At 52.0% G+C, this 115343-nt stretch carries 112 protein-coding genes, 1 rRNA gene, 1 other RNA gene and 1 riboswitch (1 of these 115 running past the window's edge); of the genes, 70 read left to right on the top strand and 44 right to left on the bottom strand.

Translation table 11 applies throughout. From position 1 onward, the window contains the following. From GGC63_RS15000 to GGC63_RS14990, 3 genes are all read left to right on the top strand, one after another. Window positions 1-260, top strand: partial view of an ABC transporter substrate-binding protein gene (locus GGC63_RS15000; protein WP_192702992.1) — the end only. The gene continues 1099 nt to the left of window position 1, outside the view; 260 of the gene's 1359 nt are visible here — the last part of the coding sequence; its start codon lies beyond the left edge, outside the window; its stop codon occupies window positions 258-260. A 238-nt stretch (window positions 261-498) separates the two neighbouring features. Further along, window positions 499-1398, top strand: a complete 900-nt coding sequence (locus GGC63_RS14995; protein ID WP_079911173.1) for a carbohydrate ABC transporter permease — start codon at window positions 499-501, stop codon at window positions 1396-1398. A gap of 21 nt (window positions 1399-1419) precedes the next feature. Further along, window positions 1420-2301, top strand: a complete 882-nt coding sequence (locus tag GGC63_RS14990) for a carbohydrate ABC transporter permease (RefSeq protein WP_079911172.1) — start codon at window positions 1420-1422, stop codon at window positions 2299-2301. Between the two features lie 274 nt (window positions 2302-2575). Here the strand turns inward: GGC63_RS14990 and GGC63_RS14985 are convergent, their stop codons facing one another. The 7 genes from GGC63_RS14985 to GGC63_RS14955 form a co-directional block, all read right to left on the bottom strand. Further along, a complete protein-coding gene (locus GGC63_RS14985; protein ID WP_225948232.1) occupies window positions 2576-3997 on the bottom strand; it encodes a sensor histidine kinase in 1422 nt (473 codons plus the stop codon). Then, window positions 3994-4668, bottom strand: coding sequence for a response regulator transcription factor (locus GGC63_RS14980; RefSeq protein ID WP_079911171.1), 675 nt, complete (start codon window positions 4666-4668; stop codon window positions 3994-3996). Before GGC63_RS14980 ends, GGC63_RS14985 begins: the two co-directional genes overlap by 4 nt. Window positions 4669-4759: 91 nt before the next feature. Next, window positions 4760-4924 carry a hypothetical protein gene (locus tag GGC63_RS14975; RefSeq protein WP_192702991.1) on the bottom strand — a complete coding sequence of 55 codons (165 nt, stop codon included), beginning with the start codon at window positions 4922-4924 and terminating at the stop codon, window positions 4760-4762. A 183-nt stretch (window positions 4925-5107) separates the two neighbouring features. Next, entirely contained in the window at window positions 5108-5359 is a 252-nt protein-coding gene (locus tag GGC63_RS14970) for a hypothetical protein (RefSeq protein WP_192702990.1), read from the bottom strand. Between the two features lie 99 nt (window positions 5360-5458). Then, entirely contained in the window at window positions 5459-5623 is a 165-nt protein-coding gene (locus GGC63_RS14965; RefSeq protein ID WP_179136035.1) for a hypothetical protein, read from the bottom strand. 115 nt (window positions 5624-5738) lie between these two features. Then, window positions 5739-6515, bottom strand: a complete 777-nt coding sequence (locus GGC63_RS14960) for a DODA-type extradiol aromatic ring-opening family dioxygenase (protein ID WP_192702989.1) — start codon at window positions 6513-6515, stop codon at window positions 5739-5741. 20 nt (window positions 6516-6535) lie between these two features. Next, a complete protein-coding gene (locus GGC63_RS14955; protein WP_256865371.1) occupies window positions 6536-6949 on the bottom strand; it encodes a DoxX family protein in 414 nt (137 codons plus the stop codon). Between the two features lie 253 nt (window positions 6950-7202). On the opposite strand from GGC63_RS14955, the gene GGC63_RS14950 reads away from it, so the two are divergent. The 5 genes from GGC63_RS14950 to GGC63_RS14930 all read left to right on the top strand — a co-directional run bounded on the left by GGC63_RS14950 (window position 7203) and on the right by GGC63_RS14930 (window position 13511). Continuing rightward, window positions 7203-8549 carry an extracellular solute-binding protein gene (locus tag GGC63_RS14950; RefSeq protein ID WP_192702988.1) on the top strand — a complete coding sequence of 449 codons (1347 nt, stop codon included), beginning with the start codon at window positions 7203-7205 and terminating at the stop codon, window positions 8547-8549. 73 nt (window positions 8550-8622) lie between these two features. Then, window positions 8623-9513 (top strand): carbohydrate ABC transporter permease, encoded by an 891-nt coding sequence (locus GGC63_RS14945; protein WP_192702987.1) that lies wholly within the window; start codon window positions 8623-8625, stop codon window positions 9511-9513. A gap of 102 nt (window positions 9514-9615) precedes the next feature. Next, window positions 9616-10413, top strand: a complete 798-nt coding sequence (locus GGC63_RS14940) for a carbohydrate ABC transporter permease (RefSeq protein WP_225948250.1) — start codon at window positions 9616-9618, stop codon at window positions 10411-10413. A gap of 100 nt (window positions 10414-10513) precedes the next feature. After that, window positions 10514-12361: a sensor histidine kinase gene (locus GGC63_RS14935; RefSeq protein ID WP_318781057.1), complete on the top strand. Its 1848-nt coding sequence runs from the start codon at window positions 10514-10516 to the stop codon at window positions 12359-12361. Further along, window positions 12339-13511 (top strand): response regulator, encoded by a 1173-nt coding sequence (locus GGC63_RS14930; protein WP_192702986.1) that lies wholly within the window; start codon window positions 12339-12341, stop codon window positions 13509-13511. Before GGC63_RS14935 ends, GGC63_RS14930 begins: the two co-directional genes overlap by 23 nt. A gap of 70 nt (window positions 13512-13581) precedes the next feature. On the opposite strand, the gene GGC63_RS14925 is transcribed toward GGC63_RS14930, so the two are convergent. Continuing rightward, window positions 13582-14124 carry a helix-turn-helix domain-containing protein gene (locus GGC63_RS14925; protein WP_079911162.1) on the bottom strand — a complete coding sequence of 181 codons (543 nt, stop codon included), beginning with the start codon at window positions 14122-14124 and terminating at the stop codon, window positions 13582-13584. 68 nt (window positions 14125-14192) lie between these two features. Between GGC63_RS14925 and GGC63_RS14920 the strand changes: the two genes are divergently transcribed. Genes GGC63_RS14920 through GGC63_RS14910 form a run of 3 tightly spaced genes read left to right on the top strand, consistent with a single transcriptional unit; the run spans window position 14193 to window position 16548 of the window. Beyond that, on the top strand, window positions 14193-14414 hold the full coding sequence (locus tag GGC63_RS14920; RefSeq protein WP_192702985.1) for a hypothetical protein: 222 nt from the start codon (window positions 14193-14195) through the stop codon (window positions 14412-14414). 32 nt (window positions 14415-14446) lie between these two features. Continuing rightward, complete coding sequence (locus GGC63_RS14915; RefSeq protein ID WP_225948231.1) at window positions 14447-15436, top strand: ABC transporter ATP-binding protein; 990 nt, start codon at window positions 14447-14449, stop codon at window positions 15434-15436. Between the two features lie 2 nt (window positions 15437-15438). After that, entirely contained in the window at window positions 15439-16548 is a 1110-nt protein-coding gene (locus GGC63_RS14910; RefSeq protein WP_192703208.1) for an ABC transporter permease, read from the top strand. Window positions 16549-16690: 142 nt separating this feature from the next. On the opposite strand, the gene GGC63_RS14905 is transcribed toward GGC63_RS14910, so the two are convergent. Both GGC63_RS14905 and GGC63_RS14900 read right to left on the bottom strand, forming a co-directional pair. Further along, a complete protein-coding gene (locus GGC63_RS14905) occupies window positions 16691-18217 on the bottom strand; it encodes a DHA2 family efflux MFS transporter permease subunit (RefSeq protein ID WP_079911160.1) in 1527 nt (508 codons plus the stop codon). A 12-nt stretch (window positions 18218-18229) separates the two neighbouring features. Further along, window positions 18230-18868: an HlyD family secretion protein gene (locus tag GGC63_RS14900; protein WP_079911159.1), complete on the bottom strand. Its 639-nt coding sequence runs from the start codon at window positions 18866-18868 to the stop codon at window positions 18230-18232. Window positions 18869-18993: 125 nt separating this feature from the next. On the opposite strand from GGC63_RS14900, the gene GGC63_RS14895 reads away from it, so the two are divergent. After that, window positions 18994-19581: an NAD(P)H-dependent oxidoreductase gene (locus tag GGC63_RS14895; protein WP_412973869.1), complete on the top strand. Its 588-nt coding sequence runs from the start codon at window positions 18994-18996 to the stop codon at window positions 19579-19581. A gap of 4 nt (window positions 19582-19585) precedes the next feature. Next, window positions 19586-19984: a hypothetical protein gene (locus tag GGC63_RS14890; RefSeq protein WP_192702983.1), complete on the top strand. Its 399-nt coding sequence runs from the start codon at window positions 19586-19588 to the stop codon at window positions 19982-19984. Window positions 19985-20085: 101 nt separating this feature from the next. On the opposite strand, the gene GGC63_RS14885 is transcribed toward GGC63_RS14890, so the two are convergent. The 7 genes from GGC63_RS14885 to GGC63_RS14855 all read right to left on the bottom strand — a co-directional run bounded on the left by GGC63_RS14885 (window position 20086) and on the right by GGC63_RS14855 (window position 27170). Next, window positions 20086-20418 carry a carboxymuconolactone decarboxylase family protein gene (locus tag GGC63_RS14885; protein ID WP_079911156.1) on the bottom strand — a complete coding sequence of 111 codons (333 nt, stop codon included), beginning with the start codon at window positions 20416-20418 and terminating at the stop codon, window positions 20086-20088. A 380-nt stretch (window positions 20419-20798) separates the two neighbouring features. Beyond that, entirely contained in the window at window positions 20799-21233 is a 435-nt protein-coding gene (locus tag GGC63_RS14880; protein ID WP_192702982.1) for a MarR family winged helix-turn-helix transcriptional regulator, read from the bottom strand. Window positions 21234-21333: 100 nt separating this feature from the next. After that, a complete protein-coding gene (locus GGC63_RS14875) occupies window positions 21334-23067 on the bottom strand; it encodes a 5'-nucleotidase C-terminal domain-containing protein (RefSeq protein ID WP_192702981.1) in 1734 nt (577 codons plus the stop codon). A gap of 146 nt (window positions 23068-23213) precedes the next feature. Continuing rightward, entirely contained in the window at window positions 23214-23684 is a 471-nt protein-coding gene (locus GGC63_RS14870; RefSeq protein WP_192702980.1) for a PepSY-associated TM helix domain-containing protein, read from the bottom strand. Window positions 23685-23854: 170 nt separating this feature from the next. Continuing rightward, on the bottom strand, window positions 23855-25507 hold the full coding sequence (locus GGC63_RS14865) for a glutamine--tRNA ligase/YqeY domain fusion protein (RefSeq protein ID WP_179136033.1): 1653 nt from the start codon (window positions 25505-25507) through the stop codon (window positions 23855-23857). A gap of 286 nt (window positions 25508-25793) precedes the next feature. After that, window positions 25794-26363, bottom strand: a complete 570-nt coding sequence (locus tag GGC63_RS14860; RefSeq protein WP_192702979.1) for a CatB-related O-acetyltransferase — start codon at window positions 26361-26363, stop codon at window positions 25794-25796. A gap of 102 nt (window positions 26364-26465) precedes the next feature. Beyond that, window positions 26466-27170 (bottom strand): 3D domain-containing protein, encoded by a 705-nt coding sequence (locus GGC63_RS14855; protein ID WP_225948229.1) that lies wholly within the window; start codon window positions 27168-27170, stop codon window positions 26466-26468. A 221-nt stretch (window positions 27171-27391) separates the two neighbouring features. Between GGC63_RS14855 and cls the strand changes: the two genes are divergently transcribed. From cls to GGC63_RS14820, 7 genes are all read left to right on the top strand, one after another. After that, complete coding sequence (cls, locus tag GGC63_RS14850) at window positions 27392-28855, top strand: cardiolipin synthase (RefSeq protein WP_225948228.1); 1464 nt, start codon at window positions 27392-27394, stop codon at window positions 28853-28855. 57 nt (window positions 28856-28912) lie between these two features. Next, a complete protein-coding gene (locus GGC63_RS14845; protein ID WP_192702978.1) occupies window positions 28913-29758 on the top strand; it encodes a DUF72 domain-containing protein in 846 nt (281 codons plus the stop codon). A gap of 19 nt (window positions 29759-29777) precedes the next feature. Then, a complete protein-coding gene (locus tag GGC63_RS14840; protein ID WP_192702977.1) occupies window positions 29778-30581 on the top strand; it encodes a M48 family metallopeptidase in 804 nt (267 codons plus the stop codon). Between the two features lie 106 nt (window positions 30582-30687). After that, window positions 30688-30972, top strand: a complete 285-nt coding sequence (locus GGC63_RS14835) for a hypothetical protein (RefSeq protein ID WP_192702976.1) — start codon at window positions 30688-30690, stop codon at window positions 30970-30972. 198 nt (window positions 30973-31170) lie between these two features. Continuing rightward, a complete protein-coding gene (locus GGC63_RS14830; protein ID WP_225948227.1) occupies window positions 31171-32052 on the top strand; it encodes an SMP-30/gluconolactonase/LRE family protein in 882 nt (293 codons plus the stop codon). A 27-nt stretch (window positions 32053-32079) separates the two neighbouring features. Then, window positions 32080-32727, top strand: a complete 648-nt coding sequence (locus GGC63_RS14825; RefSeq protein ID WP_412973868.1) for a serine/threonine protein kinase — start codon at window positions 32080-32082, stop codon at window positions 32725-32727. A 108-nt stretch (window positions 32728-32835) separates the two neighbouring features. Then, a complete protein-coding gene (locus GGC63_RS14820; protein ID WP_192702973.1) occupies window positions 32836-33516 on the top strand; it encodes a class I SAM-dependent methyltransferase in 681 nt (226 codons plus the stop codon). Between the two features lie 78 nt (window positions 33517-33594). Here the strand turns inward: GGC63_RS14820 and GGC63_RS14815 are convergent, their stop codons facing one another. Then, window positions 33595-34110, bottom strand: coding sequence for a DUF2231 domain-containing protein (locus tag GGC63_RS14815; protein WP_192702972.1), 516 nt, complete (start codon window positions 34108-34110; stop codon window positions 33595-33597). Between the two features lie 271 nt (window positions 34111-34381). On the opposite strand from GGC63_RS14815, the gene GGC63_RS14810 reads away from it, so the two are divergent. The 9 genes from GGC63_RS14810 to GGC63_RS14770 all read left to right on the top strand — a co-directional run bounded on the left by GGC63_RS14810 (window position 34382) and on the right by GGC63_RS14770 (window position 41712). Then, window positions 34382-34627, top strand: a complete 246-nt coding sequence (locus GGC63_RS14810; protein ID WP_079911142.1) for a hypothetical protein — start codon at window positions 34382-34384, stop codon at window positions 34625-34627. A gap of 134 nt (window positions 34628-34761) precedes the next feature. Beyond that, window positions 34762-35211 carry a Dps family protein gene (locus tag GGC63_RS14805; protein ID WP_192702971.1) on the top strand — a complete coding sequence of 150 codons (450 nt, stop codon included), beginning with the start codon at window positions 34762-34764 and terminating at the stop codon, window positions 35209-35211. 14 nt (window positions 35212-35225) lie between these two features. Further along, on the top strand, window positions 35226-35393 hold the full coding sequence (locus tag GGC63_RS14800; protein WP_192702970.1) for a hypothetical protein: 168 nt from the start codon (window positions 35226-35228) through the stop codon (window positions 35391-35393). A 91-nt stretch (window positions 35394-35484) separates the two neighbouring features. After that, a complete protein-coding gene (locus GGC63_RS14795) occupies window positions 35485-36690 on the top strand; it encodes a class I SAM-dependent methyltransferase (RefSeq protein WP_192702969.1) in 1206 nt (401 codons plus the stop codon). Between the two features lie 95 nt (window positions 36691-36785). Beyond that, window positions 36786-37127 (top strand): hypothetical protein, encoded by a 342-nt coding sequence (locus GGC63_RS14790; RefSeq protein WP_192702968.1) that lies wholly within the window; start codon window positions 36786-36788, stop codon window positions 37125-37127. Between the two features lie 114 nt (window positions 37128-37241). Continuing rightward, window positions 37242-39224 (top strand): methyl-accepting chemotaxis protein, encoded by a 1983-nt coding sequence (locus GGC63_RS14785; RefSeq protein WP_192702967.1) that lies wholly within the window; start codon window positions 37242-37244, stop codon window positions 39222-39224. Between the two features lie 173 nt (window positions 39225-39397). Continuing rightward, on the top strand, window positions 39398-40291 hold the full coding sequence (locus GGC63_RS14780) for a DMT family transporter (RefSeq protein WP_192702966.1): 894 nt from the start codon (window positions 39398-39400) through the stop codon (window positions 40289-40291). Between the two features lie 89 nt (window positions 40292-40380). After that, window positions 40381-40944 (top strand): DNA-deoxyinosine glycosylase, encoded by a 564-nt coding sequence (locus tag GGC63_RS14775; protein WP_318781056.1) that lies wholly within the window; start codon window positions 40381-40383, stop codon window positions 40942-40944. Window positions 40945-40977: 33 nt separating this feature from the next. Further along, on the top strand, window positions 40978-41712 hold the full coding sequence (locus GGC63_RS14770; RefSeq protein WP_192702965.1) for a class I SAM-dependent methyltransferase: 735 nt from the start codon (window positions 40978-40980) through the stop codon (window positions 41710-41712). 185 nt (window positions 41713-41897) lie between these two features. Here GGC63_RS14770 and GGC63_RS14765 read toward each other — a convergent pair whose 3' ends face one another. Further along, a complete protein-coding gene (locus tag GGC63_RS14765; protein ID WP_192702964.1) occupies window positions 41898-42056 on the bottom strand; it encodes a hypothetical protein in 159 nt (52 codons plus the stop codon). Between the two features lie 194 nt (window positions 42057-42250). Here GGC63_RS14765 and GGC63_RS14760 point away from each other — a divergent pair, with 194 nt between their 5' ends. Both GGC63_RS14760 and GGC63_RS14755 read left to right on the top strand, forming a co-directional pair. Further along, on the top strand, window positions 42251-42793 hold the full coding sequence (locus GGC63_RS14760) for a hypothetical protein (RefSeq protein ID WP_192702963.1): 543 nt from the start codon (window positions 42251-42253) through the stop codon (window positions 42791-42793). Window positions 42794-42896: 103 nt separating this feature from the next. Continuing rightward, the gene (locus GGC63_RS14755) at window positions 42897-43949 is read left to right on the top strand and encodes a hypothetical protein (protein ID WP_192702962.1); all 1053 of its coding nucleotides are present in this window, start codon (window positions 42897-42899) and stop codon (window positions 43947-43949) included. A gap of 89 nt (window positions 43950-44038) precedes the next feature. Here GGC63_RS14755 and GGC63_RS14750 read toward each other — a convergent pair whose 3' ends face one another. From GGC63_RS14750 to GGC63_RS14740, 3 genes are all read right to left on the bottom strand, one after another. Beyond that, a complete protein-coding gene (locus GGC63_RS14750) occupies window positions 44039-46231 on the bottom strand; it encodes a transglycosylase domain-containing protein (RefSeq protein WP_225948225.1) in 2193 nt (730 codons plus the stop codon). Between the two features lie 183 nt (window positions 46232-46414). Further along, window positions 46415-46873: a hypothetical protein gene (locus GGC63_RS14745; protein ID WP_079911133.1), complete on the bottom strand. Its 459-nt coding sequence runs from the start codon at window positions 46871-46873 to the stop codon at window positions 46415-46417. Window positions 46874-46997: 124 nt separating this feature from the next. Then, window positions 46998-47402 (bottom strand): hypothetical protein, encoded by a 405-nt coding sequence (locus GGC63_RS14740; RefSeq protein ID WP_192702961.1) that lies wholly within the window; start codon window positions 47400-47402, stop codon window positions 46998-47000. Between the two features lie 180 nt (window positions 47403-47582). Between GGC63_RS14740 and rluF the strand changes: the two genes are divergently transcribed. Both rluF and GGC63_RS14730 read left to right on the top strand, forming a co-directional pair. Continuing rightward, window positions 47583-48284 (top strand): 23S rRNA pseudouridine(2604) synthase RluF, encoded by a 702-nt coding sequence (gene rluF / locus GGC63_RS14735; protein ID WP_192702960.1) that lies wholly within the window; start codon window positions 47583-47585, stop codon window positions 48282-48284. 491 nt (window positions 48285-48775) lie between these two features. Continuing rightward, window positions 48776-50098: a hemolysin family protein gene (locus GGC63_RS14730; RefSeq protein WP_225948224.1), complete on the top strand. Its 1323-nt coding sequence runs from the start codon at window positions 48776-48778 to the stop codon at window positions 50096-50098. Between the two features lie 87 nt (window positions 50099-50185). Here GGC63_RS14730 and GGC63_RS14725 read toward each other — a convergent pair whose 3' ends face one another. Continuing rightward, window positions 50186-50878 (bottom strand): response regulator transcription factor, encoded by a 693-nt coding sequence (locus GGC63_RS14725; RefSeq protein WP_192703202.1) that lies wholly within the window; start codon window positions 50876-50878, stop codon window positions 50186-50188. A gap of 67 nt (window positions 50879-50945) precedes the next feature. Here GGC63_RS14725 and GGC63_RS14720 point away from each other — a divergent pair, with 67 nt between their 5' ends. Beyond that, window positions 50946-53090: a sensor histidine kinase gene (locus tag GGC63_RS14720; protein ID WP_192702959.1), complete on the top strand. Its 2145-nt coding sequence runs from the start codon at window positions 50946-50948 to the stop codon at window positions 53088-53090. A 33-nt stretch (window positions 53091-53123) separates the two neighbouring features. Here the strand turns inward: GGC63_RS14720 and GGC63_RS14715 are convergent, their stop codons facing one another. Then, window positions 53124-53993, bottom strand: coding sequence for an AraC family transcriptional regulator (locus GGC63_RS14715; protein ID WP_079911127.1), 870 nt, complete (start codon window positions 53991-53993; stop codon window positions 53124-53126). Between the two features lie 237 nt (window positions 53994-54230). Between GGC63_RS14715 and GGC63_RS14710 the strand changes: the two genes are divergently transcribed. The 4 genes from GGC63_RS14710 (at window position 54231) to GGC63_RS14695 (ending at window position 60487) form a co-directional block, all read left to right on the top strand. After that, on the top strand, window positions 54231-55409 hold the full coding sequence (locus GGC63_RS14710; RefSeq protein WP_192702958.1) for a galactokinase: 1179 nt from the start codon (window positions 54231-54233) through the stop codon (window positions 55407-55409). Between the two features lie 78 nt (window positions 55410-55487). Continuing rightward, window positions 55488-56474, top strand: coding sequence for a UDP-glucose 4-epimerase GalE (gene galE, locus GGC63_RS14705; protein ID WP_079911125.1), 987 nt, complete (start codon window positions 55488-55490; stop codon window positions 56472-56474). Between the two features lie 46 nt (window positions 56475-56520). After that, window positions 56521-58098, top strand: coding sequence for a UDP-glucose--hexose-1-phosphate uridylyltransferase (locus GGC63_RS14700; RefSeq protein WP_225948223.1), 1578 nt, complete (start codon window positions 56521-56523; stop codon window positions 58096-58098). 175 nt (window positions 58099-58273) lie between these two features. After that, window positions 58274-60487, top strand: coding sequence for a methyl-accepting chemotaxis protein (locus GGC63_RS14695; protein WP_192702957.1), 2214 nt, complete (start codon window positions 58274-58276; stop codon window positions 60485-60487). Window positions 60488-60686: 199 nt separating this feature from the next. On the opposite strand, the gene bluB is transcribed toward GGC63_RS14695, so the two are convergent. From bluB to GGC63_RS14680, 3 genes are all read right to left on the bottom strand, one after another. Further along, window positions 60687-61343 (bottom strand): 5,6-dimethylbenzimidazole synthase, encoded by a 657-nt coding sequence (bluB, locus tag GGC63_RS14690; protein ID WP_079911123.1) that lies wholly within the window; start codon window positions 61341-61343, stop codon window positions 60687-60689. 91 nt (window positions 61344-61434) lie between these two features. Next, window positions 61435-64371 carry an ATP-binding protein gene (locus tag GGC63_RS14685; RefSeq protein WP_192702956.1) on the bottom strand — a complete coding sequence of 979 codons (2937 nt, stop codon included), beginning with the start codon at window positions 64369-64371 and terminating at the stop codon, window positions 61435-61437. Between the two features lie 36 nt (window positions 64372-64407). Then, window positions 64408-64824 (bottom strand): Lrp/AsnC family transcriptional regulator, encoded by a 417-nt coding sequence (locus GGC63_RS14680; RefSeq protein WP_225948222.1) that lies wholly within the window; start codon window positions 64822-64824, stop codon window positions 64408-64410. 181 nt (window positions 64825-65005) lie between these two features. Between GGC63_RS14680 and GGC63_RS14675 the strand changes: the two genes are divergently transcribed. Next, complete coding sequence (locus tag GGC63_RS14675) at window positions 65006-65767, top strand: MBL fold metallo-hydrolase (RefSeq protein WP_192702954.1); 762 nt, start codon at window positions 65006-65008, stop codon at window positions 65765-65767. A gap of 153 nt (window positions 65768-65920) precedes the next feature. Further along, on the top strand, window positions 65921-67108 hold the full coding sequence (locus tag GGC63_RS14670; protein WP_192702953.1) for an EAL domain-containing protein: 1188 nt from the start codon (window positions 65921-65923) through the stop codon (window positions 67106-67108). 17 nt (window positions 67109-67125) lie between these two features. On the opposite strand, the gene GGC63_RS14665 is transcribed toward GGC63_RS14670, so the two are convergent. Next, the gene (locus GGC63_RS14665; RefSeq protein WP_192702952.1) at window positions 67126-70056 is read right to left on the bottom strand and encodes a DEAD/DEAH box helicase; all 2931 of its coding nucleotides are present in this window, start codon (window positions 70054-70056) and stop codon (window positions 67126-67128) included. Then, a complete protein-coding gene (locus GGC63_RS14660) occupies window positions 70053-71654 on the bottom strand; it encodes an SWIM zinc finger family protein (RefSeq protein ID WP_192702951.1) in 1602 nt (533 codons plus the stop codon). The genes GGC63_RS14665 and GGC63_RS14660 overlap by 4 nt, the downstream gene beginning before the upstream one ends. Before the next feature lie 160 nt (window positions 71655-71814). On the opposite strand from GGC63_RS14660, the gene GGC63_RS14655 reads away from it, so the two are divergent. Both GGC63_RS14655 and GGC63_RS14650 read left to right on the top strand, forming a co-directional pair. After that, complete coding sequence (locus GGC63_RS14655) at window positions 71815-72108, top strand: hypothetical protein (protein ID WP_192702950.1); 294 nt, start codon at window positions 71815-71817, stop codon at window positions 72106-72108. 46 nt (window positions 72109-72154) lie between these two features. After that, complete coding sequence (locus tag GGC63_RS14650) at window positions 72155-72454, top strand: 4a-hydroxytetrahydrobiopterin dehydratase (protein WP_192703200.1); 300 nt, start codon at window positions 72155-72157, stop codon at window positions 72452-72454. On the opposite strand, the gene GGC63_RS14645 is transcribed toward GGC63_RS14650, so the two are convergent. Next, entirely contained in the window at window positions 72449-72946 is a 498-nt protein-coding gene (locus GGC63_RS14645) for a GNAT family N-acetyltransferase (RefSeq protein WP_192702949.1), read from the bottom strand. The genes GGC63_RS14650 and GGC63_RS14645 overlap by 6 nt on opposite strands. A gap of 167 nt (window positions 72947-73113) precedes the next feature. On the opposite strand from GGC63_RS14645, the gene GGC63_RS14640 reads away from it, so the two are divergent. Next, a complete protein-coding gene (locus GGC63_RS14640) occupies window positions 73114-73956 on the top strand; it encodes a sulfurtransferase (protein ID WP_192702948.1) in 843 nt (280 codons plus the stop codon). A 117-nt stretch (window positions 73957-74073) separates the two neighbouring features. Here the strand turns inward: GGC63_RS14640 and GGC63_RS14635 are convergent, their stop codons facing one another. Continuing rightward, on the bottom strand, window positions 74074-75099 hold the full coding sequence (locus GGC63_RS14635) for a LacI family DNA-binding transcriptional regulator (protein WP_192702947.1): 1026 nt from the start codon (window positions 75097-75099) through the stop codon (window positions 74074-74076). Between the two features lie 286 nt (window positions 75100-75385). Here GGC63_RS14635 and GGC63_RS14630 point away from each other — a divergent pair, with 286 nt between their 5' ends. Then, window positions 75386-76441, top strand: coding sequence for a 2,3-butanediol dehydrogenase (locus tag GGC63_RS14630; protein WP_192702946.1), 1056 nt, complete (start codon window positions 75386-75388; stop codon window positions 76439-76441). A 368-nt stretch (window positions 76442-76809) separates the two neighbouring features. Further along, a complete protein-coding gene (locus tag GGC63_RS14625) occupies window positions 76810-77376 on the top strand; it encodes a sugar O-acetyltransferase (RefSeq protein ID WP_079911110.1) in 567 nt (188 codons plus the stop codon). 387 nt (window positions 77377-77763) lie between these two features. Here GGC63_RS14625 and GGC63_RS14620 read toward each other — a convergent pair whose 3' ends face one another. Together GGC63_RS14620 and GGC63_RS14615 are read right to left on the bottom strand one after the other, a co-directional pair. After that, entirely contained in the window at window positions 77764-78531 is a 768-nt protein-coding gene (locus GGC63_RS14620) for an exodeoxyribonuclease III (RefSeq protein ID WP_192702945.1), read from the bottom strand. A gap of 188 nt (window positions 78532-78719) precedes the next feature. After that, window positions 78720-79289 carry a DoxX family membrane protein gene (locus GGC63_RS14615; protein ID WP_192702944.1) on the bottom strand — a complete coding sequence of 190 codons (570 nt, stop codon included), beginning with the start codon at window positions 79287-79289 and terminating at the stop codon, window positions 78720-78722. Window positions 79290-79511: 222 nt separating this feature from the next. On the opposite strand from GGC63_RS14615, the gene GGC63_RS14610 reads away from it, so the two are divergent. The 3 genes from GGC63_RS14610 to GGC63_RS14600 all read left to right on the top strand — a co-directional run bounded on the left by GGC63_RS14610 (window position 79512) and on the right by GGC63_RS14600 (window position 81883). Continuing rightward, window positions 79512-80057: an NADPH-dependent FMN reductase gene (locus GGC63_RS14610; RefSeq protein WP_192702943.1), complete on the top strand. Its 546-nt coding sequence runs from the start codon at window positions 79512-79514 to the stop codon at window positions 80055-80057. Window positions 80058-80139: 82 nt separating this feature from the next. After that, entirely contained in the window at window positions 80140-80289 is a 150-nt protein-coding gene (locus GGC63_RS14605) for a hypothetical protein (protein WP_192702942.1), read from the top strand. A gap of 178 nt (window positions 80290-80467) precedes the next feature. Then, complete coding sequence (locus tag GGC63_RS14600) at window positions 80468-81883, top strand: MFS transporter (protein ID WP_192702941.1); 1416 nt, start codon at window positions 80468-80470, stop codon at window positions 81881-81883. Window positions 81884-82181: 298 nt separating this feature from the next. Here the strand turns inward: GGC63_RS14600 and GGC63_RS14595 are convergent, their stop codons facing one another. The 3 genes from GGC63_RS14595 to GGC63_RS14585 all read right to left on the bottom strand — a co-directional run bounded on the left by GGC63_RS14595 (window position 82182) and on the right by GGC63_RS14585 (window position 86246). Beyond that, entirely contained in the window at window positions 82182-82652 is a 471-nt protein-coding gene (locus tag GGC63_RS14595; RefSeq protein ID WP_079911105.1) for a C40 family peptidase, read from the bottom strand. A 5-nt stretch (window positions 82653-82657) separates the two neighbouring features. Further along, window positions 82658-82795: riboswitch (cyclic di-AMP (ydaO/yuaA leader) on the bottom strand. Window positions 82796-83243: 448 nt separating this feature from the next. Beyond that, the gene (locus GGC63_RS14590) at window positions 83244-84059 is read right to left on the bottom strand and encodes a hypothetical protein (protein ID WP_192702940.1); all 816 of its coding nucleotides are present in this window, start codon (window positions 84057-84059) and stop codon (window positions 83244-83246) included. A 15-nt stretch (window positions 84060-84074) separates the two neighbouring features. Further along, entirely contained in the window at window positions 84075-86246 is a 2172-nt protein-coding gene (locus GGC63_RS14585) for a M1 family metallopeptidase (RefSeq protein WP_192702939.1), read from the bottom strand. A gap of 217 nt (window positions 86247-86463) precedes the next feature. Here GGC63_RS14585 and GGC63_RS14580 point away from each other — a divergent pair, with 217 nt between their 5' ends. Beyond that, a complete protein-coding gene (locus tag GGC63_RS14580) occupies window positions 86464-86979 on the top strand; it encodes a YwhD family protein (protein WP_192702938.1) in 516 nt (171 codons plus the stop codon). 137 nt (window positions 86980-87116) lie between these two features. Here the strand turns inward: GGC63_RS14580 and GGC63_RS14575 are convergent, their stop codons facing one another. The 5 genes from GGC63_RS14575 to GGC63_RS14555 all read right to left on the bottom strand — a co-directional run bounded on the left by GGC63_RS14575 (window position 87117) and on the right by GGC63_RS14555 (window position 92172). Further along, a complete protein-coding gene (locus GGC63_RS14575; RefSeq protein WP_079911101.1) occupies window positions 87117-87857 on the bottom strand; it encodes a metallophosphoesterase family protein in 741 nt (246 codons plus the stop codon). A 26-nt stretch (window positions 87858-87883) separates the two neighbouring features. After that, window positions 87884-88438: a GNAT family N-acetyltransferase gene (locus tag GGC63_RS14570; protein ID WP_192702937.1), complete on the bottom strand. Its 555-nt coding sequence runs from the start codon at window positions 88436-88438 to the stop codon at window positions 87884-87886. A gap of 28 nt (window positions 88439-88466) precedes the next feature. Continuing rightward, window positions 88467-89141, bottom strand: a complete 675-nt coding sequence (locus GGC63_RS14565; RefSeq protein WP_192702936.1) for a vancomycin high temperature exclusion protein — start codon at window positions 89139-89141, stop codon at window positions 88467-88469. Between the two features lie 102 nt (window positions 89142-89243). Next, window positions 89244-89774 carry a hypothetical protein gene (locus GGC63_RS14560; protein ID WP_192702935.1) on the bottom strand — a complete coding sequence of 177 codons (531 nt, stop codon included), beginning with the start codon at window positions 89772-89774 and terminating at the stop codon, window positions 89244-89246. A 346-nt stretch (window positions 89775-90120) separates the two neighbouring features. Beyond that, a complete protein-coding gene (locus tag GGC63_RS14555; RefSeq protein ID WP_412973867.1) occupies window positions 90121-92172 on the bottom strand; it encodes a transglycosylase domain-containing protein in 2052 nt (683 codons plus the stop codon). A gap of 368 nt (window positions 92173-92540) precedes the next feature. Here GGC63_RS14555 and speE point away from each other — a divergent pair, with 368 nt between their 5' ends. After that, the gene (speE, locus tag GGC63_RS14550; RefSeq protein WP_192702933.1) at window positions 92541-93368 is read left to right on the top strand and encodes a polyamine aminopropyltransferase; all 828 of its coding nucleotides are present in this window, start codon (window positions 92541-92543) and stop codon (window positions 93366-93368) included. A gap of 34 nt (window positions 93369-93402) precedes the next feature. After that, on the top strand, window positions 93403-94272 hold the full coding sequence (gene speB / locus GGC63_RS14545) for an agmatinase (RefSeq protein WP_192702932.1): 870 nt from the start codon (window positions 93403-93405) through the stop codon (window positions 94270-94272). A gap of 122 nt (window positions 94273-94394) precedes the next feature. On the opposite strand, the gene GGC63_RS14540 is transcribed toward speB, so the two are convergent. After that, window positions 94395-95255, bottom strand: coding sequence for a metallophosphoesterase (locus GGC63_RS14540; RefSeq protein ID WP_192702931.1), 861 nt, complete (start codon window positions 95253-95255; stop codon window positions 94395-94397). Between the two features lie 195 nt (window positions 95256-95450). Beyond that, window positions 95451-96281 carry an AraC family transcriptional regulator gene (locus GGC63_RS14535; RefSeq protein ID WP_192702930.1) on the bottom strand — a complete coding sequence of 277 codons (831 nt, stop codon included), beginning with the start codon at window positions 96279-96281 and terminating at the stop codon, window positions 95451-95453. A 137-nt stretch (window positions 96282-96418) separates the two neighbouring features. Here GGC63_RS14535 and GGC63_RS14530 point away from each other — a divergent pair, with 137 nt between their 5' ends. Then, the gene (locus GGC63_RS14530; RefSeq protein WP_192702929.1) at window positions 96419-98437 is read left to right on the top strand and encodes a beta-galactosidase; all 2019 of its coding nucleotides are present in this window, start codon (window positions 96419-96421) and stop codon (window positions 98435-98437) included. A gap of 65 nt (window positions 98438-98502) precedes the next feature. Further along, a complete protein-coding gene (locus GGC63_RS14525) occupies window positions 98503-98910 on the top strand; it encodes a DUF1934 domain-containing protein (protein WP_192702928.1) in 408 nt (135 codons plus the stop codon). 46 nt (window positions 98911-98956) lie between these two features. Here the strand turns inward: GGC63_RS14525 and GGC63_RS14520 are convergent, their stop codons facing one another. Continuing rightward, entirely contained in the window at window positions 98957-100138 is a 1182-nt protein-coding gene (locus tag GGC63_RS14520; protein WP_318781054.1) for a S8 family peptidase, read from the bottom strand. 437 nt (window positions 100139-100575) lie between these two features. On the opposite strand from GGC63_RS14520, the gene rpoE reads away from it, so the two are divergent. The 17 genes from rpoE to GGC63_RS14435 form a co-directional block, all read left to right on the top strand. Continuing rightward, entirely contained in the window at window positions 100576-101160 is a 585-nt protein-coding gene (gene rpoE, locus GGC63_RS14515) for a DNA-directed RNA polymerase subunit delta (RefSeq protein WP_079911089.1), read from the top strand. A 262-nt stretch (window positions 101161-101422) separates the two neighbouring features. After that, on the top strand, window positions 101423-103024 hold the full coding sequence (locus tag GGC63_RS14510; RefSeq protein ID WP_079911088.1) for a CTP synthase: 1602 nt from the start codon (window positions 101423-101425) through the stop codon (window positions 103022-103024). A gap of 203 nt (window positions 103025-103227) precedes the next feature. After that, the gene (locus GGC63_RS14505; RefSeq protein WP_079911087.1) at window positions 103228-103620 is read left to right on the top strand and encodes a response regulator; all 393 of its coding nucleotides are present in this window, start codon (window positions 103228-103230) and stop codon (window positions 103618-103620) included. A 212-nt stretch (window positions 103621-103832) separates the two neighbouring features. Beyond that, window positions 103833-104687: a class II fructose-1,6-bisphosphate aldolase gene (gene fba / locus GGC63_RS14500; RefSeq protein ID WP_079911086.1), complete on the top strand. Its 855-nt coding sequence runs from the start codon at window positions 103833-103835 to the stop codon at window positions 104685-104687. A 124-nt stretch (window positions 104688-104811) separates the two neighbouring features. Continuing rightward, window positions 104812-106065 carry a UDP-N-acetylglucosamine 1-carboxyvinyltransferase gene (locus tag GGC63_RS14495; protein ID WP_192702926.1) on the top strand — a complete coding sequence of 418 codons (1254 nt, stop codon included), beginning with the start codon at window positions 104812-104814 and terminating at the stop codon, window positions 106063-106065. A 371-nt stretch (window positions 106066-106436) separates the two neighbouring features. Beyond that, window positions 106437-107765: a transcription termination factor Rho gene (rho, locus tag GGC63_RS14490; RefSeq protein WP_079911084.1), complete on the top strand. Its 1329-nt coding sequence runs from the start codon at window positions 106437-106439 to the stop codon at window positions 107763-107765. 24 nt (window positions 107766-107789) lie between these two features. Further along, window positions 107790-109034, top strand: coding sequence for a radical SAM protein (locus GGC63_RS14485; RefSeq protein ID WP_192702925.1), 1245 nt, complete (start codon window positions 107790-107792; stop codon window positions 109032-109034). Window positions 109035-109144: 110 nt separating this feature from the next. Continuing rightward, on the top strand, window positions 109145-109342 hold the full coding sequence (rpmE, locus tag GGC63_RS14480) for a 50S ribosomal protein L31 (RefSeq protein WP_079911082.1): 198 nt from the start codon (window positions 109145-109147) through the stop codon (window positions 109340-109342). A gap of 137 nt (window positions 109343-109479) precedes the next feature. Then, a complete protein-coding gene (locus tag GGC63_RS14475; RefSeq protein WP_079911081.1) occupies window positions 109480-109872 on the top strand; it encodes a hypothetical protein in 393 nt (130 codons plus the stop codon). Window positions 109873-109919: 47 nt separating this feature from the next. Beyond that, window positions 109920-110183, top strand: an RNA gene (gene ffs, locus GGC63_RS14470) — signal recognition particle sRNA large type. Between the two features lie 203 nt (window positions 110184-110386). Continuing rightward, window positions 110387-111403: an ATP-binding protein gene (locus GGC63_RS14465; protein WP_377740965.1), complete on the top strand. Its 1017-nt coding sequence runs from the start codon at window positions 110387-110389 to the stop codon at window positions 111401-111403. 66 nt (window positions 111404-111469) lie between these two features. After that, complete coding sequence (gene dnaX, locus GGC63_RS14460; RefSeq protein WP_192702924.1) at window positions 111470-113218, top strand: DNA polymerase III subunit gamma/tau; 1749 nt, start codon at window positions 111470-111472, stop codon at window positions 113216-113218. Between the two features lie 20 nt (window positions 113219-113238). Next, a complete protein-coding gene (locus tag GGC63_RS14455; protein WP_079911078.1) occupies window positions 113239-113550 on the top strand; it encodes a YbaB/EbfC family nucleoid-associated protein in 312 nt (103 codons plus the stop codon). Window positions 113551-113615: 65 nt separating this feature from the next. After that, window positions 113616-114212, top strand: coding sequence for a recombination mediator RecR (gene recR / locus GGC63_RS14450; protein WP_079911077.1), 597 nt, complete (start codon window positions 113616-113618; stop codon window positions 114210-114212). Between the two features lie 264 nt (window positions 114213-114476). Beyond that, window positions 114477-114752 (top strand): DUF2508 family protein, encoded by a 276-nt coding sequence (locus tag GGC63_RS14445; RefSeq protein ID WP_192702923.1) that lies wholly within the window; start codon window positions 114477-114479, stop codon window positions 114750-114752. Beyond that, window positions 114752-115021 carry a pro-sigmaK processing inhibitor BofA family protein gene (locus GGC63_RS14440; RefSeq protein ID WP_225948221.1) on the top strand — a complete coding sequence of 90 codons (270 nt, stop codon included), beginning with the start codon at window positions 114752-114754 and terminating at the stop codon, window positions 115019-115021. Before GGC63_RS14445 ends, GGC63_RS14440 begins: the two co-directional genes overlap by 1 nt. 227 nt (window positions 115022-115248) lie before the next feature. Continuing rightward, window positions 115249-115343: ribosomal RNA gene (locus GGC63_RS14435) — 16S ribosomal RNA — on the top strand; the annotation flags it as partial.

Genomic DNA, 115343 nt, shown 5'->3' with positions numbered 1-115343 from the left:
CGGATATCTATGGATATAAAGATTTCGTTCCTAACAAATCCGATGCCATCTGGCCTATCAAACCGAACGTAGACAGCTCGCTGCAAGGCTTGAAATATGCGGATGCGTTCTGGAAATACATCTTGGACGGCAGCGGCGACCTGGACGGCATTATTGCCGACCTGAGCAAGCGCTACAACGATGCTCTGGATAAAGCGGTGAAAGCCGGCGACGTGAAAGTGAATCCGGATCCGAACTTCGATCCTATGAAATTGAAGTAAATCAGGCTGGTTTGTTGAGAGGCGGGACCTTATCTTGATGGGTCCCCTTCTTTTTGCCAAAGTCAATGCTTACGAAGTAAGTTTCACCTTCGGTGAAACTCAGCTTACGCTTACGAAGCAAGTTTCGTCTCCGACGAAACTCAGTAATGCTTACGAAGTAAGTTTCACCTTCGGTGAAACTCAGCTTATGCTTACGAAGTAAGTTTCGTCTCCGACGAAACTCTCAGGAGGGAACATGATGACCAAAAAATCCAGACTGTTAGGGATATCTGCCGTATTCGTACTCCCGAGTCTGCTCCTTACGCTTATTTTCTCCGTATATCCGATCGGATGGGCTATCCGGTATATGTTTTACGACTATAAGGGGTACGGGAAAGAAGTGTTTATCGGACTCGATAATTTCAAGCAGCTGATGCACGACCAATTGTATTGGGATTCGGTGTGGAACACCTTTATTTATGCGGGAGGCAAGCTGCTCATCACGCTGCCGTTGTCCTTGATTCTTGCTGTTATCTTAAACCGGGCGATCCGGGGTCGCCAGTTTTTGCGGGCGGTCTATTTTATGCCGACGGTTATCAGCTCCGCGGTTATGGCGGTTGTCTTCTTCATCGTATTTAACTCCTACAACGGCATATTGAATAAAATGCTGCTGAATCTTCACCTCATTTCGCAGCCAATCGACTGGCTCGGGCAAAAGCATGCGATGCTTACGGTGATTCTGATCGCGGCTTGGGGAGCCTTCGGGAACTATATGCTCCTGTTCATCGCGGGCCTGCAAAGCATTCCTAACGATGTATACGAAAGTGCTTCTCTGGACGGAGCCAACGAGGCTCAAAAGTTCTGGTACATTACGATTCCCATGCTCGGACCTGTACTGCAAATTATTATTATGTACGCGATCATCAACTCGCTGAAGGGCTATGAGAGCATCATGGTACTTACCGAGGGCGGTCCGGTCGGCAAGACGGAGGTTATGTTCTTGTACGTGTACAAGCTGTTCTTCCCGGTATCGACAGGCTCCGGCGTACAGCCGCAATTCGGTTACGGTTCTGCGGTAGGTTTCGTTACGGCCTTGATCGTCGGTCTGATTACGGCGGCCTACTTCTACATTTCCAAACGTCTTAACAAGGTTTATTAATAGGGGAAGGGAGCGAAGACTATGAATAACGCGCCTGCAACCGTACATGCGGGGCAAAAAAGCCGGTCCAAGGCCAGCAAATATACAAGCCAAATCATCCTTTGGGCATTTTTGCTGATTGTCCTTATCGTGACTGTGTTTCCAGTTATTATGGCGATTATCAACTCGTTTAAAACGAATATCGAAATTAACTTAGGCGATACGTTCTTCCCTAAGACATGGGAGTTCAGCAACTACTTGACTGCGTGGAAAAAGGGGAATTTCAGCACCTTTACATGGAACAGCTTGTTTATCAGTATTGTGTCCACCATCGGTACGCTGATCGTCGCTTCCATGGCGGCCTTCGCGGCGAACCGGCTTCCTTTTCCGGGGAAAAAGCTGTTCGTGTTCATTCAATCCGCTACGATGTTTATCTCGATCGGTGCGGTCGTGCTTCGTCCGCAATACGATATCATGGTTTCCCTCGGCTTGAACAAAACGCTGTGGGGCGTCGTTATTATCCTTATTGCCGCCCATGCTTCGACCTTCTTTATTCTGCTCGGGTTCTTCCAAGGGATTCCGAAGGAATTGGATGAAGCGGCGATGCTGGACGGCTGCGGGTACTTCCGCATCTACTGGCGGATCGTTCTACCGCTCGTGGCTCCAGGTCTTGGCGTATCGGCACTGTTTGCCTTCCGTCACGGCTGGAACGAATATATCCTGCCGCTTGTCTTCACGATGAGCTCGCCGAAGCTGCAGCCGTTGACCGTAGGTCTTGCAAATCTGCGCTACGGCACAGGCGATGCCGCTCAGCTCAACCTGATGCTGGCCGGTGCCTGTTTGTCCATCCTGCCGATTCTGGTCGTCTACGCCTTGGCGAACAAATCGTTTATGCAAATGTCCGCAGGCTCCTTAAAAGGATAAAGCCATGCTTGCAGCAAAACGCTCTTTCCAAGCTTTTTAGGAAAGAGCGTGAGTCTGTTGAAAAACCTATAGAGCTCGAACTATTGCCAATATACTCCGATGGGGCATGCCCCTCCAGCCGCTATTGAAACCCGTGAATTGGATCAGGTTTAGCGGTATTTTCACGGGTTTCAAAGGCGGACGTAAACTCCTCCGGGGCATACCCCACCTCCATATGCAGCATAGTTCACGCAAAACAGGGTTTTTCAACAACCTGCCGCTCTTTCCAGGCTTTCTAGGAAAGAGCGTTTTTTTCGTCACGAGTGTTCTTAAGCGGCAGCTTGACGGTAAAGGCTGTGCCTTCGCCCAAACGGCTGTGCACTTGGATAGAGCCCTGGTGGCGCTCGATGATGTTCTTGACGATGGAGAGCCCGAGACCACTGCCTCCGGCTGACCGCTGCCGTGCCTTATCGGCTTTGTAGAAGCGCTCGAAGATATGCTCCTGATCCTCCGGGGAAATGCCAATGCCCGTATCCGATATGCGAATCACGGCATCGCCATCCTGCCGGGTCAAATGAATCCCGATCGTGCCGTCCTTCGGGGTGAATTTGATGCTGTTGTTAATCAGATTCACCCATACCTGACTCATCATATCTTCATCTGCTTCCACAACAACCTCATCTAGAGATACATCCATATCCAGGTTCTTGTTAACCCATTGAGGCTCGCATGCAAGCACGAGCCTGCGAAGCTGTTTGTCCAGCCGGTAAGGCTTGGGCTCGAACGGGTGGTGCCGCGACTCGAGCGAGGTCAGCTTGAGCAGATTATCGCTCAGCTTGGACAGACGGGTGCTTTCGGTCTCAATGATCTCAAGATAATGCCTCCGCTCGTCGGCACTCAGCCGCCCGTTATGAAGGGCGCGGGCGAAGCCGGTAATGGATGTCAGCGGGGATTGAATCTCGTGCGAGACGTTCGAGATAAACTCCTGCCGCATCTGCTCGATCTGGTTCAATTCGACCGCCATGTGGTTCAGGTTTTCCGCCAGCTCTCCCCATGGGCCATGGTCCTTGCGCGTTTCGAAGGTGACGTTGAAGTCCCCTTTGGCTATTTTCCGGATGGCATCGATCATTCGTTTCAAAGAAAGCATCTGCTGCTTTCGCTTCGGGGATGCGAGCAAAGCAAGCAGGAGAAACAGAAGCAAGTCGACGATGACCGTGACGAGCTGCTTGCCGTAATCATGAAACAAGCTTTCCGTATCCGCCTGGATAAAGAGGGCATAGGAACGGCCTGCAATCGAGATGGGTTGGCCGGTGATAGCCAGACCCGGCCGGAATATGTTCTTGCGCTCCATATACTTCATCTCGGTGCCGGACAGCACCCGGTCGACCTCGGTCCGATCGAGGGACGAGGCGAACAAAACGGCCGGCGCTCCGCCAAACTCCAGCTTGCGGCCCGAATCATCGACGAGAACGAGCCGCTCCTGCTTGAGGACCGCGAGCTCTTCCATCAAGCCGTCCCAATTGCCGGCATGACTGTCGGCGAGAAGGGCTATCGTCCTCCCGTCACTCAGCATCTCGTCCCATATGGCTTCCTTGCCGCGCCAATCGTAATAATAAGCGGTCAGCAGCGAAGCTATCGTCCACAGCGCAATGGACACGGTGAGGAAGAGTGTCATGCCGAAAGCCACGCTTAGGACGAATTTTTTTCGCGGTTTCATGATAGATCCTCCAGCCGATAGCCGAGCCCGCGGATCGTATGAATCTTGAAGCCGTATTGGTCCTCCGGAAACCTCTCGCGAAGCCGATTGATATGGACGTCCACGGTCCGTTCATTGCCTTCAAAATCATAACCCCACAGCTGCTCGATAAGCTGTTCGCGAGAGAAGGTTTTGCCCGGATAGCTGCCCAGCTTGAACAGCAGCTCAAATTCCTTTAAAGGCAGCGTCATGCTCTCGCCGTCTGCAATAAGCTCGTACGTCTTGCGGTTCATTGACAGCTTGCCGAATTGGATGGTCTGGGAGGAGGCGATGCGGTATCGCTTGAGCAGCGCCTTCACTCGGACGACCAGCTCCAGCGGATCGAACGGCTTTACCAAATAATCGTCTGTGCCGAGCTCGAATCCTTTGACCTTCTGGGCCGTTTCGCCTTTGGCCGTGAGCATAAGAAGGGGGAGCTCGTAATGCTCTCTTAGCTCGCGGCACAGCTCCCAGCCGTCCATATTCGGCATCATGATATCCAGAATTACCATATCGACAGTAACGGATTCCAGCAAGGCAAGCGCTTCTACGCCGTCCGAGGCTTCTATCACCTCGAATCCCTCTCCGCTCAGAAACACCCGCACCAGCTCGCGGATATGCGAATCGTCATCGACAATCATTAATTTGGCCATCTTCCCAGCCTGCCTCCTTTGTGCAATAACCACCAACGGTTCGAACGGGATAAGGAATAATCTTGGCAATATCATATATCAGTTCCTCGGTTTATGCGAGATCGGGAGAGGAGAGGGCCTCTTTCGGGCCCGCCTTACCCGGATCTTTCATTATGGTCGGCTTCGCCGTTGACACCGTAGGGTCAAGAGCAGCCAGCAACAGCCCGAGCAGCCAATCGGTCAAAGTCAGCTCCAGGCTTGGTTTTGCAGTCGACATTCACGTATCCGCTCCTTTGTTTTTTGCTAAGAACAGAATACGAAACTTTTTTAAACGGAATATAAACGGAATGTATTGGATGCCCAAGAGGATATGTTCCCAAAGCAAAAAGGATTACCCTGTTGCGCAGGCAATCCTTTTTTAGTCGAGATGAAATGAGGCTGGAAGGATGAAGACCGTGCTTTAATAGTAAAGCCTTTGCCGGGACGGCGGATAAGAGGGCTGGGCCGAATAACAGGCCGGGTAAGGGAGAATATTTTGAATCTGGCTGAGCGGGTAATGCTTCGTTGCGAATTGGGTATGGTACAAATATTCCATAAGGTATATCTCCCCGCCGCTGACGCTGCACAAAATCCCCGATACCCCTTGCCCGTTGGTCAATGAGACGCCGACCGGTTTACCTATCAAGTAATGTATGCTTTGCTGCCAGGACATTACGAATCCCCTCCGTATGGTTAGAATATGAAGGGGCTGGATGCAGGGTGACTCGCCTAGTGAACAGACCAGGCTAAGGCGGTCTTTTGCAAACGGCAGTCAGGAAGGATGCTGCTTAATCTCGATGAGAATGCTATCTCTGCCGCACCGCTCCATCTCTTGGACCGTCTGGATCAGCTTGATGGCGGCATTCCATTTCTCCTGCTCGATAGCGGATAAAATAATTTCTTTCATATCACGTTTGGTCGTGAGGTTATACTGCATTCGCATCGCTCCCTGTAACCGGTTTCTTTCCTGTTTGTTATTATTTCCACCAAACGGTTTTTTCAATCTTCAACAAGCAAAAAGACGGCCGCCCGCGGGGCAGCCGCCTTCTAAATTAAAATTGAACGATCAAATGGCTGAGCGAGCCGTATTGATAGTTTTGATGCAGCAGTTTGGCCTTCTTGCGGGTATCCCCTGCACCCATCGCGATAAAGACCGGAAGGAAATGCTCGTAGTCGGGCGTTGCCACCTTCGCGTAAGGACCCTGCTTCAAATAATCGAACAAGGCTGCGGTATCCCAGTCCTGCATGCGGCCGATGAGCCAATCGTCGAATTCTTTGGCCCAACTGTCGGCTTGCTCCGGCTTGCCGAAGTCCATGGCGCGGAAGTTATGCACGGTCGCGCCGCTGCCGATGATGACGACGTTCCTCTGGTCGCTAAATTCCGCCAAGGCTTGCCCGATACGATATTGCTGCTCCGGGGGCAGCAGCGGATTGACGGAGAGGGCGATCACCGGAACATCGGCCTCTGGATACATGTGCCGCAGCACGACCCAGGATCCATGGTCGAGTCCGCGGACGGTGTTGCGGGCTGCCGGGATGCCGGCCGCCTCGAACAAGCCATGGAGCTCATCAGCGATGCTGACCGAACCGCGCGCCGGGTATACGACCCGGAACAGCTCATCCGGAAATCCGCCGAAATCGTAAATCGTTTCGTAGACTTGATCCGTTGACGCAAGCTCTTGCTGGCGGCTTACCCAGTGGGCCGAGAACAAAATAACCGCTTCCGGCTTGCCCAGCCGCTCACCCAGCTGACGGAGCTCCCGGGTGTAAGGGAGATCCTGAATCGCCAGCATAGGCGATCCATGACCGATAAAAAAGGATGTTCCCATGTTCTTGAAGCCTCCTCCAATTAAGATTGGGTTGCATTTGCAGAACGTCCGAACAGGCGGTCGATTCCCCAGCCTTTTTTCGGTTCGACGCTTAAGAAGAGAGCGATCAGCATATAAGCCAGCTCAAGCTCGAAGCCCGGAGCCTTGCCGTCTCCGAGAAGACCCATCGGCAGCTTGGTGCTGATAATGGCGCCGGCCATCAGCAGAATATAAGCGATTGATATATAACGGGTTGCGAAGCCGACGATGATAAGGATCCCCCCGATCAATTCGAGGAGGGCAACCACATACCCCAGCTGGCCAGGCAGCCCGATGCTGTTGAACCAGCCCGCCACATTGCTTAACCCCATTTGCAGCTTTGCTATACCATGAGCCATGAACATTACACCGAATAGGATGCGTACGATCGTATGAATAATACTTCCTTTTGGCACAAACATTCTCTCCTTTTAACTATAAATTTGTAAGTTACTTTAAATAAAAAATAACATGTTTGCCGCGGAGCGTCAAGAAGAAATATTTATCATACAAATATAATATTTATATTATTAATAAATCAGTCGCCTCCGCGAATGTCTCCACTAGAAAAAACAAACCTAACCTCTTAAGTTTGTTCATTGTTGAATGGTTCTCCGGGATGCCATAATAAGCATGTAGCAAGGAGAATCGATGTGAGGGGGAGCACTAATGAGGAGAATGCGTAAGGTCCATCTGGCTTTGACCGGAACGCTGGTATTAAGTCTTGCGGCATGCGGGGGAGGGGGCAGCCCGGCGCCGGGTCAAACGAATCAGGGGGGCGGCTCCGGCGATACCGCCAAAGATAAGGAGAAGCAGTCTGCGGTCACCGTCACCTTTCAAAATATATATCCGGATCCGACGACCCCAAAATATAAAGTAGTCCATAAAATTGTAGCCGATTACATGGCAGCAAATCCGAACATTAAAATTGAGCTGGACTCTCTGAACACGGACCAGCAGAAGCTGAAGCTCAAAACCCAGGCAGCCTCCAAGGAGGTTCCGGATATTACGATGGTGAATCCCAGCGCGCAAATGAAGCCGTTCGTAGATGCCGGCCTGCTGGCGCCTTTGAACGATGTGCTGGATAAGAACGGGCTGAAGGACACGTTCCAGAAGGGCATTCTGGATTATTACACCTTCAATAACAACGTATACGCTTTCCCGGACGGCAACAACCTTGGGGTCATCTATTACAATAAGGAGCTCTTCGCCCAAGCCGGCGTTGAGGTGCCCAAGACGTTCGAGGAATTGGTGGACGTATCCAAAAAATTAAAGGCAAAAGGGATTACACCGATTTCCATCCCCGAGAAAGATACATGGACCGGCTCCTTCTTATTTATGAACATGGTGCTGCGGACGAACGGCGGACCGAATTTCTTGAAGGATGTTATGGATAAGAAGAAAACATTCAACGATCCGGCGTTTGAGCTGGCTGTTTCCAAGCTTCAGGACCTCATCCAAGCCGGCGCCTTCCAGGAAGGGGCAACCTCGTTCGACTATAATGCAGGCGAAAACCTGTTCCGCAGCGGTAAAACCGCCATGTATTATATGGGCACCTGGGCAACGGGAAGCATCGACGACTCATCGATCAAAAGCAAGGTCGGCGTGTTCAAGTTCCCGACGGTGGACGGAAAAGGAAATCCGGATCAATACATGCTGGCTCCGGGCAGCGGCTTCGCCGTATCGGCTAACAGCAAGCATTTGAAGGAAACGAAGGATTTCTTGAATTATTTCATGGTGAACTTCCCGAAAGTATCGTTTGAATTGAACAATGCAGTCGGTCTGGCGCAAAAAGTAGACGGCGATTTCAAAGCCGCGGGCTATTCGCAGCTGTCTATCGATGTGCTGGAGCTGTTTAAAACGGTACAGGGCGGGGATTTGGCCTTCGACAACACGATGAACCCGGGAGCAACTCAAGCTCACTTGACCAGCATTCAAAACCTGTTCGTCCAGAAAAAGGATCCCAAGGAAGTAGGGAAGGAGCATCAAGCGGCCTTCGAGGCGAACAACAAATAAAACGAAGCTAGGTGGGAAGGGAACCGGGAAGTTGGACGGTTCCCTTTATCCTTAGACAAGGAGGATGTTACAGTTGAACGCACTAAGGGTTCCGAAATGGACCATCGCTTTATTCGTGCTCCCTTGCTTACTCTTGTATGTGCTGTTGGTTTTTATTCCGATTCTCGTCTCCTTTTACAGCGGCTTGCTGGATTGGAACGGAATTGGCACGTCGGAGTTTATCGGTCTGGACAATTTCAAGACGATGTTTAGGCAGGACCCGGTTTTTTGGCCCTCTGTCGGAAGAACACTGCTGTTCGCTTTATTTTCGATGGCGGAGATTCCCATTGCGCTGTTCATTGCCATCTTGATCAGCCGTTTCGTCCGCAAGCCGAATTTCTGGGTATCGAGCTACTTTTTGCCTGTTATCCTGTCGGTTGTCGTGATAGGGCAGCTGTGGAAAACGATCTATAATCCCGCATCGCTTGGCGGCATGCTGAATCAGGTTCTTATCTCCGCTGGCCTCAAGGATTGGACCCGGGAATGGATTTCCGACCCGAAGGTCGCCATTTTCTCTCTTTTTTTCGTAGCCTTATGGCAGTATCTCGGTTACCATGTGCTGATCCAGTTTACGGGGATACAAAATATTTCGGCAGACATTTACGAGGCCGCTCGTATCGACGGCGCTGAAGGGCTGACTGCTGACCGTTACATTACGCTGCCTATGGTGCTGCCGATTTTTAAAATATCGATTGTTCTCTCCGTCATTGGATCCTTGCAGTCGTTCGACCTGATTATGGTCATGACTGCGGGAGGACCGGGCCACGCGACAGACGTCATATCGACCCATATGTACAACATGTCCTTTTTATCCATGAAATATGGCTACGGAAGCGCTCTGGCGTCCTTCCTCGTCGTAGAATGCCTTGTCGTGACCGTCCTGTTGAATGCCGTGTTCCGCTGGCTGGAAAATAAGTATGCTTAATTGAGAGGAGAGCCCGCTATGAGCTCCATAACCGGTAGAGTCACTGTTCCGAGCACCGTGAAAGCCCGCCGAAGCCGGTTTTCGGCAGGCAAAGGCCTCGTCATGGTGCTGCTGTCCGTGCTGTTCGTCACACAGATTTATCCGCTTGTCTGGCTGCTGCTCTATTCACTGAAGACCAATGAAGAAATATTAAGCGGAAGCTTCTTCTCGCTTCCGCAGTCGCCCCAGTGGCATAATTTTAAGGACGCCTATGTTTCGGGGAATTATCTGAGGTATTTGTTTAACAGCTTTTTCGTCACATCGGTAACGATGCTGACGGTCATCGTGCTTTGCTCGATGGTCGCGTATGCGATAACAAGGTTCCGGTTCCGTTACGGGAACGCAGTGATGCTGGTGTTCCTCGTCGGGATCATGATACCGCTGCAAGCGACGCTGCTGCCCAATATGATCATTTTTAAGCACCTGGGCATTCTGAATACGTATTTGGCATTGATATTGCCGTACATTTCCTTCTCCACGCCGATTGCCGTCTTCGTTCTGTCCGGCTTCATGCGATCGATTCCGGTGGAGATCGAGGAATCCGCCATTATGGACGGTGCGAGCATCCTTCGGCTGTTCCGCAGCATTATTTTGCCGATCTCCGTACCGCCTATCATGACCGTCTGTATATTAACGTTTATCTCGGTCTGGAACGAGTACATTATGGCGGCCACGTTTATCTCGTCCCAGAAGCTTAAAACGCTGCCTTTCGGCGTCTATAGCTTTGTCAGCCAATACTCGGCCAACTACGGAGCTATCGGAGCCTTTCTCGTCATGGGGGCCGTGCCGGTTGTCATCATCTATTTCCTCCTGTCGGAGAAAATTACGAAGGGAATGGTCGCCGGAGCCGTTAAAGGATAGAGATTACAAAATTTCCTTGTATCGCACGGGGGCATCTGCTCAAACACAAAGCGATGTTGTATAGTAAAAGCAGGCAGTTTAGCGAAAGGAGACGTCATTCGTGCGGAGAGGGCTTCATTCGATCCACAACCGGTTGTTTTTCCTTTTTCTTATCTGCATGCTCAGCCTGCTTCTGGTTGTGAGCGGGCTCTATTACAAGCGCTCGACCGATCAATTTCATCATAAATTCAGCGAAATTGCGGAAAAAAACGTGTATCAGACGCTGCAGCTGTTTGATTTGCTGCTGCAAGGGTACAATATGCTGTCCAAATCCATTGCGGGCAATCTGGATTTGCAGCGGCTGATTGTGGACGACAGCCATAAGGACCCTGCAGTGAAAGCCATTAATGAACGGACGATCGTTAATATATTAGGGGGCTTCTTCAACTCGCGGGAGGATATTATCGGAATCCACGTGATCTCCAACGAAGGCGCCGTCTACAGCTATGGCAGCATGATGAGCGTGGTAGATTCGAATTTTGCCGCAACAGATTGGTATAAGCAGGTCGAGGCTTCGACCGGGGAGCTGGTCTGGTTCGGTGTGAAGGACCGGTCCATGATTGATCAGAATGAGAAACGCCCTGTATTTGCCTTTGGCAGGCATTTATACGATTTTCATACGCATCAGCCTATCGGAGTGCTGTTTGTGGAAATGACGCCGGACCAGGTGGTGTCTGCCTTGTCCAACCTCAGCCTGGGAGCGCACAGCGAGGCTTATATGCTATCCAAGGACAGCAAGGTGATGGGCTCAAGCGGCACGTTAGAGGCTGATTCCAAGCTGCTCAAGTCGCTCGAGGACCATCCGCTTCAGGAGCATGAGGTGCTCGTAAGGGAGCAATCCGGCATTCTGGTCGTAGCGTCGAGACCCGCATTGGCGGACTGGCAGTTTATCAGCCTGACCCCCTCCAAGGACTTGAATGTTGAGCTGGATCAGATGAAGCATTATTTGCTGATCGTCGGCTCGATTCTCGTGGTCGTTGCTACGGTGATGGCCACACTCGTCTCCAAATCGTTCGCTTCTCCCTTGAAACGGCTCATTCATCAAATGAAGCAGGTGGAACGCGGGAATTTCCATGGAGTGCTTAACGTCAATTCCTATGAAGAAATCAATATTCTGGTAGCCTCGTTCAATCAGATGGTCGGCCGGATGGAAGAGCTGATCAACCGCATCAGGGCAGTGTCCGAGAGCGAGAAGAACGCTCAGCTGCTTGCTCTGCAGTCTCAGGTCAATCCTCATTTTCTGTACAACACGCTCGATATGATTTATTGGATGCTCGATGAGCAGGGGAACGACCGGCTGGGAAGGGTCGTCCTTTCCTTGTCGCACATGTTCCGCTACAGCAGCCATTGGGAGGAGAATTCGGTCGTGACCTTAGGTGAGGAGCTGGAGCAGATCGGTCATTATTTGACGATCATCGAGACCCGGCTCGAGGGAAGGCTGCGTACGGATATCCGAATCGACGAGAGCTGGCATGCGATCCGGCTGCCCAAGATGACGCTGCAGCCGATCATCGAGAACGCAGTGAAGCATGGCTTGGAGCCTATGCACGAGGCAGGGATGCTGCGGGTTTTTGGCGAGGCAGCCGGATCTATTCTGCATGTGTATATTGAAGATAACGGCCCTGGTATGGAAGGACCTGTTCTCGAACGGCTCAACCTGTCGCTCGCCGAGGGCCCGCGGAAGGCTGCTCAGCAACCCGCCGACTCGGCAGAAACAGCCGTGAAGAGCCGTCAGGGCATCGGGCTGCACAATGTACATCAGCGCCTGCAGCTTATGTTCGGGGAGTCCTACGGCCTCTCGATCCGCAGCCGCGAAGGAGAGGGAACGGTTGTTACGATTACGATACCTCTAATAAAGCCTTTGGAAGCAGAAGGGGGCAGCTTGCATGAATATTCTGGTCGTCGATGATGAGAAGATCATACGCGAAGGGGTCAGGCGCGCCATACAGGCGGGATATCCCGAGTATCGAATCCTTTTGGCGGCTTCTCCCGAGGAAGCCATTCAAGTGCTGCAAAGCGAGCAGGTGGATGCGGTATTTACCGATATCCTGATGCCCGGCATGACCGGACTGGAGCTTATGAAGCTGTCCCGGCGCCGGCATCCCCACGTCAAATGGATTGTGATCTCGGCCTATTCCGAGTTTGCCTACGCACAGGAAGCGATCCGGCTCGGAGCGCGGGATTACCTTATTAAGCCTATAGGCAAGGAAAAGCTGATCGGACTTATAGCTGCGCTGGATGCCGAGCTGAAGAGGGACAGCCGCTTGACGAAAGAAACGCAGCTTCTCAAATCCAATTTGAAATATTTGCGCGAAGCAGTGTTTCAACGCTGGGCCTCGGGTCTCGACATTGGACGCTTCGACATGACCGATATGATGGAGCAGCATTCACATTTTCATTTGGTTATGGTACGGCTTGAGCATACCAACCGCATTCAGCTGGAGCATTTTATCGTAGATAATGTGCTGTCCGAGCTCATCGAACATCAGGGCCACGGCTTCGTGGTCAGCCTGGATACCCATAGCCTGCTCGGTTTGGTGACTCTGCGTCCGGGGATTGGTCTGGAGACCTTCCGGGCCGAGCTGAAGAGCCACCTGCACCAATGCTTGAAAATTCCTTTTCACTTGTTCGTCAGCGCAGGGCTAACCGAATTCGAACGCATTCCCGATGAGGTGAAAAAGCTCAAGCTGCACATCGCGGCTCCGGTGGCAAAGCCGCTGGAGAAAGGCGGCGAAGGCCCGATTGATATCGCTTTGCAGTATATCCGAACTCATTATGGCGCTGACTTGTCCCTGGAGAAGGTTGCCTCGGTCGTTTATCTCAATCCGGTATACTTCAGCCAGTTATTCAAGCAAAAGATCGGTCAGGGCTATAAGGAATATGTCATTCAGCTGCGAATGGAGAGAGCCAAGGAGCTGCTGCAGGATCCGTATCTGAAAATCGCTGACGTCGCGGAGCGGGTGGGCTATCAGGATATGCGGCATTTCACCCAGGTGTTCCGCAAGAAGCTGACCCTTACCCCAACGGAATACCGCAAGCAATTCGAGTGCGGCTCCTAAGTTAAATCAAAAAGCCACCGCTTTCCCAAGATGGGCAGCCGTGGCTTATTTTTGCGGGCGTTTCCTGCAGTCAGGAACGGCCCGCTCTGCTTTCATTGTAGCTGGCGATCAGGATGACGGCCTGGTCCTCCCCGATATTGACCACTTTATGAGGCACACAGGCCTGCCAAGTGAAGGTATCTCCTTCGCCCAGAACAAACTCATCCTCGCCTTGGGTTACGAGCAGGGTTCCTTTCAGAATGAGGTGACATTCCACTCCTTCGTGAACGCTAGGCTCTTCCGTCATGGGCGGCCCCGGAGGAATCTCGATCAGAATCATGCGCAGTCCGCCTTCCTCCCCCAGATGCTCAACCTTCAGCTGATCCTTGTACAAGCTGAAGGTGCGTTCTTCCTTGCGGACGACTTTCATCCGTTCCTCCTGCTTGAGCAGCAGAAACGCTAGCGGGACTTTCAGGACGCCGGCAATGGAATCCAAGGTGGCCAGCGAGGGAGAGGTCTTGTTGTTCTCAACGAGGCTCATAAATCCTTGCGAGAGTCCTGTCGCTTCACATAGCTGTCCTATGGTGATCCCTCTTTTTTTGCGAATTGCCCGAATCGTCGCTCCAATCTCCATGCTTCCATCCCCATTTTTCACCTTAATGTGCTTGCTGCTGCTATCATCTTAGCGAATCGGAGAGCGATTTGCAAAGCAGCGGTTGCTTCTGGGAGCCACTCTATGCAGACCACCGGCCGCGGCTGCCGAATCTGCCTGCAGACCAAGCCCCTGCCGTGAGAACCGTCCGGGAGCTGGCCAGCGCAGCTCTGTGCAGAACGGAAGCCGTGGCTGCAGGCTGCGGCTTTTTTGCAGCGGTTTTGGACAAATCCAAGCAATCTATAAGAAACTTTCCCGCGATAACATGCTAAAATGAAGTGGAGGAACAACTGAGGAGGTTATAATGAGAAACATAAATGAGCCGATGCAAGTTGATGACGATGTGAGCGAAGCAATTATTATTGTCGATGGACTTGTAAAGAAATACGGAGATCATACTGCCGTAAACGGTGTCAGCTTTACCGTTAAGCGCGGTGAAGTACTGGGGCTGCTCGGACCGAACGGTGCCGGCAAGACGACAACGATAGAGATGATTGAAGGCCTGCGGCGTCCTGATCAAGGCTTTGCTAAAGTAGCCGGCTATGATACGCAGAAGAACTTACGGAAAGTAAAGGAAGTGATCGGCGTTCAGCTGCAATCGACGTCAATGTTCGATTTACTGAAAGTTAAAGAAATCGTTCGTATGTACGCCAGCTTCTATCCGAAATCGCTTCCGGTAGATGCATTGCTCGATTCGATGATCTTGAAAGAGAAGATGAATGATCGCGTCAAGCATCTGTCCGGAGGACAGAAGCAGCGTCTCGCGATAGCGCTCGCCCTCGTTAATGACCCTCAGGTCGTGTTCCTGGATGAACCGACGACGGGTCTTGACCCGCAAGCGCGCCGAGTGCTGTGGGACATTATTCTCAAGCTTAAGGAGCAGGGCAAGACGATTGTATTAAGCACCCATTATATGGATGAGGCTCATGTTCTCTGTGATCGCATCTGCCTAATGGATCAGGGAAAGGTAATCGCCCTGGATACCCCGCAGCAGCTTGTGCGCAGCCTTCATTCCGACAGCGCCATTGAATTCCGCATGCCAAGCTATGAGAGCTTGCCGGAAGGAGAACGCTTAGGAATAGTGCAGCTTCTCCAATCGGTTGCGGAAGTGAAGCAGGTTGACACGCATAAAGAAGGGTTTATTCTTTATACCGATAATCTTCAAGACTCGCTGATAGATTTCATTGGCAAGGCCGCCGAAGCGAGCTTATTTTACTCAGAGCTGCAAACAAGGACGGCGACATTGGAGGATGTATTCATCCATATGACAGGGAGGAGCTTGAGAGAGGAATGAATATAGCCGCTTATATCCAGCTGACGCTCGCTCAGCTTCGTATCTTCGCCCGCAACCGCCAGATGCTGTTCTTCACATTGCTATTTCCGCTGCTTCTCATGATCATGCTTGGATCATTCATCGGCAAAGGGGGAGGGGTGTCGCTAGACACCGTCATCGTCGATCACGATAGCACACCACAGTCTCAATCAATGATCGCCGCGCTGCAAGCACAATCCGTATCCCCCTTGAACGCGGTTATAAGCCCGGATGAAACACAAGCGCTCGATCAGCTTAAAAAGGGCGATAAGCAATTCGTCATCATCATTCCGAAAGGATATGGCGATCAAATCGCTGCGTACTCTACCTCATCGGCCGCAGCAGGCAAGCTCGATGTATATTACGATGAAACCGATGCGGCCAGAGCCAATGTAGGCCTTGCGGTTATCGGGCAGCTCGTTGAGGGTGTAAGCAAGAATATTACGCAATATAAGCCGGCAGTCACGATTGAAGGAAAGGGCGTAAGATCGCTTAACTTGAAATATATCGATTTCCTTGTGCCAGGTATTGTTGCGATGATGATCATGTCTAACAACTTGAACGGCGTGGCAGGTCAAATCTCTTCGTGGCGTGAGCGCGGCATCCTTCGCAGAATGCAGAGCACGACGCTGCGTGCACCGATCTTTATCGCAGGCCAGATTACAGCGCGGCTGCTGCTGAACTGTATTCAAGCTATCATCGTGATTCTGATAGCCAGTTGGTTCTTCGACACGCAGGTTAACGGATCTTGGTGGCTGCTAATCCTTCTAGTCGTACTCGGGACTCTTACCTTCATGGCTATTGGCTTTATTATTGCCGGAATGGCAAAGACTCCGGAGTCTGCCGGTCCGATTGCCGGTGTGATTTCTTTTCCGCTTATGTTCCTTGGCGGAGTCTTCTTCCCGATCAACTCGATGCCAGAGGGATTCCAGGCTGTAGTGAAGCTGCTTCCGATATCCCATTTGTCGACGGCGTTCCGGCAAGTGATGAACATCGGGGCTGGCTTTGGTGAGCTGTGGCCGCAAATCGCCTTGCTGGGCGGTTGGACGATTGTCGCCTTCATCATCGCCAGCTTTACATTCCGCTGGGACTGATTATGCACGCGAATCAACTGTTGCTGCATGGGAACAGTGGATATAACAAGACCAACCAGATTTTTCTGGTTGGTCTTGTTTCGTTAACTTGATGACATGAATTGTTTTGCTAAACAGCGGTTAGCCGTAGCTGCTATAAAATTTAGGATTTTGGTTCCGCATGCTTCGCCCGGCGAAGGAACAGGGAGAAGAACAGGGCGATCACCGTGATCAGCGTTGCCACCAGAAAGGAGTCATTGATCCCGCTGATGGTGGAGTGGGTCGCCGCCAGGGAGTACAGCGTTTGGATAGCCAAGGTGCTCCCTGCTTCCACGGCCTGGCCTGAGGCCAGGGCAAGCTGCTGCCCGAACTGGGTTACATTTTCCATTAAGATGGGGTTGCTTGTTGTCAGCTCATTCGAATAATTGCCCAAATGGACGGTGGTACGGCTCGACATGACGGTAACCAGCAGGGCGGTACCGATAGAGCCCGCGACTTGACGCGTTGTATTCGACATCGCGGTCCCATGGCTGCCGAGCTGCCGCGGAAGCTGGTTCAAGCCGGCGGTCTGAACGGTCATCATAATCATCGACATGCCGAACATCCGCACGGTATACAGCAGCATGATGTGACCGTAGGTGGAGTCATCCGTCAGCCTGCTGAATTCCAGCGTCGTTATCGCCGTAATAATCAGACCGACGATGGCCAGCGGCCGTGCCCCCATCCGGTCGAACAGCGCACCGGATATGGGGGACATGACGCCCATAATCAAAGCTCCCGGGAGCAGCAAGAGGCCGGATTGAAGCGGTGTGAAACCGCGAATATTTTGCAGGTAAATCGGCAGCAAAATCATGGCTCCGAGCATAGCCATATTCACGGCCGCCCCGATGATGGTGCTCATCGTAAACACATCGTATTTAAACACGCTTAAGTTCAGCAATGGCTGATCGGTTGTCAATTCCCGCCAAATGAACAGCAGCAGGAAAATACCTCCGATGAAAAAGCTGCATACGACCAGCAAGCTGGTCCAGCCTTTGCTGCCGGCTTCACTAAAGCCGTAGAGCAGGGCTCCAAAGCCAATCGTTGAGAAAATGGCTCCCGCCAAATCAAACGGAGGGTAGGAGAGCTTGGTCACATTTTTAAGCCATTTCGTTGCCAGTAAAATATCCAGTATCCCTAACGGAAGCATGGCATAGAACAGGATGCGCCAAGTATAGTTTTGCACAACCCATCCTGCCAAGGTCGGCCCGACAGCGGGTGCGAACACCATAACGATCCCCATCATTCCCATAGCCGCACCCCGTTTTTCCGGAGGGAAGACGGCCAGGAATACGTTGGTGATCAGCGGCATTAGGACACCGGCCCCAATAGCTTGAATAATACGGCCGAAGAGGATGATCGAGAAGCTGGGCGCTATGGCACAGATGAGAGCTCCCACTGTGAAGGCCACCATGGCAAAAAGAAACAAGGCCCGGGTTCCATACGTTTCTATCAGGAACGCGGTGATCGGAATGAGCACTCCGTTAACCAGCATATAAGCGGTGGTCAACCATTGGATCGTTGTGGCCGATACGTTGAAATCATTCATCATGTGCGGGATAGCCACACTGATAAGGGTTTGATTCAAGATGGCTACGAAAGCCCCGGCCATTAACACGGTTAGCGTGCGGCCGATCGAAATGTTTTCCATGACGGCCCCCTGCTAAATATGAATTCGTACGGATACGTTCATGCCCGGAACGATGGCGAGTCCGTTATAGCTGTCCAAGGTGATGGTTACAGGAATGACTTGAGTGACCTTCGTATAGTTCGCATTGCTGTTGGAGGACGGCAGCAGGGAGAAGGAGCTCGCTGTTGCTAATCCCACTTTTTCCACATGGCCGGTGATGGTGGTTCCCGGAAAAGCGTCTGCATACACGTCGACCGTTTGCCCCACTTTGATATTGTTGATTTTTGTCTCTTCGATATTAGCGGTAACGTACAGATGGGCCATGTCAAATCCTCTGGCGAGCGGAGAGCCTGCCGAGACGAAGGAGTTGGGCACGGCGGTCTGCTGAACAATAGTGGCGTCAATCGGGAACGTCAAATCAACTTTGGCTGCGCCAGCTGCCGGCTGGATGCTGCCTACACGGTCGCCGGAGCGATAAGCCTTGCCAACCGTACCGTTCCAATCCGTAAGCTGACCGGAAGCAACGGCCGCAATCGTTATAGCCTGGCCTTCGAATTTGGCGTTATCAGTCGTTACATAATTAATAGAACGGTTGTAATAGTAAATAGCCGCTCCGGCGCCACCCAAAATGAGGATCAAAACCAAAATATTAACCAAAATTACTTTGCTCATCTTACATTCCTCCATACTCCAATATTCTGTACACATTTTCCCCTGACGGGTGTTTCTTTATGCAATGGATTTCTGAGATTGGAAATTCATGAGCGGCCTCATACTTTGCGGATTCATGGGGAAAATTGAAGGAAGAAGCACAGGATAGGGAGGACAGAGCAACCATGAAAATCATTGTGGTTTATGATAGCGAGAACGGGCACACGGAGGCGCTGGCACGCTCCATCTACGAAGGGGCTAACAGCCATCCTCACTCTACGGTCAAGCTTCGCCATGTAAGCGATGCGGATACGAGCGAGTTAGTTGAGATGGATGCGATCATATGGGGCTGTCCGGGGCATTTCGGAACCATCAGCTCCGGCATGAAAACGTGGATCGACCAATTGGGATATCTCTGGGCACAAGGGAAGCTGATGGATAAAATCGGCGCTGTCTTCTGCACCACCGCTACGGTTCACGGCGGCATTGAAGCGACGATGCTGAACCTGATTACTCCGATGCTGCATCAAGGAATGATCATTGTGGGACTTCCCGGCAACATTCCTGAAAATGCCTTATACGGCTCCTATTATGGAGTCGGCGTTACCTGCCCGGTAGAGGCGTCACATAATGATCCGCCGAACCTGCCTTCGGAACGAGACCTTGCACTTGGCCGGGCATTAGGTAAACGGGTCGCTTCGATAACCGCCAAGATGAAGCACGACAGGGTGTAAGCTTATGCAATATATCATTTTTGGTATTATTGCCGTTGTCGGGCTTATCTTCCTCATTGTTTACAATTTGAAGGTCGAGGCTAACCGTAAAAAGAAGGAGGCCGAAATGGCTTCTCCCGCCAGAGCGGAAGTCGCTCCTCCTGCAGCCGTGCCCTCCGCAGCGCCACCTGCAGAACCCGAAAGAGAGCCGGTGAAGGAAGTGCCCGCAGCAGCGGAATCTTTACCGTCGGAGCCCAAGGTGCAAAAGCAAAGCAATCGGGGCGATTATGACTATCGGCAGGCGCTTAGGAACTTTGAGAGCGGAGAGGAGCAAGATGAGGATCAACAGCATCTGCCGCCCAAGGCGACAGGCGATAATCAATTTCGCGATGCGCTTAGATCTTTGAACAAGCAGGATCATTAGGAACAACATAAGCCCGGTAGAAGCATTCAGCTTCGAGCCGGGCTTTCCTGTTTGGCTATAGACCATAGTTGAAGTGAAGCATACCGGGTTGAGAATGTCTGTTAATTTTGCTCGTATGCATTCAGGGCATTGACGGCATGGGCTAGAGCGGCTCCAGCATTGACGGCGGAAGCGACCATAACCGCCTCCATGATCTCCTCCATCGTGCCGCCCAGCTTTTTGTACTTGGCTACATGCACGTCGATGCAATAAGGGCATCCGGTGATATGAGCGGCGGCTATGGCAATAAGCTCCTTTGTCTTACGGGGGATGAGCCCGGAAGCGAAGGCTTCCTTTTCGTATTGAAAATAGCTGTTCGCTGCCGGTAAGGCCATCGGTCTCAATTCTGAAATGCGGCCTAAATACGATTTGCGGTATAAAACGTCATCAGGCAATGGAAACAACCTCCATTCGGAAATATATTTAGATATCTAAGTAAATAATAAATCAGGATGGAGGATTTTTCAAGAAAAAAATACGTAAATTTCCAAAATAGTTCCGAGTGCATATGTAGCAAGGAATTTATATAATTAAATAAAATCACGATAAATATAGATTAATTCAGGGCTATCGGGACATCCATCGGGAAACTATCAACCTGCACCAGGTGTTTTGAAAAAGAACAATAACAAGAAAAATAAACTTCGATATCTAAATAAAAGAACCCCCGTTCAAGGGAGTTCTTTGTGTACATGATAGAGTATATAATTTTGGTTCTCTCCGCAGAAAGCACCGCTAAATCTGCTTCGAAGTCATGGGCTCAACTTTAAACGGGTTATTTCCCTTCATTCAGATTGCCCATCATTCTCTGAATCCAGGCTCTCAGGATCTTAATCTCGTCCGGGGAAAAGCCGCCGCGCATTTTCTCCTCGCCCTCTATGACTATGGCCATGCAAGGCTTCTCCAATGCCTTTCCTTGCGGCGTGATATATAATCGCTTGACCCGGGAATCGCTCGGGTCTCCGCTGCGGGTGACGAGCTGTTTGTTCTCCAGCCCTTTAATCAAATGAGTCATAGAAGCGGGCTGGATGCCGAGCATTTTTTGAATATCGGTCTGCGTCAGCCCGTCCTGCTCCCAAAGCATCATCAGTACACCCAGCTGGGAGTTGGTGACCCCGTACGATTCCAGGCGGCTGTCCAAATAATTGCAAATATCCCGGTAAGCCCGCTTCATCCAAAAGCCAAGCAAAGACGACATTTGTTGTTCCATGTCCTACCTCATCCATCAGATTGTATCAGCCTGGCGTAAGCCGCGGCTGCCGTATCTTCAGTGTACAATGGAACGAACACAATGCCAATCCTGTGTCATATTAGCTGGCCGGCACGACAATTTTTTGCCCCGGGAAAATCAGATTGGGATCGGCGAGCTGATTCCATTCCTGCAGCTTTTCCCATTGAGTTCCATACCGACGGGCAATGGTCCACAAGGAATCTCCGGATTGTACGATATATACCCCTGAGGAGGCTTGAGCCTCTGCAGGCGCAGCAGGTTTAACCGGAGCCGGCTGGGGCTCCGAAGCGGAGGATATGACCTTCATGCGGCTATCGGCGCTCGGCTGCACGGAGCCTATTTTTTGCAGATAAGCGATGACCGATTCCTCAAGCGAGGAGAAGTCGTTAGCTATCGGGTAATCCTTGAACATCGTATATTGGTCGCCGCCGGCTGCCATAAAATCATTCGTGGCCAGAACGTAGTCCTTGTCTGGCTCGATCGGCTGTCCCTTGACCAATACATCGCTGACGCGCTGGCCGGAGGGCTTGCCCGCGTCAAGCGTGAACGTAACCCCTCCGACATGCGGGAATCCGCCGAGAGGCTCAGGATAGGAGGAAACCCCCAGTTCGAGGGCTGCGACGATATCGGAGCCCTTGACCTTCTTAGTCTGAATGTAATTGCCGAACGGAAGCACGGTAATGATCTGACCCTTGGTGATCTGACCGGCCTCAATGGATGCTCGAATGCCGCCTCCGTTGGTCAGAGCGACATCCGCCCCGGTCTCATCCAGCATGGCGTCCGTAATCAGATGGCCCAGATTGGATTCGCCGGCACGAACCACCTCGCGCTCCCCGACAAGCTTCATTGCCGAAGAACCTACCACTTGGGACAATATGCTGTCTTGGCTCTTCTTGATCTCATCGATTATGCTCAGGACCGCAGGATCGGCTTCCACGCTTTCGGTTGCAGGCTTGGTAATAAGGCTGGCCGTTTTGCTTTTGATGGTTTTGCCGTCCAGCTGGAGATCGACCTTGCCGATATTTTTGCTGTATTCCCCGGTCTGGGCTATGAGGGTATTTCCGACGGTTATCCCATGCTCCAGCGTGGAATGACTGTGTCCGTCAATAATGACATCGATACCGGGGACCTGCTCAGCCACCTTGGCGCTCGTATCCACGCTCGATTTATCGATTCCCAGATGCGCTAAAGCAATGATGATATCGGCTTTCCCCTTGAGCTCGTTAACCATCGCTTTGGCTTCAGCTACCGGGTCGGCGAACGTAAGGCCTTTCACATTGTTGGGGTGGGTCTTGTATGCCGTTTCCGGGGTCGTAAGGCCAAAGATGCCCACCTTTACTCCGGCAACGTCCTTGATAATATAAGGCTTGAGCAGACGGGTTCCGTCAGCCTTCTTCACGTTGGCCGAAAGAATCGGGAATTGGGCTTTGCCGCTCAGCTCGACAAGCCGGCTGCTTCCGTAGTTGAAATCATGGTTGCCGGGCTCCATGGCATCAAAGCCGATGCTGTTCATGATTTTGACGATGCTTTCGCCGCGCTCCAGATTAGCGATGGTCTGCCCGTGGAACGTATCCCCAGCGTCCAGAACCAGTGTGCTCGGATTAGCCGCTTTCTGCTGCTTGATCAGGGTCGACAGCTTGGCGTAGCCGATGCCCTCCTTGCTTTCTTCAACCCGGCTGTGGATGTCGTTCGTGTGGAGGATGGTGATCGTTGCCGTCCCGCTCGTCGCGTCGGCAGCGGATGCAGGGACCGCCGTGGATGCGCCGATGAATAATGTCAGCATTACAGAAAGCCATGCTGTTCTTTTCTTCATACTTGCCCTCCTTAGGTTACCTATTTAATTTGTCCACCGCATTATATCAGCCGAATGTTAAAGGATGAACAACCCTATGTTAATTTATGGTAAACGGAGGGCAAATAAAAACCACGCCTTAGAGCGTGGTCAGACATTATTCAAGCCTAAGCCTGCTTCTTTTTTCTGCGGCTGCTGCTTTGAGCCCGGAGGGTCTTAATAGACAGCGTAATCCCGGTTACAGTAAGGACGATCATGCCGACGGCCGTCAAATCGACGAGCCATTTCACATCGGTTTGGCCGATTCTGCCTTCGTGGAGGCCTCTAATAACCCCCATAACGCCGCCGGCTTCCCCGCCGCGGTCGCCGCCTTTAAAGGCTTGCCGGTTAGCCGTATCGGAGGCTCCGTCTGGACGGTTGGCTAAAGCTCGTCCCGTATTGGCGGATGCTTGATCGGATGCTCCTGAATCTTGTCCTGCTGCTGCCGATTGGGTAATGGCTTGAGGAGGCTTCATGTCCATGCCGCCCGATCCGACCAACCATCGTTCCGATAGCAATAATCCCGTAACGGATTCAATCAAAATAAAAATAGAACAGATCAATCCAATCCATAAATGCAGTTGACGTGTGCGCTTCATAAGAATTTCACCTTTTCTATCATAATGTTTTCGTTTGCTGATCTGATAGCAAGTATAAAACGGTTTTATGAAAAGCGACTGAAGTGCAACTGAAAGTCTCCTGAAAGCCAAAAAAGCAGCCCCAGCGCGTCAACGCCGGAACTGCTTCGGATGGATAAGGGGATCGTATCTTACAGCTCGAAGGAGCTTTTAAGGGAGACGATTCGGTTATAGACCAGCTTATCGCCCTTGGTCAGCTTCGGATCAATATTAAAGTAGCCGTGGCGGAAGAGCTGGAACTTGTCCTGCGGTTGAGCCTCTTTCATGTTCGGCTCTACGAAGCCATGGACGATCTCCAGTGAATTCGGATTGATATGCTCCATGAAATTGTCGCTGTCGCCTTTTTCCTCATCGAGGATGAGCGGCTCGAACAAATGGAATTCGGCAGGCAGGGCATGCTTGGCATCGACCCAGTGGATCGTTCCCTTCACCTTACGTCCGGTAAAGCCGCTGCCGCTCTTCGTCTCCGGATCGTACGTGCAGTGAATTTCGACCACATTCCCGTTCGCATCCTTAATGAAGTCGTTGCATTTGATGAAATAAGCATTCTTCAGACGCACTTCATTGCCGGGGAACAGCCGGAAATATTTGTTCGGCGGATTCTCCATGAAATCGTCCTGCTCGATATAAATTTCACGGGAGAACGGAATTTGGCGAACGCCCATATCCGGATTTTCCGGATTGATCTCCGCGTCCAGCATTTCCACTTGATCTTCCGGATAGTTCGTGATGACAACCTTCAAAGGGCGCAGAACCGCCATCGTACGAGGCGCCTTAAGCTTCAAATCTTCGCGGATGAAATATTCCAGCATGCGCTCATCAGCGACGCTGTAGCTCTTGGCTACGCCGGTTTCGCGAACGAAATTGCGGATCGATTCCGGCGTATAGCCCTTGCGGCGTAGTCCGCTGATCGTCGGCATGCGCGGATCGTCCCAGCCGTCAACGATGTTTTCGTCCACGAGCTGCTTCAAGAACCGCTTGCTCATCACCGTGTTGGTGATGTTCAGCCGGGCAAATTCATATTGCTTCGGCTGGTGCTCCATCTCGCACTCGGATACAACCCAATCGTAGAACGGGCGTTGATCCTCAAACTCCAATGTACAGATGGAGTGGGTGACGCCCTCAATCGCGTCCTCTAGCGGGTGGGCAAAGGCATACATCGGATAAATGCACCATTTGTCGCCGGTATTATGATGAGTCACGTGAGCGATACGGTAAATCACCGGGTCGCGCAGGTTAATATTCGGCGAGCTCATGTCGATTTTGGCACGCAGCACCTTCTCGCCGTCCTTGAATTCACCCTTGCGCATCCGTTCGAACAAATCGAGGTTCTCCTCAACGGTTCTGTCGCGATGCGGGCTGTTTTGTCCAGGCTGCGTCAAAGTACCCCGGGTATTGCGGATTTCATCGGCGGACTGGTCATCGACGAAGGCGAGACCCTTCTTGATCAGCAGCACCGCACGGTTATACATTTCTTCAAAATAGTTCGAGGCAAAGAACAAGCCGTCCCATTCAAAACCGAGCCAGGCCACATCCTCCTTGATGGCTTCGACATATTCGGTATCTTCCTTAACCGGGTTCGTATCGTCAAAGCGCAGGTTAGTCTTGCCGTTGAACTCGTCGGCGAGCTCAAAGTTAAGGCAGATGGATTTGGCATGTCCGATGTGCAAATAACCGTTCGGTTCAGGCGGGAAACGGGTTAATATGTAGTCGACTTTGCCGGATTTCAAGTCTTCCATAACGATGTTTTTAATAAAATTGGATGATGCAGACGGGTTCTCCAACAGAATCAACCTTTCTTACGTAATAGTTTATCTTAATATAATACACAAAATCGGGTTGAAATATAATGGTCCTTCCTCTAAAACTATGACTTTTTTGGGAGTTTGGCAGTTTCCGGGGAAAACAGGCTCCCTTCGGCGGCCTAACAGCCCTTCTTTTGAGACCCCGCGTGACGGGAGCAAACGCTGCAGCTGGCAGGCATATGACGTTAGGAACAAAAATCCCTCCGAATCCAGGCGAAAGCAAGCCGGATGGAGGGATTTTTCGGTCGTCCCGCGAAAGGCGTTCTTACAAAATTTGCGCTTCACAATACGCTAGAAACAGCTGGATATCCGTGGACAGCAGGAAGGGGATCGCTCTTTCGATCCGGTCCAGAGGCCAGTTCCACCATTGCACTTGAAGCAAGCGGCGAATGGTCTCGTCGTCGAAGCGGTATTTAATAATTTTGCCGGGATTACCGGCTACGACAGCGTACGGAGGAACATACTTGGTAACAACGGCACGGGCCCCGATGACGGCACCGTCACCAATCTGCACGCCTGACATAATCGTAGCTCCAGACCCAAGCCAGACGTCATTGCCGATCACCACATTCCCTTTTGTCTTCGGATGGCCCTGGATATAGCTGAAACTTGGGATCAGGGCATTGAAAGGATACGTAGTCACCCAGTCCGGGCGGTGCTCTCCTCCGAGAAAGATGGATACTCTATCGGCAATAGAACAGAACTTTCCGATGGTCAGAATGCTGTTCTCCCCCCAGGATAGGACTTCCGGGTAGCCGTAAGTAAATTCCCCTATAAATATTTTGCTCCCTTCCACTCTTCGAGGGAATGTCTGCTGCAGTGAATGTATACTCATGGTGCTCACGCTCCTCGAATATTGAGGTATCCATGCAGTATATTCACGAGCATGTCCTGACGCATCGTACAGGAGTACAGGGATGGGGGATTTATTGCTTTTTTAAGACAGCACGTAGACCTTCACATTTTTTTTCACGCCGAAGTTAATAGCCTCATTCAAATCGTTCATGAACACGTCGATTCGCGCGCCCCGGACGGCAGAGCCGGTATCTTCCGCTGTGCGGATGCCGATGCCGTCAATGAATACGGTAGAGCCGATAGGAATGACGGCAGGGTCTACGGCAATAGTCCGGCCCTCCTCCGCCTTGCTTCCGCTGTAGGTAATGCCGTAGGCGGCGCTCGTCGGCTCTTTTCCCGTAGATTCTTTGCCGGCCGTGTATGCGGTAAGCGTCGAGCTAAGCACTTTTTTGATAACCTTTTGCTGACCGTCGGAAAGCGGGAGGACGGGTTCCTCAGAAGGGATCTGCAATTGCTGGCCAATGGAGAGAAGGCGCGGGTCGCTAATATTATTTTCAACCATAAGGGATTCTACGGAAGTGTCGAACATACTTGCAATTTTATACAGCGTGTCGCCGGAGTTTACCTGATAATAAACAGGCTCTGGCGTCGAAGGCTCTTCAGCGGCAGGCTGAGGCTCGAGCAAAGGTTCAGGAGCCAAAGAATAATAGTAGGGGTCGGAATAGGCCTCGAGCAAATCCGTTCCATCGTCTAATACATGATAGGCATATACATGGGCGGCCAAGGTCAGGTTGGATAGCAGCAATGCAGGAAGTAACAGCATAATGCTCAAGCTTTTACGATACATGGTTCTTTTCCTCCTTCGATAGCACAAATGATAGAATCGATTGCTAGTAGCTAGATTTGCCGATTTTGCTAGATTCTATACCTGTGCCGGGAGCAGGAGGGGATACTTGGGCTATCAGACGGTTTACGATTTTTTATAGAATGAAAGATTTGCATATTTTCATTGATGGTGTATGGTATTAGTAAATGTTGGGTTAGAATCGTTGTTTGAGGTGGGGAATCATGGATTTTTGGACGATGCACATATGGAAGACGCTGAATGATTGGATTCCCGTCATCAACCTGCTGTTTGCGGCGGCCATTATTTTTTTGGAAAGGCGTAATGTAGGGGTTACCTGGGCCTGGCTTATGGTGCTGCTGCTTCTGCCGGTGGTCGGTTTCCTTCTGTATATTTTTCTTGGGCAAAACCTGGCCAGACAGAAGGTGTACCGCAACCGTCCGCGTTTGGAGAGGCGGGTCCGGGAGGAGATGAAGGGGCAGGCCCAGAGCCTGCATAACAATACATTCGCATATCACGATCCTTCGGTTCGGGACTACCAGCGGTTGATTTATATGAACCTGATCAGCGGCTACTCCCCTTTGACTCAAAACAATGAAGTCACGATCTTTATCGACGGGGTGGAGAAATTCGAAGCGCTGCTTAAGGAGATTAGCCGTGCCGAGCATCACATTCATCTGCTTTATTATAAAATCGGCAACGACGAGACCGGCAGCAGGCTTATCGAGGCTCTGACGCGCAAAGCGCAAGAGGGCGTTAAGGTGCGTCTCTTGTATGACCATATCGGGTCTCTTGGGGTCAGGAAAAGGATGTTCACGGAGTTGCTGGCCGCAGGCGGAGAGGCGCTTCCCTTCTTTCCGTCCAAAATCCCTTATTTGAACTTCCGCCTCAACTACCGTAATCATCGAAAGATCGTAGTCATTGACGGGCGGGTCGGGTTTGTCGGGGGCTTTAATATCGGGAATGAATATTTGGGGATGGACAAGCGTGTCGGTTATTGGCGGGATACGCATTTGATGCTGCGGGGCGATGCGGTGCATCGGCTGCAGGTCCAATTTTTGCTGGATTGGGGCGTTGCCGCCTCCAGTGAAAGCCCGATGGCTGACCCTGCATTCTTCCCGGCGATGCGGGATACGGCACAAACGGCGGTACAAGTTATTACCAGCGGCCCGAGCTCGGAGACGCAGCGGATCAAGAACGGCTTCATCAAATTTATCTTCGAGGCCCAGAAGAGAATCTATATTCAAACGCCTTACTTCATTCCCGACGATAGCGTGCTGAACGCATTGAAAATAGCGACGCTGTCCGGGATAGACGTTCGCATCATGATCCCCTTTAAGGGCGATCATCCTCTGGTTCATCTGGCTTCCTACGCCTATTTGGTGGAGCTGCTTCGTGCAGGGGCAAGCTGTTACTTGTATGACAAGGGCTTTTTGCACGCGAAGACGATGGTGGTCGACGGGCAGGCGGCATCCGTGGGTACGGCCAATATGGACCGCCGCAGTCTGGAGTTGAATTTTGAAATCAATGCCTTTTTATTCGATCCCAAGGTGGCTTCCCGTCTTGAGCATATTTTCGAGCAGGATATTCGTTACTGCCAGCTGCTGACCTGGGATAGCTACAACAAAAGGCCGCTTCTGACCCGTGCTGCGGAATCGATGGCGAGGTTGATCTCTCCTATTTTATAATTGAAAAGGAAATGGATTCCAGTATACAATAGGAGCTGCAAGAATAGTGAGGTGCCTATGATACATATCGGACTTGCCGGTTGGGGCGATCATGATGATTTGTATGGGGAAGGAAACCCGGGCCGGGATAAATTGAAGGTATACAGCCGCCATTTTCCCATTGTAGAGGTGGACAGCTCGTTTTATGCCGTTCAGGCGGAAACGACATATGAGAAATGGGTACATGATACTCCGGATGATTTCGGATTTATCATTAAAGCCTATCAAGGCATGACTGGGCATTCGCGGGGGAAAATTCCCTTCGACGACGAAGCCGCGATGTTCGAAGCCTTCATCCGATCGATAGGACCTGTGCAGGCAGCAGGGAAGCTGAAGACGGTCTTGTTCCAATACCCTCCGTGGTTTGATTGCACGAGAGCCCATGTGCAGAAGCTGCGGGAGGCCAAAGAACGCATGGGCTATATTCCCGTTGCGCTGGAATTTCGGCATCAGAGCTGGTTTACCCCCGAAATGAGGGACAAGACGCTGTCGTTTATGGAAAAGGAAGGATGGATGCACAGCATCTGTGACGAGCCTCAGGCGGGCTTGGGTTCGGTGCCTACGGTTCTGCATCCCACGGTCCGCTCCATGACGATGGTTCGAATGCACGGGCGGAATCAAGAGGGGTGGAGTCAGGCAAGCGTTCCGAATTGGAGGGATGTCCGCTACCTGTACCGCTACTCCCGGGATGAGCTGATGGAATGGAAGCAGCATCTGGAACGGCTTCAGGAGAAGACCGATGAGCTATGCGTCATCTTTAACAACAATTCCGGCGGTGACGCGGCGGCCAATGCCAAGCAATTGATGGAGCTGCTGGGGATGCAGCCGAAGGAGAACGCCCCGAAGCAGCTGGACTTATTTTGAACAGGAGTGTTGTAGGAGAATGAATCCGAGGTTGGTACATGAGAATGAAACAGCTTTATTCATTATTTGTGTCTGCGTCAGTGTGTTTATTTATCTCAGTCTGATTTTTTCCATGATCGGGATTCCGTATTTGATCATAGGCTTGATCGTATCGCTCATATTGCATGGGCTGCTGGTAGCGGGCATTCGCAGCTCGGGCGTGAAGCTGTCACCGAACCAGTTTCCCGTAGTGCATGAAAAAGTGCAGGAGCTGTGCCGGCAAATGGGGATCGCGAAGGTGCCCGACGTGTTTGTCGTTCAATCCGGGGGAGTTCTGAATGCATTCGCAACCCGCTTTCTGGGACGAAATTTCGTGATTTTATATTCGGACATATTCGAATTGATCGAGCAGGGGAATGACGAGGAGCTGACCTTTGTGATTGCCCATGAGCTTGCGCATATCCAAAGAAAGCATATCAACAAGCATATGCTGATCTGGCCTGCGATGTGGGTTCCTTTTCTGGGGAAAGCCTATTCCCGTTCCTGCGAGTTTACTTGCGATCGTATTGCAACGGCGTATACCGGAAATGCTAATGCGGCCGTGCGGGCTTTAACCATCCTTGCTATAGGCAAGCAGCTGTTTAACCGGGTCAATATAAACGAATATGTGGAGCAGGGTGCAAGAGAGAGGGGCTTTTTCATCGCCTGGTATGAGCTCATGTCGACCCATCCTCCATTGCCCAAGCGGATTAACGAAATCGGACGCTTTCACGCGCATCCCTATTTGTACGGCTATGAGTCGCAGCGCTTTGAAACGGAAGATCAGCCGACGGCGTTATTATAATTCGGATGCCGGGCTTTTGCGAAGAAGGGGCTCATCGGCATAAAATACCTCCTTTTGTTCCATAGTAAGCAAGGAATGAAAACCAAGACTTAAGGAGGCATCTTCGATGACAGAGGATTCCAGTCTGCAATCGCAGAACCCGATTTCCCAGGCGCAAAACTCCGTAGTGACGGCTCATCATGCGGTAACGCAGGCGCAAAGCCATCCGAGCGAGCAATTGATCGAGCAGGCTCAAACGGCGGTGGAGCGGGCGGAGCGTGCAGTGGAGCAGGCCGGCTTCAGCCATAATCAGAAGGCGGTAGAGGAGGCTAGAGCGGATCTGGCAGAGGATCAGGCGGCGCTGCAAAGCCTGACACCAATGGAAAGCCCGGAGGAAACGGAAACCCGATGAGCAGATCGCTCAACCAAGCAATCAGAAAAACCTGCAATGACCGGTAGGACCGGCTTGCAGGTTTTTTTTGGCATGAAATAGGTTTGAAAGCCAAGGAGCCTGCTTCGGGGCTGCCCGTGATTTCTCCCGGTCTCCTATGCTACAATAAAGGCAATAATGGACATTGAGAACGCTTAAATATGAATGGAGGAATCTGCGATGACACAGCCTCAAGCGGAACTGGTTCTAGACCTTAAAGCCACCTTGGGAGAAGGCCCTTGCTGGGACTCCCGGAGCGGAACGTTATACTGGGTGGATATCAAGCAAAATCAGCTTCATGCTTACTGTCCTGAGCAAGGAACGAACCGTACGATCACGCTTGATCAAATGGTGGGAGCGGTTGTTCCGAGGCAGGAAGGCGGACTTGTGCTGGCGCTCCAGCACGGCTTCTATCTGCTGGATTGGGAGACGGAGCAGCTGACGTTCATTGATGATCCGGAGAGCGACAAGACGGAGAACCGGTTTAATGACGGCAAATGCGACGCGGCAGGCCGGTTCTGGGCCGGTACGCTCAGCTTTGATGAGAAGGAGCCGATTGCAGCGCTCTATGTTTTGGAAAAGGATCGGAGGGTACGCAAAGTGCTTGACGGCATCACGGTATCCAACGGGCTCGGTTGGAGCCCGGATGGCGGAACGATGTATTACATTGATTCGCCAACCAAGAAGGTCGTTGCATATGATTACGATGTGGAAAGCGGAAGCTTGGGACAGGCGCGAACGGTAGTGACCATACCGGAAGGCGGCGGCTTCCCCGACGGAATGACAGTGGATGCGGAGGGAATGCTGTGGGTGGCTCAATGGGGCGGCTGGCAGGTATCCCGCTGGAATCCGCAAACGGGCGAACAAATCGACAAGATTTCGCTGCCAGCAGCCCGCGTCACTTCCTGCACATTCGGAGGGGAGCGGTTGGATGAATTGTATATCACGACCGCGCGCACGGGGCTGTCGGAGGAGGAGCTCGCCAAGCAGCCGCACGCCGGTGGAGTATTTCGCGTAAAGCCGGGAGTAGTTGGACTACCTACTCGTATGTACGGAGGCTGACAGTCAGCAAACAAGGAGCTGATGTACATGATCCAAACGTTCGTCAACATAGTGGAGCAGGAGCTGCTCCCCGCGCTTCGCATCGAAAGCGAGCACTCCCATGACCCTGTTAAGGTGCATCATGTGCCAAAGCCGTGGAAGCTGCTCGGAGCCGGCAATTATGCCGCGGTTGTATATCACCCCGACTATAGCGATATGGCGGTAAAAGTATACGCTCCCGGCCGTCCGGGGCTTGAAGCGGAGGCGGAGGTATACAGGCGGCTGGGGAGCCATCCTGCCTATTCGGAATGCTATTATGCCGGGGATTCCTATCTGATTCTGCGGCGCTTAAGCGGCATTACGCTGTATAACTGCATCCTGAGGGGGATTCCGATCCCCCGGCGGGTCATCGACGATATTGATGCAGCTCTCGATTACGCGAGGCGAAAAGGGCTGAATCCGCACGACGTACACGGCAAAAACGTCATGCTGAAGGACGGACGGGGAATCGTGGTCGACGTGTCGGATTTCCTGAAGGAGGAGCCTTGCAGCATGTGGGACGATTTGAAGGCCGCTTACGACCGGTTTTACTTCCCGGTTCTGCACCATATGCCCGTTCCTGAGTTTTTGTTGACTGCAGTGAGGAAGGGCTATCGCTGGTTCAACGATCATGCGCGTACGGGTTCGGATTCTTGAGGCCTGCCAAAATGGGCAGGCCTCCGGCCGATATGCCCTCCCAAGACGGTCCCATTCTTCATACAATATCCCAATCCTCGTATCAATGTGAGAGTGGTGATCATTTCAATGGATTGGGAGTTTCACGATGCGGTATTTATCGCGGATTCGGCCCCCGAGCTGCCCCTTGAATTCATGGTAAATGGAGCCTGGTCGGGGCATCGGCGCTTCGCCTATGATCTGGTTCGCTTTGCCAAACCTAGAACGATTGTGGAGCTGGGCACCCTGTATGGAACCTCGTTTTTCAGCTTCTGCCAGGCGGTGAAGGACGGGGGGTTGTCTACCCGCTGCTATGCTGTGGATACATGGAAGGGAGACTTGCATACAGGGGCTTATGGAGAAAATATCTACCTTGATGTTTCTGTGGTGACAGCGAGGGAGTTTCCCCAGATCGGTACGCTGATTCGCGGGAGCTTCGATCAGGCGTTGGATTCGTTCGCGGATGGCTCCATCGATTTGCTGCATATTGACGGATATCATACCTATGAAGCGGTGCTTCATGACTTTCAAACCTGGTATCCGAAGATAGCGCCCAATGGCATCATCTTGTTCCATGATATTGTGGCGCGTCTTGCCGACTTTGGTGTATATAAGCTGTGGGATGCATTATCAGTGCTGCCGCATATGTCATTCCCGCACAGCAGTGGCCTGGGGGTACTTTTTCCGAAAGGGGTGCCTGAGTCCTTCCTGCCCGTTTTGCAGCGTAAAGAGGAATTGATACAGCATTATGCAGCCCGATATATGTTATAAGACTTACTCCCCCTGTGCTTACTGGAAGAAGCGAGGGGGATTTTTGCGTGGATGAAGACAAGAAGCTTCTGCTATCCATTAGGGAGCAGGCTTACCTGAAGCCGGAGCGCTGTTAGCCGGAGAGGAAGCGGGGGCGGTGCCGTTCGTCGCAGGACCTCCTTGCATGGCGGGCTGGCCGTTGGGGCGCTGCATCGGTCCTTTTTCTTTATGTACCATTTGCCCTCCCAGATGCCCCGTATAGGACACGAGCAGCACCCCGATAAAGGCGGCGGCCAAATAAGCGGGCCGGCTCCCCGTTTCGGCCTTCTTTTTCCAATGAAACCACAAGCGCAGGGCTGTCAAGAGAATGAACAGCACCATCGTGATTTTTCCGTACAGCGCATGCTTCTGGATGGCAGGATTGGGGATGTCCGGACCGGTCCAGACCGAAGCGATCGTTCCCAGAGTTCCTACGACCAAGCAAAGGATAGCGGCGGTATGCCAATCCTTCTTCTTCAAGGCGACAGCCAGGATGTCGAAGACGAAGCTGAAAATTAACATGGCAATCGGAATATGGATAAAAATAAAATGCATATTTTTCATAAGATAATCCATCGCTCTCATCCTCTCATCTAATATAATGCACTACTAGCCTTCTCTAAGTATCAGCTGCCTTCGAATACACCCGCCTTCCGAAGTGATTATACACTACATAGAGTAGTGTTCGAGATCATTGTAGCAGAACCACTTTATGGAAACCTGAAAATAAACTTAAAGTTTTTACGCCGCCTCGACCGGCCTTTCACCGTCATTTCCGCATCATAGATCCCGGGGGATAAGGGTATAATAACGTCCGAGTTCAACATCAAGGAGGGTTTTGGCATCTATGGCAAACGATAAAAGCATGAAGCCTGTATCCAGTGACGAAGTCGAAACAGACGGTATATATGAGAATGAATGGGGACGCGAGGAGACGCTGAAGCGGGGGGATGAGTTTCCTTACGATCCTATGATGGGCCAAACCGAATGGGAGCTGGTCAGCTTGCCTCTCGAGAGCGAGGAGCAAGAGCTGTACAAGAATACCAAGGGCAATACCAAGCCAAGGCTCCATATCGACCAAAGCGATAAATAGAAAGCGGAAAGCCTCTGCGTGCATCGGAGCTGAAGTGAAAGCTTACTGCCGCGTTTCAGCCTTCCTTAAGAAGGGTAATTCCATTGTGAGCAAAAATAACCTATTCCAATGATCTAAAAAGGAGCGTGACCTATATGTCTACAGCTACAACCGTATCGATTGAAAAAGTATTGAACAAGCAGGTAGCCAACTTCGGTGTTTTATATATGAAGCTCCATAACTATCACTGGTATGTTAAGGGGCCTCATTTCTTTACGCTGCACGCCAAATTCGAAGAGCTGTATAACGAAGTGACGCTTCATTTCGATGCGGTGGCCGAGCGCCTGCTCACAATTCAAGGAAAGCCCGTAGCAACGATGAAGGAAATGCTGCAGGACTCCTCTATCAAGGAGGCCAGCGGCAAAGAAAAGGCCGAGGAAATGGTTTCTCAGCTGATCGAGGATTTCAATACCGTAAACAAAGAGCTTCAGGAAGGCATGGAAGCCGCGGAAGAGGCGGGAGACGAGTCGACCTCCGATCTGCTGCTAGGCATACAAGCGAGCCTGGAGAAGCATGTGTGGATGCTGAAATCGTTCGCGCAATAATGGAGGGAAAAGGAATGAGCGCTGCGGAATGCGGCGCTTTTTTCTTTTCTAATGGAGCTATGTTATCGCTGATTCAAGCGGCGAATGTTCCTGCTCGCATTCCTGTGGGCAAATTAGGTATAATTACTACTAACCATCATGGTCATGCTGGCGAATCAACCGGACTTTGCCGGGGGGCCTGATTCGGTCAAGAAGAGCCCAGCCGGATAGCGGCCTGCTTCCTAAAAAATAGCCATGACCTTACTTACCCATCGGAACGGAGAATGACCATTTATGCAATCCATAGCATCGCTATTGAACGATCTTATCCAACAGCGCTCGCTGATACAAGCGACCTTAAGCCAGGTTCGCACCAAGGATCCACAGGGCTGCACCAAGGTTGTCGTGAAGCCGCTGGAGCTGAAGGGCAAGCTTCATTATCAATTCAGCTCCTACTGCGGCAGTAAAGTGCTGCATGATAATGTTGTGCCCGAGGAAGCCGCTGAACGAATAGAGCAGATGCTCACGGTGTCGTTCCGTCAAGCGCTGCTGCAAGCAGTGGAAGCGGACTACCAGGTACTGATCAGCAAGAAGGGGAAAGCCGGTATTTTAAAGAAGCCGCCGACCAAGAAGCCTGCAGCAGAGCTATCCCACAATCGTAAAAAGAATTACGTGCTCGAGGAAGGGACCCCGGTTCCTTTTTTGGTCGAGCTGGGGATTATGAACGCGGAGGGCAAGGTGCTCGCCAAGAAGTATGACAAGTTCCGGCAAATCAACCGCTTTGTCGAGATGATCGCGGATGTAGTGCCTCATCTGTCAAAAGACCGGACGCTGAACATCGTTGACTTTGGCTGCGGCAAATCGTATCTCACCTTCGCCCTCTATCATTATTTGAAAGAAGTACAGGGACTCGATATCCGGGTGATCGGTCTGGATCTCAAGGAGGATGTCATCCGGCATTGCAGCAAGCTTGCCGAAGACTTCGGCTATGACCGCTTGCAGTTTCTCGTAGGGGACATCGCCCAGTATAACGAACTGGACCGGGTCGATATGGTCGTGACGCTGCATGCTTGTGACACGGCGACGGATGCGGCTCTGGAAAAGGCGGTCCGCTGGCAGGCCGACGTTATTTTGTCCGTGCCCTGCTGTCAGCATGAGCTGTTCCGTCAGCTGCAGAATCAGGTGCTTCAGCCTCTGCTGCAGCACGGGATTTTGAAGGAACGGTTCGCTGCGCTGGCTACGGACGCCATTCGGGCCAAGCTGCTCGATATCGTAGGCTACAAGACGCAGCTGCTGGAATTCATCGATATGGAGCATACGCCCAAAAATGTACTGATTCGGGCCGTCAAGGGAAAACGGCCTGCGGAAGCGGAGCTGTCGGCCATGGTCCGCAGCTATGTGGACTACCGGAGCTTCCTTGGGGCCGATCCCTACCTGGAGCGTGCGCTGGAGCCCGAGCTGCAGCCGTTATGGAACGCCTATGCCGCTAGTGCCAAATAAAGCGGATAATCTAAAAAAACTTTACAACCAAGAGATGAGCTCCCAAGACGAAAGATCGAAGGGGCTCATTATTTTTATACGAGGGGGAGGAAACATTGGAAACCAAGCTGGTGAAAGGCGGTTTATACGGCTTCATCATCGGACTGTTCCTGGCCGTCCTGCTGTGTGACGATCAGATAACCGTCTCCAGAAGCGCTTCATCGACCGTAACGGAATTATTGCCCATGAGGGAATATGTGCTGAAGCTGCTCCGATGGGCCTGCGGCGCTTCTTTGGGTACGGTGGCCGTATTATGGGTGCGGGATTGGCTGGACCGGGATCCGGGCCGTAAGCAGGAGCCTTCGTTTATCGTCGGGTTTCTAAAAGCCTTTTTTGTTGTCTTAGGAGTTTTTGTTGCGGTTATGCTGCTTATGCTTCTGTGGAGACGATTCGTCTAACGGATGTCGGTTTGTTGCTGAAAATGTCATATTTTGTACGTGATGGTAGGCCTTCATCCCCAAAAAACCATGTATAATGGTGGAAAATTAATCCATAGGGCATGGGGGGATTTTATGGCTAAAGGCTACGTATCTCTAACAGGCAAGTTTATGGCGTATACCGGGATCATCCTACTGGCGCTGATGGCGGGAATCTATGCCGTCGAGTGGCATGAGATAAACAAGGATGCGGAAGCACAGCTGCTGGATAAAGGGAACAGCCTGGCAGTGGCGCTCTCCAAGACCCTGCAGAGCGTCACCGAAGATGACATTCGCAACGGCGTTGTCTTGAGGAATGGAACAAGGCTGACGGGAGAAGAGCTGAAGAGCCGTTTATTCAATGATAAGCTGACGGTCATGCCGGAAAGCCAGCAGGAAGCGCAGAAGCGCTCGAAGGACCCGGCTTATGCGGAAGGCAAGCAGCTGCTGTTTGACGGCCGTTCCGTTCCGCTTGCGCAATATGAGCTTAAATATACAAGCGCTTTCGACGAATATACCGATGATCGCTGGCAGGCGGTGATCGATAGCTTCCTGACGGACGATAACGTCATCTTTGCTATTCCATCGATGTATTCGGATCATCCGGACTTCGTCGGCTATACGGCAACGCATAACAGCAAATACAGTCCGCAGGGCGAGGCATCCAAGGATTCATGGGGGGCCGCGGGCCTGTTGAGTCAAAAGTACCGGGGCAACCGGGTCTTCAATGATGAGACCGGATACCGGTCTGCCGCAACCAAAGACACGTCCAAGGCACTGCTGCAGAAATACCCCCGCAATCTCGAGGGCAAGATCGTGGAAACGTGGAATATTTCGTACCCGCTTACAATCGAAGGCAAACATTGGGGCGGCGTCCGCGTCGCCTTGTCCAAGGAAGGGTCCGACGCTTTGGTGGCCAAGCAGCGTATGCTGATGGGCGGCGCATTCGGGCTGTTGTATGCGGGCATGCTCCTTCTTTTGTTCGTGTTATCCCGACTGATTGTTGCACGCAAGCTGCGGTTCGTCCTTCGGGCAACGGCCAACCTGAACTCCCATGAGGCCGATTTGACCTACCGGATTCCGGTAAAAGGAAAGGATGAGATGGGACAGCTGGCGGAAGAGGTGAACCGGTTTATCGCCCATCTTCAAGGCATAATCGGTACGGTGCATGGCATGTCGGGCCGGATAGGGGATATATCCGGCAAGCTGACGGAGAGCGCAGCCCAATCGACCGTTATGGCCTCTGATATATCGCGCACCGTTCGGGAAATGGCAGCCGGTGCCGAGAATCAGGCTTCCGGGGCCGAGGACAGCGCCAAAGCGATGGAGGAGATGGCCGGCGGGATTCAGCGTATTGCCGAAGCATCCTCGCATGTGACGGAGGCTACAAAACGTCTCGTTGAGGAGGCCGATCAGGGCAGCCGTTCGTCCGAGAAGGCGATGGAGCAGATGGGCACGATGAATGAATCTGCCCGCAAGGTAGCCGAGGCCATTCACAAGCTGGAGGAAGGGATGCAGGTTGTGGGCGAGATGGCGCATGTGATTTCGGGAATCGCCTCCCAGACGGGGCTGCTTGCACTCAATGCGGCGATTGAGGCGGCCCGGGCGGGAGAGCATGGCAAAGGCTTCGCCGTTGTTGCCGGGGAAGTGCGCAAGCTGGCCGATCAATCGGAGGCCTCCGCCGGGCAAATTCACGAGATGGTCGAAGGCATACAAGCTACTATGAAAGCCGCTGTGCTTGCCATGCAGCAGGGCGGGAAGGACGTCGAGCTTGGAGTTTTTCAAGTTGAAGAGGTTCGCCGGGTGCTTGGGAGCATGGTCGGCATGATTCACAGCATTTCCGGGCAGATGGAGGAAGTGTCCGCTGCTGCCGAGCAAATGACGGCCGGTACGGAGGAAGTGACCGCGGGCATCGAGGAAATGGCGAGAATCGCCGGATCGGCATCGGAGAATGCGCACCAGGTAGCTGAAGCATCACAACGGCAGCTCCAGGAATCGGAGGAAACCCGGGCTCTATCGGATGCGCTTCGTTCAGCCGAGCGGCAATTGAGTGAAACCGTGGGCAGGTTTAGGTTTTAAACCGCCCGCGGTTTCTTTTTTTTCGCCAAATATGGATCTGCCGAACTTCATATTCATCGTTACGGCATCCCAAGGCTGTGGTACAATAGCTACGTAAAATCGAAGCGGACAAGAATCAGACTCAGCATGCCGAAAGACAGAGCGGGTCAAGAGGACGAATGAGGTGTGGCAGCGTGGGGTATTTCCTGCTTTTTTTGGCGACGTTATCCTGGAGCTTTGTCGGGATCCTGGTGAAGACGGCATCGGGGATGGTCGATAGTACGACGATTACCTTTGCACGGTTTGCGTTAGGGATTGTTTTTTTAGGCATTTTACTGCTTCTGAAGGACGGGCGAATCAAGCTTCGCGGCAATATGAAGTGGATATGGCTTGGGGCGCTTGGCAAAAGCTGCAACTATTTCTTCGAAAACCTGGCCCTATCGATCGGCTATTCATATGGCAATATCTTGGTAGGGCCGATCCAGACCGTGATTTTGCTGCTGGTTTCGGCCTTTTACTTTAAGGAGCACGTCTCGGCTCGCGGATGGGCGGCGGCGGGTCTTTGTATCGGAGGCGTGCTGATGATCAGCTGGAACGGGCTTCCGCTGCATCAGATGCTGGCGAGCAACGGCTTGACGACCGTTCTGTTTATTTTCTCCGCGGTCGGCACAACCTTCCACGTATTAAGCCAGAAAATGCTGATTCAATCGATGGATGCGGAAAATATGAACTTCTCCGTCTTTTTCTGGTGCTCGCTGCTTATGGCGCTTCCGCTGCCGGTACAAGCCCATGCGACAGGGCCGGTGAACGGATGGGCGATTGCAGCCCTGCTCGGGCTCGGGCTCATAACCGGGCTAAGCTTCAACTGGTTCGCGCAGGCACTCAAAAGAGTGAGCTTTGCCGTTGCCGTCATTGTCAGCAACAGCGGAGTCCTGTTCACGATAGCATGGTCATATTTATTTTTTCATGATCCTATTACCATCTATATTATAGGCGGGGCGGGCGTTTTTGTGGCCGGGCTGCTGCTGCTGAACTGGCCTCTGAAGCAAAAGGTCAAGCTCGATCAAAGCAAGCGGCTTGAAGCCTAGAGGTGGCTAGCGGCAGGAAACTGGGAACAATAGAGATGCTATCGGTCGTAATCGGATCGCAGCCGCGGTGAAAGGAGATAAGGATCTACGTGAATAGAGAAGAAGATCGTCTTATCGGGCTGCCACCCGTGATGAATGCATCGTGCCGGACGATTGTGCTCGGCTCCATGCCGGGCGCGCTGTCCTTAACCAAGCAGCAATATTACGGGCATCCGCGGAATCATTTCTGGAGGCTGCTGTATACCCTATTCGGCTCCCAGACGACGGCTCATCAGGGACAGCAGATAAGCCCGAGCGAGAGCTACGAGGAGCGGCTTGCGTTTGCTTTATCGCATGGGATTGGTCTATGGGACGTGCTGGCCTCCTGCGAGCGGGAGGGCAGCCTGGATACGAACATCCGCCATCCAGAGCCGAATGACTTCGGATGGTTGTTTCGGGAATACCCTCAAGTAAGCCGAGTCTTCTTCAACGGGCAGGCCGCCGGCGAGCTATACCGGAAGAGGGTGCTGCCGAAGCTGAAGGAGCTTGGTATTGGGGAGCATCTCTCGTACAGGGTGCTGCCCTCCACTAGCCCTGCGAGGACCTTGTCATTCGAGGCCAAGCTGGAATCCTGGGCCATACTAAGAGAGGAAGCGACGGCTGCCGACAAATAAATGGGTTCAACCTACGGTAAGGAGGTCTCCAAGATGAAAGAAAACAAATATGATGATCCCGCGTTTTTTCAACAATATAGTCAAATGGCCCGTTCCATGGGAGGTCTGGATGCTGCGGGAGAGTGGCATGCAGTAAAGCGAATGCTTCCGGATTTGCGGAATCAGCGGGTTTTGGATTTGGGCTGCGGTTATGGCTGGCATTGCCGTTATGCAATCGAGCAAGGGGCGAAGCAGGTCACGGGCGTCGATATTTCGGAACGAATGCTCCGGGAGGCGAAGCGTATGACGCAGTCAGACTCTATTCAATACCTGCAAATGCCAATTGAAGATATTGATTTTCCGGAGAATAGCTTTGATGTCGTCTTCAGCTCGCTGGCATTCCATTATATTCAATCCTTCGAGGAGATTTGCCGCAAAGTGAACCGGTGCCTCACAAGCGGGGGCGCGTTTGTTTTCTCGGTCGAGCATCCGGTGTTTACCGCCCATGAGAAGCAGGATTGGCACTATGATGAACTAGGGCAGAGGATGTTCTGGCCAGTAGACCGGTATTTTGCAGAAGGCATGCGTCATACCCGGTTTTTGGGCGAGAAAGTCACAAAATACCACAGGACGCTGACGACTTACATCAATCAGTTAATCCGATCAGGGTTCCAAATCAGGGAGCTGGTGGAGCCTGAACCGGATTCAAGGCTTATGGATACTGGTCCTGAAATGAAGGATGAATTGCGAAGACCGATGTTTCTTCTGATATCTGCCATAAAACTATAAACCGGGTTCTCAGGCAAAAGAGGATGAAGGTATTCCTTCCGGAATCCCGCATCCTCTTATTTTGGTGACACCATATAGGCTGATTCGGCTCGGCTGCAGACGGGGAATTCTCCAAATGACATCGTAAGCTAGCGCTAACCGTTGGTTCATTTCAAGATCAGGATACCGAGCGGCAAATATCCTGCTTACTCTTCCTCAGCCGAATCCTTGAAAATGGCTCCGTTTAAGTTTCTGGTCGTTTTCACGCCCTCCACCGTATCGTTCACGAACTCCATATCCTGATTTTCCGCTTTCATGGAGGCGGTTCCCTCGTAGTTTCCTTGATGCTTTTTATTTTCCGACATTCGATCTCTCTCCATTTCCTTGTATACTTAGCTTCCTTTCCCGAGCAGCGCGGATACGCCTGTGCCGAATGCAGTAAGCTGTTCTTAAGCTTGCCTGGAAAGAGGACATTTATTCCTTATTGCGGGAATGTTTACAGAGGCGGATGGTATACTAAGGCTAACAACGATCATTTCCAATAGATGGGGGAACCAGCATGGCGAGACAAGCAAGCAGTGTGCCTTTCGGCTATGTGCCGGAAGATGAACGTAAAGATAAGCGGGGTACAGTATGGGTATACGACAGCTTCGAGACGTTCGGGGAGCAGCAGCTGGCTGCACTTATTCACATGGCGGAGGAAAAAACGGTAGCCAGGCTCGTGTTCTATCCTTTGCATGAGGAGACGCTCAAACGGATGGGGGATCGGGAGGCCGCGCCTTATTTTCGACGGGTAGAGGAGCTGGAGGCTTTGCTGGAGAGGCTTCCTTCGGAGACGGAGACGGTTATCGACCGGTTTGAGGGCAAGCGCAAAAAGTACACGCCTGCCGATACCGCATTCCGTTATTTGGCCGACAAGTACTCCGGGCCTCATTTTATATGGGTAACGTTGGACATGGCGAATAAGCTGGCTTCCTTCGATTCGTTCGAGCCCTGGATCAAGAAGGTCCGTCTATGGATCGATATGCCTGCGGGGGCCAGCTCATCCGAGCTTCATCCCCGGCTGCAGACCACGGATCACAGGTGGGACGCTGTGCAATAGCGGATTCCGTCATACGAAAAATCCCCGATGATCCCCGAAAAGCGGAGATCATTACGAAACCTATAGGGACTAGATAAGACATGATGACCTATAGGAGGGGACTATGAGAAAAAGGCTCATATGGATTATTGTCGGTTGTTTGGTGCTCGGAGGCATTTCGTACGGTGCTTTCGGCTTGTCGGAACGGCCGGTATCGGCTGAAATATCGAAGGAAACGAAGGGACAGTTTGTCCGCGCAGAGGATGGGGGCAAGCGGCTCGTCGTGAGTACTGGCGGGCAGGAAGCAGCTTATCCGGTTTCTGCTGCGGTATGGGTATATCGCAATATGCAAAAGTCAGCCCTGGCGGATCTTCAGCCGGGGGATACGGTAGACATTATTTTGAACAGCAAGGATCAGGCTGCCTATATTAAAGCCGTCAGCGCTCAAGAGTCGGCGCAGGCTTCGGCCGGCCAGGAATCCAACGATTCGGCTTCCCAAGGCAGCCCTACTTCGCCAGCGACGGGCGGCAGCGCAGAGGCAAGCGCCGGGTCCGGCGCAAAGACACCGACAGCGCCGGGTGAAGGAGTACCTTCCGGTGCAGCGGCTCCGCAAGGTACTCCTGCAGCCCCGACCGCATCATCGGCAGCGACGGCTTCCGGTTCGAAGTCGACGCCGGGGTCCACCGCCAGCGTCGGCACGCCAGGAACAAGCGGTTCATCTTCAGCCAAGGCTTGGGAGAAGCTGTCCTTTGAATGGAAGAGCCGCGAGTTCGAGCTTAAGGTCAAGCAGGAGCCGGCCAAGACGGGTTCGTCGGGCCCATCGAAGAGCGAGATGTTCCTGCAGACGAACGACCGCTCCATCATTCATCTCGAGGGCGCCGAGGCGGACTCGTTCATTCAGCTGCTGATGAAGGGGGTTCCTTCTGACGCCAAATCGTTCGAGGCCTCCTTAAAGCAAAAAATTGCTTCGGAGTTTCAGCTTAAAAACACATCCCCGGAATGGAAGCTGGATGTGAAATGGCTGGATAAAGCAGCGAACTCTTCGCCTCAGGAATCCAAGGCTAAAGGAAACGAGAAGGAAAGGCCGAAGGATAACGGAAAAGGCAAGGACAAGGAGAAGGAGAAGGAAAAAGAAAAGCATCAGGACAAGGGACGTAACGGTCATGATGATGATTGATGCTTTGCTTTAACAGGTAAGGAAAACCCCGCTTACAAGCAGGCCTAGTCATAAAGACGAAGCGCTGTAAGCGGGGTTTTTGTCATGGTTTAATGCTCCTTCGGCTTGCCTTTGCCCTTGCCTTTCCCCGGGTCATTCTCTTTCCCCTTGGGGCCGGGCTTGGAAGGTGTCTCCTGTTTACCGATGCCGAGCTTTTCCTGTACGGATTGAAGCCAGGTGCTCTGCGGGTCCGGCTCGGGAACGTAATCGGCCGGCACCGTGAACGGAGTCACGGGCACATCGCGCAGCGCGCGGGACATGATTTCCTTGAACAGCGCGGCGGGGACCGCTCCCCCGGTCATCAGATAGTGGTTCTTGTCCGTCTGATCGTAGCCGAGCCAGATAGCGGCGGTCAGCTCGGGCGTAAAGCCGACGAACCAGGCATCCTTGATGCCGTTGGCTCCGATGTCGGCGAATTCCTTGGTGTCGGGCAGCTGCGTCGTGCCCGTCTTGCCTGCGGTCGGCCGCCCGAGCGCGGCGGCCTGACCCGTACCTGACTTGACTGCATCCTGCAGCAGTAAAGTCAGGGTATAGGCGGTCGCCGGCTTCGTGACCGCGGCCGGCTGCGCCTGTGCTTCGACCAAGGGGTAGCCCTCCTTGGTCGTTACCTTCACGATGGCGTGCGCCTGCTGCCGCACGCCGAGATTGGCGATGGCGCCGAACGCTTGCGCCATCTGCAAGGGCGACACGCCCTCGGACAAGCCGCCGAGGGCGATGCTCAAAGAGCGGTCGGCAGGCCCAAGCGCTATGCCTGCCCGGCGGGCAAAGTCCATCCCCGCATCGATGCCGATCTCGTTCAGCAGCCATACGGCGGGGATGTTCCACGAGCGCATAATGGCTTCCCGCATCGTGACCTGCCCGCGGGTCTGACCGTCCCAGTCCTTGGGACGGTAGCCGGCGATATCGAGGTCTCCGTCATAAAGCGGAGAGCTCGGGGTATAGCCCTGCTCCAGAGCGGGGCCGTACACCGCCAGCGGCTTGAAGGACGAGCCGGGCTGCCGCTTCAGCTGCGTCGCATGGTTGAAGCCGCGGTAGACCTGCGGTCCGCGGGCGCCGACCAGTGCCCGGATGCCTCCGGTCTTGTGGTCCATAATGACCACACCGCTCTGGATCAGCTGATCCGGCTTGCTCTCGGGGAACAAGGCGTCGCTCGCGTACACATCCTGAGCCGCCTCTTGAACCTGCGGATCAAGGTCGGTGTAGATGCGGAGCCCGGTGGTCAGCACCTGCTCCTCCGTAAAGCCGTACAGATCCGCCGCCTCCTGGATGACATAATCGACATAGGAAGGGTATTTGCCCTTTAGCGATTCCTCATTGTGCTGCTTCAGCACGATCGGCTGAGCGACGGCCTGTTCATAGGCGGCCTCCGTAATGAAGTTCTGCTCCTTCATCAGGGATAAGACGAGATTGCGCCGATCCAGCGCCTTTTGCATATTTTTGGCCGGCGAATAGGCCGTGGGAGCCTTGGGCAGGCCGGCCAGCAGAGCAGACTCGGCCAGGCTCAGCTCCTGCACGGGCTTCGCGAAGTATTCCTGCGCCGCGCCCTCGACGCCCCAGCGGCCTTCCCCGAAATAAATGCTGTTTAAATACAGCTCCAATATTTCATCCTTACTGTATACCGTATTGATTTTAAGAGCGTAGCCGGCTTCCTTCAGCTTGCGGCTTAACGTCTTATCCGATTGCAGGAATAAGTTTTTGGCCAGCTGCTGGGTCAGCGTGCTGCCGCCTTCCTTCATTTCGCCGGACATTACATCGCGAACCAGAGCGCGGGCCGTGGACCAGAGATCGATCCCCGAATGCTCATAAAACCGGCGGTCCTCCACCGCGATGACTGCATTGCGCAGATCGAGCGGGATTTGGTCCAGCGATACCGGGACGATACGGGAGGATGACAGCTGGGAAGCCGGCTTGCCGTTCCGGTCATAGATTAGCGTCGGCTCGGGCAGAGGGTTCTCCAGCTTGCTGATATCGAGGCTGCGAACCCACTGCGCGGCAGCAAATGCTGCTATGCCGCAGGCTACCGCCATAATCCCGGCAAACCATAGCGCTATCCGTCCAAATCGGCGCCGGGCACGCTTCGGCCGTTTGGGCTGCTGTAGACCCCGGCTTTGATCCGGGGCCGGTTGTTCCATCCTGTTCGTTTGCTTCGAAACGGAGGTATTTCGTGCTGCATTCTTTCCTGCCCATTTGCGCCGCAGTCTCTTTCGCAGCAGCGCTAGTAAAGAAGGTTGTTTTGATGTCATGAAGTAAACCCCTCGCTACAAAAACTGGATATGGCGAGCAATACAAACTGTCGCATAGTAATGTATTCGGGCAATGGGCCGATTTTCAGTTGATACCGCCGATATTTCTGCATGCCAAAGAACCCCGGCAGGCTCTGGTACCGCAGCTGCCGGAGTTCTTTGATTAATCCCATTCTGCTATTGCTATTGAATGGGATCGGGCACCAGCCCGCTTTTCATCACCTGGGAGTTCGTCGGCATGCTGGCCATTTCCTTCCCAAGCCGCTTCACTTCCTCCTCGTTATTGGCCATGCGGCCGTTCATGGCTTCCTCAATCGGTTTGCCGGCCTCCTTGGGCTCGTGGCTGGCCAAATACTGCTCGACCTCGGCCATCATCTGAGCCGCCGCTTCTATGGCGCTGAGAGGAATATCCCCTCCGTCTTTGAAGCAAGCTTTGTGAAGATGAACGATGGTGAGGCCGTTGGTTGCCGTTTGGGCCGGCAGCTGGTACAGATAGTCCTTCAGCGTGATAGGGTCGCGGAACATGATCTCATATACGCATCCATCTCGCTGAGCTCGTTCGGCAAAGCCTAGAGCCGTTAATATATTGTGCACGTGGGAAAAGGGGCGCGTGATCAAATGCATCTGCTTCTTGCGTGTCATTGCCTTCACACTCCTTGAATGGTGGTGTGGGAATGCCAGCGACCGAAATCAGGCATCCCGAGAATCGGGTAGTTGTATTTACCCTGTTTCCCGGGCCTTGAAACAGGCGGCAGAGTGAAGCCCCTTATGGCGCCGTATGAATGGAAGTCCTCTTATGATGCTTCATGGCCGAGCGAAGGGCGCTTAACGTCCAGAGCGCTCCGAACAGGTCGATAAGGCTGAGCGCAATGAAGATCGGCTTCAGCATACCCAGCAAGACGAAGGTCGTCATGAACACGATGATCGATGCCCGCGTATAGACGGTCAAGTAGAAGAAGTATGTCATTCCTCCAAGGGCCGAAGCACAATAATAGAACGCCAGGAAGAGCAGGAACATGCCTATGACGCGAATCCAAATTTCGCTTTCCTGGGTATAGCCAAGCAGCGGAGCCAGCAGACCCGGTACGACCAACAGGGCCAGGCTGAGTGCGAACATGTACAGGCTGAAGTAGAATACCGTTTTGGCCGGATAGGACATTTTGGACAACAACGAATTTCGCCTCCTTTCGATGGATTGTGATAGTTATCGAACATGAGCATAGGACTATCGTACCTAAACAGGGGATATTATGTAAATAAGGAAAGGGGAAATCTGCCTATTTTTGTTTGGGCAGGATAGGCCGTGTTATAATACAGGCAATGGAGAGAACATTAGGTGGAGTGACAATATATGCGGATTAACAAATTTATAAGTGAGACGGGCTTCTGCTCGCGGCGCGAGGTGGACAAATTAGTTGAAGCCGGGCGCGTAACCATTAACGGCAAGAGGGCCGAGCTGGGCAGCCAGGTGGAAGAAGGGGATGAGGTCCGGGTCGACGGCAAGCCGATCAGCACCAGGAAGAAGGGCGTCTACATCGCGCTGAACAAGCCGGTCGGCATTACAAGCACGACGGAGCAGCACATTCGCGGCAATATCGTTGACTTCGTCGGGCATAAGGAACGGATCTTTCCTATCGGGCGGCTGGATAAAGATTCCGAGGGGCTGATCCTGCTGACCAATGACGGAGACATCGTGAACAAAATCCTGCGGGCGGAAAACAACCACGAGAAGGAATATATCGTCACGGTGGATAAACCGATTACCCCGATGTTTTTGCAGGGCATGGCGGGCGGAGTCCATATTTTGGGCACAGTAACCAAGCCTTGCCGCATATACAAGCAGGGAGACAGGGTGTTCCGAATTATTCTGACCCAAGGATTGAACCGGCAAATCCGGAGAATGTGCAGTGCATTCGGATATGAGGTCCGCCGCTTGAAGCGGGTAAGAATTATGAATATCCATCTGGGCTCGCTGCCTGCAGGCAAATGGCGGGACTTGACGGATCAGGAAATGGACGAGCTGCTGCGAACGATCGCTCACGATCGTAAGTAAGCGGCGGCATGAGGCAAGCCGGCTCGACTCCGGAGCTGGCCGGCTCGCGCTCTACCCCTGAATCAGCTTCGAAGCCAAGTCTCCTGGCGGCAGTAATGATTCCCAGCCCCTGTGCAGAAACGCTCGTTTCATGTACAATTTCCTTCAAGGCTTTCACCACACCACACGGTTTACGACCGGAGTACCCGGCATTTCTTTACCATTCATATGAGCCCTTTCCATGCCGTGGCGGTATAAATGAAACCGGTTCGGAAGTCCAAAACAGTCCAAATCGGCGCAAAATTGTTAGAAAATAGTTTGTATCCCTATACTTTTTACATCTTATCTCGGGATATAACGCCGTTTAGCGGCAAGCTGTTCCTTGGAAGCATGCATAAATTGCGATATAATAAGTATATATAAGTATATATAAATGTTGCTTATGTATGGTTTGAAAAATTGAGTTTTAAGGGAGGTGTACCTATCCGCCTCACCGAGGGGATAGGGAATTATTGAGTAGTGACCCGTTACCTTTATTGTGGAATCTGGTATTGATTCTTGTTTTGATCTTATTGAATGGATTTTTTGTCGCTGTAGAATTTGCGATGGTTAAGGTTCGTAACAGCAGGATTGAAACGTTGGCCAAGGATGGAAACACAAGCGCCAAGTTTGCCCAAAAAATTACGAGCAACTTGAATGCTTATCTGTCTGCGTGCCAGTTAGGTATCACATTAGCGTCACTAGCTTTAGGTTGGGTCGGGGAACCGACCGTATCGAGAATCATTGAGCCTGTGCTCAAGGATTTTGGTTTTAACGATACACTGATTCATACGATTTCTTTTATCATTTCCTTTTCCGTAATTACCACGCTGCATATTACTTTGGGTGAGCAATTTCCGAAGACTTATGCGATTCGCAAGCCGGAGCAGATCACGATGATGTCTGCCGGACCTATGATTTTGTTCTATAAAATTATGTTCCCATTCAACTGGCTGTTGAATACGATTTCCAACTGGATGCTCCGCAAGGCGGGGATCGAGGTTACTTCCGAGCATGACTCGGCTCACACGGAAGAAGAAATTCGCGTACTGATGAAAGAAAGCCATAAGAACGGCTTGATCGATAACACCGAGCTTACGCTGGTTGATAATATTTTTGAATTTACCGAAACGAATGCGCGTGAAATTATGATTCCCCGCACGGATATGGGCTGCTTATACGTCCAAATGTCGTTTGAGGAGAATATGAAAATTGCGCTAGACGAGATGCGAACACGCTACCCGGTTTGTGATCCGGATAAAGATAACATTATCGGGTTTGTCCATATAAAAGATTTATTGAAGGCCAACGCCAACAGCGCGGACATTCGTAAAGTCATTCGCCCTATTACCAAAGTGCCTGAGTCGATGCCGATCAGCAACCTGCTGAAGCTGATGCAGAAGAAGAGAGCGCAAATTGCTCTGTTGATCGACGAATATGGGGGTACTTCGGGTATGGTGACACTCGAGGATATCATTGAGGAAATCGTCGGTGAAATTCAGGATGAATTCGATACGGATGAGCGTCCAGTGCTGGAGCAAAAGGACGAAAGAACGTTTTCTATCGACGGCCGTATGCTGATCGATGAAGTGAATGACCGATTCGGGACCGAGATCGATACCGAGGACTATGATACGATCGGCGGTTGGGTCTACTCCCATATCGAGATTCCGCCTAAAAAAGGCCAGAAGATCGCATACAATGACCAATATGAGTTTATCGTGGAAGAAACGGATGAACTCAGGGTTTCGCGGATTATTGTGAGGAAGCTGTCCGTAGAAACGCTAACGGCTTAATCCATCAATAATAAAAGGGCTGCAAGGCCAGGTTGGAAGATACCTGGTCTGTGCGGCCCTTTACTTTTCTTATCTTATGTAAGAGTTCTAGCAGTTAAACTTATAGCCTACGCCGCGGACCGTTTGTACGAAAACGGGCTCGGTCGGATTGGGCTCGATTTTTTTGCGCAGATTGCTGATATGCACGAGAAGGGTTCGGGTGTCCCCGTTGCTGTCCACTCCCCAGGCCATTTTATACAGCTGCTCGATGGGCACCACTTTATTCGGCTTTTTGGCCATTAAGGCCAACAGGTCGAATTCTTTGGACGACAAGGGGGCAATGGTTCCGTTGACCCAGACATTGCGGCTGAGAAGATCGATTTCGAGCCCCGGAAACGACAGCTGCTGCGATTCCTCCTTTTGCTGGTCCAACTGCTGCTTGCGGCGCAGATGGGCCTTCACTCTCGCGACGAGCTGGCTCGGGCTGAAGGGCTTGGTCACGTAATCGTCGCCGCCGATGCTTAAGCCAAGAATGATATCCATATCCTCGCTCTTACAGCTGATGAACAAGATCGGAATGTCGTAATTTCTGCGGATCTGCCGGCATATTTCAATACCATCCATCCCCGGCAGCAGCACATCCAGGATCACCATATCCGGTTTATGCTGCTCCATATACTCCAAAGCCCCGGTGCCGCTGTCCGTGCTTATCACTTCATATCCTTCCTTGATCAAGTACAATCGAATGAGCTCAATAATTTCCGGTTCGTCATCTACGATTAATATTTTTTCAGCTGGCATTGTCACTCTTCATCTCCTGACCCCTGTTGTAACCTGCTAGTTCCCAAAAAATGAAAATTGCGATACGATGAGAGAAAAATGTTATAGAAAGAAAGTGATTTCCGTTTCCAGATTATATCTCTATTATATATGGATTCCAGTTGTTTTTGCTATCCTTTTGTTAAGCGGGTGCGGCAAGGACGAGACGGTAAAGCGGCTTCAGCCTCTTGCGGTTGATGGGGTCATGGATCTGCGGAGCTGGCAATTTGAGCAGGACGGCGGCGTGGAATTAAACGGAGATTGGGACTTTTACTGGAGGCAATTGGTTGACCCGCAGGAGGCTGCCTCAAACGGATATCTGCGTCAGGTTCCGGATCGGCTCAAGCTTCCCGCCGCCTGGAATGGACATTGGGTCAACGGTGAAGCGCTATCCGGGATCGGCTATGCGACGTTTCATCTGAAGCTGTTGACGCAGCCGACCGATCGCATTTTGGCAGTGGAGATGCCTTCTATACGTACAGCCTATACCTTGTGGATCAATGGCGAGCGGCTCGCCCAAGCAGGTAAGGTAGGGGTCAGCCCGGAGGAAGGGGAGCCGGGATATAGACCTCAGGTCGTCTATTTTAAACCGACGAGTACGACGTTGGATATCGTACTCCAGGTTTCCAATTACGATCACCGGCTCGGAGGAATATGGAACGAGCTGAAGTTGGGGGAAGCCTCTCAGATCACAACAAGCCATAATAATCATATGGGCCTTGATTTAATGCTGGTAGGAAGCTTGCTGTTGATGGGGCTGTACCACTTCGGGCTATTCCTTATCCGCTTTAAAGAGAGAGGATCGCTTTATTTCTCCCTATTCTGCCTGTTGATCGGGATACGAGCTACGTATGTCGGCGAGGGGGCCGCACTGCAAATGTTCCCGTCCGTTTCTTGGGAATGCGGCTTGCGGATAGAGTATCTATGCTACTATTTGGCGCTGCCGCTGGCGGTCATGTTCTGCAGATCATTATACCCGCAGGAGATAATGCGTTTTTTCGTGGTCGGAACACAGGTGACTGGGGCCGTCTTCTCAGCCGCGGTGATAATCCTGCCGCCGGAGCAATTCACATTCACGACTCAGGCCTACCAAGTGATTACAGTGCTGGTCTGCGGGTATGTGCTGACCGGGATCGTCAGAGCTCTGCTCCGCGGCAGGGAAGGGGCTTGGTTTGCTCTATTGGGGGGCATCGTATACGCGATTACGGTTTGTGTAGATATTTTGTATTATAATCAGTGGATTCATTTAGGGAATATCTCTTCCTTTGGCTTGTTTTTCTTCATATTTATGACATCGTTTATCATCAGCCTCAAGTCCTTCAAAGCCTTTGCATCAGTGGAGACCTTGTCCCGCCAGCTGCGTGAGCTGAATATGGGTCTGGAGCACCGGATTAAGGAAAGAACAGCCGAGCTTCAGAGGTCCAACCGGAGATTGGAGAAAATGAATGAGGATTTGGGACGTCTGGAAACCTCCAGGCGCCATCTGCTGAGCAACATATCCCACGATCTCGGGACGCCGATGACGCTTATCCAGGGTTATGTGGAGGCTTTAATTGACAGGGTTGTTGTCGATCCTGACCAGCAGGAAAAATATTTGCGGCTCATTCTGGGGCGAATCACGGGCTTGAACCGGCTTATAGCCGATTTGTTCCAGCTCTCCAAGCTTGAGGCTAGGCAAATTGACTTTTCCATGCAGGAGATGGACATAGAAGACGTCATTCACTTTTACAGCGATCGCTACGATCTTGAGGTGAAGAATGCCGGCCTGCATTTCAGTGTACAGGCTCCTATCCCTGCTCCGGAGGAGCGGAATAAAACCGGCAGCGTATTTATCGATATCGACCGGATCGATCAGGTATTGACCAATATTATTTATAACGCGATCAAGCATACTCCCGTGGGAGGATTTATACAGCTCCAAATGGCCATTGAAGGACAAGCGCTTGTAATGCGGGTACAGGACAATGGGAGCGGGATCGATCCGGAAGACTTACCTTACATATTCGACCGGTTTTATAAGAAGGACAAGGCGCGCAACTCCGCCGAGGGGGGCAGCGGCCTGGGACTTGCCATCGCCAAAGAAATCGTGGAATTCCATGGCGGACGCATCTGGGCGGAGAGCCGGCTCGGACAAGGAGCCTGCATCTGCTTCCTGCTGCCTCTGCAGCCGGCCAAGCAGATCATTCGCGCTTAAGTGAAGGAAGGATTCTCCTGACCGGACAATAGGCTAGAGCCGCTTCATCGCCTGGCGATAGTCGGTCGGCGACATCCCGTACAGCCGCTTGAACTGCTTCGAAAAGTAAAGCGGGTCATGGAACCCGACCGAGGAGGCGATCTGCTCCACGGTAAGCTCTTGTCTCTCGCGAAGCAGCAGCCTTGCCTTGTCCGTGCGGAGCTGAAGCAGGAAGCTTACGGGAGTCATGCCCGTATGCTTCTTGAACAACGTGGACAAGTAGGCGCGGTTATAGCCGAGAGCCTCGGCCATGAGCTCTATAGTGATAGGCTCCGCATATTGGGTGGACAAATATTGAATAGCCTGCTGGACGATCTGCCCGCTGCTGCTTGGGAGCTGGGGTGATCCGCTCGGCTCGGGCTGCAGAGCCCCGGCATATTCGGCCAGCAGCAGGTGGAGATAGCCGCTTGCCCTAAGGTTGGCTTGGCTTATTCTCGTCTGGAAGACGGTCTGCACTTGATGGTAGAGCACGCCGATGCTGCGTTTGCGGCCGGTGTGGACGACAGGCTGCTGGGAGGAGAGGCCGATCTGCTTCAGCATCCGCTCCGCACGAGCTCCTTCAAACGCGATCCAGCGATAGAACCAAGGATCATCCTCATCGGCCTTGTAGCTGATAAGCCGGCCCGGCTCGATCAGGAAGCTGTCCCCGGGCCCCAGAGGATAGGTTACCCCCTGGCATGTGTAAGTACCGCGCCCGGCTTGAATGTGGTGGAGCAAATAGTAGTCGACCACCTTCGGGCCGGGCTTGTGTCCGGGCTTGGTCTGGCTGCTGCCGCTGAACAGCACGGTCAAATCGTCATCGGCGGGCGGCTCGGGGTTGGAGACGACATAATAGCTTTCCGTTCGTTTGGTGGGCACGGTCATCGGTCAATCCTCCTGGCATGATCGGTCGTATTTTACATTTTCGCTCAGGTTGTCTTTCTATAAGATAGAGTATATCATGTCCCTGGAGAAGTTAAACGGGCGATCTAACATTTTTCCATGCTATACTGACATCGTTCCATAGTGAAGAGAACCCGGCAGCAGTATACTGAAAGCAAGCAAACAACGAGCCCCGCATCCATTGATGTGCGGCATTATTCTAAAACAGGTGGTGTACCCATGGCAGATTTACAAGCATTGAAAGGCCGTTTCACAGAACAATACGGCAGCGAGAGCGCAGAACCTATCCACGTTTTTCATGCACCTGGGCGCGTTAATTTGATCGGTGAGCATACGGATTATAACGGAGGCTACGTATTCCCGGCGGCACTTACCTTCGGGACGACCATGCTGATCCGCAAGCGCGAGGATGAGCAGGTTGGATTCGCCTCAACCAACTTCCCGCTGCACAAACATATTTCCATCAACAACATCGCGTTTGATCCGGCCGATGACTGGATGAATTATCCTAAAGGGATTATCCATGAGATTCAGAAGAAGGGCCTGTCCGTAGGCGGCTATGACATCTTGTACAGCGGCGCTATTCCTAACGGCTCCGGACTGTCCTCCTCGGCCTCTATTGAAGTGGTAACGGCTTATGGCTTGCTGACCATGGAGGGACACCCTGCGGATAAAGTTCAAATCGCATTGATGTCGCAGAAGGCGGAGAATGAGTTCATGGGTGTGAAATGCGGCATCATGGACCAATTCGCCGTGGCGATGGGCAAGAAGGATCATGCGATCCTGCTGATGTGCGATACGCTTGAGTACAAGCATGTGCCGTTTGAGAGCGGCGCGTACAAGCTGGTGATCGGCAATACGAACAAGAAGCGCGGCCTCGTTGATTCGGCCTATAACGAAAGAAGATCGCAGTGCGAACAGGCAGTCAAGGATTTGCAGCAGCAATTTCCGGAGCTGACGCTGCTCGGCCAGCTGAATCTGGAGCAGTTTAACGCTTATCAGCATCTTATTCCGGACGAAACCGTCCGCAAGCGGGCAAGGCACGTTGTGGAGGAGATTGACCGCGTGCTTCAATCCATGAAAGTGTTGGAGAAAGGCGATCTCGAGGCCTTCGGCCAATTGATGATCGGCTCCCATAATTCGCTTCGTGACCTATATGAAGTAACCTGCCTGGAGCTTGATGTCATGGTGGAGGAAGCCTTGAAGATTCCTGGGGTGCTTGGCTCCCGCATGACTGGGGCAGGCTTTGGCGGATGTACCGTATCATTGGTGCATGAGGATAGCGTCGATACGTTTATTGAGCAGGTGGGCCGCGTCTACAAGGAAAAAACAGGGCTAACCGCGGACTTCTACGTATGTGACATCGGCAATGGCGTGGAGCAAGTAACGGAAGCATAGAAAAGCCTTGCCTGGGCTGAAGCTTGTCCGGGCATTCGGATAGGAAACATGACATACAACAATGGGGAGGCAATCAAAATGGCAATCATGGTAACAGGCGGTGCGGGCTATATCGGCTCGCATACGGTTGCGGAGCTGTTGGCAAGAAACGAGGAGGTTGTCGTTGTCGATAATCTCCAGCAGGGACACCGCGAGGCGGTATTGGGCGGCAAGCTGTACGTGGGCGATCTGCGTGACGCGGCATTTATGGATACGGTGTTCAAGGAAAATGAGATTGAGGCGGTCATTCATTTCGCCGCGAACTCGCTGGTCGGCGAGAGCATGCAGAATCCGGCCAAGTACTATCATAACAACGTGTACGGAACGCTCTGTCTTCTGGAAAAAATGAACGAGTACGGCGTGAACAAAATCGTGTTCTCCTCCACGGCGGCTACGTACGGCGAACCGGAAAATGTGCCTATCGTGGAGAGCGACCGCACCCTGCCGACGAATGCATACGGGGAAACCAAGCTGGCGATGGAAAAAATGATGCGCTGGTTCGATACGGCCCATGGCATCAAATACGTGTCGCTTCGCTATTTTAATGCGGCGGGAGCCCATGAAAGCGGCCGTATCGGAGAGGACCACTCGCCGGAAACGCATCTCATTCCGATTATTTTGCAGGTGGCTCTAGGGAAGAGAGCGCATATCTCGATCTTCGGCGATGACTACGCAACGCCGGACGGTACTTGCATCCGCGATTACATTCACGTGACCGATTTGTCGGACGCTCATATCCTGGCGCTGGAGAAGCTTCGTAAAGGCGGCGACAGTGGCATCTATAACCTGGGCAACGGCAAAGGCTTCTCCGTTAAGGAAGTGATTGACATTGCCCGCAAGGTAACGGGACACGATATCCCTGCGGTTGTGGAGCCGCGCCGCGCAGGCGATCCGGCCATCCTTATCGCTTCTTCGGAGCGGACCCGGGCGGAGCTCGGCTGGAAGCCGAAGCGCGATAGTCTGGAGCAAATCATCGCATCGGCATGGGCATGGCATCAGAGCCATCCGGAAGGCTATGCGAAGTAATCAAGTACATGCGGCTTACAAGCTGTAACAAAGGAGATCGTGCGCTATGAATGACACAACCGGTATGAATCGGGAGGAAACAGCCGCTCTGACCATAGAGCGGCTCCTCCAGTTCGGTATTAGACATAAGCTGCTGGAGCCGATCGACATCTATGCTGCGCGTAACGCCCTGCTTGAGATGCTTCGGATCGGGGAGCCGTACAGCGGCAAAGTGGAAGAGGAATCTATCGACAGCCCTGTGGAGCTGCTGGAGCAGCTGCTGGATTATGCGGCGGAAACCGGCATTCTGGAAGACAACAACACGACGCTTCGCGATCTGCTGGACGCCAAAATCATGGGCTGTCTGATGCCTCGTCAATCCGAGGTGGCCGGACGGTTCTGGAAGACGGCCAAGCAGGACAGCGTGGAGCGGGCTACGAATGAATTTTACCGGATGTGCATGGATTCGAATTATATTCGCGCAGACCGGATTGCCAAAAACCAGTATTGGCTGGCGCCAACGGAATACGGCGATTTGGAGATTACGGTAAATCTGTCGAAGCCGGAGAAGGACCCCAAAGAGATCGCCCTGCTTAAGACAGCAGCGCCGAGCAATTATCCGAAATGCCTGCTCTGCATCGACAACGTCGGGTATGCAGGAAGATTGAATCATCCCGCCCGGCAAAATCTGAGAGTCATCCCTGTGGAGCTGGACGGAGAGCCGTGGTATTTCCAATATTCTCCGTACGTGTATTACAACGAGCATAGCATCATTTTGGACCATCAGCATCGGCCGATGCAGACCTCCAATAAGACGTTTTACCGCCTATTTGATTTCATCGATCAGTTCCCTCACTATTTTATAGGGGCTAATGCGGACCTGCCGATCGTAGGAGGGTCCATCCTGAACCATGATCATTTTCAGGGCGGCAAGCATCGGTTCCCTATGGAGAAGGCACCGGTGGAATACAGCATGTCCCATCCGGACTATCCGAACGTGAAGCTGGGTATTGTCAAATGGCCAATGTCCGTTATCCGTATTTCCGGTCATAATAAGCTGCTGCTGTTGAAGCTGGCCGATACGATTCTTAACGAATGGAAAGACTACAGCGATCCCGCTCATGATATATTGGCTTACACGGATCAGGACGGCGTACGTGTGCCTCACAATACGATTACCCCTATTGCACGTAATAATGCAAATGGAGAGTATGAGCTGGATCTTGTTCTTCGCAACAACCGGACCAGCGAGGAGCATCCGGATGGAATTTTTCACCCTCATCAGCCGCTTCATCATATCAAGAAAGAAAATATCGGCTTGATTGAAGTGATGGGTCTGGCCGTTCTCCCGGGCCGCCTTAAGGATGAAATGGAGCTTCTGGCACAAGTGCTGACGGGATCTCTTCCTTTGGATGCGGGAATTACCGGGCATGAGGAGTATCCTCTGTATAAGCATCGCGATTGGATCGTCGAGCTGATTGCGGAGCACGGAACGGCCTTGACGCATACAGCCGCGGAAGAGGTACTTCGCAAGGCTATCGGTCATAAATTCTCCTGCGTTTTACAGGATGCCGGCGTATTCAAACGGACCGAAGCGGGACTGGATGGATTTAAAGCATTTATTCGAACGTTCGGATTTCGTTGAATATTATGGCAGGTTTTGAGACTCATTCCCTTGGGAATGAGTCTTTTTTACTATCTATTTCAGTTTGGTGATAAGTTTTATGCGGAAAATAGGAAAAAATTCTCACATACGAACTCTCTTTGTGTTATAGTATTTTACATAATGATAACATCTGTTAAGGGATGGGGGAGTACATATGTTTGATTGGTTAGGTTTCAGGAAGGGGCTTCCTCTCTGGTGGTCTTACCGATTGAATCGGGGGTTAAAGGAGGATGTCGAGGATATTTTCGAAGGGATTGCGAACACCCGCATGGAGCTCTTGAGAAGCTGGACGAACGAATACTGGGCTCATCTGGATCGTTTGCTCGTGCAGATGGCTTCAGTGGATGAGGATCGGGACGATTCGCAGAACCGCCAGGCTAAGGAGCTGGACAAGCTGTTCGCCTCCGTCCGTAATCGGGCATCGGACTTTTCGGAAATTTTCCTGTTAAACGAACAATCTGTTGTCGTGTTCTCATCTTACCCGAGACATGTCGGCACAAGCTATGCCGGGCGCGGTCTGCTGTCTAAAGGCTTGGAATATACCTATAAAGGGGATAAATGTCTGTTCGGTCCCTATGCAGACCCTTTGACGCTGGAGATAGGACCTTCGACCTCCGCTTTTCATGATAAAATGACGCTTCTTTATATGGTACCGGTTATGAAAGACGGCCGGTGGGCGGGAGCTTTGTGCGGAAGAATTCCGAACGATGTGATCGGCGACTTGATTCAGCGGGAATCAGGCCATGTGTATCCGGATTCCGGCGATAACTATATTTTTATGGCACGGGCGGGCCTGAATACCCACATTGCTCCGGGTACGGCCTTATCACGAAGCCGCTTCGAGGATCGTACGTTTACTCATGGGGAAAACCTGAAGGACGGCGTCACAACCGATTGGGGTGTAGTTTCGGTACAGGAGCACACTGAGCTCGAGCTGATGTTCACTGATCCTGCCACCGGCAAGCTTCATCCGGGCGTTGCAAATACGATAGCGAACGGCAGCAACTTATTCGTCTCCTTTCCGGGTTATTCGGATTACCGGCATATTCCGGTCATCGGCAAGGGGGTGACGTTCCAGCTTCCTCATTGCCCGGATGTTTGGGGGATGATGTGCGAGGGGGATCTGGAGGAGGTGTACCGGATTCGCGGTGTCGGCTGGAAACTGGCTAAGCTTCAGCTGCCTCTGATCGCTGTTTTCGCGGTATTGAGCGCCCTTCTGGTCTATTTCGCGCTAAGCCTGGGTTCCGTGTCTCCGGCTCTTGTGGCTATCGGGCTGGGCGTGCTCCATCTGTTGTACGGCGGCCTAGTCGCCTGGACGCTGCATAAGAAGGGCTCCAAGCCGGTGGTGGACAGCCTTCATACTATCAACCGGTTTATCCGGATCAACGCCGAAGGCAAGGGGGACTTAACGCAGCGTCTGGACTATGCGCGGTTCGATAAGGACGAGACCCGGGAGCTGGCGAAATGGATTAATAATATGATCGATTCTTTGGAAGGGATTATGCTGCAGGTGAAGCAGGCGGCGGCCGATGTGCTGTCCAGCCAGCAGCTGCTGAACGAATCGACGGTCAGTACAGCCGGATCCACCGAGCGAATGAGCGGCAAAATTCATGATATGATTCGAAGCATTCGCAGCCAGCTGAAGGATATCGATGTCGCCAAGGATGCGGTAGGCGATATGCAGGGAACGCTGAGGGTGCTTGAAGATAAAGCGTCGGAGCAAATTGCGGTGGCGCAGACCGAGGTAGAGCGAATCGGGGAGAAGATGCGCCAAATTTCGGACAAGGTGGCTCAAACGAACCAAACGATTCTGACCTTCATGAAGACGACCCAGGAGATCACTAACGTGCTTCAGGTCATCGAGGAAATATCCAACCAGACGAATTTGCTCTCCTTGAATGCCTCGATTGAAGCGGCCCGGGTAGGCGAGCATGGCAAAGGCTTTGCGGTTGTTGCAGGGGAAATCCGCAAGCTGGCTGATCTGACCCGCAAATCGACGGAGGAGATTCACGAAACGGTGCAGCATATATATAAAAACGCCAAGGAAGCGTTCTCCTCAATGGAGGAAGGAACGCAGGTGGTGGAGGAAGGGACCCGGCTGGCGGCAGCAGCCTCTGAGCTATTAACCGGGGCAGGGATGGACTCGCAAAAAACACAAGTCGTCGACGAGGTAGTCGGATTGATGGAAAAAATCGCCGACGTCAGCAAAGAAAACCGCCAAATTTCTACCGAGGTCGAAGGCAAGGTGCAGGAATTAATGACCGATATTGTGAACGTCCGTCATACCTCCCATCATGTGGAGGCTATTACCGGTTTTCTGCAGCAGCTGGTGAATCAGTTCCGGTTAACGGAAACCAGGAGAAGATAGACGAGACGAAAGCTGAACGGCTCTCATATGTGAAGCTGCAATCGGGGAAGAGCTGCCTGCTCCTAAATAGGATCGGGCAGCTCTTCCTATTCCATAAAGATTTAAGGTAGGTCCCAAAGTGTCTTCGGCTCACGGATGATACCGGCCCGCCATCATGAAGCCAAGAGCGCCATTAGGGGTCGGGGGCTCGTTCATCCGCTCACGGACGCTCCGGCGGCACTCCCCACTTCTCTGCAAAAATTAGCGGCTCCAGCGAGCGCCGTTTCTCCCATTGAGCCGCTTCCAGAATCGGCATTGGAGGATAGTTATCGGTATACCCGATGGACAGCAGGGCAACGGGATCGATATGGGGAGGAATATTCAGAATGTCGCGAACGTCGTTCTTTTTATAAAAGCTGACCCATCCCATGGCAAGCCCTTCGGCACAGGCTGCGAGCCACATATTCTGAATGGCGCACGCAGTCGACATAATATCCGTCTCCGGGATCGAATTGCGCCCGAGCACATGGGAGCCGCCGCGGGTGGGATCGCAGGTTACACAGATCGTTAGGGGAGCCTGCTCGAGCCCTTCGATTTTGAGCGACAGGAACTTCGTTTCTCTTTCTCCTTCATAATGAATGGCCAGCGCTCTCCGCTCTTTATCCGCCGCCCAGGCGAGACGCCGTTTTCCTTCCTCCGATTGAATGAGAATAAAATTCCATGGCTGACTGAAGCCGACGGAAGGTCCGTGATGCGCGGCGTCCAGCAGCTTCATGATCGTATCCTGCGGGATTGGATCGGGCCGGAAGGTCCGTATATCTCTGCGGGTATAGATGGCTTTGTAGACGGCGGCCTTTTCTTCTTCGCGAAAGTGCATCGCAACAACATCTCCTTCGGTTCGTATTAGGAGCAGCTTACCCTAGATTGCTGTCTTCTATAAAATGACCGCTCGAATATCCCCTGCCGAGCTAAGCCTCCGGCAGATCGGGTTTACGCTTGGGCTCAATTTGAATCGTATCCTGTCCATGCGTAATTCCGCTGACCTCAATCCCTTTTTTCCTTAAGGACGATGTGATCAAGGCTTCATCCTGCTCAGGGAAAATATAGGAAGGCTGGGACTCTGTATGGTACAGCAATTGCTCTGCAGCCTGAAGCAGCTTCTCCATTGAAAATGGCTTGCGCAAAAACTTCTCAATATCCTTCTCGTAATAATTAAGCGGCGGCTCCAGCGCAGTCGATACGATGACCGGAGTGCGATAGAAGGTAGGGTGATCGTAGAGCTCGGCCATGAAATCCCAGCCGTTCTTCGAGCCCTCGAGATGAATATCCACGATGCAGAGACGCGGCGGGCTCTTGCGAATGCGATGCAGGGAGCCGATGCCTTCTTCCGCGGAACGCAAATGCACGATAGGGATCTCCAGCTTGCTGAGAGCAACCTGGATCAGCTTGGCCAAGTTATCATCGTCCTCGAGTACGATAATGCTGCCGTCGACCTCGGGGAACCGGTAGCTGTCCAGCTGAACGGTGAAGGTCGTACCTTCGCCCATCGCGGATTCGAAGGTGATGGAGCCGCCGTGCGCATCGACGATTTCCTTCACGATGGCAAGACCTAGGCCCGTGCCCCCGATTTGCCGGCGGTCCGAGTTATCCACCCGGTAAAATTTGGTGAATAACTTATCTTTTGCCTCATCCGGTATGCCGAGCCCGAAGTCAGTGATGTGCAGCTTGACCTGCCCGTCCTGCGCATCGATGAGAATGTTCACTTTATCGGCCTGAGGCGAATATTTGATCGCATTGCTGATTAAATTGTGCGCCACCTGCTTGAGCCGATCGGCATCGGCACGAACCCATGCTTCTTGGGCTGAAGACTCAATGACCACGGTGTGGCTCGGCTTTTCCTTCCACTGCTCCGCCACTTCCCTCACGATGCTGATCAGCTCAACGGGCGCAAAATGATACGCCTGCTTCCCGGATTCCATACGCTGCAGATCGAGGAAATCGTTAATCAAGTTCGACAAGCGATGGGCTTCCTTGTAAATGGTTTGCATATACTTGTGCTGCTTGTCCTGCGGCAATTGCCGGTGCAGCAGAATCTCGATGAATCCAAGCACGCTGGCCAGCGGTGTACGGAGCTCATGGGATACGATGCTGATGAATTCGTTTTTCATCTCATCGACCTTTTCCTCCTCGGTCCGGTCCCGGAACACGAACAGGTAGCCTCGTTCCTGTTGGTTTTTCTTGTCACCTACCTTGGTGGCGTACAGCTCGACATAGCGCTGCTGCTCCTCCTGATCCATGAAGGCGAACCGTTCGGTCAGCTTATCAAGCGTGCCGGTCAGCAGGTTATCCATAGCAAGGCGGACGGGTGACAAGGAAGGAATGATCTTCTCCATGTTTCGGGTAAGCTCGTTCCAATCCTCCCCGCCTTGATCGGCGATCGTAAAGTAGCTTTTCATCCGGTGGTTGGCGAAAAGCAGCTTACCTGAGGAATCGCACAGCATCATTCCCTCATTAGTAGACTCCAGGATGCTCTCTATCAAGTCGCGCTGCTCCTCGATCAAGGCTTTTTCCTGAAGAAGCTGTTCATTCAGCTGCTCCAGATACAATGATTGAAGATGACGGTCCTCATTCATCTGCTGAGCCAGGAAGGCGAGCCCGAACTGCCGCATCAGGCCTTTGCCCGTACGGTCCTGCTGCTCGGTGCGCGAGGACAAATAGCTGGTCAGCAGCAGGAAGCCGATCACTTCTTGTTTATCGTCGAACAAGGGGTGATATTGATCTATCGCATGGGTCATTCCCTGGTGCAGACCGGTCTCTTCCCGAGACAGCTCCCGCTTGCAGTCTATCTGCACTTTCTCCGTAAATACGCGTTGGGCCGGCCCGTACAGCTCCTGCTCGACCTGGGAAGGCAGCTGCGACGGATAACCTGCCGCATACAAAATGGTATAGGCAGAACGCTGTCCGGAAGAGGGAGGCTCCTCCGGAAGCGGGACAAGCGCATTGCCGGCTTTCTCTTTCACGACAAGGAGCGCCGCATCCATCTGAAGCGAGTTTAACAACGCCGGAATGGAGGCTTGCAGGAACTGGTTCATATTCAGCGAGCCGGACAGCTTCTCCTGGTAAGAGCTGATCGCTTCGAGCTCCAGCTCCCTCTGGGACAGCTTTTCCAAGGTCTGCTCCTGCTCCTCCTGCTGCGCGATGATCTCTTCATTCTGCGCTTCCAGACTCTCCGCCATATAGCGGTAGGTCTCCTCGCTTTTGCGCAGTGCGGCCTCGGCCCGGCGGGCCCGGTTGAAAATCACGGCGGAGAAGGCGCCGATTATGATAGCTACCGCCCCGCCGGCCGCTATGATGATCCGGGCGAGATGGCCCGCTCTTTGTGCATCATTGTAGGCATCCGTTCCGATCGCATCGATATCAGTCCGAATCTTCAGGTGCAGCTGCCGGAATCGGTCCATCAGCATTTTGCCGTTACCTAGACGCGCGCGCGCCTCCTCCACCCTGCCGGCCCGGACCAGCTCCACCTGCGAGCTGTAATGGTCCTGAAGCTTTTGGATTTGCGGAATAATGTCGCCTTCCATCAGGCTTTTCAAACCTGGATATTTTTTCTGGTATACGGCCATAAGCTCCAAGTCTTTGGCAAGCTGGGCTTTGCCTTGCTCATAGGGCTCCAGATACCTTTCATCGCTTGTCACTTCAAAGCCGCGTACACCGGTCTCCTGATTGATGACATCGCCTAAAATATTTTCGGCCAGTGCGGCCAAGGGAATCGCTTCCTGCACGACACTGTTGAGCTCGTCCTCCATGTTCGTGGAAGCGATATAGCTGGACACGCTGACAAGGGCCAGCAGGGCGACGATGAGTACGACGTAGAGCAAGGAAACGTTAGATCGGGTTACGTTCATGCATAAGCTCCTTACCTAAAAATAGAATGATGCTGTTCATTTGATTCGGTCCAAGCAAATATGAACTCTATAGTTGGCGTAGTCAAGCAGCCGGTCCAGAAACTCGTTAAGCTCGCCATGCGAAGCTACGAGCAGACGGAGCGAGTAGCAGCCATCACCGCTGATGCGGTAAGCCTCCTTGACATGGGGATGCTCCCGTACGAAGCTCTGGAACTGGGCATGGGAGCTCGTCATCTTCATGAACACGATAATGTGCGCCATAACCGTCAAGCCGAGCTTTTCATGATTCAGCGACACATGGACACCCTGGATCACTCCGGCATCCTCCAGTTTGCGGATCCGGAAGCCGACCGCCTGTCCGGTCAGATGAACATGCTCTCCGATTTCCTTGTGGGGCATTCGCGCATCGGCCAGCAAGCACTCCAATATTTTGATATCCGTTTCATCCAGCATGGGCTTCATCCTTTCCTGTCCAGGGGGCAGTTTTTTCATCGTGAAAATGGTTTGTGCGGAATCTTTTCATCAAGTCCTTCAGCCGTTTGGAGAAACGGTGCATACTGATGACAGATGCTTTCCGGGTCCAAGGGCTCGGGTAGGCAGGAGAGTAAACTGACAGGTCTAGGAGGAAACGGTAATGAAAGTTCAACTTCTTCGTCACGCAACGTTATTGGCAGATATTCACGGAAAACGGTTTTTGGTCGATCCTATGCTCTGCGATCAAGGGGTACAACCACCCGTAATGAATTCGACAAATAGTCGACAAAATCCTTTAGTTTCCATTGCCGTCACCCCTGAGTTATTACAATCGGTGAATGCCGTCATCGTGACCCATACTCATTTTGATCATTGGGACAAGGAAGCGGTGCGTCTTCTCGATAAGCAGCTGCCGGTGTTTTGCCAGCCGTCGGATGCGGAAGCCATAAGAGAAGCAGGTTTTACCGATGTGAAGCCGGTAGAGAGCGAGCTTAAGTGGGAAGGCATCCAGCTGTCACGAACAGGAGGGCGGCACGGGACAGGGGAGATCGGCGAACGGATGGGAAACGTATCGGGCTTTGTTCTGCAGGCTCCGGGCGAGCCTGTGCTGTATATAGCGGGAGATACCATCTATGTTCCGGAGGTGGAGGAAGCGTTGGACCGGCATCGTCCCGATGTCACGATTGTTAACGGGGGTGCGGCTCAATTTGCCCAAGGAGATCCGATCACGATGACCAAGGAGGATATTGCGCGCGTATGCCGCTATGCATCGGGGACTTGCGTGGTAGCCGTTCATATGGAGGCGATCAACCATTGCCTGGAGACGAGAGAGCAGCTAACCGATTATTTGCGGTCGGAGGGGCTGCTGCATCAAGTCAAGGTGCCCGGGGATGGAGAATCGATCGATTTTGGCTCTCGGTAAGCAGGTGAGGAGAGCGCAGCCTAAGAAAATACGGCAAGTTTCGCTGTAACTGATTGCCAGCCGACCTGTTGTACCTTACAATAACCATAGGAATATTATGTTAGGAAATCTATCATACAACTAACGCTTATGGGTTATTGGAGGGCAAGGAGAATGCTGAACGGAACAGGAGATTTGCGGGAACGGGAGCTGCGTTCTTTTTTTCAACCGATAGTATCGCTGCAAACACAAAGAATTATCGCTTACGAAGCGTTAGGGCGGAGGGTGGAGGGGAATCGGGTTCGAAGCTTAGGGGATTTTTTCCAAAACCCGAACATCAGCGACGAGCAGCATCTGCATGTAGACCGAATGCTGCGCGAGCAAGCCATTGCGGCCATAGCCCAATCGGATTCCAGCGCCATGCTGTTTCTGAATGTAAAGCCGTCCTGGATTTACCGTGTGTATAAGGAGAAGGGAGTATTGCCTACGCTAAAGCTCCTGCAAAAGCACGGGCTTGATCCTGCAAGGGTCGTCATTGAAGTGACGGAAGAGGAGTTCCACGGCAGGCTGGACGAATTATCCGCAATGATTCATGTATATCGGGACCATGGCTGCCTGATAGCCATTGATGATATCGGCAGCGGCTACAGCAACTATGACCGCATCGCTTCCATCCGGCCGAACATCTTGAAGATCGATCTGAAGCTGTTGAAGAAGAGCGCTATACATGACGGGTACAAGGCACTGTTGAATTCCTTCTCGATTCTTTCCTCCCAAATGGGCTCATCACTCCTGATAGAAGGGGTAGAGACCAAGCACGATCTGTACCATTCGTTGAAGGCGGGGGCCAGATATGTCCAAGGCTTCCTCTTCTCGGAGGCCCGGGAAGAGCTTCAGGATGAGCGCGCCTATGAGCCGTTTCTGAAAGAGGAAATCAGGCTGTATACCGAGCAGGAGGTCGCACGCTATCGTGCGCTGTTCTCGGTGCAGGAGGGCTTGAGCGAGCTTATTGCCCCGGATGCCCCTATCACCGGCTTTGCGGATGCGGATAGGATGATCGAAGGTCTGCTTCCGAGTGTGGGCTCTAATGTAGTGCGGATTTATATTTGCCGCGAGGACGGATGTCAGGTTTCCTCCAATTATTCGAGGGATAGCGGGGGCCAATGGAAAAGGGACGCCCAATATCAAGGTTCGAACTGGATATGGCGTCCTTATTTTATTCCGAATATGATGCGGCTGAACAATCAGCGGCAGGGCATGCTGTCGAGCGAATATACCGATCTGGATACGGCCCGGTTGATGCAGACCTACTCGTGTCCTGTTGGCGGCACGCATTATTTATTTCTCGATGTTCAGGTCTAGGAAGTCCGGTCGGGCGGCTAGAGCTCGACCCAATCATTGCGCAGTGCGAACAACTCCTTCAAATCCTCGGTGGACAGCTCCGTGATCCACTGCTCGCCGTTACCGACAATTTGCTGGCTCAGGCCCTGCTTCTTCTCAATCATTTCGTCGATGCGCTCCTCCAGCGTCCCGAGCGTGACGAACTTGTGCACCTGCACATGGCGGGTTTGCCCGATCCGGAAGGCACGGTCCGTCGCCTGATTCTCGACGGCAGGGTTCCACCAGCGGTCAAAGTGGAATACGTGATTGGCCGCTGTCAGATTAAGCCCCGTGCCGCCGGCTTTGAGCGAGAGCAGGAAGATGCCCGGCTGCTTGTCGCTCGGCAGCGATTCGTTCTGGAAGTCGGCAATCATGCGGTCACGCGCCGCTCTGGGCGTGCCGCCATGGAGGAACAGCACCTGGGAGCCGAGCTCCTGCTCCAGAATGCGCTGCAGCAGATGGCCCGTCTCCACGAACTGGGTGAAGATAAGGCATTTATCTCCTTCCTGGCGCAGCTCCTGAACCATTTCAAGCAGCCGCTCGACTTTGTTGGAGCGCTGCTGCCAGGGGGCGGCGGCCGGTTCTTTCAGCAGAAGGGAAGGATGGTTGCAGATTTGCTTCAGCTTCGTTAAAGCCGCCAGAATCAAGCCTCTCCGTTCCATAGCGCTCAGGCTGTCCAGCCGCTCGAACATATCCTTGATGTAGTTTTCATACAGCATGCCCTGCTCTGCCGTCAGCGAGACGAACGTTTTATACTCATGCTTATCCGGCAGATCGAGCTGAATAGCCGGGTCCTTCTTGACCCGCCGCAGCAGGAAGGGGCGGACCAGTCGCTGTACCTTGGATACGAGCTCGGGATCGTTCGTTCGCTCGATGGCGCCTACGTACCGGTGTGTGAACTCCCGCAGCGTTCCGAGATAGCCCGGATTGAGGAAGTCGAAGATCGACCACAGCTCAGTCAGGCGGTTCTCGATCGGGGTCCCTGTCAGAGCGATCCGGTGACGGCTCTTGAGGCCGCGGATCGAGGTCGCCTGCTTCGTATAGGCGTTCTTAATGTTTTGCGCCTCGTCGAGGCAGATCGAGCTCCATTCCAGCTGGGACAGCTCGGCTTCATCCAGATGAGACAAGGTATAGGTTGTCAGTACCAGGTCATAGCCTAGGCAGGCTTCCTTGAAGGCGTCGCCCTTTGCCCGGTTCGGGCCGTAATGCAGATGGATTTTGAGCTCGGGCGCGAACCGCTCGAGCTCCTTCTGCCAGTTGCCGAGCACGGAGGTCGGGCAAACCAGGAGCGACGGAGCGGTCTCAGTCCCTTGCTCCGCTTGGGCCGCAGCTTCCTGCTCCCGCAGGTGGAGCAAGTACGTGATCATTTGAATGGTTTTGCCGAGACCCATGTCATCGGCAAGGCAGCCGCCGAGACCGGCGCGCCGCAGGAACAGGAGCCAGGAGATTCCTTCGACCTGATAAGGCCGCAGTGTTCCGCGGAACGACGCAGGGGGCTCGACCAGCGGCGGGCGCTTGGCGTGGTTGAGCAGATCGACCATTTCCTGCAGCTGCTCGTTGAGCTCTACCTCCATTTGCAGGGAGCGCTGGAAGCCGAATTCTTCCTCTCCTTCGGAAGAGCCGAGCAGATGCAGCTCCAGCACATCGCGGAAGGATAACCCCTGCTTCTTCTGCACCTGCTTCATGACCTGCTCAAGCTGCAGGAGCTGGGCCGGGTCCAGTTGAATCCATTGGCCGCGGATTTGGACGAGCTTGCGGTTTTCCTCCAGGAGGGAGCGGAATTCCTCCTCCGTCAGCTCGATGTCGCCCAGGGCGATCTTCCAGTCGAACTGCATCAGCTGCTCGAGTCCGAACATCGCTTGCGGCCCGGTGCCGACCGACGATTTGATCTTCGCCTTGAGGCGCGGACGCCAGCGCCGAATGCGCTCCCACCAGGCGGGCAGGAAGACGGAGTAGCCCGCCTCCATCAGGCGCAGGCTGCCGGCGGTCAGCAGCTGCCAAGCCTCGTCCTGCGTGAGCTCGCTGCGCAGCGTGCCGGGCTCTTCACTGTTCTCGAGCCATGGCAGGATGCGCTGCCATTTGGCGATATCGCGCCCCGCGCGTTGAAGCTCAGGCTGCCAGGCAGCCGGGAGCTCCTCCAGCGCGGGTGCGGCCGGGCCGGGCGGCGGCGCGTCCGCGTCGCCCTTGGCAGCAGCTGCGAGGGCCCGGGAGTCCACCTCGCGCAGCAGAGTCTTGTCGGCGCGGTCCTGCAGGATGACGCGCAGAGGCCAGCTGCCGCTGCTCTTCTGCTGCGGCGGCTCGCTCAGCTGCAGGCACGTCCGAAACGGCGTGCCGTCGGTCTGCCAGCCGATGGAGACGAGCCAATCCTCCTCGTCCATCCACAGATCGGCCGGCAGCTTGCCTCGCTGCAGCAGAGGATACGTCGCCTCCAGCTGCCGGATGCTCTGGCGCAGCAGGCTGTCCTCCTCACCCCATTCGGGGATGAGGCGGTCCATCCATTGCTGCGCCAAAGGCGAAAACCCTTCAGCCGCCACGGAATCCGGCAGCTGAAGCTTCCAGCCGAGCTCGCCCGCCTTCCACTTCGCGAAGTCGGGCATGCAGCGCCCCTGCACGAGCGCCTCCTTCACGTGAGGCGCCAGCCGCATCAGCTCGCGCAGCTCGCTGCTCCAGTCCAGCTTCAGATGCTGGACTGCGCTCGGGCTGCAGAAGTAGTCCAGCGCCTCCAGCGCGGACAGTTGCAGCCCCTCTACGTTCATCGATTCCGTTACCTCGATGAATGTGCCGTAGAACGAAGGCTCGTGCCAGGCGAACAGCAGTCCCTTCAAATCATAGGCATCGCTCACGCCCCCATTGTACCGGGAGCCCCATAAGAAGAAGCAGCCCGGGGCTATCCATCTGGCATGAACCGTAATTGCAGATGTATCGATCATGGAATCCACTTCCCTTTCCGAAGCTCCTCTTGAAACGCTCTAAGGCGGGAATATCTCGTAGCCAGCCGGTACATGTATTCCTCCCATACAGTAAGCTTATCGAGCTTTTTGTAATAGGCATGCAGCTTTTTGAGCAGCTTAACGGCCATTTTATAGGCGTTCCGGTTCTTTTCCGCGATGCTTCGCTCCACCGCCTGATGATAAAGCGGAAGCAGAAGGGACGGATCATGGCTTTCCACTGTTTTTAAATCCAGCGCATACAAATTGAGCGGAGAGACACGGTTGGCGATCTGCAGATCGACCCAGGCCTTGAACCGGTGGGCCTTGAGCAAATAGGTCGTATAAAAGTAGTAGGTGCGCGGCAGCAGGGCGATCATCACGTCGACCCATTCCCCGTCATCGGGCTGCCGGTTGACCGCCTCCATCCAGTACGTGCAGAACGTCCGCAGCTCATCCTGCTGCGCCCTTTGCATGGAGGGCAGCATCCACCGAAGCCAGGCCAGCATCCGTTCCCACTCCTGATTCTCATAGCTGTGGTTCAGGTACAAGAAATAGTCGCGGGGCTCCCGCTTGCTCAGCTCCTCGAGCTGCGTCCGGGCCTGCTCGTCTTTTCCGTCCATAACTTCAAAATGCGCGGCCGCGATCAACAGGGCGTCCTTGCGCCGAGGCTGAAGACCTGTCTTGGAGGCGAGCAGCTTAAGCCGCTTCCTCTCTTTGGCGATCCGGTCCGGATCCTCTGTCAGCCGCCACCAAAGGCTGCGATAGCCCACCAGCCAATCCAATGGAGAGTCCTTGCCGCTGAGTGCGGCGTCGCCGAGGAAAGTCAATGTTTCATCTATAGCTTCACCATGCCGCTTAAGCAGGGAGGGAATGTCCAATTCAGGCAGCAGCTTCATGAGCTGCTCCATACACTGCTTGGCGACGGTTTTGCACCCGGTTTCGATATAGTAGGACATGTAGGAGGTCTTCGTCTCCGAGTAAAACTGCTCGATCTTGCGCATGACGAACAGCAGCACGTGCAGCTCATAGAGCGTCCGCAGCGAAGGCTCCCACGCGGCTGCAATCGGATGAAGCGTTTCTTGGGCTGTGGCAAAGAACTGCTCAATCGAATGCTGCTGGGAGAGAGAATAGCCGTAAAACTGCTGATCGAAGAAACGGTGCCAATAGGCAGGCAACTGTTGGGCCTCGGGCGGTTCCAGGCGCTCTTGCTTTTTCTCCGTTCTGGTCCCTGCAGCCGTTCGCGACAGCTGCTGGCGATTTTTGACCCGGATGGACTGCTTCAAGTGCTGCAGCAGCAGTTCCGGGCGTGCGAACGAAGCATATAATGTGAAGATAACCGCAGCCATGTGCTGGCAATACCCGTCGTCAGGACAGCTGCATTCGCTCTTCTCGAAGCGGTCGAGATCGAGAACGACCTCGCATGCCTGTGCATCGCGAACGAGGGCATGGATCTCTAATCCATGGACCAGCTCTACCTCGGATATGCGGCGTTTATGGAAATGCTCCCACCCTTGCTCCAGGGCAGAGAGATCGAAATCCTGCTGCATCCGTTCGATCAAAAAGTTCATTCGGTTTTTCGGGAGTTGCAGCTTCAACATAGGAAACGTTCCGCCTCCGAACTTGTTTGTATCCTTACAGTGTAACAGATTTTGGATACAAATGCTTTATTTCCGTGCGGTTGCATGAGAAGGAATTTTCAGGTTAAAATGCTTAGTAAGCATTTTCATTCCATTTTCAACCCGGAAGGACTGACGTTGCATGGGAATTAAATTTGCCCGTGAATATAATGACATTATTGACGACTTTACCCAAGCTTTACACAGCATCGACGAATGTTATTCTTTTTTGGAAATGACACCGGAGGATTGGAAAGAACTGGACGGCGAGGAGCAGCAGGAGTGCATCAAGACGCTGGCTGACGATCTGTTCTACGGTTTGGGTACGGAGCCCAAAATGCGCGTCGGCAGCTGCACGGTGAGCCATGACCGGGAAAAGCATGTGATTGTCGTTTACCATGAGGGCAAGCTGATCAGCGTGGTTTACCTGGTATAGCGGCTCGAGCGGACGGTTCAGGGGAAGGACGACTATGATGAAATCGATGAAGCTGACGGAGGAAGAGATCGTAACCAGGCTCGGGCAAGCGGACGGCTGGAGCAGGGAGGACGGCAAATGGATCGTCAAATCGTACCGGTTTCCGGCTTATATGGACGGGATTCAATTTGTTCAGGAGATCGCCCGGATATCGGAGCAGGAGCTGGATCACCATCCGTTCATTGCTGTCGATTACAAGCTGGTGCGGCTGCGTCTGACCTCCTGGCGGGCAGGAGGCTTGATGGACCTTGATTTCGAGGCGGCTTCGCGCTATGACGCCGTGTTCGAGCGATACGCCGATTTATAGCGGCTCAGCGGAGCCTTTCCAGACCATGCAGTGGAACGTTTCCATCCCGGTGGGAGTTCTCCGCTCGTAGGTATCGGTCTGCACAAACCCTGCTTTCTCATATACGCGGTAAGCGCGGATGTTCCAGATCAGCACCTCCAGGTCGATTTCGTTGGCAGGTGCTTTTTGCTTGGCTTCGGCGACGATGGTGCGTACGAATTCAACCCCGTACCCCTGTCCGCAAAACTCCGGGCGCATGCCTAGACCGAGCCGGGTCACGCCGACCAAAGGGAAGAATTGAGCGAAGCCCACCAGCAAGCCGTCGGAATCGACGACACCGCGGTACTGCTCCTCCCGAAGCGCCGCATCGGCGAATTCCTCCTGTTCCGCAACCATCAGCTCCCAGGACCGCCAGTTGTATACGTTATAAGGAACGGGATATTCCCACGTGCAAATATCGCGGCAATGATCTTCCGTTAAGGGGACGACACGAAATTGGGATGTCGTGTGCATGGCGCACTCATCTCCTTTTCCAAATAATTACCATACTCCATTGTACAGAGTGGGGGCTTTTTTGTCGACCTGCGGCTTTTCTTGATTATTTCCACATTTTGCTCCCCTGCCATTCCGTTGTATACTAGAAGAAAACATTTACCTTCAGCAAAGGAAGTGAACCTTCGATGCAGCATATCGTATCTCAGGGATGGTTGTTCGAGCATGGAACAGATGAGTTTGTCGTCATCATAGATTGTCGTTTCGTATTGGGAATGGGCAACGCGGAAGCAGGACGGAAGGCGTATGAGCAGGATCATATCCCCGGCGCCGTTTATATCGATTTGGAACAAGACCTGTCGGCCCCGATATCGGAGCACGGAGGGCGGCATCCGCTTCCGGATATGAACCGCTTTGCGCAAATTATGGGATCCGCCGGCATCAGCAGCGAATCGAAGGTTATCGTATACGACGACCAGGGCGGAGCCATGGCTTCCCGCTTATGGTGGATGCTCCAATATGCAGGACATACGCAAGTCTTTGTGTTAGACGGAGGATACTCCAAGTGGAAGGCCGCAGGCTACCCGGTAACCGACGAGCCGCCGGCTGTGCACGAGGCTGTATTCGTGCCCAAGCTGCAGAGCTCGATGCTGGTCAGCATGGAGGAAGTGAAGGAGCGCATAGGCCGTCCAGGGACGGTATTGGTCGATTCTCGTGAAGAGCGCCGATATCTTGGCCTGGAGGAACCGATTGATCCGGTGGCCGGACATATTCCTTCGGCAAAAAATTACTTCTGGAAGCAAAGCCTGAACGAACAGGGGAGCTGGAAGGATGCGGCGGCGCTTCGTGAGCAATTCGCACAATTGCAAAAGGCCGATGAGGTTATCGTGTACTGCGGGTCAGGCGTTACCGCTTGTCCTAACGTGCTGGCGATGAAGGAAGCGGGCTTGGCGAACGTGAAGCTGTATTCCGGCAGCTGGAGCGACTGGATCTCGTACAAGGACAATCCGATCGCGACAGTGGAAGAATAAGAGAGCGCATAACTGTTTATGCGCACAATGTAAGGGCTGCGGCAGGGGAAGGATGATACCCTGCAGCAGCCCTCTTTGGCTTGTTACAATGCCTATTCCCCTTGCTGAGAGGGGGAGTTAGCTTTTGGCGTACTGATTCATTTTGACAGTAGACTCCCTGACAATAAGCCGGGGCTCGAATTCTACCCGTTCATAGCCGGAGGTGTTCGGATATTGAATGCGTTTGAGCAATAGCTCCGCCGCGAGCCTTCCGACCTCGCTGCCCATGATGGAGACGGAGGTGATCTGCGGTGTCGTTACGGTCGCCCACAGATTGTTATCGATGCCCGCAATCGCCACATCCTCCGGCACTCGAACGCCAAGCTCCTTGAGCCGGTTCACGATACCGATGGCAACCATGTCATTCACCGCATAGATGGCGTCCGGCATATGCTTCAGGCTGTAAAAATAATTGGCCGCCTGCCGTCCCGTTTCAAAAGAGAAATCTTCGCCGAAATAGACAAGGGACGGATCCACGTGGTTAAGCGACTGCTCGTAAGCAAAATAGCGCTCCTCAATCTTTTGCTTCGGGGCACCTGCATAAGCGATTCGTGTCCGCCCTATCTGCAGTAAATGCTCCATCACCAGCTTGCCCTCCTGGCGGGCCATGCCGACAATATCCGCGTTGAGGTCCTCGCTCATTTTTTTGCCGTAGTTGATGACGGATACTGGGATCACGGCCTGATTTATCATGGGCTCGAGCTGTTTGGGATACGCCAGAGGCATAATGACAAGCCCGTCAACATGCAGCTTGTCCAGCTCCCTCAGCGTCTCCAGCTCCAGCATGGCATTCCCCAGCGTATTGATCTGCACGACTCTGTACCCGTGCTGCTTGGCCGCCTGCTCGACCGACCATGCAATATCCGGAATGATGGCATTCCGGATATCGGGGACCGCCAGCGCAATCTGGCGTGTTTGGCGTATTTTGAGGCTCTGGGCTGAAGTATTGGGCGTAAAGCCCATCTCTTCTACGACCTGCAATATTTTGGCCTTCGTCTTGGCGCTGATGCCTTTATGATTATTAAGCGCCCGGGACACGGTGGCGATCCCGACACCGGCTCTTTTGGCGACATCCTCGATCGTCAGCTTTTTGTTAATCGTCATACGAAGGAATGTTCCTTTCATTTCGGAATCGTTTCCGTATTGTTTCCGCGAGATGGGAGTTCTATTTTTATTATATCATAGCCTATCCTTCCTATAACGGGATTGTGGTCAAACCGCGGGATTATGACCCGTTTTTACGGCAAATAAGCAGATGGGCTCCCCGTTTTGTTATTTGACAGTTTGTCGAAACTGTGACATGATAGTTACCGGAAACGTTTCCTATTGTGCCTTTGTAAATGGGAAATCATATCATTTATTTCTTAATTCCTACAGGGAGATGACTAATATGCAAGCGTTAAGATGGCATGGTGTGAAGGACTTGCGCGTAGAGACGATCGATGAGCCTACCCCTAAGAAAGGGCAGGTCAAAATCAGAATCGAGGCGTGCGGAATATGCGGAAGCGATCTGCATGAATATGCTGCAGGTCCTATTTTTATTCCTGAGGGAACGCCCCATCCGCTTACGAATGAAAAAGCGCCTATCGTCATGGGCCATGAGTTTTCCGGACAAGTCGTTGAGGTCGGCGAAGGGGTGACCCGGTTCCGGGTTGGAGACCGTGTAGTGGTCGAGCCTGTGTTCTCATGCGGCACATGCGAATCCTGCAGACACGGCAAATACAATCTTTGCGACAAAATGGGCTTCCTGGGCCTGGCCGGGGGCGGAGGAGGCTTCTCGGAATATGTAGCGGCAGATGAGCATATGGTGCACAAAATTCCGGACAGTCTATCTTATGAGCAAGGCGCATTAGTTGAGCCTTCGGCTGTCGTCCTGTACGCCGTTCGCTCGAGCCAGCTGAAAGTAGGCGACCGCGCGGTTGTATTCGGGACGGGCCCGATCGGCTTGCTGCTGATCGAAGCTTTGAAGGCTTCCGGCGCATCGGAAATTTATGCGGTGGAGCTGTCCGAGGAGAGACGCAGCAAAGCGGCAGAGCTGGGAGCCATAGTCTTGAATCCGGCGGAAAAGGACGTTGTGTCGGAAATCCAGCGCCTTACTAACGGCGGAGCGGACGTATGCTTTGAAGTGACCGGCGTTCCGGCCGTATTGAACCAAGCCATTGCTTCGACAAAAATCAGCGGTCAAATTATGATCGTCAGCATTTTCGAGCGCGAGGCATCTATTCATCCTAACCAAATCGTGCTGAAAGAGCGCAATATTGCCGGGATCATCGGCTACCGTGATATTTTCCCTGCCGTCATAAGCTTGATGGAGCAAGGATATTTCCCCGCCGACAAGCTGGTAACCAAGCGGATTCCGCTTTCCGATATTGTGGAGGAAGGCTTCGAGACTCTCATCAAGGAGAAGAGTCAAATCAAAATTTTGGTTTCTCCAAAAAGCAAGTAATCCTGTGTTGTACCTGTAGCTGAGCCTAGCCAAGTGGAGGCGGCACAGCATAAGGAAGTCCGCACCCGGGCTCCCCTTGTTTCATGAAACATAGTCCCTTACCAATGAATTTGGGCTGTGGCGGACTGCCGGGAGGCGGTGGTCACGCCCTTTTTTCCTTTATAGAGCTATAAATTTTCGGGGCCCCGCAAAATTACGAAGCTAAGGTCCTTTTGTAGGTCCGTTTGTTGAATAACCCGGCTTTGACAGAAATATGCTACATTGGAAGCTGGGGACGGTTTAGAGGCACCGCAAGCAAGTGTCTGGATCATTATTAGGCTTGTAACTCAATTCCATGAAGATATTCCTAATACGAAAGGATGTCCAAGATGAATACGAGAACTGAGAAAGAGAAAATGTTAGCCGGAGAATTATACCTTGCTTCCGATCCGGAATTAACCAAAGACCGTGAGAACGCTAGAAAGCTGACCAGACTGTTCAATCAAACGATAGAAACGGATTATGATAAACGAACGGAATTGCTCAAACAGCTCTTTGGTTCAACCGGTGAAAACCTGTATATGGAACCGACATTTCGTTGCGATTACGGCTATAACATTCATGTAGGCAACCATTTTTATGCGAACTTCGATTGCGTTATTCTGGATGTGTGTGAAGTCCGTATCGGTGAAAATTGTTTTATAGCACCAGGCGTACATATTTATACGGCCACACACCCGCTAAATCCGTTTGAACGAGTTTCGGGGGCTGAGTTTGGGAAGCCTGTAACGATTGGCAATAATGTTTGGATAGGTGGAAGAGCTGTTATTAATCCCGGCGTTACTATCGGAGATAATGTGGTAATAGCTTCCGGGGCAATCGTAACCAAAGATGTTCCTAGCAATGTTGTCGTAGGAGGAAATCCCGCGAAGGTTATTAAGACCATCGATGTTTAATATCCTTTTTTTAACAAATGAATACCGATAATGAAAAAATAAGCCATCAGAGAGATGGCTTCAGGCTGTAGAAAAAACTAGTTTTGCGAGAACTATGCTATATATGGAGGTGGGGTATGCCTCGGAGGAGTTTACGTCCGCCTTTGAAACCCGTGAAAATACCGCTAAATCTAATCTAATTCATGGGTTTCAACAGCGGCTGGAGGGGTATACCCCACTGGAATATATTGGAAATGGTTCAAGCGTCATAGGTTTTTCAACAGAATCAAGCCACCGAAAAGGTGGCTTGAGTTAAGTCGAATGAGTGCAGTAATCGTGATCGATAAATAGAGAGGGGCCGCTGCATAGGCTTAATCTTATCTATCAAGATATTGGCCGCAAATCTTTTTAGCCGCTAATCTCGTCAGACATCGTAAGAATCACGGGACAGTGATCGCTGCCGAAGATTTCCGTATCTATTTGCGCATCCAGCAAGAAGGGAGCGAGTCGGGAGGAAGCCAGAAAATAATCAATGCGCCATCCGATATTCCGCTCCCTTACCTTGGGCATGAAGGACCACCAGCTGTAGACATCTGTCTGGTCAGGGTAGAAATGCCGGAACGTATCGAGAAATCCCGCCTCCAGAAGCTGCGTCATTTTCTCCCGTTCCTCTGGAGTGAAGCCGGAATTGTTTTGATTGGACTTCGGATTTTTCAGGTCTATTTCCTGATGCGCCACATTCAGGTCCCCGCAAACGATAACAGGCTTCTGTTCGTCCAGCTGTTGAAGGTAGGCGCGGAACCTTTCCTCCCACTCCAGTCTGTACGCCAACCGGGACAGGTCGCGACGGGCATTGGGAGTATACACATTGACTAGATAAAATGATTCGAATTCCAGCGTGAGAATCCTGCCCTCTTCTTCTTGGTCCTCTTCGATGCCGTATCGCACGGAAAGCGGCTCTATCTTGGTAAAGACGGCGGTGCCGGAGTATCCCTTCTTAACGGCGTAATTCCAATATTGATAGTAGGAATCTCCCAGCTCCAGGCTAATTTGTCCTTCCTGCAGCTTCGTCTCCTGAACACAGAATATATCGGCTCCGCATTCCTTGAAATAATCGTAAAAACCTTTGTTAACACAAGCACGTAAACCATTGACGTTCCAGGATACCAGTTTCATTGCTTTATCTCCTTACCGCTTACTTGTCATCTATTTATTCAGTGTATCATAGATTGATAGTTCAAGTAGAGGGGATGGTTCGTACCTGGATGCGCGGAAGGAAAGGAAGCAAAAAAAACCGCCCGCGGGTTACCGACGGACGGGTTGTTCCTTCTGCTGCTGATTTTTCATGATTGAAAAGCTTGCGTTTATAGCGGCGGGGCGGACTTGAAGCCTTCGGTCGATGCTTTGCGTCCCCAAGGCGTACCGAGGAAAGGCAGCGCCCAGCGGTCCAGCCCGTACCATCCTGCATTTTTCCATGCCAGCACCAGCCATGTGGCCAAAATAAATAAAATCGGGTTCGTGCTCAAGGTTCCGGCGAATAAGAAGCTGGCGTTCATAACGCCGCCGAAGAAGGCCGCGATGCCGGTTAACAGACCCAGGATCAATCCGAGTCCTACGAGCAGCTCGCCGAAGGCGACAACGAATCCGAACACCTTGGCATTTGGCAGTACGAAGTGCTCCAGAAAGCCCGCATACCAGCCGGTAACATCCTTGCCGGCCTCGGCTTTGGCTAATGCCCCCTTGATGAACCCTGTCAAAGCGGTTCCCGCCTTATCGCCGGTCCATGCAGGATTCGTTATTTTTCCCCACCCGGATGTAACCCAAGTGTAGCCGACATAGAGGCGAATGATTAACCAAATCAAACCTGCCCGGGTGCTGCTGAATAAAAAATGGGAAACGGGATTTTCGGGTATTACGATTTCGTGCTTGCTCATAGAATAACCTCCTCAATGTAAAACCGTTCGCTGTGGGATATATTGGATGGCTTTATTGTAGCTGGAGCTCGAATAATTATATGTGATATTTATCACAAGATGCCTGGGAATGTATTATTTCCATCATCATGGCCGTAACATCCAAGAAGTACCAGGGTTTATAAGGCTTTCCTTACTCCGGTAGGTTATAATCGTATCATAACGAAAAGGAGGAGGAGCAGAATGAGAATCGTAACGATTTCCGGCAGCTTGCGCAAGGTATCCTCCAATACAAGGGTGCTGCAGGCCGCAGCGGCTTTGGCGCCGGAGGGGATGGAGCTGGTTAGCTTTGAGGGGATAGGGGATCTCCCGCATTTTAATCCCGACTTGGATGGAGAGGCTCCACCGGCTCCGGTAGCCGTATGGCGAAAGACGCTGCAAGCGGCAGATGGAGTGATGATCTGTACGCCGGAATATGCGAATGGAGTGCCCGGCGTTCTGAAGAACGCCTTGGATTGGCTGGTCTCGTCGGGAGAGCTGGTGAATAAACCGACGGCCGTCATAAGCGCTTCCCCGCTAGCGACCGGAGGGAAGGTGGCTCATGCTTCCCTGATGCTGACTCTAGGTATGATTACCGCTCACCTGTTCGAAGGAGGACAGCTGTCCATCCCTCTCGTATCCAAAAAGATCAATGAGTTGGGCGAATGGACGGATGCGGAAACGGCTGAGGAGATAAGGCGATTGCTTGAAAGGATGTCGGATGCGGTACTAAAGCGGAGAAGCGAGTGAAATAGAAGGGAAATATTATTGCCCCTTCATGTGGTCTGAACTATAATCTTATATGAATAACACCGAAAGGAGGCAAAAAGCGATGGAAACTATCTTCACGTGCGATGCGTTGGGGAAAAGTGTAAAAGTTTCAGGAGATTTTCATGCAACGGGATACGTCTGCCCTTTTTTAGCTATACATGGTTTAGAAGAAGATAGCTACCGGACTTTTTTTGCCTTCATGCGTCATTAGCGAATATAAATGTTCCTAAATGAATGAATGGGTCGGCGCCGGTGCTGCTGCGGCGTCTTTTTTGTTTTCACGGATATTCTTTATACCGCGTAGAAAGGGTGAGCAAGCGTGGTTAAGAAAGCAGACGATCAAGCCTCCTAAAATAAACAATACTAATGATTTTAGGAGGCTGTCCAAAATGAAAGCAAAACCAAATAACCTTGCACACAATCGAGCATCCGTAAAAGGGTTCATAATGGTCCTTATCTTATCCTCTCTTTTGGCTGCAATCACGGTGGATATGGTGAATCCTGTTCTTGGCCTCATCGGCGATTCTTTACATGCTGCGAAGGCACAAGTAAGCTGGGTAGTAAGCGGAATTACACTTTTACTTGCCATTGGAATTCCGCTTTATGGCCGAATGTCGGATTTTTTTGAACTGAGGAAGCTGTTTGCTTTTGCCGCTTCCGTACTGGCGCTTGGAAGTTTGATTTGTGCCCTGGCTCCGAGCCTTCCGTTATTGGTGTTTGGCCGGATGGTTCAAGGGGCGGGAATGTCTGCGATACCGGTGCTATCGGTAGTCTCTATTTCTAAAGTGTTTGCAGAAGGAGAACGCGGAGCAGCATTAGGCGTTGTTATGGGATGTATCGGGATTGGAACAGCATTTGGGCCGATATTCGGAGGCTTTGTAGGGCAAGCCTGGGGCTGGCCTGCGCTATTCTGGATCGCTTTTGTACTGTCACTTCTTATCGTAGTCGGGGCTGTCTGTACTCTACCGGTAATAAAACCGGAAATTGAACAGGAACATGGACAAAGAATGGATTGGATCGGAGGCGTTCTGCTTGGCCTTACCACGGGATTATTCCTGTTTGGTTTAACGCAAGGGGAAAGCGTTGGCTTTACCTCTTTAGCTTCCTTAGGAAGTCTTTTTGGAGCCGTATGTGCCTTGGTTGCGTTTATTTGGCGTATTCGTACGGCAAGCGATCCTTTTGTACCTGCGATCCTGTTCAAAAACAGGCCTTATATTCACGCGGTCGCTGTGGCTTATTTATCGGCTTTTGCCTATTTTGCGGTTCTAGTATTTGTACCGCTGCTCCTTGTAGAAGCCAACGGACTTACCCCTGGAGAAGCGGGGGTAACGCTGCTGCCAGGTGGTGCGGCTGTCGCGCTGCTTTCGCCGTGGGTTGGCCGAATATCTGACCGTGCCGGGAGCAAACCGCTTGTCATTGCCGGGTTAATCGTGATGGGAATATCCACTCTGTTCTTGTCGATAGCTTCGGGGGCATCGGCCCTTTTGGTTTCGTTGGGGGTCATCGGGGTAGGGATAGCTTTCGCTTTCATTAACTCGCCCGCCAATAGTGCTGCTGTAGGTGTTCTTGAGAAGGCCCAGGTCGGGGCAGGAATGGGATTATTCCAGGGAGCATTATATTTCGGGGCGGGATCAGGAGCCGGCATCATCGGAGCTTTTCTGCATGCACGCAGCGATGCTTCCCATTCGTTAAATCCATTCTACAAGTTTGAGGCGATAGGTTATTCCGACTCCTTTCTGGCGGCTGCTATTGCAGTCATCTTCGCTCTGATAGCAAGCTTCGGCTTGAAGAGCGACAGGAAGTAACACCGTTCAAACCATACTGACTGTACTGAAGCAGCCTTATAGCGAGGCGGCTCGAACTGTCGGCAAAATCTTGCCGGCAGTTTTTTTTCGGGGGCTTCCGTATTTCCTGCCAGTATAGTTAAACGTTCGCAGGTCCCATCCGACTGGTCGAAATTGGAAGGGTGAGAAAACGGGTTCAAGTGGAACTTTTTCGGGTAACCAATCGTATAGAAGAAAGAGAGCCCTGCAGGCTTGTCCGGACGCTGGAGACGTAACGGAGGCAAACGCTGAGGGCTTCAAAAAAAGTTGCGCGATGCTTCTATTTGCTGTCGGTCATCACAGCTTGGTACTGCTCTTCCGACAGGATGCGTTTCGCTGTGACAAAACGCTTGGCGTAGTAGGAATCGCTAAGCTTGGTCACGGTAACGCCTTTGTTTGTGGCGGAATGGTAGAACTTTCCGTCACCAACATAAATACCGACATGTGAGATTCCTTTGCCATCCGTGTTATAGAACACAAGATCGCCTGGGCGTAGCTCATCTTGGGACACCGTTGTACCGATCGCTGCTTGTCCTTTAGACGTATGAGGCAAATCGATATCGAATTTTGCGAAGACGAAGGAAGTGTAGCCGGAGCAATCGAAGCCTTTTGCTGTGGTACCCGCCCATTTATAAGGCGCTCCCAGCTCTTCGTTCACGGCTTGACTTAGCGGCGTTTCCGCAAAAGCGCTTCCTACTTGAATGCTGCAAAACAGTGCCACAGAAACGGCAAAACCAAAAAACTTTTTCAAAGGAAATTTTCCCCTTCCGATGCCTACGAGGTTAGCTTAAGGGTTCGGTTGAAGGCTCCCTATGATCACTCTGTTGCGAGATCAATTCACCCGGGTATTTGGATCCCCCGTTTTCCGCTGTGGAAATTCGGCAATATGTACGTTATTTTTGTTACGACTACAACAATTCGATCAAATATGCAGTTTTCCTCCCGCCGTCATAAAAAGTTCACAATTATAAAGGTTTTTTTGCTATATTTCTCGAAATTTCTAAAAAAGCAGTAGATGAAAAGGTTTACAATGAAAAATCATTGGGAGGAAACGGGGTGTTCCCATTCATATTTCGACAAAATGCTGAGTCGTTTGACATGGGCGTCGTCCAAATCGTGGAACATTACTGTCTGTAGTGGGGATGCCCGATTTAGCGGGCTATTGACTTTATGGATAAAATCTGTTATCTCACATTGGATGGCATGAATTGGGATGTAACCCTGAACCCTAAAACATGAAAAAACCGTCGCAGCTTCCAAGGGGATGCGGACGGTTTTTTTGATATATTAAAATTTAGCGGATCAGTTAGTTTCTATCTGCCGGTCAGGACATCGGGGGAAGCTATTCGCTTTTGGCGGACCAAAGCGCGTATTGAGCCGTGATCTCCCACATTTTGCAGAACATATGGATGAAGCGGTAGGCTTGAAAGCCGAGAAGAGCAAGGAATCCGGCCCATATCATGGTGGATGTCACGACGGCGGCGGTAATAAGAAGGCCGATCAGCGTAACCGTGACAGCGATCAACAGAGCTGGAAGAACGTTGCGCAGCAGGAGGGATACGGAGAATAAGGATGACTTTCCGCATACTTTCCCGAATTGCAGATACATAAACAGCGTCTGCAGAATAAACATGTAGGCCAGATAGGCCCCGAGCCAAGGCAGCAATTCCTGCGCGGCCGCATACAGTGTTGCTTGCTTGCTGTACAGCTGAGCTGCTTTGGGGATCAGCCAGTACAGCGGGCCGAGCTGCAGCGCCATTTGGGCCAGGTAGTAGCCGAAGAACGGTAAGGTCAGCTCACGTATCCCTTGGACGAACCGGTAGCCGGCGTTTAATTCGGTATGCTTAAGTGAGTAGTATACGCCGGCGTTCAGCACCGGGGTGAGCAGCATGCGGGCCAGCAGCAGCCCGAGCCCCCACAGAAGGTAAGGCTGCACGAGGTCGGTCTTCGTCAATTGGAACTGGCCTTCGATCCAGAAGAGCTGTACCGCTTCACGGGCCTGCTCTTTGCCGGGATAGCGGCGGAGCAAGGGGAAGACGATGGAGTGGATCCATTCGAAGAGCCCGAGCCCCCACAGCAGATTATAAATAAATAGAGTGCATACGGTAAAAGGCTGGTTCCAGGCTAAGCCCAATCCTTTTTTTATTAAATTCAACATAAGCGCTTGCTCACCTCACCATGCGACCCAGCCGAACAAGGTCTCGATTAATTTGACCACACCGACATTCCAGCGAATGGATAGCTTGCTGTCCACATTAGTTTTCATAAAGCTGTTGATTCGCTTGTTTTCCAGCACGATAGAGTAATGCGGGTCGATAGAAGCGTAATCCAAAGGCGCCGTGTGATTCAGCTTGAACTGGACGTCGGCGTCGATCCCGTCCCAGGTTTTGTCAATTTGCGAGCCATCGGCAAAATGGAAGCGGATGGGAATCGTAGAATAGGTTCCCCCGAACCTTTGAATGCGGACCGTATTTTCATATAAGGGCTGTCCTTCCTGGACAACCTGCTTGCTGTGAATACCGGTCACGGCGTAGTCTACCATAAGGCCGTTATAGACATATTGATCGAAGAAGGCTGCCCAGCTCGTCTTGGTCACGTCCTCCAGTACTTTCTGGAAATCGGAGGTCGCCGGATGCTTGAACTTCCAGCGCTGGAAATAGGTCTTCATCACACGGTCCATCGTATCCCGGCCGATTTGCTGCTCTAGCGACTTTAATACCAGCTTGGCCCGGATGTAGACGTTCTCGGCATATTGATTGTGGCCCCGGTACCCCCAGGAATCCAGCTTGAGCGCCGCCGGAGAAGTCATGTAGCTGGACTCCACGAGCAGATTCGGCTTAACGCCGTACTCCAGCTCCATCAGCTTATCCTCGGCATAGGAGGTAAAGCCCTCATCCAGCCAAGCTTCCTCGAATTCGTTGTTCGCGACCATGCCATACCAGAATTGATGTCCAATTTCATGTACGATCACCCGCTCGAGCTCCAGGTCCGGCTGTTCGCTGGCTGCTCCCCAACCTGTGACGAGCGTCGGATATTCCATGCCGCCTGCTCCATTGCCGTTCTCGGGCGGTACAACGATCGAGAGCGTGGAGTACGGGTAGCTGCCGTACCATTGGGAGAACCGTGCCAATGCTTTTTTGGCGGCGGTCATGTAACGGTTTTTAAGCTGCTCGTGCTTGGGATCGAGATACAGCTTGATGCGGACGCCCGGAATTTGCTGGGTGGCGTAGGGCTCTTCATAATAAATGAAATGAGGGGAGGCGGCCCAGGCAAAATCATGCACGTCATCGGAGTAGAACGAATAGGTTTTCGTCTTCCCGTCGTCTGCGGGCGGCTTCGTCGGAAAGCCGGTGGCTGCAACCGTGTAGCTGGACGGCACTTTGATGCGTACGTCAAAAATGCCGAAATCCGCATAAAACTCCGAATTGCCGTGATATTGGTGCAAATTCCAGCCCTCGGCCGTGCGTCCTCTGGTACCTGCCGGCTCATAGACGGCTACCTTCGGGAACCACTGCCCAGCCATGATGAAATCGTCGGCGTACCCCATCCTGGCGAACACAGAAGGGAACTGAACGGAAAAGTTGGTTTTCAGCGTGATTCGCTCTCCGGGGTTCACCGCCTTGGGCAGGGTGATTTTCATCAAGGTCTGGTCATCCTTGTTACCGTCGTCGGGCTGAACATACTCCATTTTGGAGACGAGCTCCTCGCCCTCTAACGTTTTGATACTGCTGATGTCCATATTCCCTGTATTGTTTTCTGTGCTTTTATCTTCCCTCAGCTTGCCGCCGGACTCTTTCATGAAGGTCGTTTTTTTGGATTTGAACGCATTCGGGTACATGTGGAAGTAAAGCTCTTGTACCGGCTGGCTTCCGGGATTTTTCCAGGTCAGCGTCTGAGTGCCGGCAATCTGCTTTTTCGCCGCATCCAGCTCGACGTTCATATGATACTCGACGATGCGGGAGCTGAGCGGCTGCGGGGCAGGCTTCTCGATAGGCTTGGCCGGCAAGCTGGGAGGCGCCGGCGTTGCGGGCTCATTCATACGTGCTGCCACGGGCTTGGCCAGAGGCTGGAGCTGAAGACCCAGCGAGGAGCCGTCCGCTTGAGACAGATCGAATTGATACGGTTGAAAGTCGGGCTCTCCCTTCAATGATGAGGAGGTCATGGCGACGGGATTCGGTGCGAGCGAGCCTAATAGTGCCGCCCCCTCGCGCAGGTCGGATAGAGAGAATGGAGCTTGCTGCGGAAGGCCGCCGCCCGGCAGGGCTCGGCTTGCAAAGGTTGCTCCGCTGGCAAGGACTACGAGAAGACACCATTGCGCGAGTCGGTTGCCGATAACATTTTTCATCTATTTTTCACCCCGTTGACAAGCATCTACAGCATGTATATGTTTGTGGGACGAGGATTATTTCTGCTCGGTACAAAAGAAATTTTTCAGGCTGCTTACCCTGTCCGCTGAGGGCTGTATCAATAATTTTTCGTTTTTAGTGGAAATAGGGGGGGCATTTTAGCTAAAATAGAAGGAACGGGCAAGACGATAACATTAAAGACGGATGGTGCCATTAATGGATATAAATAAGGATCAAGCGGCGGATAAGCCGAAAAAATTGAACTCTCTCAACATTGTCAGCGGCAAGGTGGAGCATCGTGGCTTTGGCGCAGGATCTATCGACCTGAGCCAGCTGTCCAGCGTCATTATCGATGGGGACGAGGCGTATCTCGATATGGGAGCTCTGCATGCGAAGAGCAAGGTGGAGAAAGGTATCAAATTCTCGACGAACAAGGAGGACGTCCCGAACGGGCGCACCTGCTGGATCGTTTGGGTAGCGGCGGACCGCAGGGAATCCGGCTCTTATTATGCGGGTGTGACGTCCTGCGAAATGTCGGTCGATCCGGAGGCAAGACGCGGGTGGAAGATCCTGGCTGACCATGTAAACCGGATGGATTATGCGTTGAAACGCCGGATCATGCTGGAAAATTTGCCGACCCGGGAGAAGGCGGCCTTGCGAAAATTGCTTATGGAGTACAACCCGGAGATGTGGGAAAACTCAGATGAGGCGCTGAAGGAAGCGCTGGCATAAAATTATGTACATTATGTGACTTCCATTGTATAAGTCCTCGCGAACGATGTATACTATTGCTCAGTATATGCAACATATACTAGGACAGCAAAAAGGCAGACCTCGGTCTGCCTTTTTGTGTTGGACAAAAAATAGGATTATTCCTTCAAGCCGCGGTAACGTCCTGTTCGAAGCTCGCGGCTGTACGGTTCGAGCAGCGGAATATCGGCCTGCTCCGCCAGACGGACGGCCAGCTCGATATCATAAGGAACCCGGACAAGCTGGATGGAGAAGGCGGAAGGAACGGAGCTGTCGAGCTGCCCTTCCAATATGGCATAAGAGGCCTGCGGGATGTCGAGAGGGTTGCCTACGCTGCCTGCATTAAACAGCGTTCTTCCGCGCAGATTTTGGGAGTAGGCGTTGTGAATGTCTCCGTAGCCGACGACATCGGGCAGCTCGCTGCCATCCGTTCCTCCTGTCTGGTCGGTATTATGAAACATGGTGAGCCGGCTTTCCATTGAATCCCACGGCTGAATGCGCGTATACACACTGACCGGGGATGCGTGAAACAACCGGATCTTTTTGCCGCTCATCATAAAATCGTGGGAGAAGGGAAGCTGCCCGAGCCAGCGGAGGCGTTCCTCCCCTAACCGGCGCTGATGCCACTGGAGAACCTCGTCCTGACTGGGCTTGGTCAATAGATGATCCCAGTTTCCCATAACAACGACGGGACACAGCTCCTTGATGGTATCAACGGCTTCGGCCGGATGAGGGCCGGTACCGACCAAATCTCCCAAACAATAGATAGCCGTGACTCCCCGCTGGCGTATGTCCTCTAGCACTGCATCGAGAGCCGGAATGTTGCCGTGAATATCGGATATGACAGCTATTTTTTGCATTATGCAGCCCTCCTGGCTACCTGAAATTAAGGAAGATCCTGCTGCTCCTCACAGGTAATTGCATAAATATTATGATCCTCCCACACATCATGAATATGCAAGTAGTTTCGGGCTAAGCCCTCGTAACGAAACCCTGCTTTCTCAAGCACACGGATGGAAGGTGTATTGCGGGGCATAACAGCGCCTTGGACGCGATGCAGCTTCAAATGGTGGAAGGCGCAATGTACGGTCAGTTTGACGGCTTCCGTCGCATAGCCTTTGCCTGTATGCCCTTTATCTAAATAATAGCCGATATTAGCGTTTTGCCAAGGCCCCCGGAATACAGAGGATAGGTTAACGCGTCCAATTAAATGCTCGCTTTCATTCAAAAAAATACCGAAGCTGTAGCCGGTATCGTTTTGCGCATTTACCAGGCTTAGGCGAATTTGTTCCTCCTGGAACTCAAGCGTAAAATGGTTGTCCGGGCGGACCGGCTCAAACAGCCGGTGGTATTCCCGGTTCTCGGTGCGAAGGCGATGCAGCGCTTCGGCATCGGATAGAGCGAGGGGGCGTATATGGACAATGTCAGCTTGCAGCTTCATAGGCATAGCTTCTGTTCACCTGAGTTCGTTATGATTTGCCGTCAGAGGTGATTCTTCCGTCAGAGGTCATCACGGGAATCGGGTCCCCCAAATAAGTCGGTTTAGGCTTTAATAAATTTACATAAAGAAAGTCTTTGTTCCTGGCTAATACCTCGCGGGTTTCGTAGCGCGGCATCCCGGCGTATTGCTGCCTGTCCGAGGCGACGCCGTAAGCATCCAAACCCATTTGCCGGGCGGTATAGACAGCGCGCATCAGATGGTACTCCTGGGTCACGATCACGATTTTTTTTGCCTGGAATATATCTTTAGCGCGGTACATGCTTTCATACGTGCTAAATCCGGCGTGATCCATGAAGATATGCTCCGGTTCTACATTTCGCTGCTCCAGATAGCGTCTCATCGTATTGACCTCGTCGTAATCCATTCTGCCGTGATCGCCGCTCACAATGAACCGGTCCGCTTTGCCTGCCTCCTTGAGCTCAAGGGCCGCATCCAATCGGTCTCCCAGCATGCTGGATACCGAGCCGTTAGGATATACCCTTGCACCCAGAACAAGAATAGCCTCGGCCTTAGGAGCCTCCTCAACGCTGACAATGAACGGTGCCGCGGAGGATTTCACAATGCTGTTAATCGTGAATACAGTGAAGATCGGAGCGGCAATCAGCACGATGACAGCCGTAAGCTTCCATTTTAGCTTCATCATTTCCCAACCTTACCTATGGAAAAATTAGTTTGTATGGTATATAACGCGGCAAATGGCGCAAAAGTTTCTGATATCCGGCTAACGCTTGACCTGCATTGAAAATCATATTGTTAAAGCGAGAAGTCTGCTGCGGACAGGCTCTGGCAGCGGTTCCTGCAGCAGCTGCTGCAGCCTCTCCTGGTCCGCTCCGCATTCGGTCAAATAGGAGAATAGCTTATTCGCCTTCTCCTCACGGTTCATCAATGCATAGGCGGCCGCCCATACTTCGGGACTCCCCATAGGGATGCCTTCCCATACGCGGGAGGAATGGGAATACAGCCGGCATAATCCGGCATCCGTATGAATCGCGAAGCCGCCTATCAGATCTACAGGAAGGGAACCGTGTGTGATGGAAAGCCGGTAGCTGCTTGCAAAGGGATAATCCCCGCTGACGGCCCTGGTCCACGAAATTCCTTTCAGTGCTTTCTCCACATCCTCAAGCGGTGCCTCCGTCGTGATATCCCAGTCGCGAACCTGCTCTGTGAGCCCGAGGCTGTACAATAGGCCGCTTCCGCCGGAAGCATAAGGGATGCCGGCCGTATCCAGCCGCTCTGTGATGCTTTTTGCCGCAGTTAGAATGGAATGAAGCCCCATAAACGCACCTCCAATGTTGTCCTCATAGTATAGCATAGCTGTGTGTCATAATATGGAAGGAATTTGGCTAAAAAAGCAAAAAAGCCGCACCGTATCCGATGCGGCCAGGTCGTTGAAAAACCTATCATGCAGAAAATGGAAAAGGTGACAGGTGGGGTATCCCTTGTAGGAGCGATAGCGTTCGCCTTTGTTCTCGGGAAATCCCCGCTATAAGGCGTATATAATCAAAGTTTCCCGAGAACAACAGCGGCCGGAAGGGGATACCTCACCGGGGAACCGAAGCGAATTTTCAGATTTTCGGTTTTTTTAACAGACTCGCCGCACCGTATCCGATGCGGCTCCCTCATCAATCGTTCCACCAGCGCTTCAGATCTTCCCACCAGGTGCCGTTGCCTTTTGGCTTGGCCGGCTTCACAGGCTCTTTCTTCTGCTCGGTGCAGTAGTCGGTAGGCTCGGTTCCCTGCACGAAGGCTTCCATTCTGGAGTTAGGGCAGTCATCATTCGCCAGCTTGCCTGTCGCCGGATCAATGTAGACGCTGGTCACCCCGTCAGGGATCGGGAACAGCTTCGGCGGAACCGACTCCAGCGCATGCTCCGTAAACTCCGCAAAGATAGGAGCGGCCAGATGCGATTCTACCGCATTGATGTTCCGGTCTTTGTCATAACCGACCCAGACGGCCGTGGACAGCTCGGGCGTATAGCCGACCAGCCAGGCGTCTGTGTTGGTGGTGCCGGTCTTGCCCGCAACCGGACGCTTCAGCACGGCGGAGACGCGGTTGCCGGTGCCTCCCGTCTCGAATACGCTCTCCATGAGCTGCGTCATGACGTAAGTGTAGGCAGGCGGGATGACCGTTTCCTTGGCCGGATTCGCCTGATACAGAACCCGCCCGTAGCTGTCCTCGATGCGGGTGATGATCGTAGGCTCGACCCGGACGCCTTGGTTGGCGAAGATGCCGAAGGCGGACGCCATCTCGAACGGGCTTACCGGGAAGGTGCCAAGCGCTAGCGAGGGGAGCGGCTTCATCGGGCTGTTGATGCCCATTTTGCGCGCCATCGCTATGACATTCTCCGGACCTACGTCCAGTATGGTATGAACGGCGAAGATGTTGTCCGATTTGGCGATCGCCTGCCGGAGATCGATCCAGTCGAAATACTTGTTATCGAAGTTGCTTGGCGTATACGTTTGCTTTCCGTTGTCATAGGTGAATGTCGTAGGCTCGCTTTTAAACCGTGTCACCGGGGTATACTGCTTTTGCTGAAGCGCGGTGACATACATGATCGGCTTAAAGGAAGAGCCCGGCTGCCGGGTATTGGACAATGCCCGGTTATATTGATTCTCGCTGTAGTTGCGTCCGCCGACCATCGCTTTGACGTAGCCGTTGCGCGGGTCGATTGCCACCAGTGCGGCCTGCATCTCCGGATAGGGCTCCAATTGGGAGCTCACGGTTTCTTCGGCGACCCTCTGGGTGTTCATATCCAGCGTCGTATAGATTTTCAAGCCGCCGTCATCGAACTGGTCCTCCGTGATGCCCAGCTTTTCCGTCGCCACACTGCGCACATAATCGCGGAAGTAGCCCGCGATCGCCGGTTTGCGGGGCTCCAACGGCAGGATCGTCAGCTTTTCCTTAGCCGCCTGATCGGCCTGTCCCTGACTGATGATGCCGGCATGGACCATCGTTTGGAGCACCGTTTCCTGCCGGTCCTTTGCGCTTTTCATATCATAGTAGGGAGAATAGTAGCGGGGACCTTTCGGAATACCGGCCAGCATGGCGCTTTCGGCAAGCGTCAAATCCTTGGCATCCTTGCCGAAGAACAGCTTGGCCGCCGCCTGAATGCCGTAGGTGGAATGCCCGTAATAAATTTGATTCAAATACTCGTCCAATATTTCGTCCTTGGTCATATGCAATTCCATTTGGACGGCGTAGTACGTTTCCTTCAGCTTTCTCGACCATGTGCGCTCGTGTGATAAGTACAGATTCCGGGCCAGCTGCTGCGTAATCGTACCGGCCCCCTGAACCTTGGCCATATGCTGCAGGTTGACGACGGCCGCCCGTGCGATCCCGCGCAGATCAAAGCCGTAATGATTGTAAAAATTACGATCTTCAATGGCCAGCGTCGCTTCGACCAAATATGGGGAAATGTTGTCAAGAGGAACCTCCTGGCGGTTTTTTCCTCCGTTTAATGTTTCCAGCACCTCTCCGTGCATATCGTACATTTCGGTCGAGGGACCCATTTTGGAGACCGGCAGCGCCTGGGAACGCATATATAACAGCAGGATGAAGATGACGGCCGTAGTCATAAGGAGCGTAGAGAAGGCGAGCGACACAGCCGATTTCAGCTTTCGGAACCAGCGAAGCTCGTCCGGCTCGGCCGGTTTGTTCTTTTTCGCATCGGACACGATCATCCCTCCTTTCTTACAACATTATAATTTGGGGGCTCCCCCAAAAAAAGGACTGGACTAGCCTCAAGGCCAGCGCCCGCTTTGCAGGGCTATTTCAATACAAGCTTCAAGAGTCCTTACTTTCCATTATGGAAAAACATAGAAACGGCTATTCAAGGAATGCGGCATCCGCGTTAATTTTTTTTAAAGGTTCCGAATTTCGGCCGGTTTGTATTTGCATTTTCGGGTGGATACACTATAATACAACTTGACGCAAAACCAGAAGCAGATAACGCAGGAAATCGGCCCGTTTGGAACAGGAAAAAACCATACGCTCCAGGATCTGGAATGAACCGGTATGATGAAGAAGGAAGGGTGAACTGATAATGGAATTGTGGTACACGGAGAAGCAAACCGAAAGTTTCGGCATTACCGCAAAAATTCGTGAGACGCTTGTAAAGGAGAAAACCGACTTTCAAGATCTCGCTATGATCGATACAGAAGAATTCGGACGTATGCTTGTTTTGGACGGCATGGTGATGACTACGATTAAGGATGAGTTTGTGTATCATGAAATGGTAGCGCACCCTGCGCTTTTCACGCATCCTAATCCTAAGCATGTGCTGGTTGTAGGCGGCGGCGACGGCGGGGTTATCCGCGAAGTACTGAAGCACCCCGAAGTCGAGAAAGCGGTACTTGTAGAAATCGACGGCAAAGTCATCGAGTATTCCAAAAAGTACTTGCCGGAAATCGCAGGACAGCTGAATCATCCCCGCGTAGAGGTTATTGTAAACGACGGCTACATGCATATCCATGATCATAAAAATACATACGATGTTATTATGGTCGATTCTACAGAACCGGTTGGACCGGCAGTAGAGCTGTTCACCCGCGGATTTTACCAAGGCATCTTCGAAGCGTTGAAGGAAGACGGTATTTTCGTAGCGCAAACAGACAATCCTTGGTTCAAGGCGGACTTGATCCAAACGGTGAACCGCGATGTAAAAGAAATCTTCCCGATCGTACGCGTATACTGCGCGAACATTCCAACGTACCCAAGCGGCTTGTGGACCTTCACGATGGGCAGCAAAAAATACGACCCGCTTGAGGTCGACGAGACGAAAATTCCTGAAATCGAGACGAAGTACTACACGCCTCGACTGCATAAAGCGGCTTTCGCCTTGCCGAAATTCGTAGAAGATCTTACGAAATAAAGTACCTATCTCTTAAAGTAAGGAAGTGTCACGCATGCGTTTGGATCAAGCATATTCCGGTAACGTATTTATTTTAAGTTCTGATGATTACGAGGCATCACGAGCCGTAATATATGGTATGCCTATGGACTTTACGGTCAGCTTCCGTCCAGGCTCCCGCTTTGGCCCTCCGCGTATCCGCGAAGTGTCGATCGGTCTGGAGGAGTACAGCCCTTACCTCGACAAAAGCCTTGAGGACATGAAATACTTCGATGCAGGCGATTTGCTGCTGCCTTTCGGCAATGCGGCGCGCAGCCTGGATATCATCGGCGAATATGTGCGCGGCTTGCTGAACGACGGCAAATTCCCGCTTGGTCTTGGCGGAGAGCATCTGTGCTCTTGGCCGATCTTCCGCGAGGTTTATGCCAAATACCCTGATTTGGCGATCGTTCATTTCGACGCTCATGCGGATTTGCGCGAGCAGTACGAAGGCGAACCGCTGTCGCACTCCACACCGCTTCGCAAAGCGGCGGAGTTAATGGGCGGACGCAACATTTACCAGTTCGGTATCCGCTCCGGCTCCCGCGAGGAATTCCGTTATGCCCGCGAGAATATCAACTTCCATCCGTTCGAAGTATTGGAGCCTTTGAAAAAGGTGCTTCCGGAGCTGGCGGGTCGTCCGATTTACCTGACGATCGATATCGACGTCCTCGATCCTTCCTGCGCACCGGGTACCGGTACCGCAGAAGCGGGCGGCATCACCTCGAAGGAGCTGCTGGCTGCAATTCATGCTATGGCTGCGGCTAACCTGAATGTCGTTGGCGCCGATGTGGTGGAGGTAGCTCCTGCCTACGATCCGACGGAGCAGACGCAAATTGTAGCCGCTAAGCTTATTAGAGAAATTTTGCTCGGACTAGTGAAATAATAGATGCAATTAGAAAGAGGCAGCTCTTCCGCCGATGGCGCAGGGGCTGCCTTTTTGCATATTTGTTCGTTCTATCGGCTTCTGAGTCGAGGCTCCAATTTGCGGGTCTCCGTACGGCAAGCTTACCCCGATTGCAGGGTTAAGACCGTTAACTCCGGACGGCAGTAAAACCGGACCGGGTATTGGGACACGCCGATGCCCCGATTGGTATAGACCTGCAGCTTGCCGTCGCCCAAAATATACAGGCCGTCTACGTATTTTTTGGCGTATTCGGGAGTGACGATATGGCCATAGAAGGGAAGCCGCACCTGGCCGCCGTGACTGTGACCGGATAGCTGCAAATCGATCGGATATTGAAGAGCGATATCGGCGAAATCGGGACAATGGGACAGCAGCAGCACAAAGTCGTTAGGGGGCACGGATTGCATTGTCTTGTCGATGTCCGGCTGCCCGTTCCACATATCCTCTATGCCGCTCAGCCATATGTAATCCTTGCCCCGGTTCAGAGCGACGGACTGGTTGTTCAAGACATAGAAGCCGCTATCGGCCAAAATCTTCGTAATTTTCTTCGGCTCCTTGCCGTAGTAATCGTGATTTCCAAGAACCGCTCCTTTGCCGAGAGGGGCTTCCAGACGGGACAACGCCTGAATAACCGCAGGGGCGTCTTCCAGAACGACGTAGTCGTACAGGTCGCCGGTAAAGCAGATCAGATCGGGTTCATGGGACTGGATAATGCCGACCAGATGAGAGAGCTGCTCCGCTGTATAATGGAACCCGAGATGAACGTCGCTGAATTGGACGATCCGCATCCCGTTAAAGGCAGGAGGCAGCCGCTTCAGCGTTAAGGTCAGATGCTTGGTTTGCAGCCAGCGAGGTTCGGCATAGCGTGCGTAACCGTAACCGCCTGCGGATAATACGGCAAGCTGCGCGAAGCCGGACAGCGCATGCTTCAGAAAAGATCTTCTGCTAAGCTTGGAGGTCATAGGGCAAGCTCCATACGCCGAGGATGTTCATATTTCACCGGGCAGAGGATATTAGCCAGGTCCGCCCTATAGGGAGGAACACTGGAATCCCATACCGCCTGACAACTCATGACTAACAGCATGATGCACACCGCTCCTTATTTTGGAAAAACTATTGATATGGTATTTACGCTTTACGCAGGGCAAAGGTTGCTGTCAGGCCAGGCGGTGAATTTTGCGAAAGCTGCTCGGGGTAATCCCTTCCTGCTTTTTGAACAGCTTGATAAAGTAGCTGCTGTCCTCGTACCCGACGCTGCGGGCGATATCGCGAACCTCCGTGTTCGGCTGCTTGAGCAGCAGCTCCTTTGCCTTTCGCAGCCGGTAGCGGGTCAAGTAGGCAAAGGGACGGATGCCGAGTGTCTGCTGGAACAGCAGGCAGGTATGCTGGGGAGTGACGCCGAGCTGGTCGGCAAGCTGCTGCAGGCTGATGGTCTCATGATAGTGGGCCTCGATATACAGAAATGCCGGAGCGAGCTGCTCCGCATGCTGCCTTTTGGTACGGACCTCCGAACGGGAGGCGTACAGGAACAGATCGAGCAGCAGCTGATAGCCGAGGGAGGAGCATTCCGCTCCCCGCAGCGGATCTTCCGATTGCAGGATCGAGACGATGGCATTGATTTTATTAAGTGTCACATCGGGATTGCTTAAATATAGGATGGTCGATGTATCGAAATGCATGGAAGCCAGCAGCTCAGCCATATGAGCTCCGTTGAACGTCACCCATTTGACTGTCCAGGGCTCACGGACCGGAGCATAGCCGTGCTTCTCATTAGGAAGCAGGAACATGCCTTGTCCCTCGCTCACCGTATACTGCTTGCCGCCGACCTCCAGCTGACCAGCCCCGCTCACCGTCTGAATCCACTGGTAGTCGGGGAAGCCCTTCTCCCGGTGCATGGGCTCCTGATTGCGCCAGCCGCCCGCATTCGTAATATAGATCGGATATTTCAAATCCATTTCCGTCATGACGCCGAATATATTGTAGTCCAAAGGGTAGAGACACCGCCTTATGCTTCCGTAGAAACCAATATGAATATATTCATATTAACAAGAAAATGATCCGATTGAAATAGCACCTCAATAAGATTTATCCTATGCATATGATCCTATTTTGAGGAGGTTTCGTTATGACCGTATCCAAAAATGTTAAGCTTCCCCATTTGTTCTATGGGGGCGATTATAATCCGGAGCAATGGCCGGAGGAAGTATGGAAAGACGATATGCGTTTGATGAACAAGGCTGGCGTCAACATTGTCAGCGTCGGTATCTTCAGCTGGGCTGCACTGCAGCCGGGACCGGAAACATACGATTTTGCATGGCTGGACCGCCTGATGGATTTGATGGCCGAGCACGGCATTATGGCGGACCTGGCAACCGCTACCGCATCGCCGCCTGCATGGCTGGCGAAGCTGCATCCCGAGTCTTTGCCTGTAGACGAGAACGGGGCCCGTTACGCTCAAGGCTCGCGCCAGCATTACTGCCCTAACAGCAAGGCGTTCCGCCTGTATGGACAGCGGCTGGTCCGCAAGCTGGCAGAACGGTATAAGGACCATCCTGCGCTTGCTATGTGGCATATTAACAACGAGTATGCGTGCCATATTTCCCAATGCTTCTGCGACGAATGTACCCGGGAGTTTCGCGTATGGCTTCAAAAGCGCTACGGGACGATTGATGAGCTGAATGCCCGCTGGGGAACGAATTTCTGGAGCCAAAAATATTATGACTGGGAAGAAATCGGCCTGCCCGGCAAAACGCCGACGTACCCGAACCCGGGCCAACAGCTGGATTACAAGCGCTTCATGTCCGACAGCCTGCTTGACGCCTATTTGGGAGAACAGAGGATTCTGAAGGAAATTACACCGCATTTGCCGATCATGACGAATTTCATGGGAGCCTTCAAGCCGCTGGATCATTTCGAATGGGCCAAGCATCTGGATGTGGTTACCTGGGACAGCTATCCGGAGCCGACGGCGGGGATTCCGGTATTTGCCGCCATGCAGCATGATTTGATGCGCAGCCTGAAGGGCGGACAGCCGTTTATTCTCATGGAGCAGGTAACAAGCCAGGTGAACTGGCGGCAGCAGAATCCGCTTAAGCGCCCCGGCGTCATGCGCCTATGGAGCTATCAGACGATCGCCCACGGCGGGGACGGCGTGATGTTCTTCCAATGGCGACAATCCCAGGCCGGAGCAGAGAAGTTCCATGGCGCTATGGTGACGCACACCGGAGATGAGAACAGCCGCATTTATCGTGAAGTCGAACAGCTCGGACAAGAGCTGAAACGGCTTGACGCCTTGGTCGATTCCCGCGTGGAGGCGCGCGTGGCGATGATCTTTGACTGGCATAACTGGTGGGCGCTGGAGCTGGACTCCAAGCCGAGCCGGGATATCCTGTACCTGGAGCAGGTCAAGCAGTATTACCAGGCCTTATTCGAGCATAATGTCGGCGTGGACTTCGTGCAGCCGAACGCCGATTTAAGCAGCTACAAGCTGGTTATTGCGCCTGCAATGTATATGGTCGCTCCCGGCGTCGCGGCCAATTTGGAATCGTACGTGCAGAATGGAGGCACGCTGCTAACGACCTTCTTCAGCGGCATCGTTGACGAGAATGACCGCATCCACTTGGGCGGATACCCGGCACCGCTTCGCAAGCTGCTTGGGATCTGCGTGGAGGAATTCGATCCTATGCTGCCGGGCCAAACCAATGGCATCAGCGTAACCGGGGGCGGGGAGTTCAGCTGCAATCTTTGGGCCGATATAATACGGCTTGAGGGAGCCGAATCTCTGGCATCCTTTACTTCCGATTTCTTTGCAGGCTCTCCGGCCGTTACGGAACATACGTTCGGAAGCGGAAAGGCCTATTATGTTGGCACGCAGCCAGAGGCTGGCTACATCAAGCAGCTCGTGGGCGGCCTGCTGGCTGATTTAGAGCTGCAGGCTCCTGTGACGGCGCCTGCGGGTGTGGAGGCGACGGTACGCCGATCGGCGAACGGGGACCGCTATATCTTCGTGCTGAACCATAATGGACAGAAAACCAGCGTGGGGCTTCCGGAAGGGGCTTTCGTGGACTTGATCAGCGGCCGGTCCGTCGATACCTCGCTGGAGCTTGATCCTAACGGGATTGCGATCCTTCACTTGCAGCCTTAGTCCTTTCCTTGAAAAAAGGTTCCCGTTTCGTTACACTGTTGCGTGTAGCGGGAGGTGCGGGAAAGATGAAGAGGGCAGTATCGGTCGTGATAGAGAGTTTCTATGAGGACCAGAGCATGCAGCAGTCCGTTCAGGGAGAGCTGTTCCCAAAGGGCGATCACTATTATTTGCGATATGAAGAAGCCGATCCGGAGATGTCGGGGACGATGACGACGATCAAGCTGGAGCGTGACCGCATCCGGTTATTACGGAGCGGGAGCGTGCGATCGGAGCTTACGTTCGTGCAGGGCCAAAGCTGCCGGGGGAGCTATGAGATGCCTCAAGGCAGCCTGGAGCTGCACACGGACACGACCTCCATGATCATCGATCTGTTGGAGGGTCTCGGGACCGTCGATTGGAGCTATGACTTGTATGTGGCGGGGGAGAAATCCGGCTCCTTCCGGTTAAAGGTGACGATTGCTTTGCGGCAGTAAGCCGAATAAGCGAAGACAAACAAAAAAACGGTTTCGGGCGGTTGCATCAGTCTCCGCTCGAAACCGTTTTTGATACTGCGCCGACGGCTCTCATCGCATTGATTTCCTTGATACCGAAGCTGGTTCTGTTTGCTTTCAAAATCAGCTTGGCGTTTTTCTTGATGATGGTTTTTACCTGCATCGGCTTTAGGCCCGGCTTTTTGGCAAGCATAAGAGCGATCACGCCGGTGACGTGCGAAGTCGCCATCGAGGTACCGCTTAATTCGTGATATTTTCCTCGCAGCCAAGTGGAATATACTCTCTCACCTGGGGCATAAATGTCGATTTTTTTGCTGATGTTGCTGAAGGGAGCGATCTGCCCGCGCCGGGTTGTCGCCCCTACGGCGATCACCTGACGAAGTCTGGCAGGGTAATCAATTCCCGCTTTCTTGCCTTCGTTGCCGGAGGAGGCTACGACGATGACGCCAGCCTCATACGCGTTGCGCACGGCCAATTCCAGCGCTTTACTGTACGTTTTCATGCCGAAGCTCATATTAATAATGTGTATTTGATTTTTCACGCACCAGTCGATGCCGTTAATAATATCGGAAACAAACGCGCTGCCTTGATGATCGAATGCCTTCACCGGATGGATCAGAGCTTCCGGAGCCACTCCCAATATCCCGCGCTGGCGGCTGGATGCGGCGATCGTACCCGCGATATGGGTCCCGTGGCCGTTATCGTCATTGGGCAGCAGAAACCGGTTCAGCAGGTTAATTCCGTGTGACAGGCAGTTGCGCAAATCCGGATGCGTGTAGTCGGCCCCGGTATCGATGACCCCGATATGAATCCGGTCCCCTTTGGATTTTTTCCAAGCTTGAGGAGCCCGGATATGCCGAATGCCCCAAGGAATCGTCTGCGTCTCGCTCGCTGACTTTCCGCTGTTAGACTGAACTGACTTTAAAGATTTCGGTGCATGAACCTTCATCAAGGTATCCGGTTCAACGGATTGGATAAAAGGGAGATCCACCAACAGCTCCGGGGAATTCAGGGTGCAGGAAAGGGCGTGAATGATTTGCAGCGGCTGGACTTCCTTAAGCCGGGTCCATTTCTTCTTGCGGCGTTTAATTTGTTGCAGGCAAGCTGAGTAATGCATTGGGTCGTTGAATCGGATGATATGCTTGCAATCGCTGCTGCCTGTACCTTCCATGGCTCCATGTAGCCATTCAACAAACGCGGATGGTTTCACAGTTGATCTTCCCCCCATGCATCGGCCGTCTGGAATCATACGCTTTTCAATATCGTATGTAGGAGGAAGTCCGGCGGCATGTGCACATAACCTTTATATAAATAATTGGGTTGGGACCCGTGTCATTCGGGAAACTTGCACATACGATAAATAGAGAGAGTCGGTCGATTCTCTTCAGCGAGATGGGAGTTGGGGCAGATCTGTACTCGGCTCTCGCGGATACAGTCAAAGGCGAAGGAGCTTTCCTTCGCTTCTTTCTTTGGACGGGATCGGCGAAGATTTTGAGGAGGATGGGGATCAGAGTCTTTATCAGCAAAAAAAGCGGTCCTGCGGACAGACTCCTAGTTGCATTTTTACATAAAATAAGGTTTACTAAATGAGTATAATGGATATTATGAGTTAGGACTCTTGTAAAATGTTCGAAGGGATGTGCTTGGATGAGTGGACAGTACACTCTAAAGGTCGGTGCGGAGCAAGCAAAAGAAATGCCGATGGTCGATCTAGCATTTGAATTGCTGAAAGCTGCGAATACACCTTTTTATTACCGTGATTTAATGGCTGAAATCGCCAAAATTAAAGGCCTCTCTGAAGATGAAGTCATGCAGGTTATCGCTCAACTATATACGGAGATCAATATAGACGGCCGGTTTGCTTGTGTCGGCACGAATTTGTGGGGATTGAAGCGCTGGTATCCGGTTGAGAAATCCGAGGATGCCGTTGGCAGCGGCAAGCGTCCGCGCATTATTAACGATGAAGACGACGATCTGGACGATGAGGATCTGTTCGCCGAGGAAGAGGATCATTTCGCCGAGGAGGAAGATTACGACTCCTTCGACAAAGTGCGTGACGAGGATGACTTTGAATCGGAAGAAGAAGCAGAGGAAGAAACCGAATTCTTCGAAGAGGACGAGATTGAAGAGGAGATCGAGGAGACCGATCTGGAGGAAGACTCCGACGAGGAATTGGATGATTCCGAAGAGGAAGAATTTGATGATGAGGATGAAGACGACGACCGGAAATAAACCAATTCCCTCCTCCTTCTTGACAGGGATGGGCGTTCAGAGTAAACTATTTTCTGGGCTTTGGAAAAGATCGAATCATGACGAATGTCTTGACTATAAAGTGCCCCGCGCAAAGTCGGGGCATTTTTTCTTTTTTTATGGGGGATTTTTGAGCGTTCCGCGCCGTTGGACGTGAAATGGATTGTGGCGCGGAAGTTGTTGCTTTCCTTCCGTTTATGAGAACTGATTTCGCGCAATACTATCAATATTGGAGGGTTACATAATGACCAAGTATATTTTCGTCACGGGGGGCGTTGTTTCCTCATTGGGCAAGGGGATTACAGCGGCATCGCTCGGAAGGCTCTTGAAAAACCGGGGGCTGAAAGTTACCATTCAAAAATTTGACCCTTATATTAACGTAGACCCTGGAACGATGAGTCCATACCAGCACGGGGAAGTTTTCGTTACCGATGACGGCGCGGAAACCGATTTGGACTTGGGTCACTACGAGCGTTTTATCGATATTAACTTATCCAAGAACAGCAACGTAACGACGGGCAAAATCTATTCCTCCGTTATTACGAAAGAGCGTCGCGGAGAGTATTTGGGCGGAACGGTGCAGGTTATCCCGCACATTACCAACGAAATCAAGGATCGCGTATTCCGCGCAGGACGCGAAGCGCAATCCGACGTCGTTATTACTGAAATCGGCGGTACGGTCGGCGATATCGAGAGCTTGCCGTTCATCGAGGCTATTCGCCAAATTAAGAGCGACATTGGACGCGAGAACGTCATGTACATCCACGTGACGCTGATTCCTTACTTGAAAGCGGCGGGCGAAGTTAAAACCAAGCCGACCCAGCACAGCGTGAAGGAGCTTCGCGGAATCGGTATTCAGCCTCATGTTATCGTTTGCCGTACGGAGCATCCGTTGTCCGAGGATATGAAGCGCAAGCTGGCCTTGTTCTGCGACATCGATGAGAAAGCGGTAGTCGAGTGTCTGGATGCGGATACCTTGTATGAAGTACCGATGATGCTGCGTGAGCAAGGGCTCGACGATATCGTCGTCAATCATTTGAAGCTGACTACGAATGAACCGGATATGACGGAATGGGAAAGCCTTGTTCAGCGCGTCAAATCCTTGAAGCATACGACGGAAATCGCCATTGTCGGCAAGTACGTTGCACTGCATGATGCTTATTTAAGTATTGTCGAAGCGTTGGGGCATGCCGGAATCGACAGCAACACGGAAATTAAAATTCGTTGGGTCAACGCCGAAGAGGTGACCGACGGCAACGTGGAAGAGCTGCTGAAGGGTGTACAAGGCATTCTTGTACCGGGAGGCTTCGGCGATCGCGGCATCGAAGGCAAGGTTTCTGCCATTCGCTATGCGCGCGAGAACAAAATTCCGTTCTTCGGCATTTGCTTGGGAATGCAGGTAGCCGTAGTGGAATATGCGCGTTCCGTATTGAATCTGGAGGGAGCGAACAGCTCCGAGATCAATCCGACTACGCCGTATCCGGTGATTGATCTTCTGCCTGAGCAAAAGGATATTGAAGATCTGGGCGGAACAATGCGTCTTGGATTGTATCCGTGCAAATTGGCGGAAGGCTCGCTCGCTATGCGCTGCTACGACGATGAACTTGTCTACGAAAGACACCGTCACCGCTACGAATTTAATAATCAATACCGTGACATGCTGGAATCGGCCGGTTTGAAAATTACCGGTACGTCGCCAGATGGCCGACTGGTTGAAATCATTGAATGCCCGGATCATCCTTGGTTCCTGGCTGTGCAATTCCATCCGGAATTCACATCGCGTCCGAACCGTCCGCAAGCCTTGTTCAAGCATTTCGTTCAAGCGGCATTTCAAATGAAAAATTAGTCATAGATCCTCATGCGACAGCATATTCCATAACAACACAATTCGATTTGCTTCTTCAGAAACTTCTTTAATTGTAAAAGTTTTCAACTTTCCGCAGAAACAAGAAGGAATATCGGTGTTTGTATCGAATTTATCTTGTTAGGATCGTTAGACAGGACGGAATTCCGACAAACAAACGAAAGCGGAATGAGGAGGTTACCGTATTGAAGAAGAAGTTGCTTATTGTTGATGACCAGAACGGTATTCGCATTTTGTTAATGGAAGTGTTCAGCAGCGAAGGCTATGAGACCTACCAGGCTTCCAACGGGAAGCTGGCCCTTGAGATTGTCAGATCGGCCTCTCCTGATCTTGTGCTCCTGGATATGAAAATCCCCGGAATGGACGGCCTGGATATTTTGAAGCATATCAAAGCCATTGACCCTTCCATCAAAGTGATCATGATGACAGCTTATGGTGAGCTGGACATGATTAAGGAAGCTACGGAGCTGGGGGCTATCATGCATTTCACGAAGCCGTTCGACATTGATGAGCTTCGCCATGCAGTCAACAATCAGCTGCGACTTACGGGCAACAATTCATACGCAGTGGGATCCTGATTTTTCAGGATCTCTTTTTTTTATTTCTATGGAATTGGGTTCGCTTACATGTAAAATCGACAAAGATAACCCTCTATTTTAGGTAGGCTTGTCTGGAAAATTACTATAGGCTTGGTTATCATTTTAAGCTTTATATGATATAATAACGCAGTATGACACAAGAGCGGTCTTCGTACTTAACTCGGTCAATAAACACTAGGAGGAAGAGACACATGCCATTGGTTTCAATGAACGAATTTTTGCCTAAGGCAAAGGCGAACAAGTATGCGGTTGGACAATTTAACATGAACAACCTGGAGTTCGCCCAAGCTATCGTAGAAGCAGCAGAGGAATTGAAGTCTCCTTTCATTTACGGCGTAAGTGAAGGAGCTTTGAAGTATATGGGTATCGAGTTTACGGTTGCCATTGCTGAAGCGGCTGCCAAAAAATCCGGATTACCGATCGCATTGCACCTGGATCACGGCAGCAGCTTTGAAGTTGCTATGAAATGTATCCGCGCGGGCTTCAGCTCCGTTATGTTTGACGGTTCTCACTATTCTTTCGAAGAAAACATCCGTTTGACTAAAGAAGTGGTTAAGGCCGCTCATGCTATGGGCGTTTCCGTTGAAGGCGAGCTTGGAACTATCGGCGGCGTTGAAGATGATATCAGCGTTGACGAAGAGAATGCAAGCCTTGCTAAGCCGGAAGAAGCTATTCGTTTCTATGAAGAAACCGGCGTTGACTGTCTGGCGATCGCAGTAGGTACCGCACACGGTATGTACGCAGGCGAGCCTAACATCCGATTTGATATTATCGAGAAGGTTTCCCAGGCTATTCCTGTTCCTGTCGTTCTTCACGGCGGATCCGGCGTACCTGACGAAATGATCAAGAAGTCCATCGCAGCAGGGGTCGGCAAGATCAACGTGAACACCGAAAACCAAGTAGCATGCACGGAAACGATTCGTGAAGTGTTGAACAAAGATGCTAAAGTGTACGATCCTCGTAAATACCTCACTCCTGCCCGCAAAGCCATGATTGAAGTGGTTAAATCCAAAATTCAATTGTTCGGAAGCTCCAACCAAGCTTAAGTTATATACGGGAAATGCATCGTTAAGATGTGTTTCCCTTCTATTCTTTCTTTAATAGCTCCGTTTATCGGTTGATTCGTTTGTTTAGTGCTTTAAAGCAGTCATGTGGGAGGAAGAGGGACGAATGGAAAAATTGATGGTCTCCGGCGGTCGTCCGCTGAGGGGGACGGTCCAGATAAGCGGCGCCAAGAACAGCGCGATAGCTTTAATTCCAGCCGCTATTTTATCGGAGACGACGGTAACGCTGGACAATTTACCGATTTTGAGCGATGTAGCCATTTATACGGAACTTCTCGAGGAGCTTGGTGCAACGGTAGAATGGAAGGAAGATCGCATGATCATCGACCCGAGCCGCTTGCAATCCAAACCTATGCCGAACGGCAATGTGAAGAAATTAAGAGCTTCCTACTATTTGATGGGAGCGTTACTGGGACGTTTTGGGGAAGCCACCATAGGATTACCCGGCGGATGCAATTTTGAACCGCGTCCGATCGATCAGCATATTAAAGGATTTGAAGCGCTGGGAGCGCGTGTAAGTACAGAAAACGGTGCCTTACATATTCATGCTAAAGAGCTTCGCGGGGCAAAGATTTATTTGGATGTAGTTAGCGTAGGGGCGACGATCAACATCATGTTGGCAGCTTCTCGCGCCAAAGGTGTCACTTTGATTGAAAACGCGGCCAAAGAGCCTGAAATTATAGATGTTGCCACTTTATTGAACGCCATGGGCGCCAAAATAAAAGGGGCAGGAACAGAAACCATTCGCATAGAAGGTGTAGATTCTCTGCACGGATGTCAACACTCTATCATTCCCGATCGTATACAAGCAGGTACTTATATGATTGCCGCAGCCGCAACGCGCGGGGATGTTGTCGTAGATAATGTGATTCCCAAGCATATGGAGGCCTTGACGGCCAAATTGCAGGAAATGGGCGTACACATTTATGAGATGGATGAGTCCATCCGTGTTGTCGGTCAGCCTATTTATGAAAGCGTCGACGTAAAAGCATTGGTGTACCCCGGGTTTGCCACCGATCTGCAATCGCCTATGACGAGCCTCCTTACTCAAACCAAAGGCGTCAGCATTCTTACAGACTATGTTTATAGCAATAGATTTAAGCACGTTCCGGAGCTTGTGCGAATGGGAGCCAAAATCAAGGTTGAGGGGCGTTCGGCGGTTATCGAGGGATCTCCGCTGTGTGCGGCTAAAGTGAAGGCGACGGACCTTCGGGCCGGCGCTGCGCTGGTCATAGCGGGCCTTACCGTACCGGATGGGGTGACCGAAATTAGCGGCGTCGAATATATTGATCGCGGTTACGATCATTTGGTTATGAATCTATCGAATTTAGGTGCAGAGGTATGGCGTAAGAACGAATAGTAGTCGTATAGACTTCGCCAAATTGGGTAATGCTAGACAATGTCTGCATCACAGTGAAACAACACTTCGATAGTCTTTTGAAACAGAACACCGTAAAACGGTTAAACATGTTATGAAGCGGCTTTCTTACGAAAAGCTATCTGCGAGGTCTTCGCCCGGTCTGATCGCTAGCGGTGAACATTGAGGGATGGTTTTTCGCAAGAAAGGCTTGCTGCTCCTTTCCTCATTCCCCGACCTGATTCCTTAGTGGGTTTTCTCCGAGAACATGTACTTCCCGGCAAATGAAAAAGGATTCCATGAACGCCTCATGCTAGAATAATGAATGTGGAACGTTAAGCCTTGAAAATTTAATAGTTTGGTGGTTAGAAATTATGGATATGCATCTAGCTCAACTAGAGGCACTTAAATTAACAGAGCTTTATCAATTGGCCAAAAAGCATCAAATTCCTTATTACGGGCAGTTGAAGAAAAAAGAACTTATTTTCGCCATTTTACGCGCGCAGGCTGAAAAAAGCGGATTGATGTTTATGGAGGGCGTACTGGAGATCCTGCAGGACGGCTTCGGTTTCCTTAGACCTATCAATTACCTGCCTAGCTCGGAGGATATTTATATATCCGCCTCCCAGATTCGCAAATTTGATTTGCGGTCCGGAGACCTGGTATCCGGTAAATGCCGGCCTCCAAAAGAAAATGAACGTTACTTCGGCTTGCTGCATGTGGAAGCCGTAAACGGAGAGGACCCTGTGACGGCAGCGGAACGGCTGCACTTCCCGGCATTAACTCCTCTGTATCCGCAGAAAAAACTGGTGCTTGAAACCTCCCCTACGCATTATTCCACACGGCTTATGGACTTATTGGCTCCCGTAGGATTAGGACAGCGCGGCTTGATCGTAGCTCCGCCTAAGGCAGGTAAAACCTTGCTGCTTAAAGAAATTGCCAACAGCATTTCCACCAATTACCCGGATATCGAGCTGTTTGTGCTGCTGATCGACGAGCGTCCGGAGGAAGTGACGGATATGCAGCGTTCGGTGAAAGGGGAAGTAGTCGCTTCTACCTTTGATGAACTGCCGGAGAATCACATCAAGGTTGCTGAATTGGTGTTAGAGCGGGCTCAACGCTTGGTTGAGCATAAGAAAGATGTCGTTATATTGATGGATAGCATCACTCGTTTGGCTCGCGCCTATAACCTGGTCGTGCCTCCGACTGGCCGTACCTTATCCGGGGGGATCGATCCCGGGGCATTCCATCGCCCGAAAAGATTTTTCGGTGCCGCCCGTAATATCGAAGAAGGCGGCAGCCTGACGATCCTGGCCACTGCGCTGATTGAAACCGGATCGCGTATGGATGACGTTATCTATGAAGAGTTCAAGGGAACAGGCAATCTGGAGCTGCACCTGGACCGCAAGCTGGCGGAGCGCCGCATATTCCCGGCTATCGACATTCGCCGATCGGGTACACGCCGCGAGGAAATGCTCTTGACCAAAGAAGAGCTGGATAAAGTATGGGCTATTCGCAAGAGCATGAACGATTCGCATGAATATTTGGAGGCTTTCCTCAAGAAGCTGGCTGATTCCAAGACGAACCAGGAGTTTTTGGATATGCTCGAAAAAAATGGCGCAGGCAGCACAGGCGGCAGCGGGGGCAGCGGTTCTTCTTCCGCATCCGCCTCCAAGCGGGTAAAAAACACCTCTGCGTCGTAATTCAACAAGATAGGAGCATTAGCCATGAACTTGCTATATGCCGACCGTGATGGAAATGTATTCGATCATCCCGACTATACTGCACTTGGCCGTAACGGTGATATGATAACCGATATTATGGAAGAAGAGCTGATTCCTCTTCCGGAAGGAGCTACGTTGGTCAGCCTGCCGCATACACGACCGGTCGGCTTGAATGCGGCTACCGGGGAGATGGAAGTCGTCCCCGGGGATGTTACGGCCGTCGGAGCGCTGCTGCCGCAGGGCTTCACCCGGCTGCTGCTCCCAGGGTACGTCAAATCGGACAAGAGCCAGCTGCTTCCGCTGTTCGGTTACACGGCTGCAATCTGGAAGGACGGGCAGTTTTATGTGGCCGCGCATCAGAGTGACGATCCGGAGCGGTGGAATCCGCGCAACTGTGACCCTGACGAGCTGGAGCTGCAGGTGCAGCGGTATTTGGAGAAGTACAGCGAGAACCGGCTGTACAAGCATTTATCCAATTGTGCTTTGGGCTACGAATGTCTTACGGCCTCCAATACGTTCTTGAATCGCTGGGAAGGTGCGGTTCCCGTATCGTTCTCCTGCAATGCCGGGTGCTTTGGCTGTATTTCCGAACAGCCTGACGATAGCGGCTTTCCTGCCCCGCAGACACGTATGAACTTCAAGCCGACGGTGGATGAAGTTGTTGAAGTCATGCTGGAGCATCTGAAAACGCCGGACAGCATCATCAGCTTCGGACAGGGCTGTGAAGGCGAGCCATCGACGCAAGCGTCGATCATCATTCAAGCGATGCGCCGTGTGCGTGAGCTGACCAGCATGGGATATATCAATATCAATACCAATGCCGGTCTGACCGACCATATCCGGGGCATTGTGGATGCCGGCCTTAACTTGATGCGGGTAAGCACCATCAGTGCCTTGGACGACCATTATAATGCTTATTACAAGCCCCGCGGCTATACGCTGAAGAATGTCGAGAAATCGCTTCGCTACGCGGCTGATAAAGGGGTGTATACCTCGATCAACTATTTGATTTTTCCCGGCGTAACGGATAGGGAAGAAGAAATCGAAGCCATGATCGAATTTGCCAGACGAACCGATCTCAAGCTGATTCAGCTGCGCAATTTGAATATTGACCCCGAGAGCTATTTGGGTCTAATTCCCAAAGCACAGGGCGAAGTGCTCGGAATGAAGCAGATGCTGGACATTTTCCGTGAGGAGCTGCCTCATGTTGTTCTCGGCTCTTATACCCATGTTCCACCAAAGCCGTAATTCGGACAAACTACTTGCAACGAATGCAGCTGACGTGATATACTACGCCTATGTGTGCAATTAAATAACTCTGATTCACATGGTGTTTCAGGGCAAAAGAGGTGAAAGCAGTGAAAGAAGCAATCCATCCTACGTACCATAACACAACGGTAACTTGTGCTTGCGGCAATACGTTCGAAACAGGTTCGATCAAACAAAATCTTCGTGTTGAGATTTGTTCCGCTTGCCATCCGTTCTTTACCGGTAAACAAAAATTCGTTGATGCCGGCGGTCGCGTTGATAAATTTAAAAAGAAATACGGTATCTAATTTTAGACCGTTTTCCAGATGTCTTACAGCATAATCATGCCTCCTGTGGCTATCCTAAAAGCAATGCAGCAGCTTTGATGACTTTGTTCATCGGACTGTTTCACTAGCTCTTAGAAGTTGCAGGAGGTGTTTTTGTTTTGAAACCGAGAGTGGCGTCATTCACGTTGTGTATTTTATTATCCGTTGTATTATGGGGAACGGCTTGTCAGAAGCAGGACGGAGTGACCAGGGTGAAGTCGTATTCCCGGGACGGGGCGCTTGGAATAACGGAGGTCAACCCGAACATGCCCATGAGTCCCACTTATCATACGTATATGGATGATACCCGTTTAATGAAGGATACGATAAGACAAATCCCCGAAGTCAGGTCCTCTACCATTACTATGAACGGACCTATTGCTACGGTAAGACTGGATGTGCCGGCCACCTTATCTGCGGAAGAGGCGGAAAGAGTGGAATGGGAGGCCTACGACAGGCTGTCGAAAATGATGCCCCGATATACGGTGAAAGTTTCCGTTTCACGTAAATAATGCACACAGGTTGATATTTCTCGGGGAATCGTCTATACTTATCTTTGCCGTGCTAGACGGGGAGGTAGCGGTGCCCTGTAACCCGCAATCCGCTGTAGCGGGGTCGAACGCCTATTCGCGGTATTACGATGTAAGGTTTGGGTTTTAGAATCGGTGTTGAGAGTTGGGTCCTCCGCAATGGATGCTTGTGAACCCGGTCAGGTCCGGAAGGAAGCAGCCGTAAGCAAGATGTTTCATGTGCCGGAGGGCTGCCTGACTTGAGTCGAGTCTAAAAATTCCGCTTGGATCGTAATATCAAGGTAGGTGCACGGTATTATTTTTTAAAATGAATGTACATAAACACCATTTTCGGTCTATGACCGGGGATGGTGTTTTTTTATACGCTCAGGAGGAAAATGAAAAATTTAGGAGAATTGTATACTAAAGTTAACTGAAATGTTAAAAGGGGTAGAGCTTAGGAGGTGGCACGTTGCAGCGGGGGTTGAATTTGCTACAGCAATTCGCCGGAACATTTATGAAGGATGTCAATCTGGGGGTTCTGCTTATTGACACCAGCTTTCAATTGATTGACATCAGTGATATGGCGTGCCGTGTGCTTGGCTTAGTAAAAGAGAATGTGATCGGACGGCCGGTAGACCGTATATTCGCGACACTTCCGCCCGAGCATCAGTTGGTGCAGCGGAGCATTCTGGAGGGGATGGTTGTACGCAACCACGCGCTGTCGTGGACGAACAATCAGGAGCGCTACGAGCTTTTGCTGGATTCCAATGTGCTGCGTGACGAGAATCATCAGATAGCCGGAGCTTATATTATTTTTAAAGATGTGACGAATCTGCGTTCCTTGGAAGAACAGGTTCAGCGCAGCGACCGGCTGGCGATGATCGGACAGATAGCGGCGGGAACCGCCCATGAAATTCGCAATCCGTTGACCTCGATTAAAGGCTTCCTGCAGGTGCTTCGTAAAACACTTCAAGAGCAAGGGATGGAACGGGAAAGCGGCTATACCGAGGTTATGCTTACTGAGATGAACCGGATCAATGAATTGGTGAACGAATTTTTGCTGCTGGGCAAACCCAAGAATGTGACCTATACATCCATTGATATTTCGCAGGTTGTGAAGGATATTTTGCCGATCATTAAGAATGAGGCTCTGCTTCACGGCGTTATCGTTCAATGCGAAATCACAGACGGGCTTCCACATGTCATAGCGGATAAGGAGTTGTTGAAGCAAGTTTTTCTGAACATATGCAAAAATGGCATTGAGGCCATGGGTGACGGAGGTCATTTGAAGATTACCGAAAGGGTGGACATTGAGGAGCGAAAAGTGAACATAGAAATTCACGATACAGGTCCCGGCATACCGCTTTTTGTTATTGATAAAATTTTTGACCCGTTCTTCACTACAAAGCAAGAAGGCACAGGACTTGGACTGTCCATCTGCCAACGTATTATTCACGACATCGGCGGGCATATCCGCGTTTCCTCGAAAGGCTTCGGAACTACTTTCACTCTCAGCATTCCTTTCCCCTAAGCCACTTCATTCAGCCGTAGATGTGTAGTATAATAGACGGGATAAACAATTGTTGGAGAGGAAGCTATGGCACATATCGCATTATACCGAACGTGGAGACCGCAGGCTTTCCGTGAAATTGTAGGTCAGAAGCACATTGTTCAAACCTTGCAAAATTCGCTGCGCGAAGGGCGTTATACCCACGCTTACTTGTTTAACGGCCCACGGGGTACGGGGAAGACGAGTGCTGCCAAAATATTGGCTAAAGCCGTCAATTGTTTGAAAGGTCCTGCCGAGGAGCCGTGTAACGAGTGCGCCAATTGCATTCGCATTACCGAGGGTGCCGTCATGGACGTTGTGGAGATTGATGCGGCCTCCAATCGGGGCGTCGAGGAAATCCGCGATATCCGGGACAAAGTGAAGTACGCGCCGACAGAAGTGCGGCAAAAGGTGTACATCATCGACGAGGTTCATATGCTCACAACGGAAGCCTTCAATGCATTGCTGAAGACTCTCGAGGAGCCTCCGGCACATGTTATGTTCATTCTGGCTACCACGGAGCCGCATAAGCTGCCTGCTACGATTATTTCCCGCTGTCAGCGCTTCGATTTTCGCCGGGTATCGCTGGATGAGCAGGTGGAGAGGCTTCATGAAGTGTGCAGAGAAGAGCAAATTAATGCCGATGATGAAGCCATTCGGTTCATAGCCAGATTGTCCGATGGAGGTATGCGCGATGCGTTAAGCCTGCTGGACCAGATCATGGCGTTTTCGGGCAAGAGCATCACATACGATGATGTGGTATCGATTACCGGAGGCATGGCGGGCGACCAGTTTCAAAAATTGGTGCAGGCTGTGAAACGACGGGATGTCGGGGCCGTATTACAGTTGATTGATGACTTCATGCAGGAAGGCAAAAGTGCGGATAAATGCATGGAGAGCCTGCTGTATTATTTCCGCGATTTGCTTATGGTCAAGATGGTGCCTGGTTCTCAGGCGGTCACTGACCGTATCATAGATGTAAAACAATTTGCCGAAGTGGCGGAGTCGTTCACAACCCAGGAGCTAATCTCCATGATGGACACATTGAACCACTACCAGACGGAGATGAAATATTCCGTACAGCCTCAGACGCTGCTGGAAGTGGCCTTAATGAAGCTTTGCAGTTCCACTGGTCCCGAACGTTCAGCCGCGGCAGCGCCTACAGCCGGATCGGCGCCAGCGCCGGACGGGTTGATTGCTCAACTGAATGGACGAATCCAGCGGCTGGAGGAGCAGATTGCTCAGATGCTTAAGCAGGGTGTCCCCCCGGCTGCAGCTGGTTCCGGCCATGCCGGCAGTCATTCCGGTTCGGGTGGAAGAACGGCTTCGGTACCTGTAGCGATGAAGAGGGTTGAGAAGCTGGAGGGCTACCTGCACGCCAAGGATACGGACGAAACGAGAGCTGTCATTCAGCGGTGGAGTCAAGTGCTTGGCCGGGTTAAGGAGCTGAAGATTACCATCCATGCCTGGCTGGTGGACGGAGAGCCGGTTGCGGTATTTGAGGGAGCTCTGCTCGTTGCCTTCAAAAGTTCGATGCACCGGGAAACGACAGAAAAGCCGGCCAATAAACAGCTGATTGAGCAAGTCATGAGTGAGATTCTAGGCAAGCCCCTTCGGCTGGTCACTATCATGATGAAGGATTGGAAGGCCGCCGCAGAGCAGTCGAAGCCTGCCGAGCAGGCTGGTGAGGAGTTAAAGCTGGTGCATGAGGATGAACCGGCGGCAACGAAGGAAGAATGGATTCACGAGGCCATCCAATTGTTTGGCGAGGATCTGGTAAAAATAAAAGAAGATTGATGACGAGGAGTGGATTTTCAATGAACAACATGAACCAAATGATGAAGCAAGTGAAGAAAATGCAGGAGCAAATGCTCAAGACGCAAGAGGAATTGGCGCAAAAAACAATCGAAGGAACTGCCGGCGGCGGCGTTGTTACTGTTACCGTGAACGGGCAGAAGAAAGTTACCGGAATCGTCATCAAACCGGAAGCCGTAGATCCGGACGATGTAGAAATGCTTCAGGATCTCGTTCTGACAGCTATTAACGATGCAATGAACAAAGCGGAAGAAATGGCTAACAAAGAAATGTCCCGTTTGACGGGCGGAATGAACATTCCAGGCTTATTCTAATCGACCGACGGCCGCATTTGTGAAGTACAGGGAATTTACTTTAACAGCATAAGGAGCTATCTCTTTTGTTTTATCCCGAACCGTTAGCCAAACTGATCGATTCGTTTGCCCGTTTGCCCGGTATAGGGCCTAAGACGGCTGCGCGGCTTGCATTTCATGTGCTGCGTATGAAGGAAGACGACTGTATCGATTTTGCCAAAGCCCTGGTCAATGTCAAACGAAATTTGCACTATTGTTCCGTCTGCTGCAACATTACGGATACGGACCCCTGCCGCATATGCCAGGATAAAAGCAGAGACCGTTCGGTCATCTGTGTCGTGCAGGAGCCCAAGGATCTGGTCGCAATGGAAAGAACCAAAGAATTTAATGGGTATTACCACGTCCTTCACGGAGCGATCTCACCGATGGAAGGCATCGGCCCTGATGAAATCCGGATTGCGGATTTGCTGAGGCGGTTGTCCGACGAGCAGGTGCAGGAGCTCATTCTCGCAACCAATCCGAATATAGAAGGCGAGGCTACGGCGATGTACTTGTCGAGGCTCGTACGTCCGTTTGGATTGAAAGTGACGCGGATTGCGCATGGTCTGCCTGTGGGCGGCGACTTGGAATATGCCGACGAGGTTACGTTGACCAAAGCGTTAGAAGGACGCAGGGAGCTTTAACAAGCTTACGAGCCTTTGAATATAGCAATGAAAGAAGAGAAGTCGTTTAGAATAACGCAGGTTATTCTTGTACGGCTTCTTTTTTTATAGACTTCTTCTTCTATGCCGCGACTTTTCATTTTGACCGCAATGTACCTGAATCCGCTTCGAAGCCATAGCCGCACTTAGTCGGGTTATTTTTGTATAAAATAAGAGATTCGGTTCTACTTAAGCCCTTGGATTGATATGTATAGAACATAGGGACAAACTTGGGAGGGATCGAAAATGAAGCTATGGCAGAGGTTAAGCTCGAAGCATCGTAAACGGGAGGAGCTATTGAAGAATGAGAGACTGCAGCTGCTGCTTGAGATAGGAGTAGCCCATAACGAATGGGTGGCGGCTCAGGAGCGACTGAACTACGTGCTGGATGTGGATCAGATTGATTATGCCGTATATGCTATGGAGGCAGCGGAAAAAAGATTCGAAATGCTAATTAAGCAGGCCAAGAATATGAACCTCTCTGCCATAGATGTATATAAAGGGAGGGTAATGGAGGGCTGATGATAAAGCAATATATGCTGTGGGGAATCCTTATCGTATCCGGATTATTATTGATTATTACTTTGTTCAGGCACAAGCATACCTTTCAGTGGATTGGATATGTATGCTTGCATGTTGCATTTGCCGCGTTTTTGTTATATATTTTAAATCTGTTCGGGCCGTATACCCGAATCGAGGTTCCGCTTAACCCCGCAACCGTAGGGACAGTCAGTGTGCTTGGGGTGCCAGGTTTATTGATGCTTATCGCGTTGAAGCTGTGGGTTGTATAAGACTATAATGAAGAGTCTGAAAATGGAAAATAAAAAAGACTTGCATTATAGTGTGGGATTGTGATATATTAATCAAGTCGCCGCTGAACGGGGCGGTAAGAAATAAGAACCATTGTCCTTTGAAAACTGAACAACGAGTGAATGTTTGAAGAGAGAATGAAAATTCTCGCTAGCAATGAATTTTGAGCTTAAGACAAGCTCTATTATTGATCACTTCGGTGATCACCTTAATGGAGAGTTTGATCCTGGCTCAGGACGAACGCTGGCGGCGTGCCTAATACATGCAAGTCGAGCGGTCCCTTCGGGGATAGCGGCGGACGGG

The organism is Paenibacillus sp. OAS669 (assembly GCF_014873645.1).
Classification (GTDB): Bacteria; Bacillota; Bacilli; order Paenibacillales; family NBRC-103111; genus Paenibacillus_S; species Paenibacillus_S vulneris.
Note: the sequence above shows the minus strand (reverse complement) of the source record. Positions and strands in the feature narration are given on the sequence as shown.

Bases quoted from the DNA above. Each gene is read 5' to 3' on its own strand.
- GGC63_RS14995 (WP_079911173.1), top strand. From the start codon at position 499: ATGACCAAAAAATCCAGACTGTTAGGGATATCTGCCGTATTCGTACTC.
- GGC63_RS14990 (WP_079911172.1), top strand. From the start codon at position 1,420: ATGAATAACGCGCCTGCAACCGTACATGCGGGGCAAAAAAGCCGGTCC.
- GGC63_RS14985 (WP_225948232.1), bottom strand. From the start codon at position 3,997: ATGAAACCGCGAAAAAAATTCGTCCTAAGCGTGGCTTTCGGCATGACA.
- GGC63_RS14980 (WP_079911171.1), bottom strand. From the start codon at position 4,668: ATGGCCAAATTAATGATTGTCGATGACGATTCGCATATCCGCGAGCTG.
- GGC63_RS14975 (WP_192702991.1), bottom strand. From the start codon at position 4,924: ATGTCGACTGCAAAACCAAGCCTGGAGCTGACTTTGACCGATTGGCTG.
- GGC63_RS14970 (WP_192702990.1), bottom strand. From the start codon at position 5,359: ATGTCCTGGCAGCAAAGCATACATTACTTGATAGGTAAACCGGTCGGC.
- GGC63_RS14965 (WP_179136035.1), bottom strand. From the start codon at position 5,623: ATGCAGTATAACCTCACGACCAAACGTGATATGAAAGAAATTATTTTA.
- GGC63_RS14960 (WP_192702989.1), bottom strand. From the start codon at position 6,515: ATGGGAACATCCTTTTTTATCGGTCATGGATCGCCTATGCTGGCGATT.
- GGC63_RS14950 (WP_192702988.1), top strand. From the start codon at position 7,203: ATGAGGAGAATGCGTAAGGTCCATCTGGCTTTGACCGGAACGCTGGTA.
- GGC63_RS14940 (WP_225948250.1), top strand. From the start codon at position 9,616: ATGGTGCTGCTGTCCGTGCTGTTCGTCACACAGATTTATCCGCTTGTC.
- GGC63_RS14930 (WP_192702986.1), top strand. From the start codon at position 12,339: ATGAATATTCTGGTCGTCGATGATGAGAAGATCATACGCGAAGGGGTC.
- GGC63_RS14925 (WP_079911162.1), bottom strand. From the start codon at position 14,124: ATGGAGATTGGAGCGACGATTCGGGCAATTCGCAAAAAAAGAGGGATC.
- GGC63_RS14915 (WP_225948231.1), top strand. From the start codon at position 14,447: ATGAGAAACATAAATGAGCCGATGCAAGTTGATGACGATGTGAGCGAA.
- GGC63_RS14905 (WP_079911160.1), bottom strand. From the start codon at position 18,217: ATGGAAAACATTTCGATCGGCCGCACGCTAACCGTGTTAATGGCCGGG.
- GGC63_RS14900 (WP_079911159.1), bottom strand. From the start codon at position 18,868: ATGAGCAAAGTAATTTTGGTTAATATTTTGGTTTTGATCCTCATTTTG.
- GGC63_RS14890 (WP_192702983.1), top strand. From the start codon at position 19,586: ATGCAATATATCATTTTTGGTATTATTGCCGTTGTCGGGCTTATCTTC.
- GGC63_RS14880 (WP_192702982.1), bottom strand. From the start codon at position 21,233: ATGGAACAACAAATGTCGTCTTTGCTTGGCTTTTGGATGAAGCGGGCT.
- GGC63_RS14875 (WP_192702981.1), bottom strand. From the start codon at position 23,067: ATGAAGAAAAGAACAGCATGGCTTTCTGTAATGCTGACATTATTCATC.
- GGC63_RS14870 (WP_192702980.1), bottom strand. From the start codon at position 23,684: ATGAAGCGCACACGTCAACTGCATTTATGGATTGGATTGATCTGTTCT.
- GGC63_RS14860 (WP_192702979.1), bottom strand. From the start codon at position 26,363: ATGAGTATACATTCACTGCAGCAGACATTCCCTCGAAGAGTGGAAGGG.
- GGC63_RS14855 (WP_225948229.1), bottom strand. From the start codon at position 27,170: ATGTATCGTAAAAGCTTGAGCATTATGCTGTTACTTCCTGCATTGCTG.
- cls (WP_225948228.1), top strand. From the start codon at position 27,392: ATGGATTTTTGGACGATGCACATATGGAAGACGCTGAATGATTGGATT.
- GGC63_RS14845 (WP_192702978.1), top strand. From the start codon at position 28,913: ATGATACATATCGGACTTGCCGGTTGGGGCGATCATGATGATTTGTAT.
- GGC63_RS14840 (WP_192702977.1), top strand. From the start codon at position 29,778: ATGAATCCGAGGTTGGTACATGAGAATGAAACAGCTTTATTCATTATT.
- GGC63_RS14835 (WP_192702976.1), top strand. From the start codon at position 30,688: ATGACAGAGGATTCCAGTCTGCAATCGCAGAACCCGATTTCCCAGGCG.
- GGC63_RS14830 (WP_225948227.1), top strand. From the start codon at position 31,171: ATGACACAGCCTCAAGCGGAACTGGTTCTAGACCTTAAAGCCACCTTG.
- GGC63_RS14825 (WP_412973868.1), top strand. From the start codon at position 32,080: ATGATCCAAACGTTCGTCAACATAGTGGAGCAGGAGCTGCTCCCCGCG.
- GGC63_RS14820 (WP_192702973.1), top strand. From the start codon at position 32,836: ATGGATTGGGAGTTTCACGATGCGGTATTTATCGCGGATTCGGCCCCC.
- GGC63_RS14815 (WP_192702972.1), bottom strand. From the start codon at position 34,110: ATGGATTATCTTATGAAAAATATGCATTTTATTTTTATCCATATTCCG.
- GGC63_RS14810 (WP_079911142.1), top strand. From the start codon at position 34,382: ATGGCAAACGATAAAAGCATGAAGCCTGTATCCAGTGACGAAGTCGAA.
- GGC63_RS14805 (WP_192702971.1), top strand. From the start codon at position 34,762: ATGTCTACAGCTACAACCGTATCGATTGAAAAAGTATTGAACAAGCAG.
- GGC63_RS14800 (WP_192702970.1), top strand. From the start codon at position 35,226: ATGAGCGCTGCGGAATGCGGCGCTTTTTTCTTTTCTAATGGAGCTATG.
- GGC63_RS14795 (WP_192702969.1), top strand. From the start codon at position 35,485: ATGCAATCCATAGCATCGCTATTGAACGATCTTATCCAACAGCGCTCG.
- GGC63_RS14785 (WP_192702967.1), top strand. From the start codon at position 37,242: ATGGCTAAAGGCTACGTATCTCTAACAGGCAAGTTTATGGCGTATACC.
- GGC63_RS14770 (WP_192702965.1), top strand. From the start codon at position 40,978: ATGAAAGAAAACAAATATGATGATCCCGCGTTTTTTCAACAATATAGT.
- GGC63_RS14765 (WP_192702964.1), bottom strand. From the start codon at position 42,056: ATGTCGGAAAATAAAAAGCATCAAGGAAACTACGAGGGAACCGCCTCC.
- GGC63_RS14760 (WP_192702963.1), top strand. From the start codon at position 42,251: ATGGCGAGACAAGCAAGCAGTGTGCCTTTCGGCTATGTGCCGGAAGAT.
- GGC63_RS14755 (WP_192702962.1), top strand. From the start codon at position 42,897: ATGAGAAAAAGGCTCATATGGATTATTGTCGGTTGTTTGGTGCTCGGA.
- GGC63_RS14750 (WP_225948225.1), bottom strand. From the start codon at position 46,231: ATGACATCAAAACAACCTTCTTTACTAGCGCTGCTGCGAAAGAGACTG.
- GGC63_RS14745 (WP_079911133.1), bottom strand. From the start codon at position 46,873: ATGACACGCAAGAAGCAGATGCATTTGATCACGCGCCCCTTTTCCCAC.
- rluF (WP_192702960.1), top strand. From the start codon at position 47,583: ATGCGGATTAACAAATTTATAAGTGAGACGGGCTTCTGCTCGCGGCGC.
- GGC63_RS14725 (WP_192703202.1), bottom strand. From the start codon at position 50,878: ATGCCAGCTGAAAAAATATTAATCGTAGATGACGAACCGGAAATTATT.
- GGC63_RS14720 (WP_192702959.1), top strand. From the start codon at position 50,946: ATGAGAGAAAAATGTTATAGAAAGAAAGTGATTTCCGTTTCCAGATTA.
- GGC63_RS14715 (WP_079911127.1), bottom strand. From the start codon at position 53,993: ATGACCGTGCCCACCAAACGAACGGAAAGCTATTATGTCGTCTCCAAC.
- GGC63_RS14710 (WP_192702958.1), top strand. From the start codon at position 54,231: ATGGCAGATTTACAAGCATTGAAAGGCCGTTTCACAGAACAATACGGC.
- galE (WP_079911125.1), top strand. From the start codon at position 55,488: ATGGCAATCATGGTAACAGGCGGTGCGGGCTATATCGGCTCGCATACG.
- GGC63_RS14700 (WP_225948223.1), top strand. From the start codon at position 56,521: ATGAATGACACAACCGGTATGAATCGGGAGGAAACAGCCGCTCTGACC.
- GGC63_RS14695 (WP_192702957.1), top strand. From the start codon at position 58,274: ATGTTTGATTGGTTAGGTTTCAGGAAGGGGCTTCCTCTCTGGTGGTCT.
- bluB (WP_079911123.1), bottom strand. From the start codon at position 61,343: ATGCACTTTCGCGAAGAAGAAAAGGCCGCCGTCTACAAAGCCATCTAT.
- GGC63_RS14685 (WP_192702956.1), bottom strand. From the start codon at position 64,371: ATGAACGTAACCCGATCTAACGTTTCCTTGCTCTACGTCGTACTCATC.
- GGC63_RS14680 (WP_225948222.1), bottom strand. From the start codon at position 64,824: ATGCTGGATGAAACGGATATCAAAATATTGGAGTGCTTGCTGGCCGAT.
- GGC63_RS14675 (WP_192702954.1), top strand. From the start codon at position 65,006: ATGAAAGTTCAACTTCTTCGTCACGCAACGTTATTGGCAGATATTCAC.
- GGC63_RS14670 (WP_192702953.1), top strand. From the start codon at position 65,921: ATGCTGAACGGAACAGGAGATTTGCGGGAACGGGAGCTGCGTTCTTTT.
- GGC63_RS14665 (WP_192702952.1), bottom strand. From the start codon at position 70,056: ATGATCGATACATCTGCAATTACGGTTCATGCCAGATGGATAGCCCCG.
- GGC63_RS14660 (WP_192702951.1), bottom strand. From the start codon at position 71,654: ATGTTGAAGCTGCAACTCCCGAAAAACCGAATGAACTTTTTGATCGAA.
- GGC63_RS14655 (WP_192702950.1), top strand. From the start codon at position 71,815: ATGGGAATTAAATTTGCCCGTGAATATAATGACATTATTGACGACTTT.
- GGC63_RS14650 (WP_192703200.1), top strand. From the start codon at position 72,155: ATGAAGCTGACGGAGGAAGAGATCGTAACCAGGCTCGGGCAAGCGGAC.
- GGC63_RS14645 (WP_192702949.1), bottom strand. From the start codon at position 72,946: ATGCACACGACATCCCAATTTCGTGTCGTCCCCTTAACGGAAGATCAT.
- GGC63_RS14640 (WP_192702948.1), top strand. From the start codon at position 73,114: ATGCAGCATATCGTATCTCAGGGATGGTTGTTCGAGCATGGAACAGAT.
- GGC63_RS14635 (WP_192702947.1), bottom strand. From the start codon at position 75,099: ATGACGATTAACAAAAAGCTGACGATCGAGGATGTCGCCAAAAGAGCC.
- GGC63_RS14630 (WP_192702946.1), top strand. From the start codon at position 75,386: ATGCAAGCGTTAAGATGGCATGGTGTGAAGGACTTGCGCGTAGAGACG.
- GGC63_RS14625 (WP_079911110.1), top strand. From the start codon at position 76,810: ATGAATACGAGAACTGAGAAAGAGAAAATGTTAGCCGGAGAATTATAC.
- GGC63_RS14620 (WP_192702945.1), bottom strand. From the start codon at position 78,531: ATGAAACTGGTATCCTGGAACGTCAATGGTTTACGTGCTTGTGTTAAC.
- GGC63_RS14615 (WP_192702944.1), bottom strand. From the start codon at position 79,289: ATGAGCAAGCACGAAATCGTAATACCCGAAAATCCCGTTTCCCATTTT.
- GGC63_RS14610 (WP_192702943.1), top strand. From the start codon at position 79,512: ATGAGAATCGTAACGATTTCCGGCAGCTTGCGCAAGGTATCCTCCAAT.
- GGC63_RS14605 (WP_192702942.1), top strand. From the start codon at position 80,140: ATGGAAACTATCTTCACGTGCGATGCGTTGGGGAAAAGTGTAAAAGTT.
- GGC63_RS14600 (WP_192702941.1), top strand. From the start codon at position 80,468: ATGAAAGCAAAACCAAATAACCTTGCACACAATCGAGCATCCGTAAAA.
- GGC63_RS14590 (WP_192702940.1), bottom strand. From the start codon at position 84,059: ATGTTGAATTTAATAAAAAAAGGATTGGGCTTAGCCTGGAACCAGCCT.
- GGC63_RS14585 (WP_192702939.1), bottom strand. From the start codon at position 86,246: ATGAAAAATGTTATCGGCAACCGACTCGCGCAATGGTGTCTTCTCGTA.
- GGC63_RS14580 (WP_192702938.1), top strand. From the start codon at position 86,464: ATGGATATAAATAAGGATCAAGCGGCGGATAAGCCGAAAAAATTGAAC.
- GGC63_RS14575 (WP_079911101.1), bottom strand. From the start codon at position 87,857: ATGCAAAAAATAGCTGTCATATCCGATATTCACGGCAACATTCCGGCT.
- GGC63_RS14570 (WP_192702937.1), bottom strand. From the start codon at position 88,438: ATGAAGCTGCAAGCTGACATTGTCCATATACGCCCCCTCGCTCTATCC.
- GGC63_RS14565 (WP_192702936.1), bottom strand. From the start codon at position 89,141: ATGATGAAGCTAAAATGGAAGCTTACGGCTGTCATCGTGCTGATTGCC.
- GGC63_RS14560 (WP_192702935.1), bottom strand. From the start codon at position 89,774: ATGGGGCTTCATTCCATTCTAACTGCGGCAAAAAGCATCACAGAGCGG.
- speE (WP_192702933.1), top strand. From the start codon at position 92,541: ATGGAATTGTGGTACACGGAGAAGCAAACCGAAAGTTTCGGCATTACC.
- speB (WP_192702932.1), top strand. From the start codon at position 93,403: ATGCGTTTGGATCAAGCATATTCCGGTAACGTATTTATTTTAAGTTCT.
- GGC63_RS14540 (WP_192702931.1), bottom strand. From the start codon at position 95,255: ATGACCTCCAAGCTTAGCAGAAGATCTTTTCTGAAGCATGCGCTGTCC.
- GGC63_RS14530 (WP_192702929.1), top strand. From the start codon at position 96,419: ATGACCGTATCCAAAAATGTTAAGCTTCCCCATTTGTTCTATGGGGGC.
- GGC63_RS14525 (WP_192702928.1), top strand. From the start codon at position 98,503: ATGAAGAGGGCAGTATCGGTCGTGATAGAGAGTTTCTATGAGGACCAG.
- rpoE (WP_079911089.1), top strand. From the start codon at position 100,576: ATGAGTGGACAGTACACTCTAAAGGTCGGTGCGGAGCAAGCAAAAGAA.
- GGC63_RS14510 (WP_079911088.1), top strand. From the start codon at position 101,423: ATGACCAAGTATATTTTCGTCACGGGGGGCGTTGTTTCCTCATTGGGC.
- fba (WP_079911086.1), top strand. From the start codon at position 103,833: ATGCCATTGGTTTCAATGAACGAATTTTTGCCTAAGGCAAAGGCGAAC.
- GGC63_RS14495 (WP_192702926.1), top strand. From the start codon at position 104,812: ATGGAAAAATTGATGGTCTCCGGCGGTCGTCCGCTGAGGGGGACGGTC.
- rho (WP_079911084.1), top strand. From the start codon at position 106,437: ATGGATATGCATCTAGCTCAACTAGAGGCACTTAAATTAACAGAGCTT.
- GGC63_RS14485 (WP_192702925.1), top strand. From the start codon at position 107,790: ATGAACTTGCTATATGCCGACCGTGATGGAAATGTATTCGATCATCCC.
- GGC63_RS14465 (WP_377740965.1), top strand. From the start codon at position 110,387: ATGAAGGATGTCAATCTGGGGGTTCTGCTTATTGACACCAGCTTTCAA.
- dnaX (WP_192702924.1), top strand. From the start codon at position 111,470: ATGGCACATATCGCATTATACCGAACGTGGAGACCGCAGGCTTTCCGT.
- GGC63_RS14455 (WP_079911078.1), top strand. From the start codon at position 113,239: ATGAACAACATGAACCAAATGATGAAGCAAGTGAAGAAAATGCAGGAG.
- GGC63_RS14445 (WP_192702923.1), top strand. From the start codon at position 114,477: ATGAAGCTATGGCAGAGGTTAAGCTCGAAGCATCGTAAACGGGAGGAG.
- GGC63_RS14440 (WP_225948221.1), top strand. From the start codon at position 114,752: ATGATAAAGCAATATATGCTGTGGGGAATCCTTATCGTATCCGGATTA.